Origin of the sequence: Salmonella sp. 5800, from assembly GCF_046558195.1 — a bacterium.
GTDB classification, from domain to species: Bacteria; Pseudomonadota; Gammaproteobacteria; order Enterobacterales; family Enterobacteriaceae; genus Salmonella; species Salmonella enterica.
Window position 1 is genome coordinate 1 of record NZ_JBGDOX010000004.1, and the last position, 114,232, is coordinate 114,232.

The 114,232-nt window shown below is 51.8% G+C and carries 108 protein-coding genes, 1 tRNA gene, 5 pseudogenes and 1 other annotated feature (1 of these 115 cut by a window edge); of the genes and pseudogenes, 68 read left to right on the forward strand and 46 right to left on the reverse strand.

The window, feature by feature from the left end; genetic code table 11:
• The first annotated feature begins 169 nt into the window (after positions 1–169).
• Positions 170–1,396 (forward strand): DUF3748 domain-containing protein, encoded by a 1,227-nt coding sequence (locus ACLJZ5_RS09345; protein WP_024798146.1) that lies wholly within the window; start codon positions 170–172, stop codon positions 1,394–1,396.
• A gap of 1 nt (position 1,397) precedes the next feature.
• Here ACLJZ5_RS09345 and ACLJZ5_RS09350 read toward each other — a convergent pair whose 3' ends face one another.
• The gene (locus ACLJZ5_RS09350; protein WP_001675643.1) at positions 1,398–1,730 is read right to left on the reverse strand and encodes a YceK/YidQ family lipoprotein; all 333 of its coding nucleotides are present in this window, start codon (positions 1,728–1,730) and stop codon (positions 1,398–1,400) included.
• A 242-nt stretch (positions 1,731–1,972) separates the two neighbouring features.
• Positions 1,973–2,046, forward strand: a sequence feature (ROSE (Repression Of Heat Shock gene Expression) occurs in the 5'-region of heat shock genes and acts as an RNA thermometer to modulate expression.).
• Here ACLJZ5_RS09350 and ibpA point away from each other — a divergent pair.
• The 7 genes from ibpA (at position 2,040) to ACLJZ5_RS09385 (ending at position 6,511) form a co-directional block, all read left to right on the forward strand.
• A complete protein-coding gene (gene ibpA / locus ACLJZ5_RS09355) occupies positions 2,040–2,453 on the forward strand; it encodes a small heat shock chaperone IbpA (protein WP_001532742.1) in 414 nt (137 codons plus the stop codon). It overlaps the preceding feature by 7 nt.
• A 109-nt stretch (positions 2,454–2,562) precedes the next feature.
• Entirely contained in the window at positions 2,563–2,991 is a 429-nt protein-coding gene (ibpB, locus tag ACLJZ5_RS09360) for a small heat shock chaperone IbpB (protein ID WP_001246919.1), read from the forward strand.
• 188 nt (positions 2,992–3,179) lie between these two features.
• Positions 3,180–4,841, forward strand: a complete 1,662-nt coding sequence (locus tag ACLJZ5_RS09365) for a putative transporter (RefSeq protein ID WP_001279781.1) — start codon at positions 3,180–3,182, stop codon at positions 4,839–4,841.
• A 6-nt stretch (positions 4,842–4,847) separates the two neighbouring features.
• Positions 4,848–5,165 (forward strand): hypothetical protein, encoded by a 318-nt coding sequence (locus ACLJZ5_RS09370; protein ID WP_165801138.1) that lies wholly within the window; start codon positions 4,848–4,850, stop codon positions 5,163–5,165.
• Between the two features lie 119 nt (positions 5,166–5,284).
• Positions 5,285–5,632 carry a YidH family protein gene (locus ACLJZ5_RS09375; RefSeq protein ID WP_000703964.1) on the forward strand — a complete coding sequence of 116 codons (348 nt, stop codon included), beginning with the start codon at positions 5,285–5,287 and terminating at the stop codon, positions 5,630–5,632.
• Positions 5,622–5,984: a DUF202 domain-containing protein gene (locus tag ACLJZ5_RS09380; RefSeq protein ID WP_001113454.1), complete on the forward strand. Its 363-nt coding sequence runs from the start codon at positions 5,622–5,624 to the stop codon at positions 5,982–5,984. The genes ACLJZ5_RS09375 and ACLJZ5_RS09380 overlap by 11 nt, the downstream gene beginning before the upstream one ends.
• Positions 5,981–6,511: a radical SAM protein gene (locus tag ACLJZ5_RS09385; protein ID WP_000147831.1), complete on the forward strand. Its 531-nt coding sequence runs from the start codon at positions 5,981–5,983 to the stop codon at positions 6,509–6,511. The genes ACLJZ5_RS09380 and ACLJZ5_RS09385 overlap by 4 nt, the downstream gene beginning before the upstream one ends.
• A gap of 81 nt (positions 6,512–6,592) precedes the next feature.
• Here the strand turns inward: ACLJZ5_RS09385 and dsdA are convergent, their stop codons facing one another.
• Positions 6,593–7,915, reverse strand: a complete 1,323-nt coding sequence (dsdA, locus tag ACLJZ5_RS09390) for a D-serine ammonia-lyase (RefSeq protein ID WP_001727816.1) — start codon at positions 7,913–7,915, stop codon at positions 6,593–6,595.
• 17 nt (positions 7,916–7,932) lie between these two features.
• Complete coding sequence (gene dsdX, locus ACLJZ5_RS09395; protein WP_000543319.1) at positions 7,933–9,270, reverse strand: D-serine transporter DsdX; 1,338 nt, start codon at positions 9,268–9,270, stop codon at positions 7,933–7,935.
• Between the two features lie 225 nt (positions 9,271–9,495).
• Between dsdX and dsdC the strand changes: the two genes are divergently transcribed.
• Positions 9,496–10,419, forward strand: a complete 924-nt coding sequence (gene dsdC / locus ACLJZ5_RS09400) for a DNA-binding transcriptional regulator DsdC (protein WP_031617762.1) — start codon at positions 9,496–9,498, stop codon at positions 10,417–10,419.
• Positions 10,420–10,482: 63 nt separating this feature from the next.
• Positions 10,483–11,568: a cellulase family glycosylhydrolase gene (locus tag ACLJZ5_RS09405; RefSeq protein WP_024798148.1), complete on the forward strand. Its 1,086-nt coding sequence runs from the start codon at positions 10,483–10,485 to the stop codon at positions 11,566–11,568.
• Here ACLJZ5_RS09405 and emrD read toward each other — a convergent pair.
• The 4 genes and pseudogenes from emrD to ACLJZ5_RS09425 form a co-directional block, all read right to left on the reverse strand.
• A complete protein-coding gene (gene emrD / locus ACLJZ5_RS09410) occupies positions 11,495–12,679 on the reverse strand; it encodes a multidrug efflux MFS transporter EmrD (protein ID WP_000828745.1) in 1,185 nt (394 codons plus the stop codon). The genes ACLJZ5_RS09405 and emrD overlap by 74 nt on opposite strands.
• A gap of 202 nt (positions 12,680–12,881) precedes the next feature.
• A complete protein-coding gene (locus ACLJZ5_RS09415; RefSeq protein ID WP_001526328.1) occupies positions 12,882–13,742 on the reverse strand; it encodes a DMT family transporter in 861 nt (286 codons plus the stop codon).
• Between the two features lie 92 nt (positions 13,743–13,834).
• The gene (gene tisB, locus ACLJZ5_RS09420; RefSeq protein ID WP_000117642.1) at positions 13,835–13,924 is read right to left on the reverse strand and encodes a type I toxin-antitoxin system toxin TisB; all 90 of its coding nucleotides are present in this window, start codon (positions 13,922–13,924) and stop codon (positions 13,835–13,837) included.
• Positions 13,921–14,035, reverse strand: a pseudogene (locus tag ACLJZ5_RS09425) (hypothetical protein). The gene tisB and the pseudogene ACLJZ5_RS09425 overlap by 4 nt, the downstream one beginning before the upstream one ends.
• A 522-nt stretch (positions 14,036–14,557) precedes the next feature.
• Between ACLJZ5_RS09425 and ivbL the strand changes: the two are divergent.
• From ivbL to ilvN, 3 genes are all read left to right on the forward strand, one after another.
• Positions 14,558–14,656, forward strand: a complete 99-nt coding sequence (ivbL, locus tag ACLJZ5_RS09430; RefSeq protein WP_031617761.1) for an ilvB operon leader peptide IvbL — start codon at positions 14,558–14,560, stop codon at positions 14,654–14,656.
• 106 nt (positions 14,657–14,762) lie between these two features.
• Positions 14,763–16,451 (forward strand): acetolactate synthase large subunit, encoded by a 1,689-nt coding sequence (gene ilvB, locus ACLJZ5_RS09435; RefSeq protein WP_000168439.1) that lies wholly within the window; start codon positions 14,763–14,765, stop codon positions 16,449–16,451.
• Between the two features lie 3 nt (positions 16,452–16,454).
• Complete coding sequence (ilvN, locus tag ACLJZ5_RS09440) at positions 16,455–16,745, forward strand: acetolactate synthase small subunit (protein WP_001171826.1); 291 nt, start codon at positions 16,455–16,457, stop codon at positions 16,743–16,745.
• A 1-nt stretch (position 16,746) separates the two neighbouring features.
• Here the strand turns inward: ilvN and ACLJZ5_RS09445 are convergent, their stop codons facing one another.
• On the reverse strand, positions 16,747–17,532 hold the full coding sequence (locus ACLJZ5_RS09445) for a DeoR family transcriptional regulator (protein WP_000448642.1): 786 nt from the start codon (positions 17,530–17,532) through the stop codon (positions 16,747–16,749).
• A 327-nt stretch (positions 17,533–17,859) separates the two neighbouring features.
• Between ACLJZ5_RS09445 and rbsK the strand changes: the two genes are divergently transcribed.
• The 8 genes from rbsK to ACLJZ5_RS09485 all read left to right on the forward strand — a co-directional run bounded on the left by rbsK (position 17,860) and on the right by ACLJZ5_RS09485 (position 26,915).
• On the forward strand, positions 17,860–18,780 hold the full coding sequence (gene rbsK / locus ACLJZ5_RS09450) for a ribokinase (RefSeq protein ID WP_024798149.1): 921 nt from the start codon (positions 17,860–17,862) through the stop codon (positions 18,778–18,780).
• Between the two features lie 30 nt (positions 18,781–18,810).
• On the forward strand, positions 18,811–20,127 hold the full coding sequence (gene fucP, locus ACLJZ5_RS09455; RefSeq protein WP_000998359.1) for an L-fucose:H+ symporter permease: 1,317 nt from the start codon (positions 18,811–18,813) through the stop codon (positions 20,125–20,127).
• A gap of 11 nt (positions 20,128–20,138) precedes the next feature.
• Positions 20,139–21,152, forward strand: a complete 1,014-nt coding sequence (locus tag ACLJZ5_RS09460; RefSeq protein ID WP_024798385.1) for an aldose 1-epimerase family protein — start codon at positions 20,139–20,141, stop codon at positions 21,150–21,152.
• Positions 21,153–21,305: 153 nt separating this feature from the next.
• Positions 21,306–21,896 carry a transcriptional regulator UhpA gene (uhpA, locus tag ACLJZ5_RS09465; RefSeq protein WP_000633664.1) on the forward strand — a complete coding sequence of 197 codons (591 nt, stop codon included), beginning with the start codon at positions 21,306–21,308 and terminating at the stop codon, positions 21,894–21,896.
• Positions 21,896–23,398, forward strand: coding sequence for a signal transduction histidine-protein kinase/phosphatase UhpB (uhpB, locus tag ACLJZ5_RS09470; protein WP_001091257.1), 1,503 nt, complete (start codon positions 21,896–21,898; stop codon positions 23,396–23,398). Before uhpA ends, uhpB begins: the two co-directional genes overlap by 1 nt.
• 9 nt (positions 23,399–23,407) lie before the next feature.
• Complete coding sequence (locus ACLJZ5_RS09475) at positions 23,408–24,736, forward strand: MFS transporter (protein WP_000948174.1); 1,329 nt, start codon at positions 23,408–23,410, stop codon at positions 24,734–24,736.
• A 142-nt stretch (positions 24,737–24,878) separates the two neighbouring features.
• Positions 24,879–26,270, forward strand: coding sequence for a hexose-6-phosphate:phosphate antiporter (gene uhpT / locus ACLJZ5_RS09480; RefSeq protein WP_000879181.1), 1,392 nt, complete (start codon positions 24,879–24,881; stop codon positions 26,268–26,270).
• A 192-nt stretch (positions 26,271–26,462) separates the two neighbouring features.
• Complete coding sequence (locus ACLJZ5_RS09485; RefSeq protein WP_024798384.1) at positions 26,463–26,915, forward strand: DUF1198 domain-containing protein; 453 nt, start codon at positions 26,463–26,465, stop codon at positions 26,913–26,915.
• Between the two features lie 432 nt (positions 26,916–27,347).
• Here the strand turns inward: ACLJZ5_RS09485 and ACLJZ5_RS09490 are convergent, their stop codons facing one another.
• Complete coding sequence (locus ACLJZ5_RS09490; protein WP_024798383.1) at positions 27,348–27,671, reverse strand: helix-turn-helix domain-containing protein; 324 nt, start codon at positions 27,669–27,671, stop codon at positions 27,348–27,350.
• Positions 27,655–28,014 (reverse strand): type II toxin-antitoxin system RelE/ParE family toxin, encoded by a 360-nt coding sequence (locus tag ACLJZ5_RS09495; RefSeq protein WP_001217953.1) that lies wholly within the window; start codon positions 28,012–28,014, stop codon positions 27,655–27,657. Before ACLJZ5_RS09495 ends, ACLJZ5_RS09490 begins: the two co-directional genes overlap by 17 nt.
• A 215-nt stretch (positions 28,015–28,229) precedes the next feature.
• Between ACLJZ5_RS09495 and nepI the strand changes: the two genes are divergently transcribed.
• On the forward strand, positions 28,230–29,423 hold the full coding sequence (gene nepI, locus ACLJZ5_RS09500) for a purine ribonucleoside efflux pump NepI (RefSeq protein ID WP_024798382.1): 1,194 nt from the start codon (positions 28,230–28,232) through the stop codon (positions 29,421–29,423).
• A 59-nt stretch (positions 29,424–29,482) separates the two neighbouring features.
• On the opposite strand, the gene ACLJZ5_RS09505 is transcribed toward nepI, so the two are convergent.
• Together ACLJZ5_RS09505 and ACLJZ5_RS09510 are read right to left on the reverse strand one after the other, a co-directional pair.
• Positions 29,483–30,865, reverse strand: a complete 1,383-nt coding sequence (locus tag ACLJZ5_RS09505; protein WP_024798381.1) for a glycoside hydrolase family 1 protein — start codon at positions 30,863–30,865, stop codon at positions 29,483–29,485.
• A gap of 105 nt (positions 30,866–30,970) precedes the next feature.
• On the reverse strand, positions 30,971–31,264 hold the full coding sequence (locus ACLJZ5_RS09510; RefSeq protein ID WP_000824217.1) for a YicS family protein: 294 nt from the start codon (positions 31,262–31,264) through the stop codon (positions 30,971–30,973).
• A gap of 196 nt (positions 31,265–31,460) precedes the next feature.
• Between ACLJZ5_RS09510 and dagR the strand changes: the two genes are divergently transcribed.
• The 8 genes from dagR (at position 31,461) to ACLJZ5_RS09550 (ending at position 40,160) form a co-directional block, all read left to right on the forward strand.
• A complete protein-coding gene (gene dagR / locus ACLJZ5_RS09515) occupies positions 31,461–34,259 on the forward strand; it encodes a transcriptional regulator DagR (protein WP_024798380.1) in 2,799 nt (932 codons plus the stop codon).
• Positions 34,260–34,477: 218 nt separating this feature from the next.
• Positions 34,478–34,903 carry a PTS sugar transporter subunit IIA gene (locus ACLJZ5_RS09520; RefSeq protein WP_000214106.1) on the forward strand — a complete coding sequence of 142 codons (426 nt, stop codon included), beginning with the start codon at positions 34,478–34,480 and terminating at the stop codon, positions 34,901–34,903.
• 10 nt (positions 34,904–34,913) lie between these two features.
• Positions 34,914–35,399: a PTS system mannose/fructose/N-acetylgalactosamine-transporter subunit IIB gene (locus ACLJZ5_RS09525; RefSeq protein WP_001284295.1), complete on the forward strand. Its 486-nt coding sequence runs from the start codon at positions 34,914–34,916 to the stop codon at positions 35,397–35,399.
• A 145-nt stretch (positions 35,400–35,544) separates the two neighbouring features.
• Entirely contained in the window at positions 35,545–36,294 is a 750-nt protein-coding gene (locus ACLJZ5_RS09530) for a PTS mannose/fructose/sorbose/N-acetylgalactosamine transporter subunit IIC (protein ID WP_000380259.1), read from the forward strand.
• Positions 36,291–37,151, forward strand: a complete 861-nt coding sequence (locus ACLJZ5_RS09535; protein ID WP_001526325.1) for a PTS system mannose/fructose/sorbose family transporter subunit IID — start codon at positions 36,291–36,293, stop codon at positions 37,149–37,151. The genes ACLJZ5_RS09530 and ACLJZ5_RS09535 overlap by 4 nt, the downstream gene beginning before the upstream one ends.
• A 3-nt stretch (positions 37,152–37,154) precedes the next feature.
• Positions 37,155–38,264 (forward strand): D-glucosaminate-6-phosphate ammonia lyase, encoded by a 1,110-nt coding sequence (gene dgaE, locus ACLJZ5_RS09540; RefSeq protein ID WP_024798474.1) that lies wholly within the window; start codon positions 37,155–37,157, stop codon positions 38,262–38,264.
• Complete coding sequence (gene dagF, locus ACLJZ5_RS09545; RefSeq protein WP_001186147.1) at positions 38,251–38,994, forward strand: 2-dehydro-3-deoxy-phosphogluconate aldolase; 744 nt, start codon at positions 38,251–38,253, stop codon at positions 38,992–38,994. The genes dgaE and dagF overlap by 14 nt, the downstream gene beginning before the upstream one ends.
• A 236-nt stretch (positions 38,995–39,230) precedes the next feature.
• Positions 39,231–40,160, forward strand: a complete 930-nt coding sequence (locus tag ACLJZ5_RS09550; protein ID WP_000749536.1) for an Rpn family recombination-promoting nuclease/putative transposase — start codon at positions 39,231–39,233, stop codon at positions 40,158–40,160.
• Positions 40,161–40,202: 42 nt separating this feature from the next.
• Here ACLJZ5_RS09550 and ACLJZ5_RS09555 read toward each other — a convergent pair whose 3' ends face one another.
• Positions 40,203–41,105, reverse strand: a complete 903-nt coding sequence (locus ACLJZ5_RS09555) for an EamA family transporter (protein ID WP_000535970.1) — start codon at positions 41,103–41,105, stop codon at positions 40,203–40,205.
• Between the two features lie 505 nt (positions 41,106–41,610).
• On the opposite strand from ACLJZ5_RS09555, the gene ACLJZ5_RS09560 reads away from it, so the two are divergent.
• The 5 genes from ACLJZ5_RS09560 to cigR all read left to right on the forward strand — a co-directional run bounded on the left by ACLJZ5_RS09560 (position 41,611) and on the right by cigR (position 46,046).
• Positions 41,611–42,306 carry an MgtC family protein gene (locus tag ACLJZ5_RS09560; RefSeq protein ID WP_000392699.1) on the forward strand — a complete coding sequence of 232 codons (696 nt, stop codon included), beginning with the start codon at positions 41,611–41,613 and terminating at the stop codon, positions 42,304–42,306.
• 219 nt (positions 42,307–42,525) lie between these two features.
• Positions 42,526–45,252, forward strand: coding sequence for a magnesium-translocating P-type ATPase (gene mgtA, locus ACLJZ5_RS09565; protein ID WP_000131299.1), 2,727 nt, complete (start codon positions 42,526–42,528; stop codon positions 45,250–45,252).
• A 21-nt stretch (positions 45,253–45,273) separates the two neighbouring features.
• Complete coding sequence (gene mgtR / locus ACLJZ5_RS09570; RefSeq protein ID WP_001082117.1) at positions 45,274–45,366, forward strand: protein MgtR; 93 nt, start codon at positions 45,274–45,276, stop codon at positions 45,364–45,366.
• A gap of 12 nt (positions 45,367–45,378) precedes the next feature.
• A complete protein-coding gene (gene mgtU / locus ACLJZ5_RS09575; protein WP_252515021.1) occupies positions 45,379–45,465 on the forward strand; it encodes a magnesium transporter protection protein MgtU in 87 nt (28 codons plus the stop codon).
• A 101-nt stretch (positions 45,466–45,566) separates the two neighbouring features.
• On the forward strand, positions 45,567–46,046 hold the full coding sequence (gene cigR, locus ACLJZ5_RS09580) for an anti-virulence regulatory inner membrane protein CigR (RefSeq protein ID WP_024797510.1): 480 nt from the start codon (positions 45,567–45,569) through the stop codon (positions 46,044–46,046).
• A 228-nt stretch (positions 46,047–46,274) separates the two neighbouring features.
• Here the strand turns inward: cigR and ACLJZ5_RS09585 are convergent, their stop codons facing one another.
• The gene (locus ACLJZ5_RS09585; RefSeq protein ID WP_000106467.1) at positions 46,275–46,955 is read right to left on the reverse strand and encodes an isochorismatase family protein; all 681 of its coding nucleotides are present in this window, start codon (positions 46,953–46,955) and stop codon (positions 46,275–46,277) included.
• Positions 46,956–47,739: 784 nt separating this feature from the next.
• On the opposite strand from ACLJZ5_RS09585, the gene ACLJZ5_RS09590 reads away from it, so the two are divergent.
• Positions 47,740–48,597 carry a transcriptional regulator gene (locus tag ACLJZ5_RS09590; protein ID WP_001278060.1) on the forward strand — a complete coding sequence of 286 codons (858 nt, stop codon included), beginning with the start codon at positions 47,740–47,742 and terminating at the stop codon, positions 48,595–48,597.
• A 10-nt stretch (positions 48,598–48,607) separates the two neighbouring features.
• Positions 48,608–49,072, forward strand: a complete 465-nt coding sequence (locus tag ACLJZ5_RS09595; protein WP_001521985.1) for a hypothetical protein — start codon at positions 48,608–48,610, stop codon at positions 49,070–49,072.
• Positions 49,073–49,166: 94 nt separating this feature from the next.
• Here ACLJZ5_RS09595 and misL read toward each other — a convergent pair whose 3' ends face one another.
• From misL to ACLJZ5_RS09630, 7 genes and pseudogenes are all read right to left on the reverse strand, one after another.
• Positions 49,167–52,034 carry an intestinal colonization autotransporter adhesin MisL gene (gene misL / locus ACLJZ5_RS09600; protein ID WP_024797509.1) on the reverse strand — a complete coding sequence of 956 codons (2,868 nt, stop codon included), beginning with the start codon at positions 52,032–52,034 and terminating at the stop codon, positions 49,167–49,169.
• Between the two features lie 74 nt (positions 52,035–52,108).
• A complete protein-coding gene (locus ACLJZ5_RS09605; protein WP_000984812.1) occupies positions 52,109–52,726 on the reverse strand; it encodes a helix-turn-helix transcriptional regulator in 618 nt (205 codons plus the stop codon).
• Between the two features lie 756 nt (positions 52,727–53,482).
• Positions 53,483–53,593, reverse strand: a pseudogene (locus ACLJZ5_RS09610) (transposase); the annotation flags it as partial.
• Between the two features lie 229 nt (positions 53,594–53,822).
• Complete coding sequence (locus ACLJZ5_RS09615) at positions 53,823–54,548, reverse strand: retron system putative HNH endonuclease (RefSeq protein WP_024797508.1); 726 nt, start codon at positions 54,546–54,548, stop codon at positions 53,823–53,825.
• A complete protein-coding gene (locus ACLJZ5_RS09620; protein ID WP_125011023.1) occupies positions 54,545–54,754 on the reverse strand; it encodes a hypothetical protein in 210 nt (69 codons plus the stop codon). The genes ACLJZ5_RS09615 and ACLJZ5_RS09620 overlap by 4 nt, the downstream gene beginning before the upstream one ends.
• Positions 54,751–55,942 (reverse strand): annotated as a pseudogene (locus ACLJZ5_RS09625) (AAA family ATPase). Before ACLJZ5_RS09625 ends, ACLJZ5_RS09620 begins: the two are co-directional and overlap by 4 nt.
• A gap of 134 nt (positions 55,943–56,076) precedes the next feature.
• A pseudogene (locus ACLJZ5_RS09630) lies at positions 56,077–56,208 on the reverse strand (TA system toxin CbtA family protein); the annotation flags it as partial.
• Positions 56,209–56,621: 413 nt separating this feature from the next.
• On the opposite strand from ACLJZ5_RS09630, the gene ACLJZ5_RS09635 reads away from it, so the two are divergent.
• Positions 56,622–56,966, forward strand: coding sequence for a hypothetical protein (locus ACLJZ5_RS09635; RefSeq protein ID WP_000120776.1), 345 nt, complete (start codon positions 56,622–56,624; stop codon positions 56,964–56,966).
• 316 nt (positions 56,967–57,282) lie between these two features.
• Here the strand turns inward: ACLJZ5_RS09635 and ACLJZ5_RS09640 are convergent.
• Positions 57,283–57,377 (reverse strand) — tRNA-Sec (locus tag ACLJZ5_RS09640).
• 287 nt (positions 57,378–57,664) lie between these two features.
• On the opposite strand from ACLJZ5_RS09640, the gene ACLJZ5_RS09645 reads away from it, so the two are divergent.
• Positions 57,665–59,047 (forward strand): glycoside-pentoside-hexuronide family transporter, encoded by a 1,383-nt coding sequence (locus ACLJZ5_RS09645; RefSeq protein ID WP_000834259.1) that lies wholly within the window; start codon positions 57,665–57,667, stop codon positions 59,045–59,047.
• 11 nt (positions 59,048–59,058) lie between these two features.
• The gene (yicI, locus tag ACLJZ5_RS09650; RefSeq protein WP_024797507.1) at positions 59,059–61,377 is read left to right on the forward strand and encodes an alpha-xylosidase; all 2,319 of its coding nucleotides are present in this window, start codon (positions 59,059–59,061) and stop codon (positions 61,375–61,377) included.
• Between the two features lie 102 nt (positions 61,378–61,479).
• On the opposite strand, the gene ACLJZ5_RS09655 is transcribed toward yicI, so the two are convergent.
• Positions 61,480–63,189, reverse strand: coding sequence for an AsmA family protein (locus tag ACLJZ5_RS09655; protein WP_024797506.1), 1,710 nt, complete (start codon positions 63,187–63,189; stop codon positions 61,480–61,482).
• A 120-nt stretch (positions 63,190–63,309) separates the two neighbouring features.
• Entirely contained in the window at positions 63,310–64,701 is a 1,392-nt protein-coding gene (gene xanP, locus ACLJZ5_RS09660) for a xanthine/proton symporter XanP (RefSeq protein WP_000115436.1), read from the reverse strand.
• A gap of 227 nt (positions 64,702–64,928) precedes the next feature.
• On the opposite strand from xanP, the gene gltS reads away from it, so the two are divergent.
• Both gltS and ACLJZ5_RS09670 read left to right on the forward strand, forming a co-directional pair.
• A complete protein-coding gene (gene gltS / locus ACLJZ5_RS09665; RefSeq protein ID WP_000462251.1) occupies positions 64,929–66,134 on the forward strand; it encodes a sodium/glutamate symporter in 1,206 nt (401 codons plus the stop codon).
• Positions 66,135–66,136: 2 nt separating this feature from the next.
• Entirely contained in the window at positions 66,137–66,988 is an 852-nt protein-coding gene (locus ACLJZ5_RS09670; RefSeq protein WP_000745469.1) for a hypothetical protein, read from the forward strand.
• Positions 66,989–66,990: 2 nt separating this feature from the next.
• Here the strand turns inward: ACLJZ5_RS09670 and recG are convergent, their stop codons facing one another.
• Genes recG through gmk form a run of 5 tightly spaced genes read right to left on the reverse strand, consistent with a single transcriptional unit; the run spans position 66,991 to position 72,855 of the window.
• Complete coding sequence (gene recG, locus ACLJZ5_RS09675; RefSeq protein ID WP_000016748.1) at positions 66,991–69,072, reverse strand: ATP-dependent DNA helicase RecG; 2,082 nt, start codon at positions 69,070–69,072, stop codon at positions 66,991–66,993.
• A 5-nt stretch (positions 69,073–69,077) separates the two neighbouring features.
• The gene (gene trmH, locus ACLJZ5_RS09680) at positions 69,078–69,767 is read right to left on the reverse strand and encodes a tRNA (guanosine(18)-2'-O)-methyltransferase TrmH (RefSeq protein ID WP_001068436.1); all 690 of its coding nucleotides are present in this window, start codon (positions 69,765–69,767) and stop codon (positions 69,078–69,080) included.
• Between the two features lie 4 nt (positions 69,768–69,771).
• Positions 69,772–71,883 (reverse strand): bifunctional GTP diphosphokinase/guanosine-3',5'-bis pyrophosphate 3'-pyrophosphohydrolase, encoded by a 2,112-nt coding sequence (gene spoT / locus ACLJZ5_RS09685; RefSeq protein WP_000280481.1) that lies wholly within the window; start codon positions 71,881–71,883, stop codon positions 69,772–69,774.
• 18 nt (positions 71,884–71,901) lie between these two features.
• The gene (gene rpoZ / locus ACLJZ5_RS09690) at positions 71,902–72,177 is read right to left on the reverse strand and encodes a DNA-directed RNA polymerase subunit omega (RefSeq protein ID WP_000135058.1); all 276 of its coding nucleotides are present in this window, start codon (positions 72,175–72,177) and stop codon (positions 71,902–71,904) included.
• A 54-nt stretch (positions 72,178–72,231) separates the two neighbouring features.
• Complete coding sequence (gene gmk, locus ACLJZ5_RS09695) at positions 72,232–72,855, reverse strand: guanylate kinase (protein ID WP_000046966.1); 624 nt, start codon at positions 72,853–72,855, stop codon at positions 72,232–72,234.
• 256 nt (positions 72,856–73,111) lie between these two features.
• On the opposite strand from gmk, the gene ligB reads away from it, so the two are divergent.
• Positions 73,112–74,797: an NAD-dependent DNA ligase LigB gene (ligB, locus tag ACLJZ5_RS09700; RefSeq protein WP_024797505.1), complete on the forward strand. Its 1,686-nt coding sequence runs from the start codon at positions 73,112–73,114 to the stop codon at positions 74,795–74,797.
• Here ligB and ACLJZ5_RS09705 read toward each other — a convergent pair.
• Together ACLJZ5_RS09705 and ACLJZ5_RS09710 are read right to left on the reverse strand one after the other, a co-directional pair.
• Positions 74,794–75,411, reverse strand: a complete 618-nt coding sequence (locus tag ACLJZ5_RS09705; protein WP_000924334.1) for a trimeric intracellular cation channel family protein — start codon at positions 75,409–75,411, stop codon at positions 74,794–74,796. The genes ligB and ACLJZ5_RS09705 overlap by 4 nt on opposite strands.
• 250 nt (positions 75,412–75,661) lie before the next feature.
• Entirely contained in the window at positions 75,662–76,543 is an 882-nt protein-coding gene (locus ACLJZ5_RS09710; protein WP_024797504.1) for an HARLDQ motif MBL-fold protein, read from the reverse strand.
• 73 nt (positions 76,544–76,616) lie between these two features.
• On the opposite strand from ACLJZ5_RS09710, the gene ACLJZ5_RS09715 reads away from it, so the two are divergent.
• Positions 76,617–77,519 (forward strand): LysR family transcriptional regulator, encoded by a 903-nt coding sequence (locus ACLJZ5_RS09715; protein WP_001050866.1) that lies wholly within the window; start codon positions 76,617–76,619, stop codon positions 77,517–77,519.
• A 49-nt stretch (positions 77,520–77,568) separates the two neighbouring features.
• Here ACLJZ5_RS09715 and ACLJZ5_RS09720 read toward each other — a convergent pair whose 3' ends face one another.
• Positions 77,569–78,432, reverse strand: coding sequence for a YicC/YloC family endoribonuclease (locus ACLJZ5_RS09720; protein ID WP_000621352.1), 864 nt, complete (start codon positions 78,430–78,432; stop codon positions 77,569–77,571).
• A gap of 125 nt (positions 78,433–78,557) precedes the next feature.
• Between ACLJZ5_RS09720 and rph the strand changes: the two genes are divergently transcribed.
• Together rph and pyrE are read left to right on the forward strand one after the other, a co-directional pair.
• Positions 78,558–79,274 (forward strand): ribonuclease PH, encoded by a 717-nt coding sequence (gene rph / locus ACLJZ5_RS09725; RefSeq protein ID WP_001247078.1) that lies wholly within the window; start codon positions 78,558–78,560, stop codon positions 79,272–79,274.
• Between the two features lie 78 nt (positions 79,275–79,352).
• Positions 79,353–79,994 carry an orotate phosphoribosyltransferase gene (gene pyrE / locus ACLJZ5_RS09730; protein WP_000806167.1) on the forward strand — a complete coding sequence of 214 codons (642 nt, stop codon included), beginning with the start codon at positions 79,353–79,355 and terminating at the stop codon, positions 79,992–79,994.
• A gap of 77 nt (positions 79,995–80,071) precedes the next feature.
• Here pyrE and slmA read toward each other — a convergent pair whose 3' ends face one another.
• The 3 genes from slmA to coaBC all read right to left on the reverse strand — a co-directional run bounded on the left by slmA (position 80,072) and on the right by coaBC (position 82,432).
• On the reverse strand, positions 80,072–80,668 hold the full coding sequence (gene slmA / locus ACLJZ5_RS09735) for a nucleoid occlusion factor SlmA (protein WP_000818607.1): 597 nt from the start codon (positions 80,666–80,668) through the stop codon (positions 80,072–80,074).
• Between the two features lie 107 nt (positions 80,669–80,775).
• A complete protein-coding gene (dut, locus tag ACLJZ5_RS09740) occupies positions 80,776–81,234 on the reverse strand; it encodes a dUTP diphosphatase (protein WP_000976078.1) in 459 nt (152 codons plus the stop codon).
• Entirely contained in the window at positions 81,212–82,432 is a 1,221-nt protein-coding gene (gene coaBC / locus ACLJZ5_RS09745; RefSeq protein WP_000050176.1) for a bifunctional phosphopantothenoylcysteine decarboxylase/phosphopantothenate--cysteine ligase CoaBC, read from the reverse strand. The genes dut and coaBC overlap by 23 nt, the downstream gene beginning before the upstream one ends.
• A 175-nt stretch (positions 82,433–82,607) precedes the next feature.
• On the opposite strand from coaBC, the gene radC reads away from it, so the two are divergent.
• From radC to mutM, 4 genes are all read left to right on the forward strand, one after another.
• A complete protein-coding gene (gene radC, locus ACLJZ5_RS09750; protein WP_000380129.1) occupies positions 82,608–83,273 on the forward strand; it encodes a RadC family protein in 666 nt (221 codons plus the stop codon).
• A 217-nt stretch (positions 83,274–83,490) separates the two neighbouring features.
• Entirely contained in the window at positions 83,491–83,727 is a 237-nt protein-coding gene (rpmB, locus tag ACLJZ5_RS09755; RefSeq protein ID WP_001519051.1) for a 50S ribosomal protein L28, read from the forward strand.
• Positions 83,728–83,747: 20 nt separating this feature from the next.
• Entirely contained in the window at positions 83,748–83,915 is a 168-nt protein-coding gene (gene rpmG, locus ACLJZ5_RS09760; protein WP_001051798.1) for a 50S ribosomal protein L33, read from the forward strand.
• A 97-nt stretch (positions 83,916–84,012) separates the two neighbouring features.
• A complete protein-coding gene (gene mutM / locus ACLJZ5_RS09765) occupies positions 84,013–84,822 on the forward strand; it encodes a bifunctional DNA-formamidopyrimidine glycosylase/DNA-(apurinic or apyrimidinic site) lyase (protein WP_024797503.1) in 810 nt (269 codons plus the stop codon).
• Positions 84,823–84,849: 27 nt separating this feature from the next.
• Here mutM and coaD read toward each other — a convergent pair whose 3' ends face one another.
• Both coaD and waaA read right to left on the reverse strand, forming a co-directional pair.
• Positions 84,850–85,329 carry a pantetheine-phosphate adenylyltransferase gene (gene coaD, locus ACLJZ5_RS09770; protein ID WP_001171884.1) on the reverse strand — a complete coding sequence of 160 codons (480 nt, stop codon included), beginning with the start codon at positions 85,327–85,329 and terminating at the stop codon, positions 84,850–84,852.
• Between the two features lie 8 nt (positions 85,330–85,337).
• Positions 85,338–86,615: a lipid IV(A) 3-deoxy-D-manno-octulosonic acid transferase gene (waaA, locus tag ACLJZ5_RS09775; protein ID WP_000891580.1), complete on the reverse strand. Its 1,278-nt coding sequence runs from the start codon at positions 86,613–86,615 to the stop codon at positions 85,338–85,340.
• A gap of 408 nt (positions 86,616–87,023) precedes the next feature.
• On the opposite strand from waaA, the gene rfaQ reads away from it, so the two are divergent.
• From rfaQ to ACLJZ5_RS09825, 10 genes and pseudogenes are all read left to right on the forward strand, one after another.
• Entirely contained in the window at positions 87,024–88,094 is a 1,071-nt protein-coding gene (gene rfaQ, locus ACLJZ5_RS09780; protein WP_001526672.1) for a lipopolysaccharide core heptosyltransferase RfaQ, read from the forward strand.
• Positions 88,091–89,215 (forward strand): glycosyltransferase family 4 protein, encoded by a 1,125-nt coding sequence (locus ACLJZ5_RS09785; protein WP_001261577.1) that lies wholly within the window; start codon positions 88,091–88,093, stop codon positions 89,213–89,215. The genes rfaQ and ACLJZ5_RS09785 overlap by 4 nt, the downstream gene beginning before the upstream one ends.
• A complete protein-coding gene (rfaP, locus tag ACLJZ5_RS09790) occupies positions 89,208–90,005 on the forward strand; it encodes a lipopolysaccharide core heptose(I) kinase RfaP (protein ID WP_024797502.1) in 798 nt (265 codons plus the stop codon). The genes ACLJZ5_RS09785 and rfaP overlap by 8 nt, the downstream gene beginning before the upstream one ends.
• Before the next feature lie 55 nt (positions 90,006–90,060).
• Positions 90,061–90,222, forward strand: a pseudogene (locus ACLJZ5_RS09795) (glycosyltransferase family 8 protein); the annotation flags it as partial.
• A gap of 117 nt (positions 90,223–90,339) precedes the next feature.
• A complete protein-coding gene (gene waaB / locus ACLJZ5_RS09800) occupies positions 90,340–91,419 on the forward strand; it encodes a lipopolysaccharide 1,6-galactosyltransferase (RefSeq protein WP_001651003.1) in 1,080 nt (359 codons plus the stop codon).
• A 5-nt stretch (positions 91,420–91,424) separates the two neighbouring features.
• A complete protein-coding gene (gene waaO, locus ACLJZ5_RS09805; RefSeq protein ID WP_020899385.1) occupies positions 91,425–92,438 on the forward strand; it encodes a lipopolysaccharide 3-alpha-galactosyltransferase in 1,014 nt (337 codons plus the stop codon).
• Positions 92,439–92,455: 17 nt separating this feature from the next.
• Positions 92,456–93,466: a lipopolysaccharide 1,2-glucosyltransferase RfaJ gene (rfaJ, locus tag ACLJZ5_RS09810; protein ID WP_000376867.1), complete on the forward strand. Its 1,011-nt coding sequence runs from the start codon at positions 92,456–92,458 to the stop codon at positions 93,464–93,466.
• A gap of 22 nt (positions 93,467–93,488) precedes the next feature.
• A complete protein-coding gene (gene rfaY / locus ACLJZ5_RS09815) occupies positions 93,489–94,187 on the forward strand; it encodes a lipopolysaccharide core heptose(II) kinase RfaY (protein ID WP_024797501.1) in 699 nt (232 codons plus the stop codon).
• Positions 94,188–94,336: 149 nt separating this feature from the next.
• Positions 94,337–95,146, forward strand: a complete 810-nt coding sequence (gene waaZ / locus ACLJZ5_RS09820) for a 3-deoxy-D-manno-oct-2-ulosonate III transferase WaaZ (protein ID WP_024797500.1) — start codon at positions 94,337–94,339, stop codon at positions 95,144–95,146.
• Between the two features lie 99 nt (positions 95,147–95,245).
• On the forward strand, positions 95,246–96,391 hold the full coding sequence (locus ACLJZ5_RS09825; protein WP_024797499.1) for a lipopolysaccharide N-acetylglucosaminyltransferase: 1,146 nt from the start codon (positions 95,246–95,248) through the stop codon (positions 96,389–96,391).
• A gap of 56 nt (positions 96,392–96,447) precedes the next feature.
• On the opposite strand, the gene rfaL is transcribed toward ACLJZ5_RS09825, so the two are convergent.
• The 4 genes from rfaL to rfaD are packed head-to-tail and all read right to left on the reverse strand — an operon-like array spanning position 96,448 to position 100,636.
• Positions 96,448–97,662, reverse strand: a complete 1,215-nt coding sequence (gene rfaL, locus ACLJZ5_RS09830; protein ID WP_024797498.1) for an O-antigen ligase RfaL — start codon at positions 97,660–97,662, stop codon at positions 96,448–96,450.
• A gap of 39 nt (positions 97,663–97,701) precedes the next feature.
• Positions 97,702–98,655 carry a lipopolysaccharide heptosyltransferase RfaC gene (gene rfaC / locus ACLJZ5_RS09835; RefSeq protein ID WP_001264616.1) on the reverse strand — a complete coding sequence of 318 codons (954 nt, stop codon included), beginning with the start codon at positions 98,653–98,655 and terminating at the stop codon, positions 97,702–97,704.
• On the reverse strand, positions 98,655–99,701 hold the full coding sequence (rfaF, locus tag ACLJZ5_RS09840; RefSeq protein ID WP_000699196.1) for an ADP-heptose--LPS heptosyltransferase RfaF: 1,047 nt from the start codon (positions 99,699–99,701) through the stop codon (positions 98,655–98,657). Before rfaF ends, rfaC begins: the two co-directional genes overlap by 1 nt.
• Positions 99,702–99,703: 2 nt before the next feature.
• Positions 99,704–100,636, reverse strand: coding sequence for an ADP-glyceromanno-heptose 6-epimerase (rfaD, locus tag ACLJZ5_RS09845; protein ID WP_000587771.1), 933 nt, complete (start codon positions 100,634–100,636; stop codon positions 99,704–99,706).
• A 202-nt stretch (positions 100,637–100,838) separates the two neighbouring features.
• Between rfaD and kbl the strand changes: the two genes are divergently transcribed.
• The 3 genes from kbl to ACLJZ5_RS09860 all read left to right on the forward strand — a co-directional run bounded on the left by kbl (position 100,839) and on the right by ACLJZ5_RS09860 (position 104,599).
• Complete coding sequence (gene kbl / locus ACLJZ5_RS09850; protein ID WP_024797497.1) at positions 100,839–102,035, forward strand: glycine C-acetyltransferase; 1,197 nt, start codon at positions 100,839–100,841, stop codon at positions 102,033–102,035.
• 9 nt (positions 102,036–102,044) lie between these two features.
• Positions 102,045–103,070: an L-threonine 3-dehydrogenase gene (tdh, locus tag ACLJZ5_RS09855; RefSeq protein WP_000645990.1), complete on the forward strand. Its 1,026-nt coding sequence runs from the start codon at positions 102,045–102,047 to the stop codon at positions 103,068–103,070.
• Positions 103,071–103,564: 494 nt separating this feature from the next.
• Positions 103,565–104,599, forward strand: a complete 1,035-nt coding sequence (locus ACLJZ5_RS09860) for a glycosyltransferase (RefSeq protein WP_000798198.1) — start codon at positions 103,565–103,567, stop codon at positions 104,597–104,599.
• Here ACLJZ5_RS09860 and ACLJZ5_RS09865 read toward each other — a convergent pair.
• From ACLJZ5_RS09865 to gpmM, 3 genes are read right to left on the reverse strand one after another with little or no spacing between them, the layout of a single operon-like run.
• Positions 104,586–105,548, reverse strand: coding sequence for a divergent polysaccharide deacetylase family protein (locus ACLJZ5_RS09865; protein ID WP_001135513.1), 963 nt, complete (start codon positions 105,546–105,548; stop codon positions 104,586–104,588). The two genes, ACLJZ5_RS09860 and ACLJZ5_RS09865, sit on opposite strands and share 14 nt — an antisense overlap.
• Before the next feature lie 3 nt (positions 105,549–105,551).
• On the reverse strand, positions 105,552–106,811 hold the full coding sequence (gene envC, locus ACLJZ5_RS09870; RefSeq protein ID WP_058814511.1) for a murein hydrolase activator EnvC: 1,260 nt from the start codon (positions 106,809–106,811) through the stop codon (positions 105,552–105,554).
• 33 nt (positions 106,812–106,844) lie between these two features.
• Positions 106,845–108,389, reverse strand: a complete 1,545-nt coding sequence (gpmM, locus tag ACLJZ5_RS09875) for a 2,3-bisphosphoglycerate-independent phosphoglycerate mutase (protein ID WP_024797496.1) — start codon at positions 108,387–108,389, stop codon at positions 106,845–106,847.
• 247 nt (positions 108,390–108,636) lie between these two features.
• Here gpmM and ACLJZ5_RS09880 point away from each other — a divergent pair, with 247 nt between their 5' ends.
• The 5 genes from ACLJZ5_RS09880 to cysE all read left to right on the forward strand — a co-directional run bounded on the left by ACLJZ5_RS09880 (position 108,637) and on the right by cysE (position 111,834).
• Complete coding sequence (locus tag ACLJZ5_RS09880) at positions 108,637–109,068, forward strand: rhodanese-like domain-containing protein (protein WP_001156179.1); 432 nt, start codon at positions 108,637–108,639, stop codon at positions 109,066–109,068.
• An 85-nt stretch (positions 109,069–109,153) separates the two neighbouring features.
• Positions 109,154–109,405 carry a glutaredoxin 3 gene (gene grxC, locus ACLJZ5_RS09885; RefSeq protein WP_001273795.1) on the forward strand — a complete coding sequence of 84 codons (252 nt, stop codon included), beginning with the start codon at positions 109,154–109,156 and terminating at the stop codon, positions 109,403–109,405.
• 43 nt (positions 109,406–109,448) lie between these two features.
• A complete protein-coding gene (gene secB, locus ACLJZ5_RS09890) occupies positions 109,449–109,916 on the forward strand; it encodes a protein-export chaperone SecB (RefSeq protein ID WP_000003370.1) in 468 nt (155 codons plus the stop codon).
• A complete protein-coding gene (gene gpsA / locus ACLJZ5_RS09895; protein WP_001076596.1) occupies positions 109,916–110,935 on the forward strand; it encodes an NAD(P)H-dependent glycerol-3-phosphate dehydrogenase in 1,020 nt (339 codons plus the stop codon). Before secB ends, gpsA begins: the two co-directional genes overlap by 1 nt.
• A gap of 77 nt (positions 110,936–111,012) precedes the next feature.
• Entirely contained in the window at positions 111,013–111,834 is an 822-nt protein-coding gene (gene cysE, locus ACLJZ5_RS09900) for a serine O-acetyltransferase (RefSeq protein WP_001112113.1), read from the forward strand.
• A gap of 82 nt (positions 111,835–111,916) precedes the next feature.
• Here the strand turns inward: cysE and ACLJZ5_RS09905 are convergent, their stop codons facing one another.
• Together ACLJZ5_RS09905 and ACLJZ5_RS09910 are read right to left on the reverse strand one after the other, a co-directional pair.
• Positions 111,917–113,227: an MFS transporter gene (locus tag ACLJZ5_RS09905; protein WP_024797495.1), complete on the reverse strand. Its 1,311-nt coding sequence runs from the start codon at positions 113,225–113,227 to the stop codon at positions 111,917–111,919.
• Between the two features lie 73 nt (positions 113,228–113,300).
• Positions 113,301–114,232 carry the 3' portion of an L-talarate/galactarate dehydratase gene (locus ACLJZ5_RS09910; protein WP_001218249.1) on the reverse strand. The gene runs 265 nt beyond the window's last position, so 932 of the gene's 1,197 nt are visible here — the last part of the coding sequence; the start codon falls outside the window, past its right edge — the gene reads right to left on this strand; its stop codon occupies positions 113,301–113,303.

Sequence of the window (114,232 nt, forward strand, 5' to 3'; positions counted from 1 at the left end):
CGGCGGGCGGTGATAGAGCGCAGTATCCGGCTGGCGCAGGAGAAATAATTCCCTGACGGCCCGGTGGCGTGGCGCCACCGGGCCTGGTTATCCCAATGATACGCTAAAGCCTGAAAGTAAAGCCCGTGTGAAGTATGATGGCGAGCATCGTCTCTTATCTGGACATCCCATGAAACAAATCACCTTTACGCCGCGCCATCACCAGCTTACCAACACCAATACCTGGACACCTGACAGCCAGTGGCTGGTCTTTGATGTGCGGCCTTCAGGCGCGTCATTTACGGGCAAGACTATTGAGCGTGTCAATGTGCATACCGGCGACGTGGAGGTGATTTATCGCGCCGTGCAGGGCGCGCATGTCGGCGTGGTGACGGTGCATCCTGCCGACAATCACTATGTGTTTATTCATGGCCCTGAAAACCCTGATGAGACGTGGCATTACGATTTTCACCACCGCCGGGGCGTTATTGCAACGCCGAGGGGCGTGACTAACCTCGATGCGATGGATATTACTGCGCCGTATACTCCCGGCGCGCTGCGCGGCGGCAGCCACGTCCATGTATTTAGCCCGAACGGCGAGCTGGTGAGTTTTACCTATAATGACCACGTTCTGCATGAGCGAGATCCGGCGCTGGATCTGCGTAATGTCGGCGTGGCCGTGCCGTATGGGCCGGTTACGGTACCGGCTCAGCATCCGCGCGAATACAGCGGTAGCTACTGGTGCGTACTGGTTAGCCGCACGACGCCTGCGCCGAGACCTGGCAGCGATGACATTAACCGCGCCTATGAAGAGGGCTGGGTGGGCAACCGCCAGATCGCCTTTATTGGCGATACGCTGTCGCTGACGGGCAAAAAAGTCCCGGAGCTGTTTATTGTCGATTTACCGTGTCATGAAAACGGCTGGAAACAGGCAGGCGACACGCCGCTGACGGGAACCGAATCAACGATGCCATCGCCGCCGTTGGGCGTAGTTCAGCGGCGTCTTACCTTTACTCACCAGCGTGTTTACCCTGGGCTCACTAACGAACCACGCCACTGGGTCCGCAGTAATCCGCAGGCGACGGCGATCGCCTTTTTGATGCGAGACGATAACGGCGTAGCGCAACTGTGGCTGATATCGCCGCAGGGAGGCGAGCCCCGGCAGTTAACGCATCATGCGACCGGCGTACAGTCAGCGTTTAACTGGCATCCGTCGGGTAAATGGCTGGGACTGGTGCTGGAAAATCGGATTGCCTGCTGCGACGCACAAAGTGGGAGGATCGACTTCTTAACCGCCAGGCACGACAACCCGCCTTCTGCAGACGCCGTCGTTTTTTCACCGGATGGGCGACACGTCGCATGGATGGAAGAGGTGAAAGGTTTCCGTCAGCTATGGGTGACGGAAACCGGGCGATAGATCAGGGAGGAGGCATCTTCGCCGGGGGGATGACGGCATTGGTCATTTTCGTCTCCTCCTCGCTTTTCTCTACGCGCGATCTTACCGAACTGTCTTTGCGGAAGATGTCCCACGGCAGAAGGATCGTATCCATCACGGCGGTAAACGGCATATCCAGGATAGCCAACGATTTGGTGCCCCAGTTTGTCTCATCGTTACCGATCATCGTAGCGCTGGCGCGCGTGCCAGGATAAGTACCCTCTTTACCGCCGGTGTGCGACATGACGCTTGAACAACCGCCTAATAAAAGCATCCCATTCCATATTATCAGCGTTAACCACACGTTTTTTATCATCACTCATTCATCTGTTGGTTGTCGTTATTTGCATGATGAGTTATAGCGATCCGTTGCTAAAAATAACATCACCAGTACGCGGCACTGTGGCGGTAATCGCACTTTAACAATCAGTGCTGTCCCAACCAGTCTATGCAATAGCCAATAAACTGCAAAAAAAAGTCGGATTAAAATACTTGAAAAGTACGTATTCAGACCCATTTATAAGACGTAGTGAATAGAAGGGCACGCCTGATGGGTGTTCTGGCAATCCTGGCCTGTCCATGATGGAAGGTCTGACATTCTCGCTGATTTCAGGAGTTTATGATTATGCGTAACTTTGATTTATCCCCGCTGTACCGTTCTGCCATTGGTTTTGACCGTCTGTTTAACCTGCTTGAAAATAACCAAAGCCAAAGTAATGGCGGCTACCCTCCGTACAACGTTGAGCTGGTAGACGAAAACCACTACCGCATCGCCATTGCCGTTGCCGGTTTCGCGGAAAGCGAACTGGAGATTACTGCCCAGGATAATTTACTGGTGGTAAAAGGCGCTCATGCGGACGAGCAGAAAGAACGTACTTACCTGTATCAGGGCATTGCCGAGCGTAACTTTGAACGTAAGTTCCAGTTAGCGGAGAACATTCACGTTCGCGGCGCAAACCTGGTCAACGGGCTGCTGTATATCGAACTGGAGCGCGTGATTCCGGAAGCGAACAAACCGCGCCGTATCGAAATTAACTGATTCCGTCGGGTCGCGTTGCGCGGCCTGTCATCCCATGCTCGCCGTCAGGGAGCATATTCGCACGTAAGGTGTGAAGGTAAAAACTCGCTTCTTAGAAGGAGAAATGATTATGCGTAACTACGATTTATCCCCACTGCTGCGTCAATGGATCGGTTTTGACAAGCTGGCCAATGCGCTGCAAAACAGCGGCGAAAGCCAGAGCTTCCCGCCCTATAACATCGAAAAAAGCGACGATAACCATTATCGCATTACCTTAGCGTTAGCCGGTTTCCGTCAGGAAGATCTGGATATTCAACTGGAAGGCACGCGCCTGACGGTGAAAGGCACGCCGGAACAGCCGGAAAACGAACCCAAATGGTTACATCAGGGCCTGGTCATGCAGCCTTTTAGCCTGAGCTTTACGCTGGCTGAGAATATGGAAGTTTCCGGCGCGACCTTTACCAACGGCCTGCTGCATATTGATTTAACCCGTAACGAGCCGGAAACCATTGCGCCGCAGCGTATCGCCATTAACGAACGCTCCGCATTAAATAGCTAATGAGCTCCTTGCCTTGCCCCGCCAGAGATGGCGGGGCTTTTTTGTGCCACGAAAAAGGGTAAGACGTTGCCGAAGTCAGGACGTCTGGGCGGTTTTGTAACATGAGAATGTGCGCCATGCTGTATATATGCCTTAACGGTTCAGTCATAATCCCTATAAATTGAAATGTTACTCACAGGGAAGAAAAGATGAGTGATATCGCATTGACGGTCAGCGTTCTGGCGTTGGTGGCGGTTGTCGGTTTATGGATCGGCAACATTAAAGTGCGCGGTGTCGGCTTTGGTATTGGCGGCGTTCTGTTCGGCGGTATTATCGTCGGCCACTTCGTCGATCAGGCTGGGGTGACGCTGAGCGGCGATATGCTGCACTTTATCCAGGAATTCGGCCTGATCCTTTTTGTTTATACCATCGGCATACAGGTGGGGCCGGGGTTTTTCGCCTCGCTGCGCGTTTCCGGGCTGCGCCTCAATCTGTTTGCCATTCTGATTGTGATTATGGGCGGGTTGGTCACCGCGATTCTGCATAAAATTTTCGCTATTCCGCTGCCGGTGGTGCTGGGGATTTTCTCCGGCGCAGTCACCAATACGCCTGCGTTAGGGGCGGGTCAGCAAATCCTGCGCGATCTGGGAACGCCAGTGGATCTGGTAGATCAGATGGGGATGAGCTATGCGATGGCGTATCCGTTTGGCATCTGCGGTATTTTGCTCACCATGTGGCTGATGCGGCTGATTTTTCGCGTTAACGTCGAGGCGGAGGCGCAGAAGCACGAATCCTCTCTCGCTAACGGTCATTCATTAATTCAGACAATGAATATCCGTGTCGAGAATCCGAACCTCAATAATATGGCTATCCAGGATGTGCCGATCCTGAACAGCGATAAAATCATTTGCTCACGCCTGAAACGCGACGACACGCTGATGGTGCCGTCGCCGGGGACGATTATCCAGGCAGGCGACCTGCTGCACCTCGTCGGCCAATCTACCGACCTGCATAACGCGCAACTGGTGATCGGCAAGGAAGTGGACACCTCGTTGTCGACGCGCGGCACGGATTTACGCGTCGAGCGTGTGGTCGTCACCAACGAAAAAGTGCTCGGCAAACGTATCCGCGATTTGCACTTTAAAGAGCGTTATGACGTGGTTATCTCCCGCCTTAACCGCGCGGGCGTTGAGCTGGTCGCCAGTAGTGACGCTAGCCTGCAGTTTGGCGACATTCTCAATCTGGTGGGGCGTCCTGCCTCGATTGATGCGGTAGCCAATGTGGTCGGCAACGCGCAGCAAAAACTCCAGCAGGTGCAGATGCTGCCGGTGTTTATCGGCATCGGATTAGGGGTTCTGCTTGGGTCAATCCCGTTGTTTGTGCCGGGATTCCCGGTCGCGTTAAAACTGGGGCTGGCCGGCGGGCCGCTGATCATGGCGCTAATTTTGGGGCGTATCGGCAGCATCGGTAAGCTGTACTGGTTTATGCCGCCGAGCGCCAACCTCGCGCTGCGTGAGTTAGGCATCGTTTTGTTTCTGGCGGTCGTTGGGCTGAAATCCGGCGGCGATTTTGTCGATACGCTGACGCAGGGCGAAGGATTAAGCTGGATTGGCTACGGTATTTTCATCACCGCTATTCCGCTGATTACCGTCGGTTTGCTGGCGCGGATTTTTGCCAAAATGAACTATCTGACGCTGTGCGGGATGCTGGCCGGTTCGATGACCGATCCGCCAGCGCTGGCATTTGCCAACAATCTGCACGCCACCAGCGGCGCGGCGGCGCTCTCTTACGCGACCGTCTATCCGTTAGTGATGTTCCTGCGTATTATCACGCCACAACTGCTGGCGGTGATTTTTTGGGGAATGGGTTAGCGCCTGATGGCGCGTTGCTTATCCGGCCTATGCACTGTGTTAAATCCAGGCTGGATAACGCGCGCCGCACCGGTCACACTTCTGCTCTTCTTCTTATATCCTTCCTCAATGAACGTGCTAATCAGCGTAATGGCAACGAGCATAATTCCATTTTATTTCAATTGGTTATCAATCTTCATCGCCTTTTTTTTCGTCGCGACGGGTGGTTTTTCAGCTTTTAATCCGGCAATAATGCCTTTCCTGGCGGTGGCGTTGAAAAAGGTCGTAACTGAAATGAAAAATAGCGGCAATGAGCGCGGTTGCGCCGAAACGCATCACCAGTGAACTACAGTTATTTTGCAATAAGATTCCCTTGCTGCGGGATAATGTGAAGCATATCAGCAACAACGTGAGTGGTATTCTGAAAACGAACGGGAATACATAAGAACGTAAAAGGAGTCGTCATGAAGATTTCCCGCCTCGGAGAAGCGCCGGATTATCGCTTCTCGCTGGCAAATGAGCGTACCTTTCTGGCGTGGATTCGCACCTCGCTGGGATTTCTGGCGGCAGGCGTCGGTCTTGATCAGCTCGCCCCGGATTTTGCCACGCCGGTGATCCGTGAACTGCTGGCGCTACTGTTGTGTCTGTTTGCGGGCGGCCTGGCGATTTATGGCTATCTACGCTGGTTACGTAATGAAAAAGCGATGCGTCTGAAAGAGGATTTGCCCTATACCCATAGCCTGTTGATCATCAGCGTTATTTTGATGATTGTCGCGGTGATAGTGATGGGGCTGGTACTGTATGCCGGATAGTCGTAAAGCCCGTCGGCAGAACGATCCGGGACTGCAACCGGAGCGTACGTCGCTGGCCTGGTTTCGCACGCTGCTGGGATACGGGGCGTTAATGGCATTAGCCGTCAGGCACCACTGGCATCAGGCGGGGTTCTTGTTCTGGGTGTCGATCAGCGTTCTGGCGATAGTGGCGGTGATTCTTTGGCGTTATACCCTGAGTCGTAATTTGATGGATGTCGCGCATAGCGATTTTTCCGAAACTCATGTCGTGCGTGACAAATTTTTGATCTCCCTCGCGGTGTTGTCGCTCGCAATCCTGTTTGCTGTTACCCATATTCGCCAACTTATTGCATTTATCGGGAATTTTATATGACAGGACGTCAGGACATTGTCGTGAGTGATGACCAGATTCAGGTCGTCGTAAATCGCCAGAATAGCCAGCGCCCTCAGCAACTGTACCGTAACTTACAACGGCTCGGCATTCGCAATGTCCATTTTATCCCATTGTTGGAACATGACCGGAACGGAATGTTGACCGAGGATTCATTGTGTTCAGCAGACTGGGGGCGGTTTTTAAATAGCGTATTTGATATTTGGGTACGTGAAGATATTCAGCGTATCTCGGTCCGCCTTTTTGATGAGACGCTACAGCAGTGGTGCGGCGGCAGGAATGGCGCTGAAGCGCCGGACAAGGCGCCGCTAAGCGCTGAATGTCAGAAGTGTTCTTTATTACGATTTTGCGGCGGCGGATGCCCTGAGCATCGGGATAGCCAGGGGAAAAACCGGCTTTGCGAGGGCTACCAGACCTTTTTTAACTACTCCTCGCCGCATATGCGGGTGATGCGGGATTTACTGAAACAGCATCGCTCGCCGGAGGAGTTGATGGCGATGCTGCGTTAGCGTCGTAAGCCTGATAAGCGTAGCGCCATCAGGCGATGGCGTGCCGGATGGCGCTGCCGTCTTTCCGGCTCTGAGCGAGTATTAGCGTCCTTTTGCCAGGTATTGTTCCATTTCATCCTCCGGCACCATGCCGCCCCCGGTTGCCCATACCAGATGCGTCGCGTTGCCGAGCTGCGTCTGACTGAATCCATGCCTTTGCTGATACTCGGTGGCGGCGCAAATGCGCTGTGGCCCGGCCATCCCTGCCAGAGCTGATGGCTCCAGTCGAATTCCTTCCTCCTGCGCCAGCCAGCCCAGCATGTCATACATTGTTTGATCGTCTAAGGTATAGAGGCCGTCAAGCAGACGCTCCATTGCCCGACCAACAAAGCCCGAAGCGCGACCTACCGCCAGGCCGTCAGCCGCCGTCAGGTTATCAATACCGATATCTTGTACTGAGATGGCATCGTGCAGACCGGTATAAACGCCGAGTAACATGCAGGGTGAATGGGTCGGTTCGGCAAAGAAACAGTGGACGTTGTCGCCAAACGCCAGTTTCAGGCCAAAGGCGACGCCGCCAGGGCCGCCGCCAACGCCGCACGGCAGATAAACAAACAGTGGGTGGCTGGCGTCAACGACGCGTCCCTGTTGCGCGAATTGCGCTTTCAGGCGCTGGCCCGCTACCGCATAGCCCAGAAATAGCGTGCGGGAGTTTTCATCGTCGATAAAGAAACAGTTTGGATCGGATTGTGCTGCTTTTCGGCCCTGCTCAACCGCCACGCCGTAATCATCCTCGTATTCCACGACCGTCACGCCGTGGCTACGCAGCTTCGCTTTTTTCCAGGCGCGGGCGTCGGCAGACATATGTACCGTCACTTTAAAACCGATGCAGGCGCTCATGATACCGATCGATAGCCCCAGATTGCCGGTTGAACCGACGGCGATACTGTACTGGCTGAAGAATTGTTTAAATTCCGGCGAAAGCAACACGCTATAGTCATCGTCGGTGGTTAACAGACCCGCCTCCAGCGCCAGTTTTTCCGCGTGCGTTAGCACCTCGTAGATGCCGCCGCGCGCTTTAATGGAACCAGAGATTGCCAGGTGACTGTCTTTTTTTAACAGCATTTCACCGTCGATCGTTTGCCCATACTCTTTTTCCAGCCGCTTTTGCATGGCCGGAATAGCGACCACGTCAGATTCGATCATGCCGCCAGCGGCAGCGGTTTGCGGAAACGCTTTCGCCAGATACGGCGCAAAGCGCGCCAGACGGTCATGGGCGGCGTTTACGTCCTGCTCCGTCAGGCCGACATACGGTAGACCTTGTGCAAGAGAGGTGGTGCCCGGGTTAAACCAGGTGGTTTCTTTGAGGGCGACCAGATCCTCGACCAAAGGATACCGGGCGATGAGCTTTTGTATGTTTTCCATAGTACGTCTCTTTACGATCAGATGATAAAGGAAAGCAGGAATGTGCCAGCCAGTGCAACGACAGATGCGATAAACGTGGCCGTCGTATAGTATTTAAACGTTTCATTCAGCGTAGCGCCGCAATACTGCTTGACCAGCCAGAACAGGGAATCGGTCACGATCGTGCAGCCAATGGCACCGGAACCAATGGCAATCGCAATGATCTCCGGGCTGACGTCAGGATAGAGCGGCAGCATGGGCGCAACAATCGCGGTGGCGCCCATCATCGCCACCGTCGCAGAGCCGACCGCCGCGTGCAGAATCAGCGCTACCAGCCATGCCAGCAGAATCGGGTGCATATGCATATTTGAGAGGATCACCGCCAGCGTGTCCGCCAGCCCGCTACTTTTGAGAATGGCGTTGAACGCGCCGCCCGCGCCGATAATCAGCAGGATGTTCGCAATGGCGCCAAAGCCGTTTTCGGTGTGGGTAAGTAGCGTGCTCATACCCATATGTTGGCGCAGACCGAGTATGTAATACGCTACAAAGACAGCGATAAACATCGCGGTGATCGGATTACCGATAAACTCCAGCAGCGTATACAACGTGCCGTCTTTCGCCATATTCAGTTCAGCGACGGTTTTCACCAGCATCAGGCCAATCGGCAGCAGAACGGTAAACAGCGTTGCGCCCAGCGACGGCAGGGTGTTTTCGGCGCGCACTTCAAGATCCGCAAACTCTGTCGGTACGGGCTTGAACGGCAGACGATTACCCAGAAACTTTAAGAACAGCGGGCCGCCGACCAATGAGGCCATCAGCCCGACCAGTAGACCGTAGACAATCACCGAGCCGATATCCGCCCCCAGTTTATTTGCGACAAACAGCGCAGCCGGATGCGGCGGTACCACGCAATGGACGGCCATCAGCGCGGTACACAGCGGAATGGCCAGCTTCAGCAGCGAGGTATGGGTTTTTTTAGCGATAGAAAACGCCAGTGGGATGAGCAACACGACGCCCACTTCCACGAACAACGTGATACCGCAAATCAGCCCCACCAGTACCATGATCACGTCAGCAGAGAGCCAGCGGCAGCGCTGGAGCGTAAGCCCGATGCGTTCCGCCGCGCCGGAAACCTCCATCATTTTGCCGAGGATGGTGCCAAGACCGATAACGGCGGCCAGAAAACCGAGCGTACCGCCTATTCCGTTTTCTATCGCCGTGACCATCTCCAGCGGCCCCATGCCCATCATCGCGCCGACAAAGAAACTGGCGAGCAGTAACGCCAGGAAGGGGTGGAATTTAAACTTCACGATGGTCAATACGATTAACACGATGCTGATCAGCAGCGTGCTCACTACCCAGATTTGAGCGTGCATATCTCACCTACCCTGTGATTAATCTGTTCTTATTGGACAGAAAAACAGCACTCCCTGACAAACGATATAATTTGCCATTCACATGATGTAAATTGAATCAACTATGTGATTTCCATCTAATATTGCCTTTATTTTGCGATATGGTTCATTTTGCTTCATCTATGTGCGGATTTTTTCAGCGTGTTTTTTTACACTTCGGGAAATTAAAAGATGACTGAGGTTGCCATGGAACCCCTTCGCGATACCCGAAACCGCTTACTCAACGGTTGGCAGTTATCCAAACTCTATACTTTTGAAGTCGCGGCCAGACACCAGTCCTTTGCTCTGGCGGCAGATGAGCTGTCGTTAAGCCCAAGTGCGGTAAGCCATCGTATCAATCAACTGGAAGCCGAGTTGGGAATCCAGCTATTTGTCCGCTCTCACCGTAAAGTGGAGCTTACCCATGAAGGCAAACGGGTATTCTGGGCGCTGAAATCGTCGCTGGATACGTTGAATCAGGAAATCCTCGATATCAAAAATCAGGAACTGTCTGGCACGCTAACCGTGTATTCACGTCCCTCTATCGCCCAGTGCTGGCTGGTGCCCGCGCTGGGGGACTTTACCCGTCGCTATCCGTCAATTTCTCTCACTATGCTGACCGGCAACGATAACGTTAACCTACAGCGTGCCGGCATTGACCTGGCTATCTATTTTGACGATGCGCCGTCGGCGCAGCTCACGCACCATTTTTTAATGGATGAGGCGATTTTGCCCGTTTGCAGCCCGGATTACGCCCGTCGTTTCGCCTTGCAGGACAACCTGAATAACCTACGGCACTGTACGCTCTTACACGACAGACAGGCGTGGAGTAACGATTCGGGCACCGATGAGTGGCACAGTTGGGCGCAGCATTTTGCAGTAAATTTGCCGGATTCATCCGGCATTGGCTTCGATCGTTCTGATTTAGCGGTGATTGCCGCGATGAACCACATTGGCGTGGCGATGGGACGTAAACGGCTGGTGCAAAAGCGTCTCGACAGCGGCGAACTGATTGCGCCTTTTGGTGACATGAGGCTGAAATGTCATCAGCATTATTATGTCACCACTCTGCCTGGCAGGCAGTGGCCGAAAATCGAGGCATTTATTCGCTGGTTGAAGGAACAGGTGTGAAGATTTATTACGCTTTGCCGCTACACCTGCCGGGAGTGAATATGCTAAATACGTGCTATCACCGTGGTAAAAATTTTAGGGGGCGTCGTGTTTAAACCGCTTATTGCCTCTCTCATGCTGACCAGCGCGGTCGTCTATGCGAAACCGATGCCTTTGACGGCGGCGCGCTATGCGCAGCAGCTTGGCGTTGGGATGGATGTTGACTGGGCGCGAACGGAACGGGGTATTCGCGAGTTTGATCCGCTGGTCGTGCGGGATTTTAAGGCAAAAGGGTTAACGCATGTCCGTATTCGTGTGGCAGGCGCGCCGACGGAAGCGCGCCTCATCCATTTGCGTAAGCTGGTAGAGGCCTGCGAATACTATGGCGTCATACCCATTATTGCCTATCAGGCGGATGCGTATAAAACCGATCCCAGCGCCAGCCATGAAAAGGAGCTGATCAACTGGTGGAGCGTGGTCGCGCGCTATTTTGGTCAGACATCCCCGCTTTTGGGGTTCGATCTCATTTATGAGCCTGCCGACAAACTCAATCATAATATGGCGTCGCTGAATCGCGTATATGACAAAACCATCCGCCTGATTCACGCCATTGATCCACAGCGGATGATTTTCGTTGCCCCCCGCATGCGCGCCGCGCCGGAGGATTTGTCGGCGCTTAAACTGCCGGCGCAAAGCCAGAACTATGTACTGGCGGAGTGGCACATCTTCCCGTGGGGCCCCCTGAAAATCGGCGGTAAATATCCGTGGACATCAGGCACGGCGGCGGAAAAAGCGGCGATTCGGGCACGGATCAACGCTGCGGTTCGCTGGCAGCATAAGACTGGCCATGCAAGCTGGGTGGGCGGATGGGCGCCGGGAGAGTCGATAAAAATGACGCCGGTCGCTTCACAGTTCGCGTTTGCCCGTTTTATGGCCTGCGAGCTGAAAAAAGCGCATATTCCGTATGCGATAAACGCGGACACTCAGTTTTATGACGGCGAAGAAGGGGCGTGGCGTCCGGCGCAGGAGCCCCTGCTCAATGCGATGATCGCGCCGGAGTGTGAAACGCCCGGCAAAAAGCCGGGCGAGGGGAACGTTAAACCGTCTGTCCCTGATGCGATATCCGTGACGCCAGCGGCAGCCAGCACGCCAGGATCAGTAATCCCATAAGGGTCATCAGCAATCCCAGACTGCCCTGACCGGTTTGCGGCAGCATTGCCGAAAGCCACGCCAGTACGCCGGAACCAATATTTTGCAGCCCGCCGACCAGCGCGCCAGCGGTGCCTGCGAGGAACGGAAACGGCTCCATCGCGCCGCTGGTGGCCAGTGGAAATAACATCCCGGCGCCGAAGAAAAACAGTGCAGCGGGGATGAGTAGCGTCCAGACGTTCATCACGCCAAACCAGCCGGGAATCCACATCATAAGGCCTGCCAGCAGACAGCAAATAACTGACTGCCACATCAGGGTTGAGAAGCGTTTATTCGGGCGTCCGGCAAACCAGGCGCCGAAGAACGCCGCCGGAATCGGCAGAATAAACAGAATGCTTACCACCATACTGCTGAGACCTAATACTGCCCCCATCAGCACGCCGGAACAGGCTTCAAAGACCGCAATGCCAGCCAGCCCGCCGATTAGCATCAGCAGGTAACAGTTAAATGCGCCGTTGCCAAACAGCGTTTTATAGCTGGCGATCAGCCGTGTGCGCGGCGCGCCGGCGGGGCGGGTTTCCGGCATCCAGCGCGCCATGCTGAAGGTGACGCCAGCGCAAAGCACCAGCAGGAAAGCGTAACACGCGCGCCAGTTCCACAGGGTATCCAGCAGGCCGCCAATCAGCGGCGCTAACAGCGGGCTGACCAGAATCCCCATATTTAACAGGCTATTGGCGTGACGAAGTTGTGTTCCTTCATACAGATCGCGCGGGAGCGTTCTCGCCATTACTCCGCCAACGCCGGTTCCCATCCCTTGCATGGCGCTGGCGACAATCAACACCGTCAAACTATGCGTGGTCATGGCGATCAGAGTCGCTACCATAAAAATAGACATGCCGACGAGGATTACCGGTCGGCGCCCAACCCGGTCGGAAAGCGGGCCGTAAAACAGTTGCGAGACGCCGTAGGTCAGGAGGTAAGCAGCCATTACGCTCTGGACGGCGCCTTCCCGGACGTTTAGCGCTTGTGCCATATCGGCGATGGCGGGAATATAAATGGTTTGCGCCATCTGCCCTACGGCCACCAGTAATACCAACATCAACAACAAATTGACGTTTCTCTGCCTTTTCATTTCGCTGATTACTTTTCAAAAAAAGAAAAAATAAGAATAACTTGCTGCGCATTCCCATAAATGCGAGAGGAATCTATCACACCAGAAAAAGAAGGCCAGACAGCAACCAGCAATGGCAGACGAAGGAACGGCAGGATATGTAAACAAAAGCGGCAACAAATGTTGCCGAGAATGTGTTACGTCTGCGGCTGTTATTGGGCGATCATGACAGACGGAGTAAAATCGCCCCGAGGGCAATCCCGCCTGCCGCCACCAGACGTAGCCCGGCCACTTTCTCTTTAAGCAACAGCCAGGCTATCAGCGCGCCGAATAAAATCGACGTCTCACGCAGCGCGGCGACCACCGCCAGCGGCGCCTGGGTCATGGCCCATAGCGCCAGCCCATAAGATCCCATAGTGCCAATCCCGCCAAAAATGCCTTTTTTCCACTGTTGCGCCAGATAACGCGACGCTTCCCGCCGCCGCGCAATCATCGCCCAGGTTAACAGGCAGGCGCCGTTGAGAAAAAATGACCATAGCGTATAGCCCAGCGCCGTTTCTGAGAGTCTTACGCCGGTCCCGTCCACCAGCGTATATCCGGCAATAAAACAGGCGTTAGTTAATGCCAGCACGACACCACGTTGAGAACTGGCGCGGCCATTACAGGCCATCCCAAGTATCGCCATGCAGATCACTGCGATGCCGACCCAGGCGAGCGACGACAGGCTATCGCCAAGAAACAGAACGCTAATGAGCGCCACCAGCAGCGGCGCGGTGCCGCGCATAAGAGGGTAGGTCTGGCTCATGTCCGAGACCTGATAGGTTTTCGCGACCAGGACGGTATACACCACCTGGAGCGCGGTAGAGGCCGCTAAAAAAGGGATACTGGCGTGAGCTGGCTGCGGCGAGAAGGGCAAAAGGATCAATGCCATGACCGCCGCGGAACCGCTGACGCCGATCGCGGCGTAGAGCTTATCGTTTCCCGCTTTGACAATGGCGTTCCAGCTGGCATGTAGCAGAGCGGCGAACAGCAAAATGCAGAAAACGGAAAGGGTCATAGCGTCAGGCGTCGTTGAGGGTGTCATAAAAACGTAACATACCCGGGAAGCGAAAGACCAGCGGATAAGGTGAAAGGGGAGCGGTTGCCCGCTCCCCTTCGGTGCGGCTTGAATCTGAATTACTTAAGGTATTTCAGAACAGCATCAAGCAGTTGCAGTGCTGCAACAATGAGTTTCAGGATAAGAATGGTGATATCCACTACGCTCATACGCGTCTCCTGTGGTTAAGGAGCACTGCCAGCCGACGTACCTTTCCGCTGCCTGTTGCCAGCTGTTGCGCACGCGATCCCTTTTGCGAGGAATAGTATGCGTGTTGACATAACACAGTGTGCTCACGAGGGGGTTAAGGCGCTGACGGCACCACCCGTTTCAGCCAGGACTTCGTTGCGCCGGTTTACGATGCGGCCCCCGCATAACACATTGTGTCAAAGACATTATAGTTAAGTACTGTATAAATTAACAGTAATTTATAGACAGAACGGAGCTTCTGATCCATACTCAAATTCATCAAAATTCGCGCCGAAATTGCGCGTTCTGCACAGAACGCGTATACTTCTGCTGTTGACATAACACAGTGTGCTCCGCGGCTACCACCCGCATTACGCTGTAAGAACCTCGCTTCGGCGAGGTTTTTTGTTTTCCGGCATTGTGAAATGCGTGATCATCAATCCCGGCGATTACCGGAGGGCGCTACGCTTATCACGCCTATACTCAAAGCGTGTAAATTCGTAGAAAAATGTGATCGCTGACGCATTTTTGTGCAGATGAAAATTTTTCCGTTGTCATGCTGAAAGCGCTGTGCTTGTATAAAACGTGTTAATAACAAACAGACAAGGCCCCTAATGAACCCTTCCATGCTGAACGCGATCCTACTAACAACTGCGCCATCTCGCGCAGTGGTCGTCGTGCGTGTGGTGGTGGTCGTCGGCAATGCGCCGTAGGGTCCGGAACACACACGATTCCAAAACCCCGCCGGCGCAAACCGGGCGGGGTTTTTTGTTTAAGACACCTTCCCGGAACGTCGGCTCAGAATAAAAGGAATGGAGCATGGCAAGTTCGGGCACAACATCTACACCTCAGCGCTTTACGGGCGCGGAATTTATTGTTCATTTTCTGGAGCGTCAGGGGATTCGTATCGTCACCGGCATTCCCGGCGGTTCGATCCTCCCCGTTTACGACGCGTTAAGCCAAAGTACGCAAATCCGTCATATTCTGGCGCGCCACGAACAAGGCGCGGGGTTTATTGCGCAGGGGATGGCGCGAACGGAGGGTAAACCTGCTGTTTGTATGGCCTGTAGCGGGCCGGGCGCGACCAATCTGGTCACGGCCATTGCCGATGCGCGCCTGGATTCCATTCCGTTAATCTGCATTACCGGGCAGGTTCCGGCGTCCATGATCGGTACTGACGCGTTTCAGGAAGTGGATACCTACGGTATCTCTATCCCCATCACCAAGCACAACTATCTGGTCAGAAATATCAACGAGCTGCCTCAGGTGATGAGCGATGCTTTTCGTCTGGCGCAGTCGGGGCGTCCCGGCCCGGTGTGGATAGACGTTCCTAAAGATGTGCAGACGGCGACAATTGAGCTGGATGCGTTGCCGTCGCCGGCGGAAAAATCACCCCCGCCGGAGTTTAGCGCAGAGAGTATCCGCGAGGCCGCCGCAATGATTAACGCGGCGAAGCGTCCGGTGCTGTATCTGGGCGGCGGCGTGATCAATGCGCCGACACGCGTGCGCGAACTGGCGGAAAAAGCGCAACTGCCGACGACAATGACCTTAATGGCGCTGGGAATGCTGCCTAAGGCGCATCCGCTGTCGTTAGGAATGCTGGGGATGCACGGCGCGCGCAGTACTAATTTTATTCTGCAAGAGGCCGATTTACTGATTGTTCTGGGCGCGCGTTTTGATGACCGGGCGATTGGCAAAACGGAGCAGTTTTGTCCGAACGCCAAAATCATCCATGTGGATATCGATCGCGCCGAGTTAGGCAAAATTAAGCAGCCGCATGTGGCTATTCAGGCGGATGTCGATGATGTACTGGCACAGTTAATTCCCCATATCGAGGCACAGCCGCGGGAAGCATGGCATCAGTTGGTGGCGGACTTGCAGCAAGAATTCCCTTGCAGTATTCCCCAGGAAAATAACCCGCTTAGTCACTATGGGCTGATTAATGCGGTCGCCGCCTGTGTGGACGACAACGCGATTATTACCACTGACGTAGGTCAGCATCAGATGTGGACCGCGCAGGCTTATCCGCTCAACCGTCCGCGTCAGTGGCTGACTTCCGGCGGGCTGGGCACCATGGGGTTTGGTCTGCCCGCGGCGATTGGCGCGGCGCTGGCGAATCCGGGCAACAAGGTGCTGTGTTTTTCCGGCGACGGTAGTTTGATGATGAATATTCAGGAGATGGCTACCGCCAGTGAAAACCAGTTGGATGTGAAAATTATCCTGATGAATAACGACGCGCTGGGACTGGTACATCAGCAACAGAGTCTGTTCTATAAACAGGGCGTTTTTGCGGCAACCTATCCGGGAAGCATCAACTTTATGCAGATTGCCGCCGGGTTTGGTCTGGACACCTGTGATTTGAATAACGAAGCCGATCCGCAGGCGGCGTTGCAGGCTATCATTCGTCGTCCTGGACCGGCGTTGATCCATGTGCGCATTGATGCAGAAGAAAAAGTATATCCGATGGTGCCGCCGGGCGCGGCAAATACAGAGATGGTGGGGGAATAAGCCATGCAGAAACAATCACATGATAACGTTATTCTGGAGCTGACCGTTCGCAACCATCCTGGCGTGATGACCCACGTCTGCGGGCTGTTCGCCCGACGCGCTTTCAACGTTGAGGGTATTCTCTGTTTACCGATTCAGGGTAGCGATCAGAGCCGCATCTGGCTTCTGGTCAATGACGATCAGCGGCTTGAACAGATGATCAGTCAGATCGATAAACTGGAAGACGTGGCGAAGGTGGTACGAAACCAGTCCGATCCCACCATGTTCAATAAAATTGCCGTCTTTTTTGAGTAAGTTATTCACTTTCCGAATCAGGCGTGATGACTTTGACGGAACCATTCCGACAGTGAACGGCATAATCTGTCGGTAATGGGCGATCGCTAATCAGGACATCAAAGGCAGAAAGCGGACCAATGCTGGCAGGCGCGACCTCATCAAACAGGGCGTGACGCGCCAGCAAAATTTTGCGCAGACCGCGCTCCATCGCTTTACGTTTGGCGGCAAGATCATCCGGGTTAAACCAGCTCACGCCAAAATGTTCATGTACGCCGCTGGCGGAAATAAACACTTTGCGCGGATTGAGCGAATCCAGCGCCGAAGGATTATTGGCATCATAAAAGGCATCGCTCTTGGCCCGATAGGTGCCGCCGCACAGAATCGCCGTGGCATTAGGCTTTTCATTCAGCGCGATAAATACCCGATGCGAGTAGCAAATCCCGGTAAAGGTAATATCATCCGGTATCATGCTGATAACTAATGGCATTTCCGGACCGTTATCAAAAAAAACCAGATCGTTTTCACGCACCAGGCCGGCGGCCAGGATCGCAACGGGAAGGTCGTCCCGATGATGCGTCTTTTTCGCCGGCAGCGGCATATTGGTTGAAGACGTAGGCTTATTTACCATGACAATATAGCCGCCGAGCAGTGTCAGCGGTAAAGGGTCATCATCCTGGCTGAGATCGCGGCGAATGGTCATCACCGAAACTTCCAGCATCCGCGCGGCGTCTTTCAGATGGATTCGATCGGTCTTTTTCAGTAACTCCATCAAGCGTCGGATACGTTCTTTTTGCTTGGTCTCCATTCACCCTCTCCACAAATCATGTTGTTATGTTCCATCAGTAACATTTATGTGTTTCTGAGAACATTACAGTGTGGCACTACTATACGTCTGGCTGTCAGGAAATAAAAGTGGGTTTATTCGCGTTTTATAACAATAAATAGTTAATTTTCAGTAAATTGTAACCCTAAAAATGATTTAATGCGCGGCGTATGTTCCGCCGGGGATTGTTCACGAAGTAAATGGCAAAATGATCCTCTAATCGCGATCATAGTCACAAATGATACGGAAGTAACATGATAATGTTATTTTAATATCATTGTCGTGTGACGATTTCTGAGAGGGAGTAAAATGGATATCGCGGTTATTGGCTCTAACATGGTGGACCTTATCACCTACACCAACCAGATGCCCAAAGAAGGGGAAACTCTGGAAGCGCCGGCGTTTAAAATCGGCTGCGGCGGAAAAGGGGCGAACCAGGCCGTGGCGGCCGCTAAGCTCAATTCAAAAGTATTGATGTTGACCAAAGTGGGCGACGATATTTTTGCCGACAACACCATTCGTAATCTCGAATCCTGGGGGATCAATACGACGTATGTAGAAAAAGTACCGTGTACCAGCAGTGGCGTAGCGCCGATTTTCGTCAACGCCAACTCCAGCAACAGCATTCTGATCATCAAAGGCGCTAACAAGTTTCTCTCGCCGGAAGATATCGATCGCGCGGCGGAAGATTTAAAAAAATGCCAGCTTATTGTTCTGCAACTGGAAGTTCAGCTTGAAACGGTTTATCACGCAATAGAATTTGGCAAGAAACACGGGATTGAAGTGTTATTAAATCCTGCGCCAGCATTACGGGAATTAGATATGTCTTATGCCTGTAAATGCGATTTCTTTGTACCCAATGAAACCGAGCTGGAAATATTAACCGGTATGCCAGTGGATACCTATGACCATATCCGCGCAGCGGCACGTTCGCTGGTGGATAAAGGGCTGAACAATATTATTGTCACCATGGGTGAGAAAGGCGCGCTGTGGATGACGCGTGACCAGGAAGTCCATGTTCCGGCGTTTAAAGTGAACGCTGTCGATACCAGCGGCGCGGGCGATGCCTTTATCGGCTGTTTCGCGCATTACTATGTCCAGAGCGGGGATGTGGAAGCCGCCATGAAAAAAGCCGTCCTCTTTGCCGCTTTCAGCGTCACCGGGAAAGGCACCCAATCCTCTTATCCAAGCATTGAGCAATTTAATGAGTATCTTTCGTTGAACGAATAACAATCACCCTGCACTGTTAAAGGTAGCACTATGAACGATAAAAACATCGTTCAGATGCCCGACGGGTATCTGAATAAGACACCTCTGTTCCAGTTTATTTTGTTATCCTGTTTATTCCCATTATGGGGATGCGCAGCCGCGTTAAATGATATTCTGATTACGCAATTTAAAAGTGTATTTTCGCTGAGCAACTTTGCTTCGGCATTAGTACAAAGCGCCTTTTATGGCGGTTATTTTTTAATTGCTATTCCGGCCTCGCTGGTCATTAAAAAAACCAGTTATAAAGTGGCGATACTTATCGGCCTGACGCTATACATTGTCGGCTGTACGCTCTTTTTCCCGGCGTCGCACATGGCGACCTACACCATGTTCCTCGCGGCGATTTTCGCCATTGCGATTGGCCTGAGTTTCCTGGAAACGGCGGCGAATACCTACAGTTCGATGATCGGGCCGAAAGCCTACGCCACGCTGCGGCTGAATATCAGCCAGACCTTTTATCCGATCGGCGCGGCGGCAGGCATTTTATTGGGTAAATATCTGGTCTTTTCCGAAGGGGAAAGCCTGGAAAAACAGATGGCGGGCATGAATGCTGAGCAAGTCCACAACTTCAAGGTGCTGATGCTGGAAAACACTCTGGAACCCTATAAGTACATGATTATGGTTCTGGTAGTGGTGATGGTACTGTTCCTGCTGACGCGTTTCCCGACCTGTAAAGTCGCGCAAACCGCGAGTCATAAACGCCCTTCGGCGCTGGATACGTTACGCTATCTCGCCAGCAACGCCCGTTTCCGTCGCGGTATTGTGGCGCAGTTCCTGTATGTGGGAATGCAGGTGGCGGTCTGGTCGTTCACTATCCGTCTGGCGCTGGAATTAGGCGATATCAATGAGCGCGATGCCTCAACCTTTATGGTCTACAGCTTCGCCTGCTTTTTTATCGGCAAGTTTATCGCCAACATTCTGATGACACGCTTTAACCCGGAAAAAGTCCTGATCCTTTACTCTGTGATCGGCGCGCTGTTCCTGGCCTATGTGGCGCTGGCGCCCAGCTTTAGCGCGGTATACGTGGCGGTGCTGGTCAGTGTTCTGTTTGGCCCCTGCTGGGCGACCATTTATGCCGGAACGCTCGATACCGTCGATAACGAACATACCGAAATGGCGGGGGCGGTCATCGTGATGGCGATTGTCGGCGCGGCGGTGGTTCCCGCGATTCAGGGCTACGTGGCGGACATGTTCCACTCGCTACAGCTCTCATTCCTGGTTTCCATGCTGTGCTTTGTTTACGTTGGCGTTTACTTCTGGCGCGAAAGCAAAGTGCGCGGCAACCTGGCTGAAGTCGCCGCGTCCTGAGGAGATCAACCATGACAACACGTATTACATTATGGCGGGAGCTTTTTAACGAGCAGCCGCGTATCTTGCTGGAAAATGATGATTTTACGGTTACGGCGTTTCGTTACGCCAGCGGCGTGGAAGGACTGAAAATACAAAACAGCCGCGGTCATCTGGTGATTCTGCCCTGGATGGGGCAGATGATTTGGGACGCGCAGTTTGACGGTCATGATCTGACTATGCGCAACATGTTCCGCCAGCCGAAGCCGGCTGCGGAAGTGGTGGCAACGTATGGTTGCTTTGCTTTCCATTCCGGACTATTGGCGAATGGCTGCCCGTCGCCGGAAGATACACATCCGCTGCACGGCGAGATGCCCTGCGCTGCCATGGACGACGCCTGGCTGGAGTTAGAGGGCGACAGTCTGCGCGTGACCGGGCGCTACGAGTATGTGATGGGGTTCGGTCATCATTATCAGGCGCAACCTGCGGTGGTAATGCGTAAAGCAAGCGCGCTGTTTGATATTCTGATGACCGTGACTAACCTGGCTTCAGTCGCCATGCCGCTACAGTACATGTGCCACATGAACTATGCCTATGTGCCGAACGCCACGTTCCGCCAGAATATCCCGGATACCGCGCTGAAGCTACGCGAGTCGGTGCCGGCGCATGTCAAACCCACGGCGCAGTGGCTGGCGTTTAATCAACGGCTTTTGCAGGGTGAAGCCTCGCTGGCAACGCTCAACGAGCCTGGCTTTTACGACCCGGAAATCGTGTTCTTCGCCGATGAACTGGACAGGTACACGGATACCCCGGAATTCAGTATGATCGCCCCGGATGGCACTACGTTCGTGACACGTTTCGCCAGCGCGGAGCTGAATTACGTGACCCGCTGGATTCTTTATAACGGCGATCAGCAGGTAGCCGCCTTTGCCCTGCCCGCGACCTGTCGGCCTGAAGGTTTTCTCGCGGCGCAGCGAAATGGAACCTTGCTTCAACTGGAACCGCAGCAAACCCGGACGTTCACCGTCACGACAGGCATTGTCTGACCGCTCAAGGCTTGAACACCCAGGCACTTATCGTTAAGGTAAGTGCTTTTGCCGGATGGCGGCATTAATGCCTTATCCGGCCTACAACGGCACCTGCCCGTAGGCCTGATAAGCGCAGCGCCATCAGGCATGCCTTAGCGCCAGGATGAACCCATGATCACCGTTGCCCTTATCGACGACCACCTTATCGTCCGCTCCGGCTTTGCACAGCTACTGGGGCTGGAACCTGATTTGCAGGTGGTCGCCGAGTTTGGTTCCGGGCGCGAAGCGTTGGCAGGCTTACCGGGGCGCGGCGTACAGGTGTGTATCTGCGATATCTCGATGCCGGATATTTCCGGACTGGAGCTGCTAAGCCAACTGCCAAAAGGGCTGGCGACGATCATGCTCTCGGTTCACGATAGCCCGGCGCTGGTGGAACAGGCGTTGAACGCCGGCGCGCGCGGTTTTCTCTCTAAACGCTGTAGTCCGGATGAGCTGATCGCCGCGGTGCATACGGTGGCGACGGGCGGCTGCTATTTGACCCCCGATATTGCCGTGAAACTGGCGGCGGGTCGGCAAGATCCGCTGACCAAACGCGAGCGTCAGGTGGCGGAAAAACTCGCCCAGGGTATGGCGGTAAAAGAGATTGCCGCCGAGCTGGGGCTGTCGCCAAAAACGGTGCATGTCCATCGAGCGAATCTGCTGGAAAAATTAGGCGTCAGCAATGACGTTGAACTGGCGCATCGCATGTTTGACGGTTGGTAATGAACACCTTTTTTTCCCGTTTAATCACCGTTGTTGCCTGCTTTTTTATTTTCTCCGCCGCGTGGTTCTGCCTGTGGAGTATCAGCCTGCATCTGGTAGAGCGCCCGGAGCTGGCGGCGCTACTCTTTCCCTTCGGCCTGCGCCTGGGACTTATGCTGCAATGCCCGCGCGGCTACTGGCCAGTATTGCTGGGCGCGGAGTGGCTACTGGTGTACTGGTTAGCGCAGGAAGTTGCGCTGGCTCATCTGCCGCTTTTGATGATCGGTGGTGTGTTGACGCTACTGCCCGTGGCGCTGACTTCGCGTTACCGCCATCAGCGCGACTGGCGCACGTTATTGCTTCAGGGCGCGGCCCTCACCGCCGCGGCGCTACTGCAATCCCTGCCCTGGCTGGGGCAGGGGGAAGCGGCATGGAACGCGCTACTGCTGACCCTCACGGGGGGGCTGACGCTGGCCCCCATCTGCCTGGTTTTCTGGCACTATCTCACCAGCACTACCTGGCTGCCGCTGGGACCATCGCTGGTATCGCAGCCGGTAAACTGGCGCGGGCGGCATCTGATCTGGTATCTGCTGCTGTTTATCGTCAGTCTGTGGCTGCAACTGGGGTTACCTGCTGAACTTTCGCGCTTTACGCCGTTCTGCCTGGCGTTGCCGATTATCGCGCTCGCCTGGCATTATGGCTGGCAGGGCGCGCTCATTGCCACACTGATGAATGCTATCGCGCTGATCGCCAGCCAGACCTGGCACGATCATCCCGTTGATTTATTACTTTCGCTGTTGGCGCAAAGCCTGACCGGGCTACTGCTTGGCGCGGGCATTCAGCGTCTGCGCGAGCTGAACCAGTCGTTGCAAAAGGAGCTGGCGCGCAACCATCGGCTGGCGGAGCGTCTTCTGGAGACCGAAGAGAGCGTGCGGCGCGATGTTGCGCGTGAGCTGCACGATGACATCGGGCAGACCATCACCGCGATTCGAACCCAGGCGGGCATTGTGCAACGACTGGCGGCGGATAACGGCGGCGTGAAGCAGAGCGGGCAACTTATCGAGCAGCTTTCGCTGGGCGTGTATGACGCCGTGCGTCGCCTGCTGGGGCGCTTGCGCCCGCGCCAGTTAGACGACTTAACGCTGGCGCAGGCCATCCGTTCGCTGCTGCGCGAAATGGAGCTGGAAAGCCGCGGTATTGTCAGTCACCTCGACTGGCGAATTGACGAAACGGCGTTGAGTGAAAGTCAGCGCGTGACGCTGTTTCGCGTCTGTCAGGAAGGGCTGAATAACATCGTAAAACATGCCAATGCCAGCGCGGTGACGCTCCAGGGCTGGCAGCAGGATGAGCGGCTGATGCTGGTGATTGAGGATGACGGCAGCGGCCTGCCGCCGGGCTCTCACCAGCAGGGCTTCGGCCTGACCGGAATGCGCGAACGCGTGTCGGCGCTCGGCGGGACGCTAACCATCTCTTGTACCCACGGTACGCGGGTGAGCGTCTCGTTGCCCCAGCGTTACGTTTAAGGAAGGATAATGCTTTCGTTTTTAAAAGCCCCGGCCAACGCGCCGCTCATCACCGATAAGCACGAGGTTGACGCCCGCTATCGCTACTGGCGGCGGCATATCCTGATCACCATTTGGTTGGGTTACGCGCTGTTCTATTTCACCCGTAAAAGCTTTAACGCCGCCGCGCCGGAAATCCTTGCCAGCGGCATTCTGACCCGCAGCGATATCGGCCTGCTGGCGACGCTGTTTTACATCACCTACGGGGTGTCGAAATTTGTTTCCGGCATCGTTAGCGATCGCTCCAACGCTCGCTATTTTATGGGCATCGGGCTGATTGCGACCGGCGTAGTGAATATTCTGTTCGGCTTCTCGACCTCGCTGTGGGCCTTTGCTCTGCTATGGGCGTTGAATGCCTTTTTCCAGGGGTTTGGATCGCCGGTTTGCGCCCGTTTGCTGACCGCCTGGTACTCGCGTACCGAACGCGGCGGCTGGTGGGCGTTATGGAACACCGCGCACAATGTCGGCGGGGCGCTGATCCCTCTCGTTATGGCCGCTGTCGCCCTGCATTATGGCTGGCGTGTCGGGATGATGGTGGCCGGATTGCTTGCCATCGGGGTGGGCATGGTCCTCTGCTGGCGGCTGCGCGACCGTCCGCAGGCGATTGGTTTACCGCCGGTAGGCGACTGGCGGCACGATGCGCTGGAGGTCGCCCAACAGCAAGAGGGCGCGGGGCTAAGCCGCAAAGAAATCCTCGCTAAATATGTGCTGTTGAATCCCTATATCTGGCTGCTTTCGCTGTGTTACGTCTTAGTGTACGTGGTGCGCGCGGCGATCAATGACTGGGGCAACCTGTATATGTCCGAGACGCTGGGCGTGGATTTGGTCACGGCCAACACGGCAGTATCGATGTTTGAGCTGGGGGGATTTATCGGCGCGCTGGTGGCGGGCTGGGGCTCGGACAAACTCTTCAACGGCAACCGCGGACCGATGAATTTAATCTTCGCTGCCGGGATTCTGCTCTCTGTGGGTTCGCTGTGGCTGATGCCGTTCGCCAGCTACGTGATGCAGGCGGCCTGTTTCTTCACCACTGGTTTCTTTGTCTTCGGCCCGCAGATGCTCATTGGCATGGCGGCGGCGGAGTGCTCGCATAAAGAGGCGGCGGGCGCGGCCACCGGCTTTGTCGGCCTGTTCGCCTATCTCGGCGCGTCGCTTTCCGGCTGGCCGTTAGCGAAAGTGCTGGAGATCTGGCACTGGACCGGTTTTTTTGCGGTCATCGCCATCGCGGCGGGGATCTCCGCGCTATTGCTGTTGCCATTTCTGAACGCTCAGGCCCCGCGCGAGACCAGCGAAGCGTGATGCACCTCACCTTTTTGCGCTGAATGGGGCAAAACTAAGAAATTTTCCCGGTTTTGCCTGGACGCTGTCGCAGGCCACTTTTCCTGTGGATTTTTACAATGCCTGCCATTCGCAGGTATAAAAATTAGCTCAGGAGTAATCCATGCTGGCCTTCTTAAACCAGGTGCGCAAGCCGACCCTGGATCTGCCGCTCGATGTGCGGCGTAAAATGTGGTTCAAGCCGTTCATGCAGTCCTATCTGGTGGTTTTTATCGGCTACCTGACCATGTACCTGATCCGCAAAAACTTTAACATCGCGCAGAACGACATGATCTCTACCTACGGGTTGAGCATGACCGAGCTGGGGATGATTGGCCTGGGCTTTTCGATCACCTACGGCGTGGGGAAAACGCTGGTTTCCTACTACGCTGACGGTAAAAATACCAAGCAGTTTCTACCGTTTATGTTGATCCTCTCCGCTATCTGTATGCTCGGCTTCAGCGCCAGTATGGGCGCGGGGTCAACCAGTCTGTTTCTGATGATTGCTTTCTATGCCCTGAGCGGTTTCTTCCAGAGTACCGGCGGATCGTGCAGCTACTCGACCATCACCAAATGGACTCCGCGTCGTAAACGCGGCACCTTTCTCGGCTTCTGGAATATCTCCCACAACCTCGGCGGCGCGGGCGCGGCAGGCGTGGCGCTGTTCGGCGCCAACTACCTGTTCGACGGTCACGTCATCGGCATGTTTATCTTCCCGTCGATTATCGCGCTGATTGTTGGCTTTATCGGTCTGCGTTTTGGCAGCGACTCCCCGGAGTCTTACGGTCTGGGTAAAGCTGAAGAACTGTTCGGCGAAGAGATCAGCGAAGAGGATAAAGAGACTGAAGAAAACGAAATGACCAAGTGGCAGATCTTTGTTGAATATGTGTTGAAAAACAAAGTGATCTGGCTGCTGTGCTTCTCCAATATCTTCCTGTATGTGGTGCGTATTGGTATCGACCAGTGGTCAACCGTCTACGCCTTCCAGGAACTGAAGCTCTCCAAAGAGGTGGCGATTCAGGGCTTTACCCTGTTCGAAGTGGGCGCGCTGGTCGGCACGTTGCTGTGGGGCTGGCTCTCTGACCTGGCGAACGGTCGTCGTGCGCTGGTAGCCTGTGTGGCGCTGGCGTTAATCATCGCCACCCTTGGCGTCTACCAGCACGCCAGCAACCAGTATGTCTATCTGGCCTCGCTGTTCGCGCTCGGTTTCCTGGTGTTTGGGCCGCAGCTGTTAATTGGTGTGGCGGCAGTCGGTTTCGTACCGAAAAAAGCCATCGGCGCTGCGGACGGTATCAAAGGAACCTTCGCTTATCTTATCGGCGATAGCTTTGCCAAGCTGGGTCTGGGCATGATTGCCGACGGCACCCCCGTTTTTGGTCTGACCGGCTGGGCGGGCACCTTCGCCGCGCTGGACGCCGCCGCGATCGGCTGTATCTGCCTGATGGCGATGGTCGCCGTGATGGAAGAGCGCAAAATCCGCCGTGAGAAAAAAATTCAGCAAGTCAATATCGCTTAAATGTGTGCATTTGGTAACGTTTTGCCCGGCTTAACGCCGGGCTTTTTTATGCCTTGCGTTCGTCAGACAGGACATCCGGCGTCTGGCGTAAATGAAGACAGGCGTTAATAAATCACATCCTGACAGGCCAGAACGTCGACAGTTATAAATTTACCGTTATGATGGGCATCCTGTTTGGTGACGGATGTGCGCATGATTTGGTTGATTCTGGCCACGTTTGTGGTGGTGTTTATTGTGGGTTTTCGGGTGCTGACATCGGATACCCGCCGGGCGATTCGCCGCCTGAGCGAACGTCTGAATATTGATGTCGTGCCGATAGAATCGATGATTGATCAGATGGGTAAAACGGCGGGCGGTGAGTTTTTACAGTATCTGCATCGCCCTGATGAGTCGCATTTGCAAAATGCCGCTCAGGTGTTACTTATCTGGCAAATGGTGATTGTCGATGGCGGCGATCAGAATTTGCAGCGGTGGCATCGGTTGCTGCAAAAAGCGCGTTTAGCCGCGCCGATCACCGATACACAGGTACGGCTGGCGCTGGGCTTTTTGCGCGAAATGGAACCCGATATGCCGGAGATCAACGCGTTTCAACTGCGTTATAACGCCTTTTTTCAGCCGGAAGAGGGTGTCCACTGGCTGCATTGATACTCTTCACTATCTCGTTAACAAAAGACGAGATGAATGAGGCTGGCAAGGGCGGCGAGCCACGATTAACGGCCGGATGGCGCGATTCATCGTTAGCCAAATAAAGCGTAGCCGCCATCGTATTTGCTAAGGGTGAACCACAGAAGTAACGCACCGAATAACCGCTAACGACGCCAAAACGTCAGAGACTTGTAGCTCATCATTTCCGTGACATATATCACGGAAATGTGATCTTGTTTTGAACACCAAAACTGTGACTCCTTGCCATACCTCCTGTCTCAAAATTTCTTATCATAAACTCGAAGTTGTACATGATTGTCTATAGACAACTCTAAATGTTTAGGCGCGCCCCATGAAAACATTGTAGTGGTACACTGAATTAGCCCAACCCCAGACATCCGACTTAGCCTTAACAGACCATCGGTAAAACTCTCATACCAGCACCTTTAGCCCGTGTTTTTGGACAACATTAAGTAGTTTCAGTGAGATCCCGCTGGGACGCTTGGCGCCGCTTTCCCACTTTTGAACCGTTGATACGCTGGTATTCAGGTAGCGAGCGAAAACCGACTGGCTAACGTTGAGTTCTTCTCGTAACGCTTTTATTTCAAGTGGCTGCAGATCTTTGATGCTGCTTAAGCAGGCCGTGTCAAAACTGCGCATTGTCTCCTGGGGAATGGCATCCACGCTAAATAATCCAGATGCCGCGCTATGAATCGCTTCAAAGGCAGGGCTTTTGAATTTAGTTTTTGCTGACATGGCGCACCTCTACCAGTTCTTTGTTATTAATGAGTGCCGTTATCTGATCTTCGGTCAGGCAAGCATAGTGTTTTGCTAACTCACGGAAACCCGCGAGTTCACGATAGCTAATGTTGGCCATATCCTGTTTGGCATACAGGAAGGTGTAAAACCAATGCTCGCCTCCCTTTGCCAACACGATTGCGCGATCGCGATTTTGATTGAGACGTTTTTTATAAACTCCGCCGCCAAGATTATCTGCTTTTCCTTGCAGTACGGCGTTGATGGCTTCGCTTAACTCGTCATCTTTTATCGTGTGGGACTTCGCTTCTCTGTTAAACCACCTGGTTTTGAAGATTCGCATCAGGTTGACATCCTGTAATCTAAAGTATAGCACCAGGTGATACACTATGTCTTACCTTTTGGTTTTGCACGCAGCGAGAGAAGATAATTCTCAACGCTCGACCAGCCTCGCAAAATGCAGCGCAACAATGTCAGTTGCTAAAACGTTAATCAGATCACATTTTGTAATGTTACACTGCGTGGATTTTCCGCACTAAAACGACGCAGGTAACCACAATGAATGAAAATATCGCAGAAAAATTCCGCGCTGATGGGGTTGCCAGGCCTAATTGGTCAGCCGTTTTTGCCGTGGCGTTTTGTGTCGCCTGCCTGATTACCGTTGAGTTTTTGCCCGTTAGTCTGTTGACGCCGATGGCGCAGGATCTGGGGATCTCCGAGGGCGTCGCCGGTCAGTCGGTCACCGTTACGGCATTTGTCGCGATGTTTTCCAGCCTGTTCATTACCCAGATTATTCAGGCGACCGACAGGCGTTATATCGTTATTCTGTTCGCCGTTTTGCTGACGGCTTCTTGTCTGATGGTCTCCTTTGCCAACAGCTTTACGCTGCTATTGCTGGGCCGCGCCTGTCTTGGGTTGGCGCTGGGCGGATTCTGGGCGATGTCGGCGTCGCTGACCATGCGACTGGTTCCCGCGCGTACCGTGCCGAAAGCGCTGTCGGTGATTTTTGGCGCGGTTTCCATCGCGTTAGTGATCGCCGCGCCGCTGGGCAGTTTTTTGGGCGGTATTATTGGCTGGCGTAATGTCTTTAACGCCGCTGCGGTGATGGGCGTACTGTGCGTCATCTGGGTGGTGAAATCACTGCCGTCGCTGCCGGGCGAACCTTCTCACCAGAAACAGAATATGTTTAGCCTGTTGCAACGCCCTGGCGTGATGGCCGGGATGATCGCCATCTTTATATCTTTTGCCGGGCAGTTCGCTTTCTTTACCTATATTCGCCCGGTCTATATGAATCTGGCGGGCTTTGACGTTGATGGTCTGACGCTGGTGTTGCTCAGTTTTGGTATTGCCAGCTTCGTTGGCACTTCTTTCTCATCTTATGTCCTGAAACGTTCGGTAAAACTGGCGCTGGCCGGTGCGCCGCTACTACTGGCGCTGAGCGCGCTGACGCTCATTGTGTGGGGGAGCGACAAAACCGTGGCGGCGGTCATAGCGATTATCTGGGGGCTGGCGTTTGCGCTGGTGCCGGTGGGATGGTCAACGTGGATCACTCGTTCCCTTGCCGATCAGGCGGAAAAAGCCGGTTCCATCCAGGTCGCGGTGATTCAACTGGCAAATACCTGTGGCGCGGCGGTGGGCGGTTATGCGCTCGACAATTTCGGGCTGCTTTCGCCGCTGGCGCTTTCCGGCGGACTGATGCTGTTGACGGCATTAGTCGTGGCGGCGAAAGTCCGTATTACGCCAATGAGTTGATATTGCTGCCATTTGTAGGCCGGATACGACGTTAGTCGTTATCCGGCAATAATAAATGCTTAATCAAAACCGTTATGCTCTGCGGTGGCGGCAAACCATTCTCCGCTTTTTTTCACCGTGCGCGTTTGGGTGGCTAAATCCAGTTGTACAAAACCATAGCGATTTTTATAGCCGTTCAGCCATGACCAGTTATCGATAAAGGTCCACATGTGGTAGCCAAGACAGTGACAGCCCTCGCTAATGCCTTTATGCAGCCATTTAAGATGCTCAGAGATAAAGTCAATCCGGTAATCATCGTGAATCTGTCCCGCTTGCACAAAACGCTGCTCGTTCTCAACGCCCATCCCGTTTTCGGAGATAAAACAGCGCGGATTGCCGTAATTATTCCGCAGGTTGGTGATGATGTCGTAAATTCCTGGCGCGTAAATTTCCCAGCCGCGGTAAGGGTTCATCTTGCGCCCCGGCATGTCGTAATAGTCAAATAACCACTCCGGCATAAACGGCGCTTGCGGATTCACCGCCGTATCACGGCATTTCACGCGGCGCGGCTGATAATAGTTAATCCCCAGTAAATCGATTTTGCCGTCGGCAATAAGCTGACGGTCGCCTGGCTGACAGGCAGGCAACTGGTCATAGGTTTTCAGCAGCGCCACCAGCTCCGCCGGGTATTCTCCCTTTAATACCGGGTCAAGAAAACTGCGGTTGAATAACAGATCCGCATGATGCGCGGCTTGCACATCGGCGGGATGCTGCGAGCGTGGGTAGGACGGCGTCAGATTCAGCACCACGCCGATTTCACCGTCGTAGCGCCCGGCGTGCCAGGCGCGCACGGCGGTCGAGTGCGCCAGCACGGTATGGTACGCCACGGTGGCCGCACGTTTAAAATCCACCACATTGGGATAGTGGAAGTCGTACAAATAGCCGCCTTCCACCGGCACAATCGGCTCGTTAAAGGTAAACCAGTGCTTCACGCGGTCGCCAAACAAGGTAAAACACGTTTGCGCGTACCGACCAAACGCCTCTACGACGTCGCGATTTTCCCAGCCGCCTTTCTCCTGCATGACCATCGGCATATCAAAATGGAACAGCGTAATAAACGGCGTGATGCCCTGCGCCAGTAGCTCGTCGATGACGTGATTGTAGAAGCTCACCGCTTGTGGATTCACCTCGCCTACGCCATCTGGAATGAGCCGCGCCCAGCTTAGCGAGGTGCGAAAACTGTTATGTTTTAACTGTTTCAGTAGCGCGATGTCTTGCTTCCAGTGGCGATAGAACGTTGAGGTTTCTGCTGGACCGACGCCCTGATGAAAACGACCCGGCTGGCGCTCGAACCACACATCCCACGTGGTCTGGCTTTTACCGCCATTCAGACTATCCCCTTCGGTTTGCAACGCTGAGCAGGCGCTGCCCCACCAGAAGTTATCGGGAAAACGGTATCGCATTGTCGTGCTCCTTGATCGCGTAAATTCGCTCCAGAATACGCGCTTTTGGTGAACAGAAACCGGTTACAGTCCGCATTTTCGCGACCAAAAAGCGGAAAAGCTGTGCTACATCTCCGGGCATTCCACCTTGCCGAGAGCCTGCCAGTAGTTATGCTGATTGTTGCGCTCTATCGCGATCATCGCCTCCCGAATATGCTGCTGGTTCCCCTCGCTTGCCATGATTTTTTTCTCCCAGGCTTCATCGGTTAGCGCGCCTTTGGGCGTACACATTTTGCGCAAATCCTTTAAAATCGTATTTTTTTCATGCGCCGACTGGAGTGAGCTAAACGGAGAGTCGGCATACGTGACGCCCGGTAGCGCGACAAGTGTGGCAATAAGCAGAAGCGTTTTTCGTTTCATAAACGGTATCCTTATCGGTTTGCACTTTTTCAAGAGTAAGTGTAGACCGTGCGACGTTCACTCATCGGGGCGTGCTATCCGTTGGCGTTGAAGTCAGGCAAAAGTGGGAAGGCGGTTTCTCGCTGCGCCTTCACTTTCTTGCGTGGCAGAATAGTGTATGTTCTGACTACTCTTTTATTTTGTAAGCGGTAGTGTAATGAGACGTATTGAGATCGTACTGGGAGAGCTGGAACGGCTGACGCGCGGGCTATGTCTTGCCGATTTGGCGCAGGAGACGGCGTTTACGGCGGAGGCGATAGGTTTCAATCTTGGGCTGGCGCGTAACTCCGTCAGCAAAGATCTCAATCAGTTATGGAATGACGGCCTGGCAATCAAAAGCCGTGGCCGCCCGGTCTATTTTTTGCATCGCCAGGCGCTGGAAACGTTGCTGGGACGTCAGCTGGAAGAGTCTGAACGCGAGGTGCGGTCGGTGGCGGATGTGCTGCCGCATGAAGAGCATTACGCGCCTGACGATCCGTTTACCAGCCTGATTGGTTACGATCGCAGCCTGCGCGATGCGGTAGAAAAAGGCCGTGCGGCGGTGCTCTATCCGCACGGTTTACACGTTCTGCTTACCGGGCCGTCCGGCGTCGGTAAAACCTTTTTTGCGGAACTGATGCACCGTTTCGCCTGTGAACAGGCGAGCGGCGCTATCCCGCCGCTGGTCTACTTTAACTGCGCGGAATACGCCCATAACCCGGAACTGCTCTCCTCGCATCTGTTTGGTCATCGGCAGGGGGCGTTTACCGGCGCGAATGAACATAAAACAGGCCTCGTGGAGCAGGCGGACGGTGGTTATCTGCTGCTGGACGAGGTGCACCGTCTGTCTTATGAAGGGCAGGAAAAGCTGTTCTCTATTCTGGATAAAGGCGAGTACCGTCCGCTTGGCGTGAGCAGCCAGCCGCGATCAATTTCGGTACGCCTGATTTGCGCCACCACAGAGCCGGTCGGGTCGGCGCTGTTACGTACTTTCCAGCGGCGTATTCAGGTATGCATTGATTTGCCGGGCATTCGCCAGCGCTCCGTTGAAGAACAGATCGAACTGATCGTGGGGTTCTTACAGCGGGAAAGCCGCAAAATAGAACGCACGGTCAGCATTGATAAACCGTTGTTGCTCTGGTTGCTGAATAAACCCCTGGAAGGCAATATCGGCCAGCTAAAAAGCGATATTCAGTTTCTCTGCGCTCAGGCGTGGGCATCGGGAATGACCGAGCATAACGACACGCTACAGCTGGATAAACGGCTGGCGGAGATGTCGGTTAACCCGACGCCGGAACAGCGTCTATTGGTGGATACTCTGTTTGACGGTAAAGCGCGGCTAAATATAGACGCGCGCACGCTGCCCGCATTGAAGACGTCGCTGGCGACCGGGGCGGAAATTGAAGAGAGCGACCTCTTTTACAGCTTCCTGACGCGCGAATATGTTAATTTGCGCAACAGTAACGTCCCCCCGGCGGAGACGCTGGCGATCCTGAAAAATAAACTCAGCTCGATTTTTGAATACGGTCTCTACAGCCGCGACAGCGTGGCGCATCCGCCGCGCTATGGCGACCAGATTGAAGAGCGCGTGACGCTGCTGATTGGCTGCGTAGAGCAGGTGTTGGGCTTTTCGCTGCCGGAAAATCTGGTTAACCCACTGCGTAAACACTTCCTGGCGCTGATAGGCTACGTGCAGCGCGGCCTGATCCCGCAGCTTTACTCTTCCAGTTTGATCCTGGATCGCTGCAAAGACGAATATGACAACGCCACGCTGCTGTGTCGGAAAATCAACGAACTGTTGCATATTCAGTGTCCGGCGACGGAAGTGGTCTGGCTATGCCTGTTCCTGAAAGAGTGCCGCCATTATCGTCAGCGTATCGATGCCAGCCCCGACTGCGGGGTCATTTTGATCGCCCACGGCGCGACCACCGCCACCAGTCAGGCGCAATATGTCAACCGCGTGCTGGAGCGCGAGCTGTTCAGCGCCATCGACATGCCGTTTGAACAGTCGGTGCATGACACGCTGGAAACGCTGACCCAAATGATTCAAACCCGCCAATATCGGCGGCTTATCCTGTTGGTGGACATCGGTTCATTGATCCATTTTGGCAGTACGATCAGTAAGTTATTCCAGATAGATGTTTTGCTCATGCCGAACATCACGCTGACCAGTCTGCTGGAAGTCGGGCTGGATTTAAGCTATGAAACCAGCGATTTACCACAGCTGACGGCGCTCCTGCAGAGTAAAAATATCCCCTGCCAGCTTTGTACGCCGCAGCAGGAGAACGGCGGCAAAGTGCTGGTCATCTCCTGTATTACCGGCATGGGAACGGCGGAAAAAATCAAAAAGGTGCTGGAGGAGAGCTTTGGCGAACTGATGTCGCAAGATACCAGGATGGTGATCCTTGATTATAACGAGGTACGAAGTCTGGAGCGCGTTCAGCAGGCATTGAATGCCAGCGAGCGGCTGGCGGGGATTGTCGGCACTTTCCAGCCGGGGCTGCCGGATATTCCGTTTATTTCGCTGGAAGAGCTTTTCTCCGAACAAGGGCCGGAACTGGTGTTGAGCCTGTTAACGCCCGATCTGTCCAACGCTGAACGCCGTCTGGAGATGGAGCGCAGCGCCATGCGCTTTATCAGCGCGCTAACGATGGAGAGCATCATCAACCATATTTCCGTGCTTAACCCGCAGCGTATTCTGAAAGAGATGGAGGGCGTTTTTAACCATCTGACGTCTTCGCTTTCCCTGAAACCAAGCCGCCAGGTGACACTGCGCTTCCTGATCCACTGCTGCTGTATGGTAGAGCGTATTGTGATTAACCGTAAACCGTTACAGATGGCGCTGGAAAGTCAGCCGAATCTGGACGTGCGCGCGTTTAGTGTCATCAAATCCGCTTTTCTGCCGATCGAAGACGCCTACGCCATCCGTTTATCGGATGCGGAATATTTTTATATCTACGAACTGCTCTATAGCTAATCCTTTTACTGGCGGGGCTTCGCGCCTCGCCAGACCTTTCTTCTTCCTCGCGTGACACAAATTCTGGCACAACCTTTGCTCTTCTGATGATGCGTTATGCCGGATAGCGGCGTAAACGCCTTATCCGGCCTACCGGGAGTGTTCTGTAGGCCCGGTAAGCGCAGTGCCACCGGGCAATATATGCCGGTGTTCTCATGTAATTGCGCCAGGAGGCCATTTTGACTACCACACAACCGTTGCCCCACATCCTGCTGCTGACGCATGGCGGCTGGGGACAACCGCTTTGCAACAGCCTGCGTATGGTCACGGGCGAAATTAAAGGCGTGACGGAAATCGCGCTAATGCCTGTCGATACGCTGGGCGAGTTTTATCAACGCGTCGAGGCCGTGGTGAAAACGCTGCCGGAAGGCTCGCTGATCCTGACGGATTTTGTCGGCGGCACGACATCCAACGTCGCGGCGCGACTAAGCGCCGATTATCCGGTGGCAGTGATTGCCGGACTGAATGCGTCGCTACTGCTGGAGGCGCTGGACAGGCGCGAACAAGGGATGCTAACCGCCTGCGTGGATGAGTTAGTTGAGGCCGGGCGCAGTAGCTGCCTGGATGTGGTCGCCCATGTACGTCAGCTACAACAATCACTCTAAGGAAAACATCATGGCCAATATCGTTTTATGCCGCATCGACAGCCGTCTCATTCATGGGCAGGTTGTCACGAAGTGGGTCGGACAATCTCAGGCGAACCGGATAGCCGTTGTGAGTGATGAACTGGATGCCGATCCGTTTATGAAAAATATCTACCTGATGGCCGCGCCGCCAAATATCAAAGTGGATTGCTTCGGCAACCAGAGTTTTGCCGCCGCATGGAAAGAAAATCAGCTTGGCGACGGTAACGTGCTGGTGCTTTTTCCCTCACTGGCGGCGGTGCAGGACGCCATACAACTGGGCTTTGACGTCACCCGCATTCAGGTTGGCGGTCTCGGCGGCGGGCCAAACCGCAAGGCGGTTTTTCAGAATATTACGCTGGATGAAAAAGACGTCGGCATTCTTAACGACCTGAAAAACCGTGGCGTTCAGGTATTTTTCCAGACCATTCCGGAAGATAAGCCGCAGCCGCTCGACGATATCCTGAAAAAATTCTAACCCTTTAATAGACACAAAATCATTCTGGATGCATCGAGGCGGCAACTGAGTGAATCCCCTGGAGCTTACTAAAGTAAGTGACTGGGGTGAGCGAAGGCAGCCAACAAAGAGGCAGCCTGAAGGATGAAGTGTATAGGATAACACTATGGATACCTTACTCTTTGCAAGCCTGATGGGGTTGTATTACTGGTTTGCCCGTTTACGCCTCGGCTACACCTTCTCCGCGATGCTGTTACAACCGGTGGTGATCGCGGTATTTGTCGGGCTTTTGCTTGGCAATATGCAGACCGCGATGATTATCGGCGCAGGGATGCAGCTCGTTTATTTGGGCGTGACCTCAACGCCGGGCGGCAACGTGCCGTCGGACCCGGCGCTGGCGGCTTGTATCTCCATTCCTATCGCGGTGAAGGCCGGTATGGACCCAAACCTGGCGATCGCGCTGGCAATCCCGTTTGGCGTGATTGGCGTGTTTCTCGATCAGCTTAGGCGCACGCTGAACGCCGCCTGGGTGCATATGGCGGATAAACACGCGGAAACGGCAAACATGGCGGGCATCATGCGTTGCGCCTTTCTTTACCCGGCATTGCTGGGGTTGGTACTGCGCTTCCCGGTGGTCTTTGCCGCTAACTACTTTGGCCAGGATGTGGTGGAAAGTTTCCTTAAACTGATGCCGCACTGGTTAACCCACTCCTTTGAAATCATGGGCGGCATTCTGCCGGCGCTGGGCTTTGCCATCACCATTATGGTGATCGGTAAAAAGAGCCTGTTGCCGTGGTTTATCGGCGGGTTCTTCGCGGTGTTGTACCTCAAGGTCGACATCATGGCGATGGCCATCTTCGGCACCTGTGTCGCCTTCCTGATTAAAGGCCTGGCGAAAAATGAAGGAGCAGCATGATGAGCAGTGACGTAATGCAACATGAACTGGTTGAGCGCGCGCGGGAAAGCGGGGCGCTGACCAAAGCAGATATCACCAAAGCTTGGTTTATCTACTGGCTGGGCGCCGAGGTTTCCAGCTCCTATGAACGCTTACAAAGCCTGATTTTCTGCGCCTCGATGACGCCGATCATCAAAAAACTCTACCCGCAAAAAGAGGAGCAGGTAGAAGCGCTAAAACGCCACCTTAACTTCTTTAACTCCGAGCAGACCTTCGGCGCGGTGATTCAGGGCATCTCTATTGCCATGGAAGAACAAAAAACGCGCGGCGAGCCGATTAACGACTCGTCTATCACCGGCATTAAAACGGGCCTGATGGGGCCGCTTGCCGGAATGGGCGACTCGATTATCTGGGCGGCGGTGATGCCGCTGTTGATAGCGATCTTTATTCCGTTCGCGGCAAATGGCAGTGCGATGGGCGGTATTATCCCGCTGATTCTCTACCCGGCGATCACCCTGGCGATCAGCTACGGCATGGTCCACAAAGGATATACGCTGGGGCGTGATTCGATTATCGGCCTGCTGCAAGGGGGGCGAATCAAAGAACTGATCTACGGGGCCAACGTGCTGGGTTTGATCATGATGGGCGCGCTTTCCGCCAGCTACGTCAAAATCACCACGCCGTTAAAAATTAGCGCCTTGAAAGGATCTGAAGTGGTGGTTCAGCAGATCCTCGACTCTATCGCGCCGGGCTTACTGCCACTGGCGGCGGTATTCGCCATCTACTTCTATCTGGTAAAAAAAGGGCCGCGCTACACCACCATTTTGCTGTCGATTGTCGCACTGAGCATAGTCTGTTCGTTGTTGGGAGTGCTGTAAATCATGACGCCGAATATCTATCAACAACTGGGGTTGAAAAAGGTCATTAACGCCTGCGGCAAAATGACCATTCTGGGCGTCTCAAGCGTCGCGCCGGAGGTCATGCAGGCCACCGCGCGCGCGGCTTCCGCTTTCGTCGAGATTGATGCGCTGGTGGAAAAAACCGGCGAACTGGTATCGCGCTATACGGGTGCTGAAGATAGCTATATCACCTCGTGCGCCTCGGCGGGTATTGCCATTGCCGTCGCTGCCGCTATCACCCACGGCGATCGGGCGCGCGTCGCCCTGATGCCGGACAGTACCGGTATGGCCAATGAGGTAGTGATGCTGCGCGGGCATAATGTGGACTACGGCGCGCCAGTCACCAGCGCCATTCGTCTTGGCGGCGGGCGCATAGTGGAAGTGGGGTCGAGCAATCTGGCGGCCCGCTGGCAACTGGAAAGCGCCATTAACGAAAAGACCGCCGCGCTACTGTATGTGAAATCACACCATTGCGTACAGAAAGGCATGTTGAGCATTGACGATTTTGTACAGGTGGCGCAGGCCAACCACCTGCCGTTGATTGTCGATGCCGCCGCCGAAGAGGATTTGCGCGGCTGGGTGGCGAGCGGCGCGGATATGGTTATCTATAGCGGCGCGAAAGCCTTTAATGCGCCAACCTCCGGCTTTATCACTGGTAAGAAAACGTGGATTGCCGCCTGCAAAGCGCAGCACCAGGGGATTGCCAGGGCGATGAAAATCGGCAAGGAAAACATGGTTGGGCTGGTGTATGCGCTGGAGAATTACCACCAGGGCCAGACGACCGTGACCGCAGCACAGTTACAGCCGATCGCGGAAGCGATTTCCGCCATCCATGGGCTTTATGCCGATATCGAACAGGATGAGGCCGGGCGTGCAATCTGGCGTATTCGTGTGCGGGTGAACGCATCTGAATTGGGGCTGAACGCGCAGGACGTCGAAGCGCAGTTGCGCGGCGGCGAGATAGCGATTTACGCCCGCAAATATCAGCTTCATCAGGGGGTTTTTAGCCTCGATCCACGCACGGTAGCCGAAGGGGAAATGGCATTGATTGTGGCGCGACTCAGGGAGATTGCAGAACATGCAGCAGATTAATTTTTATCGTCAGCGGGTAGCGATTAACGTGCTGGCAAAGGATATCGCCAACGCGAAGGCTATCTATGAAGCCGCCGAAGGCCATGCGGTCATTGGCGTACTTTCCGCGCAGTTCGCTACGGTAGAAGAGGGCGTGCCGGAGGTGAAACGCTGGATGGCGGAGGTGCCGTCTATCTCAGTGGGTCTGGGCGCAGGCGACCCGGCGCAGTACTACAAAGCGGCGATGATTGCCGCCCATACTCACCCGGCCCATGTCAACCAGACCTTTACCGGCAGCGGCTTCGCGGCGGGCGCGCTGGCGGCGACGGGCGGCGAGCAAACGCATATCAACGCCCTGGTCAGCCCGACGGGAACGCCTGGCGAGGTGGTGATTTCTACCGGCGTCAGCAGCAGTCAGGGAACGCCAGCCCGCGTTTCCTGTGAAGCGGCGGTACGCATGATGCAGGATATGGGCGCACATGCGGCGAAGTTTTTCCCGATGGGCGGCGAAAAGTCGTTACCGGAACTCTATGCGCTGGCGACAACCGCCGCCCGCCACGGCATGACGCTCATCGAGCCGACCGGCGGTATCTCACTGGATAATTTCGGTATTATCCTGCAAACCTGCCTGGAAGCAGGCGTGCCGCGCGTCATGCCGCATGTTTACAGCTCGATTATCGATCCGCAAACCGGCAATACGCGCCCCGAAGACGTCATTCGGTTGATGGAGATAGTCAAAGCGCTGGTGTGAGATTTATCGCTGAAGAGCGCTACGTTTACCGGGCCTACAGATGACGTGTATTTGTAGGCCCGGTTAGCGTTACGCTACCGGGCGATAATGCGTAGCAGGCTGGGCAAAAAATGTACGTATTGCAGCCGTCAGTGATTCCCTTTCGAGCCTCCTCGCAGGGTTAAATTTTCCTGAATGCTGTCTGTATTTTTGGCGAGTACAGTGGCGTCATCTTATTCCTCAGGTGACGGATCGCCATGAAAAAAAGCCCCACGTCCACGCCTCATGATGCGGTATTCAAAACGTTTTTACGCCATCCGGATACCGCGCGGGATTTTCTCAATATTCATCTTCCCCATTCGCTAAGAATACGTTGCGATCTGACGACGTTGAAACTGGCGCCGGACAGTTTTATCGAGAAAAATTTACGCGCGTTTTATTCCGATGTCCTTTGGTCACTAAAAACGTGTGAAGGCGACGGTTATATCTATGTCGTTATAGAGCATCAGAGTACGCCGGACGCGCATATGGCGTTCCGGTTAATGCGTTACGCGACAGCCGCGATGCAGCGCCATCTGGATGCTGGCCATAAAACGTTACCGCTGGTGATTCCCATGCTGTTTTACCATGGCGCGAAAAGCCCGTATCCCTTTTCGCTTTGCTGGCTGGATGAGTTTGACGATCCTGCACTGGCGCGTCAGCTTTATGCGACGGCATTTCCACTGGTAGACATTACGGTGGTGCCGGATAACGAGATTATGCAGCATCGACGTATCGCGATGCTGGAGCTGGTACAAAAGCATATACGTCAGCGCGACCTGATGGGATTGGTCGAGCGCTTAGCGGTACTTCTGATTACGGGAAACGCTAATGACAGTCAGCTAAAAGCGCTGTTTAATTATTTGCTAATACAGCATGGCAGCACGCCTCGTTTTGGCAAGTTTATCCGCGAGGTGGCGCGTCGTGTTCCCCAACACAAGGAGAGATTAATGACGATCGTAGACAGAATACGTGAATCGGGGCGCAGAAAAGGTAAGCGTGAAGGCGTGCAACAAGGTATACATCAAGGTAAGCAGGAGGAAGCCTTGCGTATTGCGCATACGATGCTGGAACAGGGGATCGAGCGAGAGATGGTGCTGATGATTACCGGGCTTTCTGACGAAGAGATTAAGGCAAAGCGCCATTAAACTTTTCCCTCTTCCGCCCGGTCATCGTGATTATCAACGGCGTTAAGCGGCCCGCGCGCGTCGACGGGAATCGAGGGAGATCAGAATCACTGACGAGAGAATGAGCAGCGTGCCCAGCCAGTCCGGCAAGGTAAAACTAATCCCCAACAGCAGTAGCGACAGCAGGGCGCTGCTTAACGGTTCCGCGCAGCTTAAAATGCTGGCTTTGGGGCCACCAATCAGTTGCGCGCCTTTCAAATACAGGCTGAACGTCAGCGACGTACCGATCACCACAAGGTAGAAAAAGGCCAGAATCAGACTGCCGCTCACCGCAAAGTGCGTTCCTTCTTTAGCGTAGAAGGGCAGCAGAATAAGGCCGCCAAAGGACATACTCCAGCCGACCACTGGCAGCGTGCCGTATTGGGCGATTAGCCTGGAAGGCCAGGTCGTATAAAAGGCGGCGGCAAATGCGGAGGCGATACCCCAGAACAGCGCGCCTGAAGAGATCGACAGCGATGTTGGATTGCCGTGAGTCACCAGTAAAAAGGTGCCGATAAGCGATGTAAGAATGGCGGTTAAGACCAGAATGCCTGGTCGTGTTCTTCGCGCTAATGCAAACCACGCCACAATAATGGTCGGCGATAAAAATTGCAGCACTGTCGCGGTGGCGGCATTGGATTTTTCAATCGTGAGCAGGAAGGTTAGCTGAACGGTGAGCGCGCCCACCACGGAGAAAATCAGCAGACTCAGTGCATCTTTGCGGTTTTTAAGAATCGAAAATATCTTATCGCCGTGCATAAAGGAGAAGGTCACCAGTATCAGCCCGGCGAATAACAAACGTATCATCGTCAGGAACTGTGACGACATACGGCTTTGCTCCATGATGTACTGCGCGCAAACGCCTGAACTCCCCCACAATACGGCGGCAATCAGGACGTTTAGCATCCCTTTTCTGGTGGAACCCATTTTTTCCTCGTCATGTTGTTTTATTTTTTTACGTGCAGGCATCATAACAGAGCTATCGCCGGCATTAAGCAGGAATTTATTGTTTAATGATTTCAGATGAGCCTGTTATTGACATAATATTGTCATTTTTTTGTCATAGAAAATATCAAACAAACTTAAACAAATCGTCACTATCCCCGCCTTTGCACTTTACAGAACATATTGACTGACTATAATAAGCGCAAATTCATGCAGGAGTAATATGTTGGACAGTCACTTTTACGTAAATCATCTGGCAAGTTAACGCACGCTATTCCTGCGCTGCTTGCCGAACCGGTGGGCAGCAATCTCCCCTTGTGACGATTGTCATCCCAATAATGTTACAACACGCGCATTGTCGCGAGGTAATCGTCATGTTCATGTTTAAACACGCTTTATTTCCTCCGCCGTTAACACGACGCTAATTGCCTCAGGGCAGAAATTTGTCGTGTGCTAAATATAGCACGTACTTATTCTTCCAGAAAAAATGGAGGAACGTATGTTAATGTTTCCTTATATTTTGAATTTACTGGCCGCTATGCTGTTGGGCGCGCTGATTGGCGCGGAAAGACAATGGCGTCAACGTATGGCGGGCTTACGCACTAATGCGCTGGTGGCGACAGGCGCCGCCGTTTTTATTCTGAGCTCCATGACGACATCGCCAGACAGCCCCGGGAGAATTGCGGCGCAGATTGTCTCTGGTATTGGCTTTCTGGGGGCGGGCGTCATCATGCGCGAAGGGATGAATGTGCGCGGGCTGAACACTGCGGCAACGCTATGGTGTTCGGCGGGCATCGGCGTGTTATGCGGCTTAGGGCAGTTCAAAAATGCGCTGGCGGCGACGATCATTATTCTTTGTGCCAATATTTTATTGCGTGAAGCGGCGCAGCGTATAAATCAACTCCCGGTATCCGCCGAGGGAGAAAAACGTTATATCCTGAAAGTAACCTGTAATAAAGAAGATGAGAGCGCGGTTCGTCAGTGGTTACTGAATATCGTAAAAGAGGCCGCGATCTGTTTACAAGGGTTAGGTTCGGTCCCCGCTCAGGAACAGGGCTATAAAGAAATTCGTGCCGAGCTTGTGGGTCATGCTGATTATCGTAAAACGCGAGAACTGATTATATCCAGAATAGGTGATAACGATAATATCACCGCAATTCACTGGAGCATTGATAGTCAATAATAGTTTTTTATTCAATTTCAACATTACGCCAGGCGTATAAGGAGGGAATGATGGATATTCCCGAGTCGATAAAATAAAACCCACTCAAAATAGTGAGTAAGCAATAACCTTTTTTATGCATAGATAATTCTCCCGGGGCATTCACCTTCAAATCGTGAGTTTACTATTCCCTGGGCGTGATATGCAGGAAACACTACACCTTAATTTTGGGGATTCATCATGACTGACATGAACATTGAAAACCGGAAACTCAATCGCCCGGCGTCAGAAAATGATAAGCAGCATAAAAAAGTATTTCCGATCGAAGCGGAAGCTTTTCATAGCCCGGAGGAGACACTGGCGCGGCTGAACAGCCATCGTCAGGGCCTCACGATAGAAGAGGCCAGCGAACGGTTGAAAGTGTATGGGCGCAATGAAGTGGCGCATGAGCAAGTTCCTCCGGTGCTGGTTCAGCTTCTGCAGGCATTCAATAACCCGTTTATTTACGTTCTGATGGCACTGGCAGGGGTCAGTTTCATCACGGATTACTGGCTCCCGTTACGCCGTGGCGAAGAGACCGATCTCACCGGCGTGCTGATTATTCTGACGATGGTCAGTTTGAGCGGGTTATTGCGTTTCTGGCAGGAGTTTCGCACTAACAGAGCAGCACAGGCGCTGAAAAAGATGGTTCGCACCACCGCCACGGTGTTGCGTCGTGGGCCGGGCAATATAGGCGCGGTGCAGGAAGAGATTCCCATTGAAGAACTGGTGCCGGGCGATGTGGTTTTTCTGGCCGCAGGCGATCTGGTGCCCGCCGACGTCCGACTGCTGGCGTCGCGCGATCTCTTTATCAGCCAGTCAATTCTTAGTGGTGAATCATTACCCGTAGAAAAATACGATGTTATGGCTGATGTGGCAGGTAAAGACAGCGAGCAATTGCCTGACAAAGATAAAAGCCTGTTAGATTTGGGCAATATCTGTCTGATGGGAACCAATGTAACCAGCGGCAGAGCGCAAGCGGTCGTGGTTGCGACGGGAAGCCGTACCTGGTTCGGCTCGCTGGCGAAATCCATTGTGGGTACGCGTACCCAGACGGCTTTCGATCGCGGAGTCAACAGCGTGAGCTGGCTGTTGATACGTTTTATGCTGATCATGGTGCCGGTTGTCCTGCTGATTAATGGTTTCAGTAAGGGAGACTGGGTAGAGGCTTCGCTGTTCGCGCTGGCGGTTGCGGTGGGGTTGACGCCGGAAATGTTGCCCATGATTGTCAGTTCCAACCTGGCAAAAGGCGCGATTGCGATGTCGCGGCGCAAAGTGATCGTCAAGCGCCTGAACGCTATTCAAAACTTCGGCGCGATGGATGTGCTGTGTACAGATAAAACCGGCACCTTAACCCAGGACAATATTTTTCTGGAGCATCATCTGGATGTGAGCGGTGTAAAAAGCAGCCGGGTATTGATGCTGGCCTGGCTGAATAGTAGCAGCCAGAGCGGCGCCCGGAATGTGATGGATCGCGCCATACTGCGTTTTGGCGAGGGCCGCATCGCGCCATCGACAAAAGCGCGCTTCATTAAACGCGATGAACTGCCATTCGACTTTGTACGTCGCCGGGTATCGGTCCTGGTGGAGGATGCGCAGCATGGAGACAGATGTCTGATCTGTAAAGGCGCCGTTGAAGAGATGATGATGGTAGCCACCCATCTTCGCGAAGGCGATCGTGTGGTGGCGCTGACGGAAACACGCCGCGAGCTGCTGCTGGCGAAAACCGAAGATTACAATGCTCAGGGATTCCGTGTATTGCTGATAGCGACACGTAAGCTGGATGGTTCCGGGAACAATCCGACATTAAGTGTGGAGGATGAGACCGAACTTACCATCGAAGGGATGCTCACTTTTCTCGATCCGCCGAAAGAGAGCGCCGGAAAAGCGATTGCCGCGTTGCGGGATAACGGCGTGGCGGTCAAAGTCCTCACCGGCGATAATCCGGTCGTGACGGCGCGTATCTGTCTGGAAGTGGGTATTGATACGCACGATATCCTGACCGGAACCCAGGTTGAGGCGATGTCGGATGCCGAACTGGCGTCTGAAGTGGAGAAACGCGCAGTATTCGCCCGGCTGACGCCGTTACAAAAAACGCGTATTTTGCAAGCGCTACAGAAAAATGGTCATACCGTTGGTTTTCTTGGAGATGGGATCAACGACGCGCCCGCGCTTCGTGATGCGGATGTGGGAATTTCCGTCGATAGCGCCGCCGATATTGCTAAAGAGTCATCAGATATTATTCTGCTGGAAAAAGATCTCATGGTGCTTGAGGAAGGCGTTATCAAAGGGCGGGAAACCTTTGGCAATATCATTAAATATCTGAATATGACCGCCAGCTCTAATTTCGGTAATGTTTTTTCGGTACTGGTAGCCAGCGCGTTTATTCCGTTTCTGCCGATGCTGGCGATTCATCTGTTGATCCAGAATTTGATGTACGATATTTCGCAGTTGTCGTTGCCGTGGGACAAAATGGATAAAGAGTTCCTGCGTAAGCCGCGGAAATGGGACGCGAAAAATATTGGTCGTTTTATGCTATGGATTGGCCCAACGTCTTCTATTTTCGATATCACAACCTTTGCGCTGATGTGGTACGTTTTTGCGGCTAATAACGTAGAGGCGCAGGCGCTCTTTCAGTCCGGCTGGTTTATTGAGGGTCTGCTCTCGCAGACACTGGTCGTGCATATGCTAAGGACGCAGAAAATACCGTTTATCCAAAGTCGGGCGACGTTGCCGGTATTATTGACGACCGGCTTGATTATGGCGATAGGCATTTATATTCCATTCTCACCTCTGGGCGCGATGGTTGGACTGGAGCCGCTGCCGCTGAGCTACTTCCCGTGGTTGGTGGCGACATTATTGAGCTACTGTCTGGTGGCGCAAGGCATGAAACGCTTTTATATCAAACGCTTTGGCCAGTGGTTTTAATAATGTTTGAGGATCGCCCAGATGAATCGCTCACCCGATAAAATCATCGCGCTGATATTTTTACTGATTAGCCTGTTGGTGTTGTGTTTAGCCCTCTGGCAAATCGTTTTCTAACGAGGTGACGCCATGCAAAAAAGAGGGTTGGACAAAATTTTTTATCAGGTTGTCCTGATAGCAATCATCCTGATTTTACTGACTATCTGGATACGATAAGCTGCTGTTGGCGAGCCCCGCTTAAAATAAGAATCGATGTAGTTGTTCTTTTTATGGCGGGGCGCTATTTTCATGGTATCCCACATCAGAAGGGCAATATCATGAATAATCGTCGTGGTTTAACCGCCGTCCTGGCGACGTTGATTACGTTTTCCCTGAGCGCTACGCCTGTGCTGGCGAATCCGGGAAATGGTAATGGCGGCGGACATGGTAATAACGCGGCTAATCAGGGTAATAACGGTAACGGATATAAAGGAAATGCCGGGCAAAAAACGGAACACCGTAAAAATGGCGGTAAACCGGATCACGTCGAGTCGGACATTAGCTACGCTGTCGCCAGGCAACTGGCAGTGAATTTAGGGCTGACGGGTTATCAGTCTTTACCTCCGGGGATTGCGAAAAATCTGGCGAGAGGAAAACCGCTGCCGCCGGGAATCGCTAAAAAAACGGTGCCGGCGTCTATGCTGGGACAATTACCTTATTATCCGGGCTATGAGTGGAAAATCGTTGGGGATAATCTGGTGCTGATCGCGCTCAGTACCGCGGTGGTCACGGCGATTATTAATGGCGTATTTGATTAAGAGCCTATCCCACCAGGCGTTATTGGCGCAGCCAGTTTGGACACGGACAGCGCGCAAAAACCGGAGCGTACACGTAGTACGTGAGGTTTGACTCGCTACGCTCGCCCTTCGGGCCGCCGCAAGCGGCGTTCAAAACGCTAACGCGTTTTGGCGAGCACTGCCCAGGTCCAAAATGGCAAGTAAAATAGCCCCATTAAATGGGGCTATTTAGCCGCTTCAGGGCGTTATTTATGCGCGTTGAGAATCCAGCAGTTCATTATTTTTTACTACTTCCTGCGCTTTGGTATAACTTTCAATCAGTAGCTGATAGGCCGGGAATATTTTGGTATATACATCCGCCCATTCTGCGGCATCTTCCCTATTCCAGGTACGTTGCAGCTCAGAGGCTACCGCCGCGGTATCCATTGGTACTACGCCCGCCTGCACCACGCGGGCCATCGTAATTTCCTGCGCCATTTTACTGTACGTGCCGGAGGCATCAATTACCGCAAATACCTTGTACCCTTCCGCGACGGCGCTGATGGCTGGAAAAGCCATGCAGACACTGGTAATAGTACCGGCGATGATCAGCGTTTTACGGCCTGTCGCTTTTACCGCTTGTACAAAATCGGCATTATCCCAGGCATTAATTTCCCCTTTACGCGCGACATATTGCGCGTAGGGTGCATTCGCATGGATTTCCGGAATCAGCGGACCATTTGGTCCCTGTGGTACGGATGCGGTAGTAATGACCGGCATATTGCATAAGGTAGCGATCTTAGCCAGCGCCGCGGCGCGCGCGCGTAATTCCGGCATCGGCATGTCGCCGACGGTCTGAAACAGGCCACTTTGGTGGTCAATCAGCAGCATTACTGCGTCGTTAGCATCAATGGCAGGGCGTTGACCGTTAAAATTCGCGGGTGTAGACATAATTCATTCCTTGTTGTTGCCTTTCACTGATAATCACTATCAGTGTTAAAGTCATTAATCGCCGGGGCGATTTCCGTTTTTAAGCTGATGACAGTAATCCGTTGCCGATCCTGGATTACCTTATTGAGTTCTTTCTGAAGGAATATTCATCGGCATCACCTTCAGTCGATTTACTTTCACGCGAATCTGTTATCACAACAATATTCATATTATGAATAAATGTTTCTATTTTACATGTCAGAGAGGATTATTGATTGAAAAAACAAACTATGTCCCTACAAATTGTTTCTGATGGATAGTTTTAAAATTATTTAGTATAAGTTTGAAATATATCAATTAAGAGTTAACTTATTTATATTTAAATAACATAAAGCACAGCTTAAATATTAAGTGAGAAGCGTGCTTTTATTAAGTATGGCTACTATAACTCTTAATAAATTGGAAACTATCCCTACATAACGAGTGCTGCTTTTTTGGATATTACAAGTCATTATAGAGAACACGTTCAATAAAACCCTCTCTTTCATATGATATAGATTGTCAGGATATATTTTCTCATGATTTATCTATGAGATATTAAAGCGTAGCGGCACAGTAAATTTGGCCACCTGATTAAAGGTGATATTCTCACCTCAATACAAAACAGGAGACTTAACGAACAAGAAAACCAAACGTACTTTCACTCCTGAGTCTGCTATAATGAGAAAAGCGGTGTCTACGCTTACCTGTTAATGTCTTATGCCTCTCGCTCTTCTATATGATCGGTATGTGCAGGGGACAATCCATGTCCTGCTACGCAGCCACAGCATCAGACTATACTCAGTGGTGTCTATTAACCCTCTCCAACTACGTTATGTTTTGGCATGGTAACAATGCGATGTTATGGATAATTAACGATAATATTGAATTTAATCCAGAAATGAATCGCCTGGCGTCATTATCGAGGCCAGATCTCAACATTATTCTGACAACGCCCGCCAGCCGCTGCTTGCGCCTTCTGCTGGAAAACGCCCCCTCCGTCGTCTCACAACAAACATTCTTTCAAAAAGTGTGGGAAGAAGACGGCATGGTGGTGTCGGCAAATACGCTTTATCAGAATATCTCCATTATTCGCCGCGGATTACGTACCGTTGGCGAAAATGAAGATACGCTGATAATCACGGTTCCGCGTAGAGGCTTTCAGATTGAGCCTGGTGTGAGCATCATGACCATCCGCAAAGACTTCGCTCAGGCAATAGAAAAAAAGGGTGAGACGCCACCGCGTATGTCAGGGCGTTGGTTTAAACATTATGTACCTGTACTTTGGATGACCGGGACATTTGCTGTCGGTATTTTGCTTGGCACCATAAGCTGGCAAACCGTTCCTGATAAGGATTTTTATGATCGCTACACGCTGGTTGAAACAACTCAGGGCTGTCATTTTTTCTCGCGGAATGAAGATATCGAAAGCGGTAGCCGCTTTGCAAGCTATAAGTCAATGATTCTAAAAACCGGTATGGATTGTCAGAAATACCCATGGGTCTATTTCCCTTCCAGCAGTCGCACCCCAGCGGTTACGGCATTGATTTGTCAGCAACCTTATAAAACGCGCGGTGATACAGGCTGCGTGACGCTTTTTTTCCGCGGGGTGACACATGGGTAAAAAGGCACTGATGTTAGCCTGCCTGACGCTACTGTTTCTGGGAGTAGGGCTTGGGCATCTTTTTCATTTGTATACGGAAAAGAACCGGGATCCAGAGAAATGTACGGCGCCTGTGATTGTGTTTTATAACAACACTCAGGCTAACCTGACGCTGGATTTTATGTATTCGCTGAAAAAACGTACTGGGGTGGTTTCCATCAGCGGAACGTATTACGTCGATAATAAAATGAGCGGCGTGATCCGCCGTGATGTTTCCTATGTATGGAGTGAAAATAAAGACAGCACCCATTTTATATCGACGGATATCAACAAAGTCACGCGTGACGAAACACTGTCCGATGCGGTTATCGAGACGGTTTTACCCGATTTTTATGTCTATCCAGGGAAAAGCATCAGTTACACCATCCTGACTCAGGGCCATCGTGGCTTTATGTTCACCATCGGGAAACGCCCGATATTTTTCTGTACACATTAAGCTGTTTTGGGAGCCGTTCATGGAACGTATCAGCCAAATGAAAGCGCTTCCGGGTAAAAGCCGCTGAAGATCAGCGGCTCTGTTGTTACCTGAATCAAAAACTGTATTTAACCCCCAGTAGGCCTTGGGTATTACTATAGCCCTGGTCACCTACCTGCTGCGCCACGTTACCCCATACGTTCAGGCGCGGGGTAATTTGCCCTTCAATACCCACTTTCAGTTCACCAATATTTTTTGTACCACGCATATCGCTGCTGACATCGTCCATCTTCACGCTGGCAGGCTGCGTATTATGGATCCAGTTCGCCTCCACGAACGGCTGGAACTCTCGAGATTTATCGTTATCAATAGCATTGTGGCCGTTAATATAGGCTTTTACGCCCATGCGGGTTAGCAGATTACCGGCGGTATCATCCTTGACGAGGGTACCATTGGCTTCGCGATGGTCGTCAGCCTGCACGCCCATCCATACCACCTGCGCTTTGGGCTGCAACCAGTAGCTTTGATGCGCGCTTTCACCTAACCTGAAGCTGTAACCGGCTTCAACCGAGGCGGTAATTCCTTTGGATTTATATTTCTCAGCGGCCTGATCCTGACCCATGACCTTGTTATCAAACCAGTTGTACAGCATCCAGGTATCCACATAAGCCCCAGACCGATCAATATTGTTAGCATACCAGGTGCCATAAAGGCCGACGCTGTAACCGGTGACTTGACCACGGGAATGATAGTCACTCACAGACGACTGCGTGCGGTTCTGGCTGTTGGCATAACCTGCCATTGCACCAATATGCCAACGGTCAAGACCGTCAGTGCTCCACTGTGCCAGATCGCCTCCCACTTGTAACACATAGCTGTTGATGCGGGTTTTTAGCTGCCCGCTGCCATCGTTGAAGCGAGTATGGGCGCCGACGTTACGCATCCACAGGCTGGTGACCTTCTTCTCACCCGTCAGCATGTCGGTGTACTGGGTTTCACCCAGACGGTCATGGAGACGCGTCATGAACAGCGTATTTGCCGCATAGTTGTTGGCAAGATAGCTGCCCACTTCCGGACGGAACTGATGTTCTGTTATCGGCGGTGTGTCAGATTGCCCTATGTCAGGAATGACCGGATCAGGGATGACCGGGTCTACTGGCTCAGGGTCTACTGGATCAGGGTCCACCGGATCGGGAATAACAGGGTCAGGGATAACCGGGTCTACTGGATCAGGGTCTACCGGATCGGGAATGACAGGGTCAGGGATAACAGGGTCTACTGGATCAGGAATAATCGGTTCGTCCGGCTCAATGTAGCTGGTCAGATACCAGTTTTTACCTTTCTGCACCACGTTGTAGTCATAGGCTCCGGCAACAATACGGCTTGCTTTTTCGAAAGTACCGTTAGAATTACCAGCAACGTTAACAATTTCAATACCTTCAATGGTTTGCGCCCCGGCTCCTCCAATATTATTTACTGCAACAAATGTGTTGCCTGAAGTATTGCCGAGAACCTGCAGCCTGTCCGTTTCGGAATCATCATCGTTGAGCACAGTATTAAAGACCAGCTTACCGCCGTTGCCTACATAATCTTCATTGATGGTGAGCGTTTGCCATGGCTCGCCATCTTCATGGCTGAAGTTAATGGTTGCGCCACTATTCAGCGTCAGGTCAGTGAGCGTTGAGCTGCTGGTCATATTCCAGGTCGCATCGCTCATTTGTACAGAGATAACGCCTGTGCCCGCCGTAGCGCTGGTGATGTATGATGCCCCGTCCCACCGCGAGTTGTCCGTCATATTGAGCTTAATCGTACTGTTCTGCTGCGGTAGCGTACCGCTGGCAGCGGTGGCGCCAGCAGCACGAATATCACCGTCGATGACGAAACGACCTCCTGAAGAACCGTCAACAATGCCGCCAGTTTCCGTGCTGATGGCGTAACTTTCGCTACTGTTATCGCCCGCCATAGTAATAGCCGCACCGCCTGCCAGATTAATGGCGCCTCGGGAGAGGGCGTATAAACCGGCAGGGGCTTTACTATAGGATGCAGCCTTACTGGCGCTGTTAACGCTAATAGTGGCATTCTCTCCCAAATTAACGGTAGCGTTAGTTGCATATACCGCGTGTGCGCTGGCACCGTTCACCGTAATAGTAGTGTTGTTGCCAAGCTCGGTTCTGGAGGAGGATGCTGCGTAAATCCCCGTTGAGGATGCGCCGGAGGTTTCGATGGTTGCATCGTCACCCAGACGAATCAAAGAACCGCTTTGTCCGGTACGCAGCCCCTCCGAACTGTCGCCGGTAGTAACAATATGTGCACGATTGCCGACGACAATCGTATTTTTGGCACGTGACGCATCCCGCATGGCGTTAGCTGTAATTCCACGTCCCTGGCTACCTGTTGTTTTGATATACAGATCGTCGCCGACGTAAATATTGGCCGATCCGGTCCAACCCTGGCCCAGTGAGTTATATCCGGCGTTAATACCGTCACCATCCTGACCATCCACGTAGATGTTGGTACGGTCACCGGTAATAATAAATACCGGGTTATCCGGAGTATTTGCGCCGTGAGTACGGATGCCATCGACGTCTCTACCATTATTCGCGGCATTCGCCGACTGCGTCCGAATGGTCAGGTCGTTGCCAAAAATCACGCCCGGACTTCCCGTCCCGCTGTTCTGAATAACCGTGACAGTGTGTTCAAACGCCTCCGCGCCCGGCCCATTAAGCGTGAGGCCATTGCCATAAACCGGGATGGTACCGGTATTCCACTGATAAACGTAGTTGGGCATGGTACCGACTTTGGTGAAACCGGTACTGGCCTGAGCGGGAATAATGGCCTGTAATTCCGGCGGCAACTGGCTGACTAGCCCACTGGATGGCAGACTATCAACGTCAACCCAGGCCGCCTGGGAGGGAAATACCATAGAGGCTAACGCTGCTGATACCGCTATGGCGATGAATGAGTAATTTTGGGGAGTTGGCATTCTGCCTCCTGCATTATGGCGTAAAGCGTCTTCCACATCGCAATAATATGGAAATAATAAAAATGGAAACGGATCTATAAAATATTTGATATTATTTTATGAATGCTATGCCCTAGCTTATTTTCAAGCCGCAGCTTGTGCACATAAAGTTTCTTAATATCAATATTGTCAATATTTACAATCTGCTGAATACTTATTCCTGATACAAAGCGCTTCAGTAATATAAATTCCGTATAGTTAAGCGTTCGTCCACGTTTACTGTTGGCAAGCCGACCGGTAAACAAGCGGTGCATCTTTTGCTGTTGCACAATATCATCGTCATCGGAATAAATAATTCCTTGTATTTTATTGCTTTTCAAAATCCAGTAATTGGCCAGCGGAGTTAAACTTCTGTCAGAAATCAGGACAATATGCATACCACTGTTTGCCAGACTGTCAGCCCATTGTAAATCGGTAAATCGTCGAAGATTCGGGAAAGAAAAATCAACAAAGATAAAACCGCTGGATAAATGGTTGTGTCTATCAAGCAATAACTTTTCAATAAACCCTTTTTTCAGGAAAGCATTACCATCTGGCCAGATGGAAAATGCCGCATTATGGCAGTATTGCACCCGTACTGCGCTGTCAGGAAATAATTGACAGGATAAATCGCAACTAATGCAATGGACAATTTGTGAAGGCTTTCTCATCATCCTGAACGACTCCCGTCGATGTTTCTATTAATATTTCATTGGTAAATAAATGTGTCAATCCAGATAATATACAGTGCTACGGCTGTCAAAAGTCGCGAATTATTGTCAGTGTCATAAACTCCTGGAAAGACCTAAAATACAGCTTTAAGGAACCATGACAGATCCGACAGTCGTAATACATCATTTCGGATTCGTATTTCACGCATTGAGATTTTTATACAGTATCTCCAATATCATAAAAAATCTTAAAACAGCACTATTTGCTAAATCATGAGGGTGATAAATAACGGTTCTCAATACCATCTGTCTGCTGCCTTCGTCACTATCGGGGTGATGTGATGAAATATAAAAGTAATTCCTGTCAACCTGTAATGAATTCTTATTATTAAAACCTAATTTAAGATTTTTTCTTTTATTGCATTGTTATTCAATGACTTAATGGTGAAAATTGTGCTCTCATCAACTTCTTATATACAAATTTAAGACTATTTTATAGAGACGCATGTAAACTTTAAGGAGGTGTAATGCTAATGCCATGAGAAAATCTTGTAACTTAATGCCGGGAGTTATACCTTGCCAATAAGTTGATCTGACTTAATTCTGATCGTGACAGTCTGAGCAACCGACAGACTTATCGGTCGAAACAACTTCAGCTTCTGGCTACTTTTTTCAATTGCTCATTTGATGAAAACTCTTTCCCGGAGCACATTAGTGAGAAACAGGATGTGGTCAAACCTAATGTCCATAGATGTCGTCAGTCACTTCACAAATATCCGCCTCCTGGCAGATATCTTTAACCGCTCGTCCAGCTTCGACCAACTTAATTACGGCGATGTTCTGATGCTCAGTGAGACGGGCTTTACGCATAGAGATTCCTTCGTCAGCAGATCGATGACGTAATCTCTAAATGTGAATAGCACGATTATGTGGGATACGTACAAAAAATTAAACTAACTGCCAGTAAAAAGCAAACGCGCATGCCGGGAGTGGCAGACACATTATGCGGTGAAATAAAGTTGAATAAATCTTGCGGGTGTAAATCAGGAAGGCGACTCACAATAAATCACGCTGTCGCCCTGAATCAGGAATAGTGGTGTTAAATTAATGCTGGGGCGTGGATCTGTAATACCTGTTCAGCTTCTTGCTGGAAAAACTGGCGTGTAATGCTGAAGAATTCATGCAGTTTATGATCTGGTGAAGGGACCAGCTCAAGCTGAAGTAATTGTTGCAGATCCCAGCCTTTTTCAATATGTTCCTCAAAAAGCTGTTCCAGCTCTTCCCAATGATTACGACGTTCCGTTTGAAGGAATCCGCTGTTCAGATTTAGTAGATCAATGGTGTATTCTGCCCTCTCCATTTCCTGGGCATTTAGCTCATCAGCCGGTACTATTCGGCCATCAGAAAGGTAAGCAAAATAACGAGAACAGTCAGGGAGGTGACAATGAATAAAATTTGCCATATCCACGGCCTCTTGTTTTCCTCTTGCGTGACCGCCGAAAGCGTTGATACCAAACAGGTGCAAACCATTCTCAGAGTCTAACGCGCTGGCGGCGAGATTTTGATAATCGAAGGTTCGCCCTGGCTGCTGACTTTTATTTTCGACGTGTTCAATGTGATAGCCGAGGCCACGCAAATCAGCACGGATTTCGCTGTAACAGCAAAGGTGATATTGCTCATTGAGAAGCAGAGTCATTAAGGCTGCTTTATTCTCACGACCAAAGCGCTGCCAGCGACGAGTTGATTGATCTGAATTTTGTGGTGGTTGCTCATGTGCAGTGAGTAAGGCATCTGTTCCACGTCGGGTTTTTATCACATGCCTCATTGCGCTTTCCCTTTCAGCATGTTCTGCCGGGCAATGCTGCGCTGTAAGCGTTGGAGTTGTGGATGTTGATCACCCAGCGCCACCTGTAATGCAGCCATCAGTTGCTGTGCTTCTGGCTCGTCGTACTTCCCTTGATCTACCCAAGCCGTCAGCTTTTGTAGGTCAGCCTTCTCCTTAACCGGAGGTTGCGGATCGACACCCATCACACTTTGTAGCACGTCGTTACTCGGCTCGCCGTAGGTCGCTCCGAGCGGCATCAACGCTTTCCCGTTGCCATTCTCATCCTGCTCAAGCAGACGAATGGATTCACGTTTTACCGTGCTGATAACCTGCGGGCTATGGGTAGTGACAATAAACTGGATTAGTGGAAATGCGCTGCGCAAAGACTGGATAATTTGCTGCTGCCAGGCTGGGTGCAGGAACATATCGACTTCATCGATCAGCACAATCCCCTGTGTTTTTAAGGCGGCTTCATCGCGTAAATGGGGGTTGAGTTTGACACAGCGAAACGCGATATCCGCTACCATCGCAACCGCATTACGCAGGCCGTCGCTGAGCTGGGATAAGGGAATCTTACCGTGCTGTGGATGGTTCATCACCAATTGCTGGTTATGGCTGGAGCTGTATTCCAGATCGTGCCAGCCAGTCACTTCCTGCGTCAGACAGTTAATGGCTTGCTGGATGGCTTGAATGGCTTCTTTCATCCGCTGAACACGAACACCTTCTTTTAACTTTGCTGAAGGTGATTCAAGTTGTGTGATTTGATGTTCACGGTAGCTAAGCCATAACCAGCTATACCATTGTTCAAATTGCTTATAATTTGATGTGGCAGAAAGGCAATCGTCATAACCAGACAAACGTGAAAAGGCGCTGTTATCCAGACGCTGTTCAGTAGGCTGTGCCTCATAACGTTCCTGATACCACAAGCGAGCAGTCCCCAGATAAAGCATTAGGGGAAGCTCAACCTGCTGCAAATTATGCTCTTCACGCACCAGCGTCTGAAGTTGTTCACCCCAACGGGTAAGCTGCGCCGCTGTCTTATCTTCATGCGGCGGCTGTTCTCCTCGCTTGTCGAGCATCCAGGTTGCCGTTTTTCCACTTTCCCATTCCCCGGTAGCCGTAATCATGGCCGGAGACGACATTTCCATGTTCAGCGCTTCGGGGCGGAAAACCAGACGTACATCTTCTGTACGGATCGCCAGCGATTTATCTTTTACGTAGAGGCTGGCATCAAAACCACGAATAAAGGGAAACAGCGCCAGGCGTATCGCATCCAGCACTGCCGTCTTGCCCGCGCCATTCGGTGCAACCAGAATCGTAATGTGCTCATCAAAAGTAATATCGAGCTGTCTGAAGCAACGAAAGTTAAGCAGTGAAAGTTTGTCGATTCTCATTACACCAGCCTCACCTGTTTTTATGTTTTAGTATAATAACATCTCTTGCCTGCAATCTTGCCCGCTTTAAGCGGGCAAAGGTTACGCCTTTTATCACGTTTTAACTATTTATCCTGTTGATTAACATGGTTTTTCTAAGGAATTAATAAAATCCTTTCCTGTCGTGTCCGTAGAATATCGACAGCCTGGAGACAAGGTGACTGTTGTTGGTAACCATATTCTTTGCGATCGATACCAACTCGTTCATGTTTTTTCTTCAGAAAGTTACGGCATCGACAAACGTAGCGCCTGCGTTGATAAACGTAAGGCTATAGTGCCTTCAAGTAGATGAGTAAGCTGCGACGTTACTGCTCGTATGAACACCATCCACCCTTATGATGTGAGCCCGTACCCCCATGTGGATGTTGACCCTTTGGGCAGGCAAGCGCACCGGATGATGCCGTGACGGTAATAAAAGCGATAATCATCGCTGTAAATGATCTCTTCATATATAACTCACATTAATAAATTGGAACATATTACTACCTACTACAGAATACGCATACTTGATACGGACTTAGGGGATAATATAACGTGTACTTTAGTTTAAATTCTATCCTTCATGTGGCATAGGTTATCAGGATAGGTTTTCGTTAGGAATTTTATCTGGGATATTGAAGCAACATATTGTGGGGGGGATATGAGTTATAAATATGTTGGTAAGCATGGCTGTGATGTTGCATTGCGGATGGGCTATAAAGAATGCCCCGATGAAAATGCTTATGGTGATGCCTATTATATTAAAGATGGGTTAAAATGGATATTTAATATAACAGGCTTAAAAAAACGGCTTGGCGTATACAGCGACGACGATCTCCGTAAACAGAACTATGATGTAGATACCTATTATCGAGTTGAAAACCAACCGGAAGAAAGTGCAGATGATGAAATGCAATCGCTATATCATAATTTAGCGGTAGAAGAAGGAGAACCCGTGTATCTGGAGGGAGGCATGTATCTTTATCCGGATGGCTCTATACGTTGATCTCATAATTTTGGCCTGGTAAGCGTATCTCTTTTGAGAAAGGATGAGCCTGTAAGTATGACCCACAAGTTCGTTTGGTGATTAGTTAAGTCCCGCCCGCGTTAGTCCTGGCGTACTTTTATCCCTTCTTTGCAGACGATATCCCACAATAAATGGACGTTCGGTTTTAGCAATCGGTAAATGGTGATTAATAAAATAATATTCCACTTTCTCTATCCACCTTTCCTTTCGTATTATATGCAAGAACTAGTCTTAATAATAAGCAAATACTTTGTCCCGAAATAGAGAACGAATGGTGGGCATGAGAGAAGGATGTTGGCGGAAGATCACAGGAGTCGAACCTGCCCGGGACCGCTGGCGGCCCCAACTGGATTTGAAGTCCAGCCGCCTCACCGGAGACGACGATCTTCCGCGCCTCGATTGCTACATGGAGGCGCGCGCATTATAGCTACTTCCTGGCGTTTCCACATCCCCTCCCGTGCTTTTTTAACTTCCCTTTCCTTCTGCCATGATCGGTTTCATATAAACCCCCATAAAATCCATTAGTTACATTTAATCACACTTTTTGACGCTACCCTGATCACAGAAAACAAGAATCGTAATTTGATAACCAAATAACGGAATATTCACGCTCGCAGGGAAGGTTTACAAAAACTGTAACCGGTATCAGTGAGCGTTGTGAGCGTTAAGGATGCGTAATGAAAAGTGAGATTCTCTCCGTTAAGGAGAAGATTGGCTATGGTATGGGCGATGCCGCCAGCCACATCATCTTTGATAACGTCATGTTATATATGATGTTCTTCTATACCGATATTTTCGGCATTCCCGCTGGTTTTGTTGGCACCATGTTTTTACTGGCGCGTGCGCTTGATGCCATCTCCGACCCTTGCATGGGCCTGCTGGCCGACCGCACCCGCTCTCGCTGGGGCAAATTCCGACCCTGGGTGCTGTTTGGCGCGTTGCCGTTTGGTATCGTTTGTGTGCTGGCTTATAGCACGCCGGATCTCAGTCTGAACGGCAAAATGATTTATGCCGCCATCACCTACACGTTGCTCACCCTTCTGTACACTGTGGTCAACATCCCTTACTGCGCGTTGGGGGGTGTAATAACCAATGACCCAACGCAGCGTATCTCCCTGCAATCCTGGCGCTTTGTGCTGGCAACGGCGGGCGGAATGCTTTCTACCGTACTGATGATGCCTCTGGTGAAACTGATTGGCGGCGAGAATAAGGCGCTGGGCTTCCAGGGGGGTATCGCGGCGCTCTCGGTGGTGGCGTTCCTGATGCTGGCGTTCTGCTTCTTTACCACCAAAGAGCGCGTTGAAGCGCCTGCCACCCATACCTCCATGCGTGAAGACCTGCGTGATATCTGGCACAACGACCAGTGGCGCATAGTCGGCCTGCTCACCATCCTGAATATTCTGGCGGTATGCGTGCGCGGCGGGGCGATGATGTATTACGTCACCTGGATATTGGGCAAACCGGGCGTGTTTGTCGCCTTCCTCACCACCTATTGCGTCGGCAACCTGATTGGCTCGGCGCTGGCAAAACCGTTGACCGACTGGAAATGCAAAGTGAGCGTTTTCTGGTGGACCAATGCTTTACTCGCAGTAATCAGCGTGGCGATGTTCTTCGTACCGATGCACGCCACGATCGCTATGTTCGTCTTTATCTTTGTGATTGGCGTATTGCACCAGTTAGTCACGCCTATCCAGTGGGTGATGATGTCTGACACCGTCGACTACGGCGAATGGTGTAACGGCAAACGCCTGACGGGGATCAGTTTTGCCGGCACGTTGTTCGTGCTGAAACTGGGTCTTGCCCTCGGCGGGGCGCTGATTGGCTGGATGCTGGCAGGCGGCGGTTACGACGCGGCGGCGAAAACGCAAAACAGCGCCACGATCAGCATCATCATCGCTCTGTTCACTATCGTTCCGGCCATCTGTTATCTGCTGAGCGCCGCGATCGCTAAACGCTACTACACCCTGAAAAGCCCGTTCCTGAAAACCATTCTGGAACAACTGGCGCAGGGCGCACACCGCAACGAACAAGAATTTACCCATAAAGAATTGCAAAACTAAAGGAACAGACTATGAAAATTAGCGACGGAAACTGGCTGATCCAGCCTGGCCTTAATTTGATTCACCCGGTTCAGGTGTTCGACGTTGAACAGCACGGGAATGAGATGGTGATCTATGCCGCGCCGCGCGATGTCCGCGAACGAACCTGGCAACTGGATACCCCGTTGTTTACCCTGCGCTTTTTCTCGCCGCAGGAAGGAGTGATAGGTGTACGGATGGAACACTTCCAGGGCGCTTTGGATAACGGCCCACATTATCCGCTCAATGTCTTGCAAGATATCAACGTGGAGATGCAGAACAACGCCGAATTTGCCGAACTCAAGAGCGGCAGCCTGAGCGTGCGCGTCACCAAAGGCGAGATCTGGTCTCTGGATTTTCTGCGCAACGGTGTACTTATCACCGGTAGTCAGTTGAAAAATAACGGCTATGTGCAGGACACCAATAGCGGGCGCAACTACATGTTCGAGCGTCTGGATCTCGGCGTGGGCGAAACCGTCTACGGGCTTGGCGAGCGTTTTACCGCGCTGGTGCGTAACGGTCAGACGGTGGAGACCTGGAACCGCGACGGCGGCACCAGCACCGAGCAATCGTACAAGAATATCCCGTTCTATATCACCAACCGTGGCTACGGTGTGCTGGTGAATCATCCGCAGTGCGTGTCGTTTGAAATTGGCTCCGAGAAAGTCTCCAAAGTTCAGTTCAGCGTCGAGAGCGAGTATCTGGAATACTTCGTCATCGACGGCCCGACCCCGAAAGACGTGCTGAACCGCTATACCCAATTTACGGGTCGTCCGGCGCTGCCGCCCGCCTGGTCGTTTGGCCTGTGGCTGACCACCTCATTTACCACCAACTACGACGAAGCGACCGTTAACAGCTTTATCGACGGTATGGCCGAGCGCAATCTGCCGCTGCATGTCTTCCACTTCGACTGTTTCTGGATGAAGGCCTTCCAGTGGTGCGATTTTGAATGGGACCCGGTGACTTTCCCCGATCCGAAAGGGATGATTCGCCGCCTGAAAGCGAAAGGGCTGAAAGTCTGCGTATGGATTAACCCCTACATCGGCCAGAAATCCCCGGTCTTCCAGGAGCTGAAAGAGAAAGGATATTTGCTTAAACGCCCGGACGGCTCCTTGTGGCAGTGGGATAAATGGCAGCCGGGACTGGCGATTTACGACTTCACCAACCCGCAAGCCTGCGAATGGTATGCCGACAAGCTGAAGGGCCTGGTGGAGATGGGAGTGGACTGCTTCAAAACTGACTTCGGCGAACGCATTCCAACGGATGTGCAGTGGTTTGATGGTTCAGATCCACAGAAAATGCACAACCATTATGCCTACATCTACAACGAACTGGTGTGGAACGTGCTGAAAGAGACCGTCGGCGTTGAAGAGGCGGTGCTGTTCGCCCGTTCCGCCTCGGTGGGCGCGCAACAGTTCCCGGTGCACTGGGGCGGCGACTGCTACGCCAACTACGAATCGATGGCGGAAAGCCTGCGCGGCGGGCTGTCCATCGGCCTGTCAGGGTTTGGTTTCTGGAGCCATGATATTGGCGGATTCGAGAATACCGCGCCGGCGCATGTCTACAAGCGTTGGTGCGCATTCGGCTTGCTCTCCAGCCACAGCCGCCTGCACGGTAGCAAATCCTACCGGGTTCCGTGGGCCTATGACGACGAGTCCTGTGACGTGGTGCGCTTCTTCACCGAACAGAAGTGCCGGATGATGCCGTATCTGTATCGGGAAGCGGCGCGTGCCAACGAAGCCGGTACGCCAATGATGCGGGCGATGATGCTGGAGTTCCCGGACGATCCGGCGTGTGATTATCTTGATCGCCAGTACATGCTGGGAGATGCGGTCATGGTAGCGCCGGTATTTAGTGAAGCGGGCGACGTGGAGTTCTACCTGCCAGAAGGCCGCTGGACGCACCTGTGGCGCAACGATGAAGTGCAGGGCAGCCGCTGGCATAAACAGCAGCATGACTTCCTGAGCCTGCCAGTGTACGTGCGTGACAATACACTACTGGCGCTGGGCAACAATAGCCAGAAGCCCGATTACGCGTGGCATGAGGGTACGGCCTTCCAGTTATTCCATCTGGATGACGGCTGCGAAGCGGTCTGCGAAGTCCCTGCTACGGATGGTTCGACAATCTTTACGCTGCAGGCGAAACGCACAGGCAATACCATTACGGTGAGCGGCGAAGGCGAGGCGCGCAACTGGACGCTGTGTCTGCGTAATATTACGCAGATTAGCGGTACCAAATGCGGTTCATATGCGGAAAGTGAACTGGGCGTAGTGATCACCCCGCAGGGAAATGAAGTGGTGATTACGCTTTAAATCTGAATCGCCGGATGGCGCCGTGAGCTGCGCTTATCCGGCCTACAAATGAGCAAGAACCGTAAGCCCGGTAAGCGCCACCGCCACCGGGCAAGCCCTCAATTACAGCGCTGGCTCCGTTGACGTAACTTCCCCGCCGGACACCACGCCCGCTTGCATCGTCTGCGTTATCTGCTGCTTTTGTGCGTTGACCGCGTGTAATTGCCCGTTTACCGTCGGTTTCAACGGCGCATCGGCCTGAATATTGCCGCTGGCCGTGAGCTGAATATTGCCATCGCCAGCAATCGGTAATGCCGGCCAGCCCCACTGCTGTAGCACATCCATTGGTACGCCGCGTCCGTTCAGGCTGATTTGCGTCTGACGCTGCGGCAGTTGCGATACGCTGGCAGTGGCTTCCAGTATCCCTTTTCCAGTAAACGCGCTCAGATCGCTGATGTTGACCGTGCTGGCATTCGCCGTCAACGACAGCGACGGGCGGCGCACGTCCACACGGTTAAAGGTTGCCGCTGCGGCGTTGAGGGTCGCATTGCCGCTCCAGACGCCCCATTGATGATGTTGTACCAGCTCCAGATTTGCGCCGTAGCCGTCCAGAGCGGTGATTTGCCACGGGAAGGTCGGGTCGATATCGATCACCAGATTGCGGCTGGCGCTGAATTTTTTCAGCGTCAGGCTGTTCAGCCAGTCGGGCAACGGCTTCATCCATAACTGCTTCCAGTTTTCCGGCAGCGTATACTCCAGCCCGGCGATAGCGGTATCGTCCAGAATAAGCGCTTTGCCTTCGCGTAACCAGGCGCCGGAAGTTCTGACCATACCGCCTTCCCAGCGGGTAGTGAACTGGCGTAGCGCAACGCCCTGTGGTGAAAATTCGGCGTTCAGGATTGGATCGAGCAAGTGCAGCGAGCCGTAAATAAACTCGCTGGCGTTCATCGATAATTTACCTTCCTGACTTTGCCAGTCTTCTTTGCGCAGAGTCAGATTGCGCAAACTCAGGTCAAGATCGGTGACTGCCCAGTCTGGTCCTTGCAGGCTGGAGTCCGTCACTTCAAGACGACCAATCTGCAAAGATGGAACCGTAGTAAGCGGCGCGAAAAACTCGCTCAGGGATTTATCGCTTTGTAACCGAATATCATTCAGCCGCAGATTTTCAACGACCCAACTACCGTCAGCGTTACGCCGGGCGACGCCGGTTAACGCTCCGCGCGCCATATCGGCGCCGACGGTGTTTAACATCACCTGATTATGGTCGATACTGCCTTCAATAAGCACATTAGTGGCGGGAACGTCGTTTAACGTCAGCGAACCAGCGCTCAGTTGGATCTGGGCTTTATTGCCCAATACCCGACCGGCTTCGGGGCGCCAGGGCATAACGCCGCCGTTAACGCGCTGGGCGCTCAACCGCCATTCGCTACCGGGACTATTGAGCGCCATATTGCGAAGTTGCAGGCGGTCGGCCTCAAACGGGAAAGGGGCGGTTTGCACTGAAATATTCAGCGTGCCGTCCTGTAACAGAATCGTGTCGACATGCAGCGGCGCGGTTAACTGGCGAATGCTCAGACCGATATCTACGGTTTTCGCGACCAGGGTAGCAGGCTGACCATCACGACCAAAGGTCACATTCTCCAGTAAAAGATGGGATGGGGCGGAAAAACGATGATCCATCACGTCGAATGTGAGGTGATAACCGCTGTTCTCTGATACCCAGTTGCTGACATGATCTGCGCCCCAGCGCGTTTGCAGCAGAAAATAAAAGCCGAAAATCACCACTAAACAGGCGATCAGCACGTAGAGAAGCAACCTCCCAATCAATTTCATGGTCTTCCATCCCGTGAAATGCACATAGGGGATTTATGCACGATTTGCGTGCAATCCTCAAGACAGGAATGGTGAAAGAGCGTTACAGCAGCGGCGAATCGTGTCGCCGCCGCAGGATGTTTACGGTTTTTCCGGCGGGAGAATCAGGTTCAGCACGATAGCCGTGATGCCGCCAGCGGCAATTCCGGATGAGAGCAGATTTTTCACCCATTCCGGCGCGAACTGCAGGATCTGCGGCTGTTGCGAGACGCCAAGACCCACGGCCAGCGACAGGGCGATAATCAGAATCGCGCGGCGGTTCAGCGGCTCACGCGAGACAATACGCACCCCGGAGGCGGCAATGGTGCCGAACATCACCAACGTGGCGCCGCCGAGCACCGGTTCCGGGATATGCTGCACAAAACCGCTTACCGCCGGGAACAGGCCGAGCACAATCAGCATCAGCGCGACGACAAATCCCACATAGCGACTGGCGACGCCGGTCAACTGAATTACGCCGTTGTTCTGACCGAAACAGGAATTCGGGAACGTATTAAATACCGCTGAAACAAATGAGTTCAGGCCGTTAGCCAGTACGCCGCCCTTTAGCCGTTTCATGTACAAGGGGCCGGATACCGGCTGCTCGGAGACATCAGAGGTGGCGGTGATGTCGCCGATGGTCTCCAGCGACGTAATCATAAAGACCAGCATCAACGGCAGTAACAGGTTCCAGTCAATGCCCAGACCATAATACAGCGGGGTCGGCACCATCAGGATGTCCTGTGAGACCGGCGCGTTATTCTCAGGCAACATGCCCATAAACCAGGCCAAAAGATAGCCAGCCGCCATGGCAATAACCAAAGAAGCCACGCGCAGGTAGGGATTACGCTGCCGATTCAGCAGGATAATAATGGCCAGGACGACGCCGGCCAGCAGCAGGTTTTTCGGTGCGCCAAAGGTGTTGTCGCTCATTGCGGCATAGCCGCCGCCGATGGAGGTTAGCCCCACCTGAATCAGCGACAGGCCAATAATCATTACCACGACGCCGGAGACTAACGGCGTGATAATCCGGCGCGCCAGATGTAGAATGCGAGAAAGCACCATCTCGGTGCAGCTTGCCAGCATCAGCGTGCCGAACAGCGCCGCCATCATCGTCGGGACGTCCGCGCCGCCGGTTTTCAGCGCGGTACCGCCCATAATCAGCGGGGCGACAAAGTTAAAACTGGTTCCCTGGATGGATAACAGCCCCGATCCTACCGGCCCCCACGCTTTGATTTGAATAATAGAGGCTACGCCGGAGGCGAACAGCGACATGCTGATAATGTGCTGCGTATCCTGCGCCGGTAAACCCAACGCCTGGCAGATTAACAGCGCTGGCGTGATTACCGCGACAAACATGGCCAGCAGATGCTGACAAGCGGCAAAAAGGGTTTGAGGGAGCGGCGGGCGATCTTCAAGACGGTAAATTAATTCGCTGTTTTGCGTCTGCGCAACCGGTTGCGCATCTGCCGACTCGATGGCGTTAACGGACATCAGGGACATTCTCGTGGTGGAAAAGCGGTGATTTTATCTGACCAGGTGGTAAAAGCAAACGATTGCGAGCGAATATTCTTAATATTTAAAAAAGATAAATGCACCTTTTTATATAACTTTTTGCCTTTTTCTGCTTAAAATCCATGCCGAAGACTCGCAAAGAGCTAAAAAACTGACTCAGGAAATGATTTGTGCGCACATGTCACAGCGCACTACAGGAGCTTTAAATGTTTGAACTCGATACCTTATCGACCCTTGTCGCCGCCACGCTGGTGCTGCTACTGGGTCGCAAGCTGGTCCAGTCTGTCTCCTTACTGAAGAAATATACGATTCCGGAACCGGTGGCGGGGGGGTTACTGGTCGCGGTTGCTCTGCTTGTGCTGAAAAAAAGCGTCGGTTGGGAGGTCAACTTTGATATGACCCTGCGCGATCCGTTGATGCTGGCGTTTTTCGCGACGATCGGCCTTAACGCTAACCTTGCCAGCCTGCGCAAGGGGGGACGCGTTGTTGGCGTCTTCCTGGTCGTCGTGGTCGGATTACTGCTGATGCAGAATGCCATCGGTATCGGCATGGCGAGTCTGTTGGGGCTGGACCCGTTAATGGGGCTGATTGCCGGGTCAATTACGCTGTCCGGCGGACACGGTACCGGCGCGGCGTGGAGTAAACTGTTTGTCGAACGTTATGGTTTTGCCAATGCCACCGAAGTTGCGATGGCATGTGCAACCTTTGGCCTGGTGCTGGGCGGGTTGATTGGCGGCCCGGTAGCGCGTTATCTGGTGAAACACTCCACCACGCCGGATGGAATGCCTGACGATCAGGCCGTGCCGACAGCCTTTGAAAAGCCGGATGTGGGTCGTATGATCACCTCTCTGGTGCTAATCGAAACTATCGCCCTGATTGCTATCTGTCTGACCGTGGGCAAAATCGTAGCGCAGCTACTGGCGGGAACGGTGCTTGAACTGCCGGTCTTCGTTTGTGTGCTATTTGTTGGGGTGATCCTCAGCAATGGCCTGGCGCTGGTGGGTTTTTATCGCGTATTTGAGCGTGCTGTTTCGGTGCTGGGGAACGTGAGTTTGTCACTGTTCCTGGCAATGGCGCTGATGAGCCTGAAGCTGTGGGAACTGGCGTCGCTGGCGCTGCCGATGCTGGCGATTCTGGTGGTACAGACCATCTTCATGGCGCTGTACGCGATCTTCGTCACCTGGCGCATGATGGGGAAAAACTACGATGCGGCGGTGCTGGCGGCGGGTCACTGTGGTTTTGGCCTGGGCGCAACGCCGACCGCCATTGCTAATATGCAGGCGATTACCGACCGTTTTGGCCCCTCGCATATGGCGTTCCTGGTGGTGCCGATGGTCGGCGCGTTCTTTATCGATATCGTCAATGCGTTGGTGATCAAGCTGTACCTGATGCTGCCAATGTTTGCCGGATAAAGATGAAAAAACGTTGCCGTCAACCTGAAACCCTGCGTGAACGCTGTCGTCATATTTTTGGCGATGAGCCGCCGGTTCTTAACGTATGGGAAGCGGAGTTTGACTATGCCGATGCTGAGTTGCAGGCGCTGGCGGCGACGGACTGGCGGCAGATTACCGATTGGCATCTGAGCGTTTATTATGTGCTGAATCTGGTTTACCACGAGCCGATGCAGCCGGAATTGTTTCGTTATCTGTTTCCGCTGTGCCTTGCCTGTTGGCGCGAAACGCTGTTAACCCATGGCTATGGCGATCACTTCGAGGAGTCTTTCCTGCGCGCGTTACGGCGGCCTTATCTCTGGCGGGAAATGATGGATGCCGCTCAGCGCCAGCAGGTACGGCATTTTTTGCTGGAGACCATGCTGGCGCGAATCAATCACGAGCGCGGTTTCAATTCTCCGCTGACCTGGCTGGATACCTTCAATGTTCTCGGCGGCGTTGCGCCGTTTATCCGTTCGCTCTGGAATCAGTGGTGGTCACTGGATACGCCGGGTAAAGCGGTATGCGCGTTGCAGTACGCCGCGCATTTAATTTATCCGGTAGAGGTTAACCCGCTTTGGCCAGAAGGCTCGTGGCAGTGGCAACCACCATTAGGTGCGACGGAAGAACCGTGGTTGGAAAATAATCTGGCGTTTTTAACCCGGCAGTTAACGTCGGAGATGATCCTCGACGGGGTGCAGAAGGCGGCGGCAATGCTGCGGGACGAGCCGGAGAGTGCGATGGCAACGCGTATCTCGCGCGATGCCCTGGCAGCCCAGGACGTTATCGCTATCCAGATTGAGGATCTTCTGTCGGCTCTGTCGCGCGGCGAATAGGATTAGGCGTTGGAATAACGTTCGGTTTCCGGCATCCAGCGCTCAATCAGCGCTTGTGCCTGCTGCGGATAACGTTCGTGAATATGACGGGCAATACGCTGAACTTCGGGGATCATGGCTTGATCGCGCAGCAAATCAGCTACTTTAAATTCGGCATTACCCGTCTGGCGCGTGCCCAGTAATTCCCCCGGGCCGCGAATCTCTAAATCTTTTTGTGCAATCACAAAGCCGTCGTTGCTGTCGCGCAATACCTGTAAACGCTTCTGCGCCGTTTTCGACAACGGCGATTTATAGAGCAGCACGCAGTGCGATGCGACCGCGCCACGGCCAACGCGTCCTCTGAGCTGGTGTAATTGCGCCAGGCCCAGTCGCTCCGGGTTTTCAATAATCATCAGGCTGGCGTTAGGAACATCGACCCCCACCTCAATCACCGTAGTGGCGACCAGCAGATGCAGTTCACCCTGCTTAAAGGCCTGCATCACCGCCTGTTTTTCGGCGGGCTTCATGCGGCCGTGTACCAGGCCGATATTCAACTCCGGTAACGCCAGCTTGAGCTCCTCCCAGGTGGCTTCCGCCGCCTGCGCTTCCAGCAGGTCGGACTCTTCAATCAGCGTACAGACCCAGTAGGCCTGACGGCCTTCGGTTGTGCAGGCGTTGCGCACACGATCAATGATTTCATGGCGACGGGTATCCGGAATCGCAACGGTAGTGACAGGGGTACGGCCCGGCGGTAGCTCGTCAATCACCGAGGTATCGAGATCGGCGTAGGCAGTCATCGCCAGGGTGCGCGGAATGGGCGTTGCGGTCATAATCAACTGATGCGGATGAAAGCCCTGTTGTTGGCCTTTTTCCCACAATGCCAGCCGCTGGTGGACGCCAAAGCGGTGCTGCTCATCGATAATGACCAGCGCCAGCCCGTTAAACTGCACCTGTTCCTGAAAGATAGCGTGGGTGCCGACAATCATCTGCACCTGACCGCTGGCAATAGCCTCTTGCTGCGCCTGACGCGCTTTACCTTTTTGCTTACCTGCCAGCCAACCCACTTCAACGCCCAACGGTTCGAACCAGTTGCGGAAATTATTTGCGTGCTGTTCAGCCAGCAATTCGGTCGGCGCCATCAGCGCCACCTGCTTACCGTGGGCAATAGCGCGCAAGGCGGCAAGCGCCGCAACCAGCGTTTTCCCTGAACCGACGTCGCCCTGAACCAGACGCATCATCGGCACATCCAGCGCCATATCACGTTCGATCTCTGCCACCACCCGCGCCTGCGCGCTGGTGGGTTTAAACGGCAACGACGCCAGCAGCTTGTCTTTCAATATGTTGTTGGTACTTAGCGGCTGCGCGTGATAGCGCTGCGCGCCTGCGCGAAGTGCCAGCATACTGAGATTATGCGCCAGTAGCTCTTCAAGAATAAGCCGCCGCTGCGCCGGGTGTTTGCCGGTTTCTAAATCGGCGAGCTGGAGCGTCGGCGGCGGGCGATGCAAGGTACGTAGCGCCTCCGGCAGGCTCATCATACCCTGCGCCAGTTCCGGCGGTAGTAGTTCGGCAATGGCGCAGGTGTCGAGCAACTCCAGCGCCTGATCGGTAAGCTTGCGCAGTGTCGCTTGCTTCACGCCCTCGGTGGTCGGATAGACGGGGGTGAGCGTTTCCTGAAGTTCCGGCGTGCTGAGATCGCCCTGCAGGCGATATTCCGGATGGATCATCTCTGCGCCATACTTGCCGCGCTTCGCTTCCCCGTAGGCCAGCACACGCCGCCCCGTCGCCAGGCTGTTTTTCATCGCCGCGTTAAAATTGAAAAAGCGCATGGTAAGAATGCCGGAACCGTCGCTAATCTGGCAGGTCATCATCCGGCGACCGCCGAAAGTGATATTGCAGTTCAGCACTTCACCTTCAACGGTGGCGTAGATGCCAGGCAGCAGTTCGCCAATAGGGTAGAGATGGGTACGGTCTTCGTAACGCAGAGGGAGGTGGAGCAGGAGGTCCTGCACGGTATGCAGGCCAATTTTCGCCAGTTTACTGCTTTGCGCTGCGCCGACGCCTGTCAGGGAATTGAGCGGAACAGCGTCTAACAAGCGGCCTGACATGGTGATTACCCAGCCGCCTGCATCGTCGCCCACCAGTCAGCATCGGCGTCGATTTCGCCCTGCTGATTGACGCGAGGATAAGGCAGACCTTTACGTTTAGCGACTTTCGCCAGCACCGGATAACCACCCTCAAACAGCAGGCGCTGCTGTTCATCTTCCGGCAACATGCTATTTTCACGCAGATACATGCCCGCGTTCTGTCGCTGGCGCTGGGCTTCATAAAGAATGAGCGCGGAGGCGACGGAAACATTCAGCGACTGTACCATGCCGATCATCGGAATGATGATATCCCGATCCGCCAGGTCTAATGCTTCCTGAGTAATACCGGTTTTCTCCTGACCCATCAGAATACAGGTCGGGCGCGTGTAATCAATCTCGCGAAAGTCTACGGCCTTATCAGAAAGATGGGTTGCCAGAATCTGCATTCCCCGTCCTTTCAAATGGGCTACCGCATCGCCAATGGTACGGTGAGTTTTCACCTGTACCCAACTGTTGCTGCCCGCCGCCGCGGAAGCCATGGTGCGCATCCGGCTACCAGGCCAGATGGCATGGACTTCATGGACACCAACGGCATCTGCGGTACGAATGATTGCAGAAACGTTATGAGGTTTGTGGACTTGCTCCATGCAGACCGTGAGATCAGGCTGACGCCTGGCGAGCATTTCGCATATACGCGCATAACGTTTTGGATTCATAGCGCTAGTTTCGGTTACGGGTGACTTTAATGACGTCTGGCATCACGCGGATTTTGCGCATGATATTCGCCAGATGTACGCGATCGCGTGCGGTAAGGCGAATAAAGGTACTATAGACGCGACCATCTTTCTCTTCAGTATTCAGGCTTTGAATATTGGAGGTGGTGGTATTAATCGCCGCCGTCAGGTTAGCCAGCGCGCCCTGATGGTTAAACATTTCCACCTTGATTTCGGTAATGAATTCCTGCTCCGTCTCTTTGTCCCATTCGACCGCCATAAATTTCTCTGGCTCTTTCTGGTATCCACGGATATTACGGCAGGATTCATGGTGGATCACCAGTCCTTTACCTGGGCTGACGTGAGCGATGATCGGGTCGCCTGGGATCGGACGACAACACTTCGCAAAGGTGATAAGCACACCATCCGCGCCTTTAATCGGCAGGTGGCCGTGATTCGATTGCGCAACGGTCGGCACCACGGCTTCGCCTTGCTGCAGATTTTTCGCGACCACTACGCTCATCGCGTTGCCGAGACCGATTTCCGCCAGCAGATCGTCAAGCGTTGCCAGCTTCATACGATCCAATTCGCGCTGAATATTTTCCTGCGGAATTTCCGCCAGCTTACGACTACCGCCTAAGGCATGGTTAAGCAGACGACGGCCCAGGCTTACGGAGTCATCACGTTTGAGGTTTTTCAGCAACTGACGAATTTTAGCGCGCGCTTTAGAGCTGACGACAAAGTTCAGCCAGGCGGCGTTGGGACGCGCGCCCGGCGCGGTAATAATTTCGACGGTCTGACCGCTGCTAAGCGGCTGCGACAGCGGATAAGGCTGCCGGTCGACACGCGCGCCGACGCAGGCGTGGCCGATGTCGGTATGCACTGCATAGGCAAAATCCACCGGCGTAGCGCCAGCGGGCAGTTCGACAATGCGCCCTTCCGGGGTGAAAACGTAAATCTCATCCGGGAAGAGATCGGATTTTACGCTTTCGATAAATTCAAACGAACTACCGGCGCTCTGTTGTAGCTCCAGCAGGCTCTGCATCCAGCGCTGGGCGCGGATCTGCGCCGTGGTGCTGGTCTCACCGTGTTCTTTATAAGCCCAGTGCGCCGCGACCCCCATTTCCGCCATCTGATCCATGTCTTCGGTACGGATCTGGACTTCAACAGGAACGCCGTGCGGGCCGATCATCGAGGTGTGCAAAGACTGATAGCCGTTCGCTTTGGGAATGGCTATATAGTCTTTCACGCGTCCCGGACGCGGCTTATAGAGACTGTGCATCTGGCCGAGTACGCGATAGCAGGTATCGGAGTCATGAACGATGACGCGGAACGCGTAAATGTCCATGATCGAGTGAAAACGCTGCTCTTTGAGCACCATTTTACAGTAGATCGAGTAAAGATGTTTTTCGCGACCGCTAACGCGACACGGAATTCCCGCCTCTTGCAAGCGTCCTTCGATTTCAGAGAGGATTTTTTGGATCATCTCTTTACGGTTGCCGCGCGCCGCTTTTACCACTTCTTTAATGACGCGGTAACGATTGGGATACAGCGCTTCAAAACCCAGCTCTTCCAGCTCGGTTTTAATGTGATGAATACCTAAACGGTGCGCCAGCGGGCTGTAGATTTCGAGGGTTTCACGGGCAATACGACGACGTTTATCCGGGCGTAACGAGCCCAGCGTGCGCATGTTATGGGTACGGTCAGCAAGCTTAATGAGGATGACGCGGATATCCTGCACCATCGCCATAATCATTTTGCGAAAGTTTTCGGCCTGCGCCTCTTTCTTATCGCGGAATTTGAGCTTATCAAGTTTCGACACCCCCTCTACCAGCTCGGCAACGCTTTTACCGAAAAGCTGTTCCATGTCCTGATAGGTGGCGGGGGTATCTTCAATCACGTCATGCAGCAGAGCGGCCATCAGCGTTTCGTAGTCGAGTTTCATCTCGGCCAGAATACAGGCCACCGCTACCGGGTGCGTGATATAGGGTTCACCGCTTGAACGTGTCTGGCCCTCGTGAGCGTCACGTGCAACGAGATACGCCTGCCGAAGACGCTTAATCTGGTCTTCCGGCAGGTAGGTTTGAATCAGTTGATTCAGGCTTTCAAACAGATACAAGGGCGACCCGCTTTGTGATTAACGACGACCTTCAGCAATAGCGGTAACGGCTTGTAATTCAGCGGCTTCCTGCTCTTGCTGTTCCTGGCGCTCGCGGACGTCGAGGATCTGGTTGTTAATCAGACCTTCTTCGATTTCGCGCAGCGCGATAACGGTAGTTTTATCGTTTTCTTCCGGTACCAGCGGATCCTTTCCGCCTACCTGCATCTGACGAGCGCGACGCGCGGCGACCAGTACCAGGTCAAAACGGTTACCAATTTTCTCTACAGCGTCCTGAACAGTTACGCGTGCCATACTTAAAATGCTCCACAGGTGAAGAAATGACTGGGCATGATACTGAAAGTGGGTTCAGTCTGCCAACAATTTGCTGATTAAAGCGTCATGACGCTGCTTTTGGCGGCTCATACGCAGACGTTCAGCGCGAATGATGGTTTTCAAGTCGCTTAACGCGGTATCAAAGTCGTCATTCACAATAAGATAATCATATTCGGCGTAATGGCTCATTTCTGCAACCGCTTGCGCCATTCGTTTGGCAATGACTTCTTCGCTATCTTGCCCGCGGCCGCGTAAACGGCGATCCAATTCGATCTTTGATGGCGGCAAAATAAAAATGCTGCGTGCTTGCGGCATCTTTTCGCGAATTTGCTGGGCGCCCTGCCAGTCGATATCCAGAAAAACATCAACGCCGGTTGCCAGCACTTGCTCAATGGTTTCGCGCGAAGTGCCGTAGTAATTGCCAAACACTTCCGCGTGCTCCAGAAACGCCTCCCTGCCAATCATGGTTTTAAACTCATCATGATTTACAAAGAAATAGTGCTCACCGTGCACTTCACCCGGACGCGGCGCGCGCGTGGTATGTGAAACGGAAACCTGAGTGTCATACAACGGTTGGGTTTTTAATAAAGCCTGAATCAGGCTGGATTTACCCGCGCCACTGGGGGCAGAAACAATATAAAGCGTACCTTGAGCCATGAGTATCTTACGTCTGTGATTATCGAAATAGAGCCTTGATACGGGCTTATTATACACATCGCCGTTATGCGACGTAGTCTTTGTCACACTTTTTGCGCCAGATTATTGCATTTTGCGTCCCTTTTTCCGCTTTTATCGCGTCGTTGCAGCAACCCACCAAAAAATCTGGAAAGCGGCTCGGATGATGCATTTTTACCTGTCGGTTTTTATTCACTAAAGCGCTATACCTGCCGGGCAATGTGCGCAGGAGGTCGTGATGAGATTATGGAAAAGTATGGCGTGGGGAATTTTATTGTGGCATTCGCAGAGTGGGGCGCTTTGCCCGGCCTGGCCGCCAGCAAGGGCCGCTGAAGAAATCGCCCGTTTACAGCAACAGCTCGCTGACTGGAATGACATCTACTGGAAACAAGGTGTTAGCGCGGTTGACGATAGTGTGTACGACCAACTCAGCGCAAGGCTGGTTCAGTGGCAACGCTGTGTTGGTCAGGATGTATCATCTACTCCGGTTTCACCGCCGTTAAACGGTACAACAATGCACCCTGTTGCGCATACGGGCGTACGCAAACTCGCGGACCGACAGGCGGTAGAACAGTGGATGCGCGGGCGCAGCGAGCTTTGGGTACAACCAAAAGTGGATGGTGTAGCGGTAACGCTGGTTTATCAAAACGGTAAACTGACCAGGGCTATCAGCCGGGGTAACGGACTACAAGGCGAGGACTGGACGCCAAAAATTCGCCTGATCCCCTCTATACCGCAGACAACACAAGGCGCGTTTGCTAACGCGGTGTTGCAGGGCGAAATCTTTCTACAGCGCGAGGGACATATCCAGCAACGGATGGGCGGGATGAATGCGCGCTCGAAAGTCGCAGGAATGTTAATGCGCCAGGATAACGCCTCCGCGCTAAATTCGTTGGGTATTTTTATTTGGGCGTGGCCGGACGGTCCGGCAAATATGCCCGAAAGATTAAGCCAACTTGCTAAGGCTGGATTCAGTCTGACGAAGAAATATTCCCTGGTGGTAAAAGATGCCAGCGAGGTCGAGCGGGCGCGCCAGTCATGGCTGACGTCAGCGTTGCCCTTTGTGACGGATGGCGTAGTGATACGCATGGCTAAAGAACCCGCGTCACAACACTGGCGACCCGGGCAGGGCGACTGGCTGGCAGCATGGAAATATCCGCCAGTAGCGCAGGTCGCGCAAGTGAGCGCTATTCAGTTCTCGGTGGGTAAAAGCGGCAAAATTACCGTAGTAGCGTCGCTTGTCCCCGTTATGTTGGATGATAAGCGGGTTCAGCGGGTCAATATCGGTTCTGTGAAGCGTTGGGAAGCGTGGGATATCGCGCCGGGCGATCAGATCCTGGTGAGTTTGGCCGGGCAAGGCATTCCCCGGCTTGATGAGGTCGTCTGGCGGAGTCGTGAGCGGAGTAAGCCTGTACCGCCTGATAGCCATTTCAACTCGCTGACCTGCTTTTACGCGTCGGCAACGTGTCAGGAACAGTTTATCTCCAGGCTGGTATGGTTGGGGTCACGGTCGGCGTTGGGTCTGGACGGAATGGGTGAAGCCAGTTGGCGGGCCTTGCATCAGACGCATCGCTTTGAGCATATCTTCTCCTGGCTTGCCCTGACGTCAGCGCAAATAGCCAATACGCCAGGCTTTGCTAAAGGAAAAAGCGAGCAGATATGGCGGCAATTTAACCTGGCGCGCCGGCAGTCGTTTACCCGCTGGATCATGGCGATGGATATCCCCTTAACGCAGGCCGCATTACAGGCCAGCGGCGATCGCTCATGGGAGCAGTTATTAATGCGAACAGAGCAACACTGGCGGCAGTTGCCAGCGACGGGCGAGCGTCGTGCCGGGAGAGTTAGCGACTGGCGGGATAATCCGCAGATCAAAGCGCTGAGCAGATGGCTGTCTGCTCAGCATATTCCCGGATTTGGGTCTTAGTGCCCTTCATGGCGGTAATAAAATACCGGCAGGCCAAGTTTAAGACGTAGCGCTAATAACCTTGCTGTAAAGCCAAACAGTAACGTAGAGATAACGACGACATCCGGATTCATGACGTAATGTTGTAGCGCAATATAGAGCACCGCCGAGGCGAACGAAATGCCGGCATATAGTTCTTTTTGAAACACCAGTGGAATGCGTTTGCAGAACATATCGCGGAGCACGCCGCCAAAGACGCCGGTAGTGACGGCGGCCACCACGGCGATAATTGGCCCTTCGCCCATATCAAGGGCTATCTGAGCGCCAATAATAGAGAAAACCACCAACCCCAGCGCGTCAAGTACCAGGAAAAGCTTGCGTAAATAGGGCATGACGGGAGCAACAATGGTGGTCAATACAGCGGCAGTCGCCACAATAATGACATATTCGGGATGCTTCACCCAACCCAGCGGATAGTGACCGAGCAGAATGTCGCGAACCGAGCCTCCACCAATGGCGGTGGCGGTAGCAATAATAATTACGCCGAATGTATCCATGCGACGGCGACCCGCAGCGAGTGCGCCCGTCATGGCCTCGGCAGTGATGCCAATTAAATAAAGAACGTGCAACAGCATGATTTCCCCCTAATTTACTGGGGGCGAAGATTAACGATTTGTGCGCTGTATCACGATTGAGATTTTCTAAGGCATTATACGATTAATAAATTTTAGTAATGATTTTAAATTTATGGTTAATAATTATTTATTATATATATCAATAAATTGCACATCATTTTTGTGGTTTATTGTATGCAAGGTTTTTCTGTTTTGAATTAGATAAATTACCTGAACGGCGCCCTGGACGCGCCGCCGGTGAGTCATTTCATTATGGCTGCTGTGCGGTAAGTTGTGTGATGAAGCGCTGACGTGAGCGTTCCACATACTGTTGCAAGCCATTGGAATCAAAGAATGCCTGTGTATCGCCGTTGCGAAGTTGCTGTCGTTTCTCCAGTAGCCCGAAGCGGTCACCTTTGTTGGCAATAAAGATATCAACATGCTGGGCGGCCAGTGTCTTAAAGCTACTCTGAATATCAGTAACCAGGTCAGGGTAGTTTTTGTTGTTAATCAGCAGATAGTCAGGTGTGGCGAGACTATCTGCGTAAATTAGCGTCTTGCCGTTGCGGAGCGTTACGCGCCAGGAGGTTGAGCCGGGTAGATGTCCAGGCGTGAATAGTGCTGTCACGGTTATCCCTCCGAGGCTGATGCTTTCCTGGTTGTGGATAATTTTATCAGTGGTGACGGGCGGGAAGGGGAGCGCATCGCCAAGCGCAAAATCCTCTCGTCCACCCCTCGCCATCTGATCGGCGTTGGGTTGGCTGGCGACCAATTGTGCGCCGCTCCACGCTTTCAAACGTGCCATGCCCCCCGCTTGATCCAGCCGCGCATGGCTGTTCAATAGATAGCGTATGTCTGTGAGGCGGAATCCTGCCGCTTCAATATTCGCTTTAATTTGCGGTGCACTTTCATCCAACCCCGCATCAATAAGAATATGCCCTGCCGGAGTGGTCAGCAGAATAGAAGAGAGATTTTCCGTGCCGACATACCACACGCCTTCTGTGATTTGAAACGGCTTCATAGGCTTAGCCCACGCTTTAAACAGTGATAACGGAGGCGCGGGTGATAACGGTTGTGAAGGATCTAATGCCGCCATGGCAGGAAGTGCTGATGTTGAAAATATACATACAAAGAATAATACATAGCGATTCATAATGTTCTCCTGATTGAAGCGCCCGCAGTATACCTGGCAGTAATTTAGCCAGGTTCAATAAGAGAGACGTTTAATGAACTTGCTGCAAATGGATATGAATCTGTTAAAAGTACTGTATGTACTGCTGGAGACGAGCTCTACGGGGAAAACGGCGCAAAAGCTGGCTTTGTCGCCTTCTGCGGTAAGTCATGCGTTAATGAGATTGCGCGATGCGCTAAACGATCCGTTGTTTCGACGGGAAGGGAACCGCCAGATTGCTACGCCTTATGCGCAGGCGCTGCGTGACAAATTGGCACCTGTGTTTGTTTCGCTTAATGAGGAGCTGTTTGGCGATAAAGAGAACGGCTCCCGTTGTTTCCGGGTGGTACTTCCTCCCGCATTGAACGCGCTGCTTACGCCCGTTCTCGCAGAGAAAGGTCATCTTCATCAGGCGGTGATCGAGTGCCTTCCTTTTGCCCGCCGACCCTGGCGTGATGAACTGTTGGATAGCTCGGTTGATTTGGTGCTGGCAATTGGCGACCATCAAAAGCAGGTCAGCGCTCTGCATTACGAGCGGGTGGGGACTACGCGTTTGATCGCGGTTTATGGCGCGCCATTGCGTTCACGTCTGGAGAATGCCACAGCGTTGAATTTTGCTGATCTACAGCATTATCAACACATTTACTGTTTGCCGTGGACAAAAGAGAACAATGAACTGGACAGGCAGCAGGCTCGTGCCGGGTTTGAACGTCCGCTGGCGTTTGTTTGTCATGATTACAGTCAACTTGCGCCTGCTGTCCAGTCGGCGCCGCTAATGGCGATTGTACCGCGTCCCTGGTATGAAAATTTATCCGATAAGCGCGGTCTTTTTGTCCTGCCGCTTGCCGGGGAGCAGGCGGAAGGCGCTATTTTTATGCAGTATCGGGCTTCGACGGTAGAGTGGAAGCGGCGCCTTATCGACGCTATTCGCCGGAAATTAAAAACGTACTACCGATAAACGCGAGAGCCCGCATAAGGCGGGCTCTGTGACATATTGAGCGCCAGAATTATTCAATATTCTGGATCTGCTCGCGCATTTGCTCGATCAACACTTTTAATTCAATAGCGGAGTTAGTTACATCAGCGTTGATGGATTTGGAGGCCAGGGTGTTCGACTCACGGTTAAATTCTTGCATCATGAAGTCCAGACGGCGACCTACCGCCTCTTTTTTCTTCAGAATGTTGTAAGTCTCTTTGACGTGCGCTTCCAGACGATCCAGCTCTTCCGCCACATCAATGCGTTGCGCCATCATCACCAGCTCTTGCTCCAGACGGTTGTTTTCCAACTGAACCTGAGCATCTTCCAGCTTCGCGACCAGGCGCTCACGCTGCCATTGCAGGATTTCCGGCATATGCGCGCGGACTTTCGCTACTTCGGCGCTGACGCCTTCCAGCCGTTGTTCAATCAGCGCTTTCAGCGCCTGGCCTTCCGTTTCGCGCGCGACGATAAAGTCATCCAGCGTACCGTCCAGCGCGGCTAAAATTTCTGCGGCAATCGCGTCCAGATCCTGCTCTTGCGCCGCCATGACACCTGGCCAGCGCAAAATATCAACCGGATTGATTTCCCCTTCGTCGCTCTGCATTTTGACCCAGTTTGCGGCGCTAACTAATTGTTTCGCGAGCTTTTCATTCAGAATAAGCTCGCCTTGCGCGCTGGCATCGGGTTCAAAACGCAGCATACATTCGACTTTGCCGCGCGTCAGGCGTGTACGAATGCGTTCGCGCACGACGGGTTCAAGACTACGGAACTGTTCCGGCAGACGAAAGTAAGTTTCCAGATAACGCTGGTTTACCGAGCGCATTTCCCAGGTCGCGCTACCCCATTCACCCTTGATTTCACGCCGGGCGTAGGCGGTCATACTGCGGATCATAGATGTTCCCGTTTTTAAAGGAGAGATAAGGGGATTATAGCTATCCAGGCCTTGTCAGGATAGGAATAACCATCGGAAGTCCGTATAATGCGCAGCCACATTCGTTTTAAGCCGGAGATCTCAATATGCGTCCAGCAGGCCGTAGCGCTAATCAGGTGCGTCCCGTAACCCTGACCCGTAACTATACAAAACACGCTGAAGGCTCGGTACTGGTCGAATTTGGAGATACCAAAGTGTTGTGCACCGCCTCTATTGAAGAAGGCGTCCCACGTTTTCTGAAAGGACAAGGCCAGGGGTGGATCACCGCAGAGTATGGCATGTTGCCTCGCGCTACCCATACCCGTAATGCGCGTGAAGCAGCAAAGGGTAAGCAGGGCGGTCGTACTATGGAAATTCAGCGTTTGATCGCGCGTGCGCTGCGTGCGGCGGTCGATCTGAAAACGCTCGGCGAATTTACCATTACGCTGGACTGCGATGTAATCCAGGCCGATGGCGGCACGCGTACAGCGTCTATTACCGGTGCCTGCGTGGCGTTGGCGGATGCGCTGAATAAATTGGTTGCCAACGGTAAGCTGAAAACCAACCCGATGAAAGGCATGGTGGCGGCGGTTTCCGTAGGCATCGTTAACGGCGAAGCGATCTGCGATCTGGAATATGTTGAAGATTCCGCCGCAGAAACCGACATGAACGTCGTGATGACTGAAGACGGCCGCATTATTGAAGTACAGGGTACCGCGGAAGGCGAGCCGTTCAGCCATGAAGAACTTCTCACTTTGTTGGCGCTGGCCCGAGGGGGAATTGAATCCATTGTGGCGACGCAGAAGGCGGCGTTAGAAAATTGATTTTAAGGCGACTGAAAAGTCGCCTTTTTTTTGTCCGTAAATTTCGTAAATGATGAAAGTAAGAAAAGGAGCGAATCCATGAAACCGTATCAGCGCCAGTTTATTGAGTTTGCGCTTAACAAGCAGGTACTAAAGTTTGGCGAGTTTACGCTGAAATCCGGGCGCAAAAGCCCCTATTTCTTCAACGCCGGGCTGTTTAATACCGGGCGCGACCTGGCGTTGTTAGGCCGTTTTTATGCCGAAGCGCTGGTGGATTCCGGTATTGAATTTGATCTGCTGTTTGGCCCCGCGTACAAAGGTATTCCGATCGCGACGACGACGGCGGTTGCGCTGGCGGAACATCACGATAAAGACCTGCCGTACTGCTTTAACCGCAAAGAGGCAAAAGATCATGGCGAAGGCGGGAGTCTGGTGGGCAGCGCGCTACAGGGCCGCGTGATGCTGGTGGATGACGTGATTACCGCAGGTACGGCGATTCGCGAGTCGATGGAGATTATTCAGGCGCACGGGGCTACGCTGGCTGGCGTACTGATTTCGCTGGATCGTCAGGAACGTGGCCGCGGCGAGATTTCCGCGATTCAGGAAGTGGAGCGCGACTATGGTTGTAAGGTTATCTCCATCATTACGCTGAAAGACCTGATTGCCTATCTGGAGGAAAAACCTGATATGGCTGAGCATCTGGCGGCTGTGCGAGCATACCGGGAAGAATTTGGCGTGTAAGCGAATTGCCCGGTGGCGCTTTACCGGGCTTATGTTTCTTTCGCCTGGATAAGGCGTGAGCCTCTATCCAGTCAGCGTTACTGTAGCTGAGCGGCAATGAGCGGCCAGCGGGCGTCGAAATCGTCCGTTGGGCGGTATTTAAATTCGCTACGCACGAACCGTGAAAGCATACCTTCACAGAAGGCTAACAGTTGGCTTGCCAGCAGATTTTCATCCGTCGTGTAGCCTTCGCCTTCACGCATTCTTTTTTCTCGTAGCACCTGGCGGAGCTGCGCTTCGATGCGTTCAAAAAGCTGATTAATGCGCCCCTGCAGGCGATCCTGTTCAAACATCAGCGCGTGCCCGGTAAGAATGCGCGTCAGGCCAGGGTTGCGTTCGCCAAAACCCAGAATCAGCAACACAATCAGGCGCAAACGCGTGCTGGTGTTTTTTTCATCTTTTAAAATCAGATTGATACGGGTAATCAGACTATCTTCGATAAACTCAATCAGGCTATCGAACATGCGGGTCTTGCTGGGAAAATGGCGGTATAGCGCCGCTTCGGAAACGCCGACCGAGGCCGCCAGTTTTGCCGTCGTGATGCGTTGGCTTCCATCGCTGGATTCAAGCATCAGCGCCAGTGACTGAAGTATTTCTTCGCGACGATTCCTTTTCGCAGTTTGTTTTTCTGCCATGTTACAAAATACCCCTGAAAATAAGCACTTGCCAGGCGAGCACCCACGCTATAACCGCAAACTCAGCGCTTGCGGCAGTATTATGACGTTATGGGGATGCGTAAAATTTACTTACGGCCAGAATGACCGAAGCCGCCCTCGCCACGTTCGGTGGCGTCAAATGCTTCCACCAGATTAAATTCGGCCTGAACGACCGGAACAAACACCATTTGCGCGATACGTTCGCCCGGTTCAATGGTAAAACTGTCCTGACCACGGTTCCAGATCGAAACCATCAGTTGCCCCTGATAATCGGAATCAATCAGCCCGACCAGGTTGCCCAGCACGATACCATGTTTATGGCCCAGGCCAGAACGCGGCAACATGACTGCCGCCAGTGATGGATCGGCGATATGAATGGCCAATCCGGTAGGCACCAACGTCGTTGCGCCAGGCGCCAGTTCTACGGCGTCGTCGAGACAGGCGCGCAGGTCAAGCCCGGCAGAACCAGAAGTAGCATAAGTCGGCAGCGGAAACTGCTGACCAACACGCGGGTCCAGAATCTTAACGTCGATTTTTTTCATCATAACGGGTCACGATCTCGTCGAGTAATAATTGGCCCAGGAGTTCTTTTCGCTCAAGCGGTAAGACTTTATCTCCATCCTGCCAGAAAAGGTGTAAAGCGTTTTTATCGCTATTAAATCCCTGATTTGAAAGAGAAACATCATTTGCACAAATCAGGTCAAGGTTCTTACGGATACGTTTTTGCCGGGCGTATTCTTCCACATTATTCGTTTCCGCGGCAAACCCAACAACGTAGGGGCGATTGTCACTGAGTGCGGCCACCCCGGCGACAATGTCCGGGTTTTTGACCATTTTTATTAATAATTCATCACCTTGCGCCGCCTGTTTTTTGATTTTTTCACTGGCGATAGTCTCTGCGCGATAGTCAGCCACGGCGGCGCAGCTAATGAAAATATGCTGCTGTTGAACGGCGGCCTGAACAGCGGCTTCCATGTCCAGCGCGGTTATGACATCAACCCGTTTTACAAAAGGCGGCGTTGGTAACGAAACGGGACCGGAGACCAGCGTGACATTTGCGCCGCGACGCGCTGCGGCCGCCGCAATAGCGAAGCCCATTTTACCTGAGCTGTGGTTGGAAATATAACGCACCGGGTCGAGCGGTTCGCGCGTCGGGCCTGCCGTAATCATGATATTAAGATGTCGCAGATCGTTGACGGCAGCGAAATGCGCGGCGGCCTTATCAACGATAACTAATGGGTCCAGCATTCGGCCTGGGCCTACATCGCCGCACGCCTGACTGCCGCTATCCGGCCCCCAAATGAACAGGCCGCGAGAGGCGAGCACCTCCAGATTATGTTGCGTGGCGGCAGCGCGGTACATCTGTTGGTTCATGGCCGGAAGAACGGCCACCGGGGCTGGCGTCGCCAGGCAGATGGTGGAGACTAAATCATTAGCCATACCCGATGCTACACGGGCGATCAGGTCGGCGGTCGCGGGGGCAAGAATCACCAGGTCGGCCCATTTCCCCAACTCGATATGCCCCATCGCGGCTTCAGCGGCAGGGTCAAGCAGACTGTCGGATACGGGATAGCCCGACACTGCCTGTAAGCTCAGGGGGGTAATAAAGGCTTTTGCCGCCTCGGTCATTGCCACGCGCACGTCAGCGCCGCGCTCACGTAAACGGCGCACCAGCTCCGGCGTTTTATACGCAGCGATACCGCCGCTAACGCCGAGAACAATTTTTTTACCGGCCAGGCTCATCATGTCTTTCCTGTTGGGTGACTTTGAAAGGCGGCTATTTTATCACAATCTCTACGGCGTCGTGTCTTTGCCTGCGCTCCACTTTGCGAGGCGCTACGCAAGAACAAAATCGGGGCGTCGATCTCTCCCAAAGGCTGTGCCACTATGCCGCTTCCTTAAAAAAGGAGGTGCGCGTATGGATACGTTGGACGAATTATTACCGCGTGAAAAAATGCTCAGATCCGGCATTGCTTCCCTCAGCGACGTGGAGCTGCTGGCGCTTTTTTTACGTACCGGCACGCCGGGAAAAGATGTTATGACGTTGGCAAAAGAGATATTGCAGCACTTTGGGTCGCTGTATGGCCTGCTGTCGGCGGACTTTGCGCAGTTTCGCGGCGTAAACGGCATCGGCCTGGCGAAATTCGCGCAGTTGAAAGGCATTGCTGAGCTGGCAAGGCGCTATTACAGCGTGCGCATGAATGAGGAAAGTGCGTTGCTGAGTCCGGAAATGACGCGGGAATTTCTGCAAAGCCAACTGACGGGCGAAGAGCGTGAGATCTTTCTGGTGATCTTCCTTGATGCCCAGCACCGGGTGCTTCAGCACAGCCGCCTGTTTTCCGGCACGCTTAACCACGTAGAGGTGCATCCGCGTGAGATTGTTCGGGAAGCGATTAAACTCAATGCTTCAGCGGTCATTCTGGCGCATAACCACCCTTCAGGCTGCGCAGAGCCAAGTAAAGCAGATAAACTTATCACTGAGCGCGTGATAAAGTGTTGCCAGTTTATGGATATCCGGGTGCTCGATCACCTGATAATTGGGCGCGGAGAGTACGTTTCTTTTGCCGAACGCGGCTGGATTTAAGATTCTTTGCGCGATCCATCGGGATCTTTGTCTGTTCGGGACTTGAGCATATCGCCGGGTCAGCGTATACTACGCCACCTTTGAGAATCTCGGGTTTGGCATTTGGGCCTGGCAATCGAGAGTTCAATAGAACTGCGCGATGACCAGGCTGTAAAGCCTGACGAGGCGCCGATACCCCATACGAAGCTCGAGCTAATTTGATTTTTGGAGAATAGACATGTCCCGAGTCTGCCAAGTTACTGGCAAGCGTCCGGTGACCGGTAACAACCGTTCCCACGCACTGAACGCGACTAAACGCCGTTTCCTGCCTAACCTGCACTCTCACCGTTTCTGGGTTGAGAGCGAGAAGCGTTTTGTCACCCTGCGTGTATCTGCTAAAGGTATGCGTATCATCGATAAAAAAGGCATCGAAACAGTTCTGTCTGAACTGCGTGCCCGTGGCGAAAAGTACTAAGTACTAAGAGGAAATAAATCATGGCTAAAGGTATTCGTGAGAAAATCAAGCTGGTTTCTTCTGCTGGTACTGGTCACTTCTATACCACTACGAAGAACAAACGTACTAAACCGGAAAAACTGGAACTGAAAAAATTCGATCCAGTTGTCCGTCAGCACGTGATCTACAAAGAAGCGAAAATCAAATAATTCTCGCTTTGATGTAACAAAAACCTCGCTTCGGCGGGGTTTTTTGTTTTCTGGCCGTCCCCATATTAATGAGACCTGCCACACAGCCGGAGACGTTATGCCTGAATTACCCGAAGTTGAAACCAGCCGCCGGGGTATTGAACCCCATTTAGTTGGCGCTACTATCCTGCACGCCCATATCCGTAACGGCCGTCTGCGCTGGCCGGTTTCAGATGAAATTTATCGTCTGAGCGATACACCCGTCCTTAGCGTTCAGCGTCGTGCTAAATATTTACTGCTGGAGCTGCCTGACGGCTGGATAATTATTCACCTGGGGATGTCGGGAAGCTTGCGGATACTGTCGGAAGCGCTGCCGGCGGAAAAGCACGACCATGTCGATTTGGTGATGAGCAATGGCAAAATTCTACGTTATACCGATCCTCGCCGCTTTGGCGCCTGGTTATGGACCAAAGAGCTGGAAGGGAATAACGTACTGGCGCATCTGGGACCGGAGCCGCTAAGCGATGAGTTTAATGGCGAATATTTGCGGCAGAAATGCGCGAAGAAGAAGACGGCGATTAAACCCTGGCTGATGGATAACAAGCTGGTGGTCGGCGTGGGGAATATCTACGCCAGCGAGTCGCTGTTTGCCGCTGGTATTCACCCTGACCGCCTGGCGTCGTCACTCTCGACAGAGGAGTGCGATCTGCTGGCGCGGGTGATTAAAGCCGTTTTGCTGCGCTCTATTGAACAAGGCGGGACAACGCTGAAGGATTTTCTGCAAAGCGATGGGAAACCGGGCTATTTTGCGCAGGAGTTGCAGGTGTACGGGCGCAAAGGCGAGCCGTGTCGGGTATGCGGTACGCCGATAGTCGCAACGAAACACGCACAGCGTGCGACGTTCTATTGCCGTCACTGTCAGAAGTAAAACGCCAGGCCCGGCAAGGAAGGAAACTTATTTCAACTTATCCATTAGCGCCTGATGCACATTGTCCGGCAGAAAGTGGGTCACATCGCCCTGATGGCGTGCCACTTCTTTGACCAGCGACGATGAAATAAACGACCACTCTTTGGACGGCATCAGGAAAACGCTTTCCAGTTGCGGCATCAGATGGCGATTCATATGCGCCAACTGCATTTCATATTCAAAATCCGCCACCGCGCGCAGACCACGAATCAGGATATTCGCCTGTCTGTCGCGGGCGAAATTGGCCATCAGGTCGCTAAAGCCCACCACCTCTACGTTACCCAGGTGTGCGGTCGCTTTTTGCGCCAGCGCCACACGTTCGTCCAGGGTGAACATGGGTTTCTTGCCGGGGCTGGCGGCGATAGCCAGAATGACATGGTCGAACATCTGCGTTGCGCGCGTCACAATATCGAGATGACCGTTAGTAATCGGATCAAACGTACCTGGATAAATCGCCCGTTTTTGCATGACAGTCCTCAATGCGTTTTCGGTGGCAGATAAGGTTCCAGCAGTTGCAGCAGACGCTGGAGCGCGCCCTGATTTTGATACAGCACTTCAACTGCGTGACGTCCGTAGAAATTACGATAATCAGCGTCGGTCAGTAAAGAGGAAACTTCTTTTGCCAGCGTAGCCGCATCGGTAATCGTGATAAGTCCGCTCGCCTGATCCAGACGGGCGCAAATATCTTTAAAGTTAAAGGTATGCGGACCCATCAGTACCGGAATCGCATGAGCGGCGGCCTCCAGCGGGTTATGACCGCCGCGTTCAACCAGCGAACCACCAACAAAGGCGAGATCGGCAATGCCATAGAGCAACATTAATTCGCCCATGGTATCGCCTACCACGACCTGGGTGCTGGCGGACGGCACTTCGCCCGAAGAGCGAGTGATGTAGCTTAACCCTGCCTGACGCACAAGATTGATAGCATCCGGGAAACGCTCCGGATGGCGGGGCACCAGAATCAGTAATAAATTCGGGAATTGATGTAATAACGCCTGGTGAGCGGCGATAACGATACTCTCTTCGCCATCGTGGGTGCTGGTGGCAATCCAGACCGGACGGTGCGGCGCCCACTGGCGGCGTAGCGTAACGGCTTTAGCCGCCAGCTGCGGCGTAACTGAAATATCAAATTTCAGACTGCCGGTGACCGTGACCTGATTGTTCTTCGCGCCCAATGCCACAAAGCGTTCGCCATCTTCTTCGTTTTGCGCGGCAATCAGGGTGATACGGCGCAGGAGCGTACGGACAAACTTGCCAAGCTTCGCATAACCCGCGGCGGAGCGGGCGGAAAGCCGCGCATTAGCGATAACCAGCGGAATATGACGTTTGTGCAGCGCAGCAATCAGATTTGGCCAGAGCTCAGTCTCCATGATCAATACCAGCTTAGGATCAATCTCATTGAGGAAACGATTGAGCGCATCGGGCAAATCATAAGGCAAGTAAACGTGCTGAACATCGTTGCCAAAGGCGGACTGGACGCGCTCCGAGCCGGTCGGCGTCATGGTCGTTACGGTAATAGGCAGATCGGGATAGCGATGACGTAGAGCGCGGACCAATGGGATGGCCGCCAGAGTTTCGCCCACCGAGACGGAATGCAGCATGATTCCGCCCGGTTTCAACGGACGGCGGTAGAATCCGTAGCGTTCACCCCAGCGCTTACGATAGGCCGGCGCTTTACGTCCACGCACCCAAAGCCGTATCCAGATCAGAGGCTGAATAAGGTAGAGAAGAGCGGTGTAAAGCAATTCGAGCATAGTAAATAGCTGACTTATGGATGTGCTGGGGATTCTATGTATTTAGCCTGGGCTTTACCATTACTTTTCCCATTTTTGCGCCAAATTGGCTCAGAAGCGAGGATTCCAGGCGCTGAACCCCATTATTTTTGCATTTTTACGCAATCCATTGAAATTTGCCGCCCTTGTCGCCCCAGACAATGGGAATGACCATTCGCAAGAGAGGGATAAATTAATATCTCTTTGAATTTATGATTAAAAAAATGATTGTGTATAAAAATTATTCGTATCGGATTGCTGCGAAAGAAGTGTTACACTAGCGCATCTAAAATGAGTGCGGTATTAGCCATCGGGTTGCTGTGAAGCCTGGGGCGGTAGCGTGCTTTTTTCTGCTTATTTATCCGGACAATTTCAACCAAAGAGTCGCTTGTGGAAAAGCCATTTCGAAGAATTCTGATTATAAAAATGCGTTTTCATGGAGACATGTTACTTACCACCCCTGTCATCAGTACGCTGAAGCAGAATTATCCCGATGCAAAAATCGATGTGCTTCTTTACCAGAACACCATACCGATATTGTCGGAAAATCCGGAGATTAATGCACTCTACGGCATCAGTAACAAAGGCGCAGGAACAAAAGAGAAGATCAAAAACGCGCTATCGCTAATCAAAAAATTGCGTGCTAACTCGTATGATCTGGTCGTCAATCTCACCGATCAGTGGAGCGTGGCGCTTATTGTGCGTTTTTTAAACGCAAAAATAAAAATCTCGCAGGATTTCGGTAATCGTCAGTCTGCTTTATGGAAAAAGAGCTTTACGCATTTAGTACCTTATGCGGGAGAACATGCTGTTGAGCGCACATTATCCGCGCTAAAGCCGTTAGCGCTAAAACAGTATGTCACGGAAACCACCATGAGCTATCGCCCGGAACATTGGGAAAACATGCGACAACAGCTCAAACAACTTGGTGTGACCCGACAATATGTTGTTATTCAGCCTACGGCACGGCAGCTATTTAAGTGCTGGGATAATGATAAATTCTCGCAGGTTATTGATGCCGTGCAGCGCCGCGGTTATCAAGTTGTACTGACGTCAGGCCCGGCCGCAGACGAGATGGCCTGCGTGGATGCTATTGCACGCGGCTGTGAAACAAAACCGGTTACTGGTCTGGCGGGTAAAACTCGCTTTCCTGAATTGGGCGCGTTGATTGACCATGCGGATCTCTTTATCGGCGTTGATTCGGCCCCTGGTCATATTGCCGCAGCAGTCAAAACGCCGGTCATTTGCCTTTTCGGCGCGACGGATCATGTGTTCTGGCGTCCCTGGACCGACGACATCATTCAGTTTTGGGCAGGAAATTATCAGCCGATGCCTGAACGGCATGAGCTTGATCGTAATAAAAAATACCTTTCCGTGATTCCGGCTGAAGATGTTATCGCCGCGACGGAAAAAATGCTGCCGCATGAGGCACGCACCATAGATTTGGACAGCCTGCTATGAGAGTTGCCTTTTGCTTATATAAATATTTTCCTTTTGGCGGTCTGCAGCGTGATTTTATGCGCATTGCCCAAACCGTGGCGGCGCGAGGTCATCAGGTTCGTGTTTATACTCAGTCATGGGAAGGGGAATGCCCGGATAATTTTGAATTAATCCGCGTGCCGGTTAAATCCCGGACGAACCACGGTCGTAACGCAGAATATTATGCCTGGGTGCAACACCATTTGCGTGACCATCCTGTCGATCGGGTGGTTGGATTCAATAAGATGCCGGGCCTTGATGTGTATTACGCCGCAGACGTGTGTTATGCCGAAAAAGTCGCACAGGAAAAAGGTTTTTTCTATCGCCTGACATCACGCTATCGGCATTATGCTGCTTTTGAACGCGCCACGTTTGAACACGGCAAGCCGACGCAACTATTAATGCTGACGAATAAGCAGATTGCTGACTTCCAAAAACATTATCAGACTGAAGCGGAGCGTTTCCATATTCTTCCTCCGGGGATTTACCCGGACAGAAAATATAGCCAACAGATCCCGAACAGTCGTCAAATTTATCGTCAGAAAAATGGTATCTCAGAACAGCAAAAATTACTGTTGCAAGTAGGGTCTGACTTCACCCGTAAAGGTGTGGATCGCTCTATTGAAGCGCTGGCATCGCTACCCGAATCTTTACGGCAAAATACGGTGCTCTATGTTGTCGGGCAGGATAAGCCGAAGAAGTTTGCCGCACTGGCTGAAAGAAGCGGCGTTGGCACGAATGTGCATTTTTTCTCCGGACGTAATGATATCGCGGAGTTAATGGCGGCAGCCGACCTTTTACTGCATCCAGCCTATCAGGAAGCTGCTGGTATTGTTTTGCTGGAAGCCATTACTGCTGGTTTGCCGGTGCTGACAACCGCGGTGTGCGGTTATGCACATTATATTGTGGATGCAAACTGTGGCGAAGCGATGACGGAACCTTTTCGCCAGGATGCGCTAAATGAGGTTTTACTCAAAGCGCTGACACAGCCTTCCTTACGCAACGCCTGGGCTGAAAATGCGCGGTATTATGCTGATACCCAGGATTTATACAGCTTACCGGAGAAGGCCGCAGATATTATTACAGGTGATTTAGATGGTTGAGCTGAAAGCGCCGTTAACCACACTATGGCGCGGTAAAGATGCTTTTGAGGAAGTGAAAACGTTACAGGGCGAAGTGTTCAGAGAGCTGGAGACGCGTCGAACATTGCGGTTTGAGCTGGACGGCAAAAGCTACTTCCTGAAGTGGCATAAAGGCACTTCGCTGAAAGAAATTGTGAAGAACCTGATTTCGTTACGTATGCCTGTTCTGGGCGCTGACAGAGAATGGCACGCCATTCATCGTCTACATGAGCTGGGCGTTGATACGATGCACGGCGTTGGTTTTGGTGAAAAAGGCGTAAACCCGCTAACCAGAACATCATTTATTATCACCGAAGATTTAACGCCTACCATTAGCCTTGAAGACTACTGTGTTGACTGGGCTGTTAATCCACCGGACGCGCAGGTGAAGTGGATGATTATTAAGCGTGTTGCGACTATGGTACGTAAAATGCACGCCGGGGGGATTAACCATCGCGACTGTTATATTTGCCACTTTCTTCTGCATTTGCCTTTCACTGGTCGCGAAGAGGATTTAAAAATCTCCGTAATCGACCTGCATCGCGCGCAGATACGCCAGCGCGTTCCCCTTCGCTGGCGTGACAAAGATTTAATTGGGCTTTATTTTTCTTCAATGAATATTGGCCTGACTCAGCGAGATATATTCCGGTTTATGCGTGAGTATTTCTCTCTCCCCCTGCGAGAGATTTTGCAAAAAGAATCGGGGTTGATTCACCAGGCAGATGTTAAAGCCGCTCGAATTAAAGAAAGAACAATAAGAAAAAATCTGTAATTATAATAATTATGCACTCAGTGAGTAATTTATGAGTGAGACAAGGATAGACAGAATGTCTGACATTAAAAGTTATATTTCAAACCAAAAAAACATAATTCAACATGATGATTTTTTTGGAAGAAGACTGGACATTGCTCTTTGCTTTGATCATAGTTTTATAATGCCAGCAGGTGTGGCAATATATTCCATTATCGAAAATAATAAAGATATTGAATACGCCTTAAAGCCAAAAGAGAGATGTCAGGTAAAAATTACTCTATAGGGTTATATTACTATTTTTGCTATTTAATATCTAAAGTCTTTAGATTAAGGTTTTAACTCTGGAGTATATATGAAAATAGCTTTTATTGGCGAAGCGGTATCCGGTTTTGGAGGGATGGAAACCGTTATTAGCAACGTTATCCATACGTTTGAAAATAGCTCTCCGAAAATCAACTGTGGAATGTTTTTCTTTTGTCGTAATGACAAAATGGATAAAGCATGGCTAAAAGAGATTAAATATGCGCAATCATTCTCAAATATAAAATTAAGTTTTCTTCGTCGAGCTAAGCATGTTTATAATTTTAGTCAGTGGCTGAAAGAAACGTCACCGGATATTGTGATATGTATTGATGTCATCTCATGTCTTTATGCCAATAAAGCACGAAAGAAAAGTGGTAAACAGTTTATTATTTTCTCGTGGCCACATTTTTCGCTCGACCATAAAAAACATGCAGAATGTATAACGTACGCGGATTATCATCTGGCCATCAGTAGTGGTATTAAAGAACAGATGATGGCACGGGGTATCTCAGCGCAAGATATTAGCGTCGTTTATAATCCTGTCTCTATTAAAACAATCATTGTGCCGCCGCCTGAGCGCGATAAACCTGCTGTATTTCTCTATGTAGGGCGTCTTAAATTTGAAGGGCAGAAAAGAGTTAAAGATTTATTTGATGGCTTAGCTCGTACGACAGGGGAATGGCAGCTACATATTATTGGTGATGGCTCAGATTTTGAAAAGTGCCAGGCCTATAGTCGGGAGCTTGGTATTGAGCAGCGTGTAATCTGGTATGGTTGGCAAAGCGAGCCGTGGCAAGTCGTACAGCAAAAAATAAAAAATGTCACCGCGTTACTACTTACCTCTGCATTTGAGGGATTTCCTATGACCCTGCTGGAAGCAATGTCATATGGAATTCCGTGTATTAGTTCTGATTGTATGTCTGGTCCGCGCGATATGATTAAACCCGGTTTGAATGGTGAGCTTTACACCCCGGGGGCTATAGATGATTTTGTAGGACACCTTAATCGTGTTATTTCTGGTGAAGTAAAATATCAGCATGATATTATTCCCGGCACGATTGAGAGATTTTACGATGTGCTATATTTTAAAAATTTTAATAATGCGATATTCTCGAAATTACAAAAGTGATCACTATGAGCAGAAAATATTTTGAAGAAGAAGTCATTCAACAGACTTTAGATTATAACTATGCACAACATAGTGATGCTGATAAATTTAATATAGCTTATGGGATTGATAAAAACTTTCTTTTTGGCTGTGGTGTCTCTATTGCATCGGTTCTCCTCGCTAACCCAGATAAGACGTTAGCTTTCCATGTTTTTACCGATTTCTTTGACTCTGAAGACCAGCAGCGATTTGAGGCATTAGCAAAACAGTACGCTACGCAGATTGTTGTTTACCTAATCGACTGTGAGCGCTTAAAATCGCTACCCAGTACCAAAAACTGGACCTATGCAACATACTTTAGATTCATTATCGCCGATTATTTTTCAGATAAAACAGATAGAGTACTTTATCTGGATGCAGATATTGCATGTAAGGGGAGTATTCAGGAACTTATTGATCTTAATTTCGCTGAAAATGAGATTGCTGCTGTCGTTGCTGAAGGCGAGTTGGAATGGTGGACTAAGCGCTCGGTTAGCCTGGCAACGCCTGGGCTGGTTTCTGGCTATTTTAATGCCGGTTTTATTTTAATTAACATACCTCTTTGGACCGCAGAAAATATCTCTAAGAAAGCGATTGAAATGCTAAAAGATCCGGAGGTAGTACAGCGCATAACGCACCTTGATCAGGATGTATTAAATATATTGTTAGTGAATAAAGCGCGTTTTGTTGATAAAAAATTTAATACACAATTTAGTCTTAACTATGAATTAAAAGATTCAGTTATTAATCCAGTCGATGCTGAGACTGTATTTGTTCATTATATCGGACCAACGAAGCCCTGGCATAGTTGGGGGGCTTACCCTGTGTCACAATATTTTTTACAGGCTAAGAGCAACTCACCATGGTCTCATTGTGCACTTTTAAATCCAGTGACTAGCCATCAGTTACGTTATGCGGCAAAGCATATGTTTAATCAGAAGCATTATACTTCGGGTGTAAATTATTATATAGCCTACTTTAAACGTAAACTTCTTGAATAAAACCCATAGGTGATGTAATGGATTCATTTCCTGAGATAGAAATAGCTGAATATAAAGTTTTTGATGAAAGTAATAATAATGATGATAACGTATTAAACATTTCTTATGGCGTTGATGAAAACTATCTTGATGGTGTGGGGGTATCAATCGCTTCAGTTGTATTAAACAATAATATCCCGCTCGCTTTTCACATTATTTGTGATTCATACTCCCCGTGTTTTGTAAAATATATAGAGCGTTTAGCCGTACAGCATCACATAAAAATTTCTCTTTATCTTATTAAAGTAGAAAGCCTTGAGGTATTGCCTCAAACTAAAGTATGGTCGAGAGCAATGTATTTTCGTTTATTTGCTTTCGATTATCTCAGCAAGAAGGTAAACACCTTACTTTATTTGGATGCCGATGTTGTATGCAAAGGATCTTTGCAAGATCTTCTACAGCTTGATCTGACAGAGAAGATTGCTGCGGTCGTAAAAGATGTTGATTCCATCCAGAATAAGGTAAATGAGAGATTAAGCGCTTTTAATTTACAAGGTGGTTATTTTAACTCCGGCGTGGTTTTTGTTAACCTGAAATTATGGCAAGAGAATGCCTTAACCAAAAAGGCATTTTTACTTTTGGCAGGTAAAGAGGCTGACTCTTTTAAATATCCCGATCAGGATGTTTTGAATATTCTCCTACAGGATAAAGTCATTTTTCTACCGCGACCGTATAATACCATTTATACTATTAAAAGTGAGTTGAAAGATAAGTCACATAAAAAATATAGCAATATAATTAATGATAATACTATTTTAATTCATTATACGGGTGCTACAAAACCATGGCATGCCTGGGCAAATTATCCTTCAGTTATCTATTATAAAAATGCACGACTTAACTCGCCCTGGAAGGATTTTCCCGCAAAAGATGCGCGTACCATAGTCGAATTTAAGAAGCGATATAAACATCTTCTCGTGCAGGGTCATTATTTTAAAGGCCTTATGGCTGGAAGCGCATATCTTTATCGTAAACTTTTCCACAAATAATTCCCCTCCCCAAATCTCCATTATGATTATTGAAAAAAAGATTAAAAACTATACCGTCTTTGTCAAAAAAGACGGTGAAAAATACATTGAGATATTCAAAGATTTTCTATCTTATAATCATCAGGTTATTAAAGTCTTTCGTAATATAGAAGATACAAAAGTTGTATTGATTAATACAGACTACGGAAAATATATTCTCAAAGTATTTAGTCCAAAAGTAAAAAATACTGAACGCTTTTTCAAATCGTTAGTAAAAGGAGATTACTACGAAAAGCTTTTTCATCAGACAGATCGTGTGCGGCGTGAAGGGTTTGCGGCGCTTAATGATTTTTACCTGCTGGCGGAAATTAAAACATTACGCTATGTAAAAACATACGTGATGATAATTGAGTATATTGAAGGTATTGAACTTGTTGATATGCCAGAAATTCCTGACGAGGTGAGAGGGAAAATCAAACAGTCGATATATTCTCTGCATCAGCATGGTATGGTTTCGGGCGATCCCCATAAAGGTAACTTTATCCTGCAAGGCAATGAGATCAGAATTATTGATTTGTCCGGAAAAAGACCTTCCAGGCAACGAAAAGCAAAGGATCGTATTGATTTAGAAAGACATTATGGTATCAAAAATAATGTGAGAGATATCGGATTTTACTTATTGATTTATAAGAAAAAACTTCGAAATTTCCTTCGTCGTATTAAGGGTAAGGAAAAGCGCTGATCAATGTAGCACGTTTGGTTTAATTTAAGGGGCTGACTGACTTTTATTTGCTGCAGCGTTATGACATACTTGAGAGAATTTGAGATGTAATATTAGTTATTGAATATAACATTTATTTATAGGTTGCATGATAAACATACGAGTTTTTTATGGGCAGCGTTAACTTCATAACTCACGCCGATGTTCTGCAACTTATTGCGAAAAGAACGGCTGAAGATTGTATTATTTTTCTTTCTGGTCCTACGTCCAGAAAGACGCCGCTGTCTTTGTTACGAATGAAAGATGTCATTGCAGTCAATGGTTCTGTTCAATATTTGCTAAACAATAACGTCAAGCCATTTTTGTACCTTCTGACGGATGTTCGCTTCCTCCATCGCCGGCGCGAAGATTTTTATAACTTTAGCCGTAACAGTCAGTTCACTATCGTCAATCTTGATGTGTATGAACAGGCTTCAGTGGATGATCAAAAATATATTGAAGAAAACTGTTTAATTATTCGCTCCTTTTATCGCCGAGAAAAAGGGGGCTTTTTAAAGAAAATTAAATTTAATATCCTCAAGCGGATTCATAAAGCATTACTTATTTCAGTTCCCCTTTCGAAAAGAGGGCGACTGGCTGGATTTTGCAAGGATATCAGCATCGGGTATTGCTCTTGCCATACTATTGCTTATACCGCTATTCAGGTTGCCTATTCCCTCAAGTATGGCCGTATTATATGTTCTGGGCTTGACTTAACAGGGAGTTGCCCACGTTTCTATGACGAATCTACCAGCCCTATGCCATCTGAGCTTAGTAAAGACCTGTTTAAAATACTGCCATTTTTTACTTTTATGAGAAAAAATGTGAGTGATTTAAATATCTTTAATTTATCAGATGATACTGCAATTCATTACGATATTATTCCATATATTACAGCCTCGGAACTTGAGGGTGAAATATATTACGATAAAATTGTCTAGACACTAGATAAATCATTATTTTGCGTTGCTTCGGCACGCATTTCTTTTTCTATAACATTTCTTTTTCTATAAAGTTAACTATTCTGGATTATAGCTATTATGATTAAAAAAATCATATTTACTGTTACTCCTATATTTTCAATTCCTCCTCGTGGTGCGGCTGCGGTAGAAACCTGGATTTACCAGGTTGCAAAACGACTATCAATACCGAGTGCTATTGCTTGTATAAAGAATGCTGGCTATCCTGAATATAATAAAATAAACGATAACTGTGATATTCATTACATTGGGTTTAGTAAAGTTTATAAGCGTCTTTTTCAGAAATGGACTCGTCTCGACCCACTACCCTATTCCCAGCGCGTCCTTAATATTAGAGATAAAGTGACTACCCAGGAAGATAGCGTCATTGTTATTCATAATAGTATGAAACTGTATCGGCAGATCAGAGAGCGCAATCCGAATGCAAAACTGGTTATGCACATGCATAACGCATTTGAACCAGAACTTCCTGATAACGATGCAAAAATTATCGTGCCCAGTCAGTTTCTTAAAGCGTTTTATGAAGAAAGATTGCCCGCCGCTGCTGTTAGTATTGTACCTAATGGTTTTTGTGCTGAGACTTATAAAAGAAACCCACAAGATAATCTTCGTCAGCAATTAAATATTGCGGAAGATGCCACCGTTCTCTTATATGCCGGGAGAATTTCGCCTGATAAAGGCATCCTGTTGCTTTTGCAGGCGTTCAAACAATTACGTACCTTAAGAAGTAATATTAAACTTGTCGTTGTTGGCGATCCTTATGCAAGCCGCAAGGGTGAAAAAGCAGAGTATCAAAAGAAAGTACTGGACGCCGCAAAAGAGATTGGAACGGATTGTATTATGGCTGGGGGGCAATCTCCCGACCAGATGCATAACTTCTATCATATAGCCGATCTGGTTATTGTGCCGTCTCAGGTTGAAGAAGCATTTTGCATGGTGGCTGTAGAAGCGATGGCAGCAGGAAAAGCGGTTCTTGCCAGCAAAAAAGGGGGGATTAGCGAATTTGTGTTAGATGGCATAACGGGCTATCACCTCGCAGAGCCTATGTCGAGCGACAGTATAATTAATGATATTAACCGTGCGCTTGCTGATGAGGAACGCCACCAGATTGCCGAAAAAGCAAAATCCCTGGTGTTTTCAAAATACAGTTGGGAAAATGTAGCGCAGCGTTTCGAGGAACAAATGAAAAGCTGGTTTGATAAGTGATTGAGCCCGGATGATGAAAAACGCGCTGATACCGTAATAAGTATCAGCGCGTTTTTTTATCTATTTCTTAGCGCCAGCAGAAAACCGGTAATGATACCAATTTGAGCAATATCGACCTGTTCAAAATTGCCACGAACGATATAAAAACCGACGAAAGATAAAAATAGCAAGAGATGAGCATTGTAGGGGCTTATCTCTACTTTCCTGAAGGTAGAGCTGGCTGTTTCCCTGATGATAGCGCCATATAAATAGGCCAGACTCGCCAGACCCAATATGCCTGCACTAAACCAGATGTACAGAATGGTATTATGCGGACCGATAGATTCTTTAAAGGTCCACGTTGGATAATCGACAACGCGTTTATTATAAACACCATCATACACATCATTACCATAGCCGTAGCCCTTGATCGGGTTTTCCTGAATCAGTATCCACGCGGTGCCCTGGGTTCCGTTAGTATAACGAGATGAGCTATCTGTCTGCTGTAATTTATAAAGTAAATGTTCTGAATCTGGTTGGTTATTATGTTGAGTGATAACCAAAGCGCCGATGATGGCTAATAAAATGGCACCGACTCCTATTAACTTCCATTGGCGATTCAGTATTGCCCACAGCGCACCTACTATGAGCACCGCCAACCATGCCCCTCGCGATAGGGTTCCCAGGATAAAGAAAAGATAGATAGCGCTAAGCACCAAAAAAACCAACTTAAGTGCATTTTTTCTAAACAGCCAAATATTCAATAATGCTGGAAATAAGAAAACCATGGAATCGGACATATGTCGATGCGCATAGCTCATGAATGGCATAATCCCTTTATTATAGTCCTCGATATATAGAATACTCTCTGCAAGGCAGCGAAGTCCTAAACTTGTTAAAAAGGAGAAAAGTACTATTTTCGCAACCGTTTCTTTTGTTTCATCTTTTAATAGTACGGGAATTAATAAAGTATATAATAAGAAACCCTCCAGTACCGTATTTTCAAATTCCTTGAAGCTTTCTTTCATATCTGGCGATATGAGTATGGAATAAACAAGGATTAATGATAATACTGCTACGCTATAAAATACGCTATTTTTGAAAAGAGGGGGGAAACTTTTCGGTGAGCGTGAGACCTGATAAATCGCGGTGATAACCATAAGTATGATTATCAAATGTTTATAACGCGTAATACCATCCAGAAAATACGTGGCAACAAAAAGAAAAACCAGCGCTTTATTCCAGATCGGTTTCCATTTCTCTTTATTTAACGTTAATGATGTGGTTAGCATCTTTTCTCCACAATAGGTTTGGGATGAGACAGTGTCTCTTTAATGAATCTTTCCAAATACGCTTGTGGCATCTAAATTCGCCAGGTTTTTTTCTGGTGAGCAGCATGCCATTTGGTTCTTCCCATAACCTCCAATTAACCCAGGGTCCGTTGGGCCATATAGCGTAATATTCGGTCTGTCGAGCGCGGCGGTGAGATGGCTCAGGCCGGTATCAACCGATACGACAAATTTTGCGCCAGCCAGCACTCTGGCGACCTCCTCCAGGCTCATGCGCGGTAACACATCCACATAGTCAAAGCCTTCGGCCAGTCGTTTAGCCCGGGCCTCCTCATGAGGCGCGCCCCAGGGAAGTTTTATCCGTAATCCGGTGTTGCCCACCATACCGATAAGCTCGCGCCAGTTTGCTTCCGGCCAGTGTTTATCATCGCGGGTCGTGGCATGTAAAAATACCGCATATGGATCGCTGACCGCCTGCTGGCAATGCAGAAAATGTTTTGCGATGGCATAATCGCCCTGCGACTGCGGTTTATCGTATCCCAGGCTTTTGGCGAACAGCTCGCGCGTCCGTTCAACCGCATGTTGTTGCTTTGCGATATGGTGTTTACGGTTATAAAACAGGCTGGCCAACGGTTCGCGGGCGGTACTCCAGTCCATACCGTGCTTTATCCCATGCGCCAGACGCGTCACCAGCGCCGCGCTTTTTACCAGCCCCTGCGCATCAATCACAGCGTCGTATTGGTATGCGCATACCGCCCGATGAAAGGCTGTGCGTTCCGCTTTAATGGGCGCGGAAAACCAGGCCTTGCGCCAACGGCGAATAGCGACGGGAATCACGCGATCGACAGCACTGTGCCAGGACGGAATTTGCGCAAACCCTTCTTCGACAACCCAATCAAATTGAATCCCCGGAATCGCCTGTTGCGCGTCGGTAAGCGCAGGCAGGGTATGTAATACGTCGCCCATCGATGATGTTTTAACGATCAAAACCCGCATTAAACGCCCTCTTCCGACAACAGCGAATGAAGCTCTTCCAGAACCCGCTGCGGCGTGATATCGATCAGGCTCTGGTGATAGCCTTGCGCCGTATCACCTTTACGCACTTTGTGATAACCCGTAATGAGACGAATCACCCGGGCCTTATGAGACAGCGGCGGCGTGAAATCCGGGCTACTTGGGCCATACAAGGCGACCAGCGGGCGGTCGAGCGCCGCCGCGACGTGCATCAGCCCGGAATCGTTAGTGACGATGGCTTTACAGGCGGCTATCAGAATGACGGCCTGTTCCAGCTGGGTTTCCCCCGCCAGGTTGCGACACCATGCCTGCTGCTCGCTATTCAGCGCCGCCAGGATCTCATTTCCGGCTTCATGGTCTTTTGCCGAGCCAAACAGTACGACCTGATACCCTTCGTTAATGAGCTGTTTTGCCAGTTCGGCGTAGTGATAGTGCGGCCAACGTTTTGCCGGGCCAAATTCCGCGCCGGGACAAAAGCCGATCAGAGGACGTTCAGAAGATAGCGAAAAGTCGCTGCACATCAACGACTTTTCACCCTCGCTAACCTGGAGCTGCGGCCAGAGTAGCGGCTGCGGCAGATCTTTCGCCGTGCGCATCACGCCCTTGTCATAGGCCAGCGCCACGTAGCGCTCTACCATCAGTGGCCAGGCGTCTTTATCAAGGACGCGCGCATCGTTCAGCAGGCCATAGCGCATTTCGCCGCGCCAGCCGGTACGGTGCGGGATATTGGCAAAGAAAGGAATCAGCGCCGATTTAAACGAATTTGGCAGCACCCAGGCGCGATCGTAGCGCTTCTCTCGCAGGCTATGGCCCAATCTGCGACGCTCGCCGATTTCCAGCGCGCCGTGGCCCAGCGGCATGGGTATCGCCTCGTTAACTTCCGGCATACGCGATAACAACGGACGGCACCAGGCGGGCGCCATCACGTCGATTATCGCCTGGGGATAGCGCGCTTTAAGCGTGCGATAGAGACTTTGCGACATCATCATGTCGCCCACCCAGGACGGGCCAATGACCAAAATTTTCATACTTACGCGTCGCGGTTCAGCCAGGCCATATACTCCGTGACGCCTTCGGCGACGGTCTTAAAGGGTTTGTCGTAGCCCGCGTTGCGCAGATTGGTTAAATCCGCCTGCGTAAACGCCTGATAGCGACCTTTCAGCTTATCCGGGAACGGAATGTATTCAATGCTGCCTTTTTTATGGTATGCCAGCGTCGCGTCGGCGACGGCCTGGAAAGATTCCGCACGGCCTGTGCCCAGGTTAAAGATGCCGGACTTGCCGCTTTCCAGGAACCACAGGTTAACGGCGGCCACATCGCCCACGTAAACGAAGTCGCGCTTGAAGTTTTCGCTGCCTTCAAACAGTTTCGGGCTTTCGCCGTTGTTTAATTGTGTATTCAGATGAAATGCCACGCTTGCCATGCTGCCTTTATGGCCTTCACGTGGTCCATAGACGTTGAAATAGCGGAAACCGACAATCTGCGAGTTCGCTTCTGGCAGGATCTGGCGCACATATTCATCAAACAGGAATTTAGAATAGCCGTAAACGTTAAGCGGTTTTTCGTATTCGCGCGATTCGATGAAATCAGACGTGCGACCGCCATAGGTGGCGGCAGAAGAGGCGTAGAGGAACGGGATTTCGCGCTCAAGACAATAGTGCAGCAGCTCTTTGGAGTATTGATAGTTATTATCCATCATATACTTGCCGTCCCACTCGGTGGTGGAAGAGCAGGCGCCTTCATGGAAAATAGCTTCGATATCGCCGAGCTCTTCTCCGGACATAATCTGGATCAGGAAATCTTCCTTATCCATATAGTCAGCAATGTTCAGATCCACCAGGTTTACAAACTTGGTGCCGTCTTTCAGGTTATCCACCACCAGAATATCGGTGATACCTTTATCATTCAGGGCCTTAACGATATTGCTGCCGATAAAGCCCGCGCCGCCGGTAACGATGATCATAACTGTAACCTTTGAATTATGGTGTCAGAGACTGTCTCAGACATGAATGCTCTTATCATAACACTATTCATCCATTCACTGATAACCCGTGAGGATACGCGTGATTTATGCTGCATTTTAAAGAAGTGATGACGCGTCATCTCGTATCAACGTATCGCTTTGGGTAATATGTGCTGAAATTTGCCCAGTCTGGAGAATCGCAATGCGTGGGGATTTTTACAAACAGTTAACCAACGATCTGGAAACCGCCCGGGCGGAAGGATTGTTTAAAGAAGAGCGTATTATTACGTCTGCGCAGCAGGCGGATATCACCGTGGCGGATGGAAGCCACGTTATTAACTTTTGCGCCAATAACTATCTCGGGCTGGCGAATCACCCTGAGCTGATTAATGCCGCAAAAGCGGGCATGGACAGCCACGGTTTCGGTATGGCGTCCGTGCGTTTTATCTGCGGCACCCAGGACAGCCACAAAGCGCTGGAGCAAAAGCTGGCAAGCTTCCTCGGCATGGAAGATGCGATTCTGTATTCCTCCTGTTTCGACGCTAACGGCGGCTTGTTTGAGACGTTGCTGGGCGCGGAAGACGCCATTATCTCCGACGCGCTGAACCACGCGTCTATCATTGACGGCGTGCGTTTGTGTAAAGCGAAGCGCTATCGCTATGCCAACAACGATATGGCTGAGCTGGAAGCGCGGCTGAAAGAGGCGCGTGAAGCCGGCGCGCGTCATGTCCTGATCGCCACCGACGGGGTGTTCTCAATGGATGGCGTCATCGCCAATCTGAAAGGCGTCTGTGATCTGGCCGATAAATACGATGCGCTGGTGATGGTTGATGATTCTCACGCGGTAGGCTTTGTCGGCGAAAACGGTCGTGGTTCCCATGAATACTGCGACGTAATGGGCCGCGTAGATATTATTACCGGTACGCTGGGCAAAGCGTTAGGCGGCGCATCCGGCGGCTATACCGCGGCGCGTAAAGAGGTCGTTGAGTGGTTGCGTCAGCGTTCCCGCCCATATCTGTTCTCCAACTCCCTGGCGCCGGCGATCGTGGCGGCTTCTATTAAAGTGTTAGAGATGGTGGAAGCGGGCGCAGAACTGCGCAATCGCTTGTGGGCGAACGCCCGGCAGTTCCGTGAGCAGATGTCTGCCACGGGATTTACGCTGGCAGGCGCGGATCACGCCATCATCCCGGTAATGCTGGGAGATGCGGTTGTCGCGCAGAAATTTGCCCGCGAACTGCAAAAAGAGGGCATTTACGTTACCGGTTTCTTCTATCCGGTCGTACCAAAAGGTCAGGCGCGTATTCGTACCCAGATGTCTGCGGCGCATACGCCTGAGCAAATTACGCGTGCGGTAGACGCGTTCACGCGTATTGGTAAACAACTGGGCGTGATTGCCTGAGGATGTAAGATGAAAGCGTTATCCAAACTGAAAGCGGAAGAGGGCATCTGGATGACCGACGTTCCGGAACCGGAAGTCGGCCATAACGATTTGCTGATTAAAATCCGTAAAACAGCCATCTGCGGTACTGACGTTCACATCTATAACTGGGATGACTGGTCGCAAAAAACCATCCCGGTTCCGATGGTCGTGGGGCATGAATATGTCGGCGAAGTGGTCGGCATCGGTCAGGAAGTGAAAGGCTTTAAAATCGGCGATCGCGTCTCCGGCGAAGGTCATATCACCTGCGGTCATTGCCGCAACTGCCGTGGCGGTCGTACTCACCTGTGTCGCAACACCACCGGCGTGGGTGTCAATCGTCCCGGCTGCTTCGCGGAATACCTGGTCATCCCGGCGTTCAATGCGTTTAAAATCCCGGATAACATTTCTGATGATTTAGCCTCTATTTTCGACCCGTTTGGTAATGCGGTGCATACGGCGCTGTCTTTCGATCTGGTCGGCGAAGATGTACTGGTATCGGGGGCGGGGCCAATCGGTGTAATGGCCGCCGCGGTGGCGAAACATGTCGGCGCGCGTCATGTGGTGATTACTGACGTCAATGAATACCGTCTGGAGCTGGCGCGTAAAATGGGCGTCACCCGCGCGGTCAACGTCGCGAAAGAGAGCCTGAACGACGTCATGGCGGAGCTGGGAATGACCGAAGGGTTCGATGTGGGTCTGGAGATGTCCGGCGCGCCGCCGGCGTTTCGTACCATGCTGGACACCATGAATCACGGCGGTCGTATTGCGATGCTGGGGATTCCGCCATCAGATATGTCTATCGACTGGACAAAAGTTATCTTTAAGGGCTTGTTCATTAAAGGTATTTATGGTCGTGAGATGTTCGAAACGTGGTACAAAATGGCGGCGCTGATCCAGTCCGGTCTGGATCTGTCACCGATTATCACCCATCGTTTCTCTATTGATGATTTCCAGAAAGGTTTTGACGCCATGCGTTCAGGCCAGTCAGGAAAAGTTATTCTGAGCTGGGATTAATATGTATATACCCAAAATAATTCGAGTTGCTTAAAGGCGGCAAGGGAGTGAGTCCCCAGGAGCATAGATAACTATGTGACTGGGGTGAACGACAAATCTGCCGGGAGCAGATTTGAACGTCGCGTGCGACGGCCCGTCAGGGCGAGGCCCATGGATGGGCCGAGTAATCCGTAGCCAACACATAAGCAACTTGAAGTATGAAGGGTATAGAGACCCGATGATATTTATCGGGTCTGATATACGTTTCATCGTAAAAGGTTGGTGTCATTCGCCAACCTTTTTTGTTAGGGAAAATCTGGAAAGCCGTAAAGAATTGTCATAGACATCAAGCATTCGTAATTGCGCTTTACTCTTATTTTACTCGCTAACGTCACGCTCTACTCTGAGTTTTGTGCTTGCTTTTTACTGTAAAAATTAATTATGGCGGCTTAATAGTTTCTTAATAGAGCCACAGTATAAAGGCAGGGTAAATTAAGGTTTTTCTGGTAATCGTTATGAAAAATAGTAAAACCAAAGTGAGTATCATTGTCCCGTTATATAATGCGGGAGCGGATTTTAATGCTTGCATGGCGTCGTTAATCGCGCAAACGTGGTCGGCGCTGGAAATTATTATTGTGAATGATGGATCGACGGATCATTCCGTTGAGATAGCAAAACATTACGCGGAACATTACCCGCATGTTCGACTGCTTCATCAGGCCAATGCTGGCGCATCTGTCGCCCGTAATCTTGGCCTGCAAGCAGCGACCGGCGATTATGTCGCCTTTGTCGATGCAGATGACCTGGTCTACCCGAAGATGTATGAAACGCTGATGACCATGGCGCTTAACGATGATCTGGACGTTGCGCAGTGCAACGCGGACTGGTGCGTCCGAAAAACCGGGCACGCCTGGCAATCTATTCCGACCGATCGTCTGCGTTCCACCGGGGTATTAAGTGGACCGGATTGGTTGCGTATGGCGCTGGCCTCTCGGCGCTGGACGCATGTTGTCTGGATGGGCGTTTATCGACGTGCGCTGATTATCGATAACAATATTACTTTCGTTCCCGGACTACATCATCAGGACATATTATGGTCGACGGAAGTTATGTTTAATGCCACGCGCGTACGTTATACCGAACAATCATTATATAAATATTTCCTGCATGATAATTCGGTAAGCCGTTTGCAAAGACAAGGCAATAAAAATCTTAATTATCAGCGGCATTATATTAAAATTACGCGCTTATTAGAAAAGCTCAATCGTGATTATGCCCGTCGTATTCCGATTTACCCGGAATTTCGCCAGCAAATTACCTGGGAAGCGTTACGCGTTTGTCATGCGGTACGTAAAGAGCCTGATATTTTGACCCGCCAGCGTATGATTGCCGAAATTTTTACTTCTGGCATGTATAGACGGATGATGGCTAACGTCCGCAGCGCGAAAGCGGCTTATCAGACGCTGCTCTGGTCTTTCCGGCTGTGGCAATGGCGCGACAAAACCTTGTCGCACCGTCGTATGGCCCGTAAGGCGCTCAATCTGTCTTAGCGCTCACGTTTTTAGGCGCGGCGATTTTCCCCCAGCCTTGCCACTGGTGCTGAAACCAGACAACCACGGAACTTTGCGTAATGCTCTCGCCGATGACGCTGAAAAAGCGCGTAGCGTAGACCGGTTGCAGCGGTTTTTTCGGCTTGCACATCTTCACGCCGCGAAAGGGATTGCGCGGCGCGTCAATTTTCTGCGGCGTCAAATCAGGTCGGGACGTATCTACCTGCGGTTCGTTGAGCAGGCTGCCTGGACGTACCAGGGTGATATCCGCCGGCAGGCGATAAACCATCTGTTGCAGCACGCGAACCGTTGCGGGATGCGGATGACCAATCGCGATAGCGGAACCGTTGCGACGGGCCAGTTCGATAGCGCGATTAAACTGACGGCGAATATCCGCCTCGTTTTGCGTATCGTCGAGGAACACTTTGCGCTTGATCACTTTCACACCCGTACCGGATGCCGCGCGCATCGCCTGGCTATTGCCAATCGTCATGCTGTCGAGAAAATAGAGATTGTAATGTTCCAGCGCCTGCATAACTTTTTGCATACCGAACAGGCTGGAAGTCATTGCGCTGCCCATGTGGTTATTAAGCCCGACAGCATACGGCACGTTGTTTACCGCCTCGCGGATAATGCGCTCGATCTCATCGCTGCTCATATCTGGTCGCAGCGTATCCTTCTCCAGCGGCTGTTTGCTTAGCGGCGCCATCGGCAGATGGATTAACACTTCATGCCCGCTATTGTGCGCTTTAGTTGCCATTTCGCGCGCGTGCGGCGCGTTGGGCAGTACGGCGACGGAAATGTTTGGCGGCAGCGCCAGAACCTGGTTTTCCGTGTGCGGGCGATAGCCAAAATCATCAATCACGATGGCGAGCTTGCCAGCGAAAACGGGATGTGCAAACGCCAGCAAAGTGGCCAGCGTGAGAATGGAGCGACGAAACTGAGGCAAAACTTATCTTCCCAACCACGGCTGTGGATTGACGGCCTGACCCTGGCGACGAATTTCGAAATAAAGCGAGGGTCTGCCCTGACCGCCGCTACTGCCCACAAGGGCGATAGGTTGTCCGGCGCGCACCTGCGCGCCTACGCTGACCAGCGCGCTCTGGTTATAGCCGTAAAGGCTCATATCACCTTTACCATGCTCCACGACCACCACCAGGCCATAGCCTTGCAGCCAGTCCGCCAGAATCACCCTGCCGTCGGCGATGGCTTTGACCTCGGTGCCTTCCGACGCGCCGATCACCATCCCCTTCCAACGTAGCTCACCCTGCAGCCGTTCGCCATAGCGATGCAATATCGGGCCGCGTACCGGCCAGTATGCCTGACCGCGTGGCGCGCCCAGACCGCCGGTGCGGGACATTAGCGAACGCTCGCTTTCCGTCGGCTTATAGGTGCTGCCTTTACGCGAGGCTTCCTGCTGCTTATCGCGTACCGCCTGCGCTTCGCGGGCTTCACGCTCCGCTCGCGCTTTGGCCGCCGCTTCCGCCCGCGCAATACTGTTGCGTAGGCGTGATTCGTTGGCGCGTAGTTCGCTTAACTGTTGCTGGCCTTGCTGAATAGACGACTCCAGTCCGGCAAGCGTTTTCTTACGTTCATTACGCGCCTGCTCCAGCTTCGCCTGCTGGGCGCGCTGCTCATACAGCAACGTTTGTTGTTGGCTTTGCTTCTCTTCCAGCTCGGCTTTTTGCGTGGCGACCTGTTCGCGAGTCTGTTTCAGCTCGGCGATAGTCTCCTGGCGCGCCTGGTTCAGATAGCCGAAGTAGGCCTGCAGGCGTTGCCCACGCTGGCTTTCTTCTCCGCTAAGAATAAGCTGAATGCCGGTGTGTTCGCCCTGGCGGAAAGCGGCGTCCAACTGCGCGGCAAGATTACGCTCCTGGCTGGCTTTTTGCTGCTCCAGTTTGGCAATTGAGGCGTTCATCTCATCAATTTGCGCGTTTAACTGATCCAGGGTGCTTTGCGTTTCGCGCAGCTTACGTGCTGCGGCTGAGATGGCCTCTTCCTGGGCTTTAAGTTGTGCCAGGAGGCTGGCGCGTTGTTGCTGCTGCTGGCGTACGTCGCGTTCTTTCGCGGCGATATCGGCCTGAATAGATTTGAGTTGATCGCGGTCATCCGCGTGGGCGGAAAAGGCGCACAACAATACGCCAGCGCTAAGTACGCTGGCGTAGAACAAAGGCCTGACTGAAAACGTTCTTGGTTTCACGGCCTGTTGAATGGTGTTAATCGCCTTTCCCCTCATGGGGAGGGATTATTCCACGATGAACAGCGGCTTACCAGTCATCTCTTGCGGGATTTCCATCCCCATCAGCGACAGCATGGTAGGCGCAATGTCTGAAAGTTTGCCGCCTTCAACCGCCTTCACGTTTTTCTCGCCGACATAAATCAGCGGCACCGGCAGGTTGGTGTGGGCGGTATGCGCCTGACCGGTCGCCGGATCGCGCATCTGCTCCGCGTTGCCGTGGTCCGCGGTAATCAACAGTTGTCCACCAACGGACTCAACCGCTTTTGTTACCTGTTCAATGCAGTTATCCAACGCTTCCACCGCTTTGATGGCGGCTTCCATCACGCCGGTATGACCGACCATATCGCCGTTTGGATAGTTACAAATGATGGTGTCGTACTTACCGCTTTCGATCGCCGCGACCAATTTTTCAGTCAATTCTGCAGAGCTCATTTCCGGTTGCAGGTCATAAGTGGCCACTTTCGGGGAGTTGATCAGAATGCGCTCTTCGCCAGCAAACGGTTCTTCTACGCCGCCGTTAAAGAAAAAGGTTACGTGCGCATATTTTTCCGTTTCGGAAATACGCAGCTGAGTTTTGTCGTTTTTCGCCATCCATTCGCCAAAGGTATTCGACAGCGACGCTGGTGGGTAGGCAACGGCAGTTTTGATGTCGGCGGCGTATTCGGTCAGCATCACGAAGTTCAGATTAACCACTTTCTTACGCGCAAAGCCGTCGAAATCAGCATTAACGAAAGCGCGGGTAATTTCGCGCGCGCGGTCAGCGCGGAAGTTCATGAAAATCAGCGTGTCGCCGTCTTCCATCGCCGCATCAGCCTGGCCCTCGGCGCGGATAACGGTCGCTTTGACAAACTCATCGTTTTCATCACGAGCGTAAGCGGCCTGCAGGCCAGCCACAGCGGTATCCGCCTGGAATTCGCCCTGCGCCAGGGTCATCAGATCATACGCTTTTTCCACGCGATCCCAACGGTTGTCGCGGTCCATAGCGTAGTAACGACCGACGATAGACGCCACGCGGCCTTTGCCCAGCGCGGCGAATTTGTCTTCGAATTTTTTCAGCGAGGCTTCAGCGCTGCGCGGCGGCGTGTCGCGACCGTCGAGGAAGGCGTGCAGATAGATTTTTTCTGCGCCGCGCTCTGCGGCCAGCTCCACCATCGCCATAATGTGATCTTCGTGGCTGTGGACGCCGCCCGCGGACAGCAGACCCATAATATGAACCGCTTTACCGGCGTTTTTCGCCTGGTCTACCGCATTGGTCAGGACTGGGTTAGCAAAGAAAGTACGTTCTTTAATTTCAACGTCCAGACGCGTCAGGTCCTGATAAACGATGCGGCCTGCGCCCAGGTTAACGTGGCCCACTTCGGAGTTGCCCATCTGGCGGTCAGGCAGACCCACTTCCAGACCGGATGCGTCGATCAGGGTATGCGGACGTTTTGCCCACAGAGCATCCATCACCGGGGTTTTGGCGTTTAAGATAGCGTTATCCTGCTGTTCTTCACGGTAGCCGTAGCCATCCAGAATCACCAGTACCATAGGTTTTTTAGAAACCGACATTGCGACAACCTCATACTCAATAGACAAAATAATTGCGTAATTTTACTACAGCTGAATCGATAAAATAGCCTCAGAAGATCAAAGAAAGGGATCGCGCTGGCGTGAGAAGGCAAGTAATAGCGTGATTTTTTTTCGTAGCGCCCCGCAAAAATGCATTCCAGTGCACGCTCTGGCTGTATTTGCGCCACTGCACAGGTATACTCCTTTCCTGGTTTTTTAATCACTACGTCGGGAGTTGTTACCCCCCATGCAAGAAATTATGCAATTTGTTGGCCGTCATCCCATACTGAGTATCGCCTGGATTGCGTTACTGGTGGCGGTTTTATTTACCACGTTCAAAGGTCTGACTTCAAAAGTTAAGGTGATTACACGCGGCGAAGCCACGCGCCTTATCAACAAAGAGGACGCCGTTGTTGTGGATTTACGTCAACGTGACGATTTCCGTAAAGGCCATATCGCTGGCGCGACCAATTTGCTGCCGAGCGAAATCAAAGCCAACAATGTTGGCGAACTGGAAAAGCACAAAGACAAGCCGATTATCGTGGTCGACGGTTCAGGTATGCAGTGCCAGGAATCCGCTAACGCGCTGACAAAAGCCGGCTTTGAAAAGGTCTTTGTGTTGAAAGAAGGCGTAGCAGGCTGGAGCGGCGAGAATCTGCCTCTGGTGCGCGGTAAGTGATTACCCGTCGTTTTCATGGCGCAAGGGGAATGACTTGCCCTTGCGTCGACATGAAATCCATCGGGTAAAAAACAGGAGCGAAGTCATGGCCAATATTGAAATCTACACCAAAGCAACCTGTCCGTTTTGCCATCGTGCAAAGGCGCTGTTAAACAGCAAGGGCGTGAGTTTCCAGGAAATTGCGATTGACGGCGACGCCGTGAAGCGTGAAGAGATGATCAAACGTAGTGGCCGAACGACGGTTCCGCAAATTTTTATTGATGCACAGCACATTGGCGGTTGTGACGACTTGTATGCGCTGGATGCGCGTGGTGGACTGGATCCGCTGTTGCGTTAAGGCGTACTCAAGTATTTAAGGACAACACTAAAGGGTTTTACACATGTCAGAACAAAATAACACTGAAATGGCTTTCCAGATCCAACGTATCTATACCAAGGATGTTTCTTTCGAAGCGCCAAACGCACCGCATGTTTTCCAGAAAGATTGGCAGCCAGAGGTTAAACTGGATCTTGATACGGCATCTTCCCAACTGGCGGATGACGTTTATGAAGTTGTGCTGCGTGTTACCGTAACGGCTTCCCTGGGGGAAGAAACCGCGTTCCTGTGCGAAGTTCAGCAGGCCGGTATTTTCTCCATCAGCGGTATTGAAGGTACTCAGATGGCGCATTGCCTGGGTGCATACTGCCCGAACATTCTGTTCCCGTATGCTCGCGAGTGCATCACCAGCCTGGTTTCACGCGGTACGTTCCCGCAACTGAACCTTGCGCCGGTCAACTTTGATGCGCTGTTCATGAACTATTTGCAGCAGCAGGCTGGCGAAGGTACTGAAGAACATCAGGATGCCTGATGAACCAAAGTAATGCGTCAATGACAGTCATCGGTGCCGGCTCGTACGGCACCGCTCTTGCCATCACTCTGGCGAGAAACGGCCACCAGGTTGTCCTGTGGGGCCACGACCCAAAACATATCGCGACCCTGGAGCACGATCGCTGCAACGTCGCGTTCCTTCCCGATGTGCCTTTTCCCGATACGTTACACCTGGAAAGCGACTTAGCAACCGCGCTGGCGGCCAGTCGTAACATTCTGGTGGTGGTGCCAAGCCATGTTTTCAGCGACGTGCTGCGGCAGATTAAACCGCTGATGCGTCCGGATGCGCGTCTGGTATGGGCGACCAAAGGCCTGGAAGCGGAAACGGGGCGCCTGTTGCAGGATGTCGCTCGCGAGGCGTTAGGCGATCAAATCCCGCTGGCGGTGATTTCCGGTCCGACGTTCGCTAAAGAGCTGGCGGCGGGTTTGCCGACGGCAATCTCGCTGGCCTCAACCGATGAGACCTTTGCCGACGATCTCCAGCAACTGTTGCACTGCGGAAAAAGTTTTCGCGTCTATATCAATGCGGATTTTATCGGCGTGCAGCTTGGCGGCGCGGTGAAAAACGTGATTGCGATTGGCGCGGGGATGTCTGACGGCATCGGCTTCGGCGCGAACGCCCGCACGGCGCTAATCACGCGTGGACTGACCGAAATGTCGCGGCTTGGCGCAGCGCTTGGTGCCGATCCCGCCACCTTTATGGGGATGGCGGGTTTAGGCGATCTGGTGCTGACCTGTACCGACAACCAGTCGCGCAACCGTCGTTTTGGCATGATGCTTGGCCAAGGTATGGACGTTAAAGGCGCGCAGGATAAGATTGGCCAGGTGGTCGAAGGCTATCGCAATACGAAAGAAGTTCGTGAATTGGCGCACCGTTTTGGTGTTGAAATGCCAATAACCGAGGAAATTTATCAAGTATTGTATTGCGGAAAAAACGCGCGCGAGGCAGCATTAACGTTATTAGGTCGCGCCCGCAAGGAAGAGCTGAGTCGCCACTAGCCGTAAGGAACTGTTTGCATAAACGACCCAACCCGCACAGAACGGGTTGGTCGTTTTCTGCCCGTCTGGAGTAAGCCATGCCGTGTGAAGAACTGGAAATCGTCTGGAAGAATATTAAAGCTGAAGCCCGCGCTTTAGCTGACTGTGAGCCTATGTTGGCCAGTTTTTATCACGCCACGCTACTCAAGCATGAAAATCTGGGCAGTGCGCTGAGCTATATGCTGGCAAATAAACTGGCGTCGCCCATCATGCCCGCTATCGCTATCCGTGAAGTAGTTGAAGAAGCCTATGCCGCCGACCCGGAAATGATCGCGTCGGCAGCCTGCGATATTCAGGCCGTGCGCACTCGCGATCCGGCGGTGGATAAATACTCCACGCCGCTGTTATATCTGAAAGGCTTTCATGCGCTACAGGCCTACCGCATTGGTCACTGGTTGTGGAATAAAGGTCGCCGCGCGCTGGCTATCTTCCTGCAAAATCAGGTTTCGGTCTCGTTTCAGGTGGATATTCACCCGGCAGCGAAAATTGGCCGCGGGATTATGCTCGACCATGCCACCGGTATTGTGGTGGGGGAGACGGCGGTTATTGAGGATGATGTGTCGATTCTGCAATCCGTCACCCTGGGCGGTACCGGGAAAACGAGCGGCGATCGTCATCCTAAAATCCGCGAAGGCGTGATGATTGGCGCGGGCGCGAAAATTCTCGGCAATATCGAGGTGGGGCGCGGCGCGAAAATTGGCGCAGGTTCCGTCGTTTTACAGCCTGTCCCGCCGCACACTACCGCCGCAGGCGTTCCGGCGCGTATTGTCGGCAAGCCGGGCAGCGATAAGCCGTCGATGGATATGGACCAGCATTTCAACGGGATACACCATACGTTTGAGTATGGCGACGGCATCTGAATTGCGCGGTACAACTAAAAAACGCTGTTCCGATGGAGTGCAATCCCGGAACAGCGGAGCGAAGAATTCGCAATGTGGACAATCAGGCTGCGGATGATGTCAGCGTGATGCGATCCAGCGGGCCGACGATAAACAGATATGAAATGAGACCAATAAGTCCCATCGAGCCAACGTATAAAATGGCAAAGTCGAACGACTGAGTATTGGCAAGAATCACGCCGATGACCAGTGGCGTAACGATGCTTGCTATATTGCCGCACATGTTAAATACGCCGCCAGCAATACCCAGAACTTCCTTCGGCGAGGTGTCGCTGAGTACGCACCAGCCCAGGTTACCAAACCCTTTGGCAAAAAAGGCCAGACTCATCGCCGCAATGACTACAAATTCTGAAGAGGTGTAGTTGGCGATCACAATTACGCAAGAGAGCAACATACCGCAGATAACAGGCAGTTTCCGCGCGACGGTAAGGCTATAGCCGCGTTTGAGCAGCCAGTCGGAGAACACGCCGCCGAGCAGGCCGCCAATAAAACCGGCAATGGCTGGAATACTGGCCACAAAACCGACTTTCAGAATCGACATGCCTTTCGCCTGGTACAGGTAGGTCGGGAACCAGGTCAGGAAGAACCAGGTGATAGAGGTGACGCAGAATTGCCCGATGTAAACACCGATCATCATCCGGTTAACACAGACGGTTTTAATCTGCGCGAACGTTATTTTCTGCGGCTCCTTTTTACAGCCCAGAGAGGGCTCGCCACCACCGCTACGAATATAGTCAATTTCCGCTTGATTAACTTTTGGGTGGTGCATCGGATCTTTGACTTTCATTAACCAGAATATACCGAGCATCACACCAATAGCGCCAATATAATAGAAGACAAAATGCCAGCTTAAATTATGCAGAATGATCGTCATTAGCGGGGTGATAATGCCCAGCGAGATATATTGCGCAGCCTGATAAACTGAAGTAACGAAACCTCGTTCATTATTGGGAAACCATTGTACGCTTAAACGACTGTTCGCCGGAAAGGCAGGCGCTTCAATCGCGCCCATCAGCAGACGTAGAATAACCAGTACAATTAATGGGCTGCCATACAAATAGATCGTCCCCTGAAACATGGTTACTAACGACCAGCCAATCAATGCGCAACCGTAAACCAGTCGTGAACCGTAGCGGTCTAATAGCCAACCGCCGGGTAGTTGCATAATGACATAGGCAATACCAAATGAGGAGAAGGCCAGGCCCATCGCTTCCGGATCAAAACCTAATTCTTTACTCATTATTGGGGCAACTACGGATAGAGTTGCGCGATCCGCATAATTAAATACGGTAGCAAGAAATAAAAATATAAGAATGGTATGACGCACTTTTGTGCGCTTTATTATTGTGTTCATTATCTACTCCTCAGATAAGGGCAGAATGCATCCTGTAAGGTAAGAGAGGCGGGACGGATTCCCGCCAGTCGGGTTAAGGGCGTTTGCCAAATTCACAGGTTAATTGTGTCCAGCGGCGCGCTTGTTCACTGAGCGTGAAACCCAGACCATGACGATCGGAAATCCACATGCGGCCATCGCGCAGCTCAAGTTGCTCGTTGAATAATGGGTTCAGCCACTCGAAATGTTCCAGCCACGGCTCCAGGGGATACGCTGCGGAAAGGTGCAGGTGTACTTCCATCGCAAAGTGCGGCGCCAGCTTACGCCCGTGTTTCGCCGCCAGATCCATAATCTTCAGGAACGGAGAGATACCGCCGACACGCGGCGCATCTGGCTGAACGAAATCGCTGGCATTGCCCAGAATCAACTGCTCGTGTTCCCGGAAACTGGTCAGCATTTCCCCGGTGGCGATAGGCGTATCCAGCGCGGCAGCAAGCTGGGCGTGGCCTTCAATGTCGTAAGCATCTAATGGTTCTTCAATCCAGATAAGATTGAACTGTTCCATTTTACGCCCCATGCGGATAGCCGTTTCGCGATCCCACTGCTGGTTAGCGTCAACCATTAACGGGAACTCATCCCCAAGCGCTTCACGTACTGCGGTTAAGCGGCGAATATCCTCAGCGCAGTTGGGTTGTCCGACTTTCAACTTAATACCGCCAATGCCATTTTCGCGGGAAATCACCACATTTTTCAGCACTTGATCGAGCGGTGTATGCAAGAACCCCCCTGAGGTGTTGTAACACTGAACGGAGTCGCGGTGCGCGCCCAACAGTTTTGCCAGTGGCAGACCGGCACGTTTAGCCTTCATATCCCATAAGGCGATATCGATAGGGGAGATAGCCTGTACCGCCATCCCGCTACGCCCCACTGAGGCTCCGGCCCACAGCAGCTTGGTGTATATTTTGTCGATATCATTGGGATCTTCGCCCAGTAGATTATCGGCTATCTCTTTGGCGTGAGCATAAA

Coding starts and splice junctions, on each gene's coding strand:
- ACLJZ5_RS09345 (WP_024798146.1), top strand. CDS start 170: ATGAAACAAATCACCTTTACGCCGCGCCATCACCAGCTTACCAACACC.
- ACLJZ5_RS09350 (WP_001675643.1), bottom strand. CDS start 1,730: ATGATAAAAAACGTGTGGTTAACGCTGATAATATGGAATGGGATGCTT.
- ibpA (WP_001532742.1), top strand. CDS start 2,040: ATGCGTAACTTTGATTTATCCCCGCTGTACCGTTCTGCCATTGGTTTT.
- ibpB (WP_001246919.1), top strand. CDS start 2,563: ATGCGTAACTACGATTTATCCCCACTGCTGCGTCAATGGATCGGTTTT.
- ACLJZ5_RS09365 (WP_001279781.1), top strand. CDS start 3,180: ATGAGTGATATCGCATTGACGGTCAGCGTTCTGGCGTTGGTGGCGGTT.
- ACLJZ5_RS09370 (WP_165801138.1), top strand. CDS start 4,848: ATGGCGCGTTGCTTATCCGGCCTATGCACTGTGTTAAATCCAGGCTGG.
- ACLJZ5_RS09375 (WP_000703964.1), top strand. CDS start 5,285: ATGAAGATTTCCCGCCTCGGAGAAGCGCCGGATTATCGCTTCTCGCTG.
- ACLJZ5_RS09380 (WP_001113454.1), top strand. CDS start 5,622: ATGCCGGATAGTCGTAAAGCCCGTCGGCAGAACGATCCGGGACTGCAA.
- ACLJZ5_RS09385 (WP_000147831.1), top strand. CDS start 5,981: ATGACAGGACGTCAGGACATTGTCGTGAGTGATGACCAGATTCAGGTC.
- dsdA (WP_001727816.1), bottom strand. CDS start 7,915: ATGGAAAACATACAAAAGCTCATCGCCCGGTATCCTTTGGTCGAGGAT.
- dsdX (WP_000543319.1), bottom strand. CDS start 9,270: ATGCACGCTCAAATCTGGGTAGTGAGCACGCTGCTGATCAGCATCGTG.
- dsdC (WP_031617762.1), top strand. CDS start 9,496: ATGGAACCCCTTCGCGATACCCGAAACCGCTTACTCAACGGTTGGCAG.
- emrD (WP_000828745.1), bottom strand. CDS start 12,679: ATGAAAAGGCAGAGAAACGTCAATTTGTTGTTGATGTTGGTATTACTG.
- ACLJZ5_RS09415 (WP_001526328.1), bottom strand. CDS start 13,742: ATGACACCCTCAACGACGCCTGACGCTATGACCCTTTCCGTTTTCTGC.
- tisB (WP_000117642.1), bottom strand. CDS start 13,924: ATGAGCGTAGTGGATATCACCATTCTTATCCTGAAACTCATTGTTGCA.
- ivbL (WP_031617761.1), top strand. CDS start 14,558: ATGAACCCTTCCATGCTGAACGCGATCCTACTAACAACTGCGCCATCT.
- ilvB (WP_000168439.1), top strand. CDS start 14,763: ATGGCAAGTTCGGGCACAACATCTACACCTCAGCGCTTTACGGGCGCG.
- ilvN (WP_001171826.1), top strand. CDS start 16,455: ATGCAGAAACAATCACATGATAACGTTATTCTGGAGCTGACCGTTCGC.
- ACLJZ5_RS09445 (WP_000448642.1), bottom strand. CDS start 17,532: ATGGAGACCAAGCAAAAAGAACGTATCCGACGCTTGATGGAGTTACTG.
- rbsK (WP_024798149.1), top strand. CDS start 17,860: ATGGATATCGCGGTTATTGGCTCTAACATGGTGGACCTTATCACCTAC.
- fucP (WP_000998359.1), top strand. CDS start 18,811: ATGAACGATAAAAACATCGTTCAGATGCCCGACGGGTATCTGAATAAG.
- ACLJZ5_RS09460 (WP_024798385.1), top strand. CDS start 20,139: ATGACAACACGTATTACATTATGGCGGGAGCTTTTTAACGAGCAGCCG.
- uhpA (WP_000633664.1), top strand. CDS start 21,306: ATGATCACCGTTGCCCTTATCGACGACCACCTTATCGTCCGCTCCGGC.
- uhpB (WP_001091257.1), top strand. CDS start 21,896: ATGAACACCTTTTTTTCCCGTTTAATCACCGTTGTTGCCTGCTTTTTT.
- ACLJZ5_RS09475 (WP_000948174.1), top strand. CDS start 23,408: ATGCTTTCGTTTTTAAAAGCCCCGGCCAACGCGCCGCTCATCACCGAT.
- uhpT (WP_000879181.1), top strand. CDS start 24,879: ATGCTGGCCTTCTTAAACCAGGTGCGCAAGCCGACCCTGGATCTGCCG.
- ACLJZ5_RS09485 (WP_024798384.1), top strand. CDS start 26,463: ATGATTTGGTTGATTCTGGCCACGTTTGTGGTGGTGTTTATTGTGGGT.
- ACLJZ5_RS09490 (WP_024798383.1), bottom strand. CDS start 27,671: ATGTCAGCAAAAACTAAATTCAAAAGCCCTGCCTTTGAAGCGATTCAT.
- ACLJZ5_RS09495 (WP_001217953.1), bottom strand. CDS start 28,014: ATGCGAATCTTCAAAACCAGGTGGTTTAACAGAGAAGCGAAGTCCCAC.
- nepI (WP_024798382.1), top strand. CDS start 28,230: ATGAATGAAAATATCGCAGAAAAATTCCGCGCTGATGGGGTTGCCAGG.
- ACLJZ5_RS09505 (WP_024798381.1), bottom strand. CDS start 30,865: ATGCGATACCGTTTTCCCGATAACTTCTGGTGGGGCAGCGCCTGCTCA.
- ACLJZ5_RS09510 (WP_000824217.1), bottom strand. CDS start 31,264: ATGAAACGAAAAACGCTTCTGCTTATTGCCACACTTGTCGCGCTACCG.
- dagR (WP_024798380.1), top strand. CDS start 31,461: ATGAGACGTATTGAGATCGTACTGGGAGAGCTGGAACGGCTGACGCGC.
- ACLJZ5_RS09525 (WP_001284295.1), top strand. CDS start 34,914: ATGGCCAATATCGTTTTATGCCGCATCGACAGCCGTCTCATTCATGGG.
- ACLJZ5_RS09530 (WP_000380259.1), top strand. CDS start 35,545: ATGGATACCTTACTCTTTGCAAGCCTGATGGGGTTGTATTACTGGTTT.
- ACLJZ5_RS09535 (WP_001526325.1), top strand. CDS start 36,291: ATGATGAGCAGTGACGTAATGCAACATGAACTGGTTGAGCGCGCGCGG.
- dgaE (WP_024798474.1), top strand. CDS start 37,155: ATGACGCCGAATATCTATCAACAACTGGGGTTGAAAAAGGTCATTAAC.
- dagF (WP_001186147.1), top strand. CDS start 38,251: ATGCAGCAGATTAATTTTTATCGTCAGCGGGTAGCGATTAACGTGCTG.
- ACLJZ5_RS09550 (WP_000749536.1), top strand. CDS start 39,231: ATGAAAAAAAGCCCCACGTCCACGCCTCATGATGCGGTATTCAAAACG.
- ACLJZ5_RS09555 (WP_000535970.1), bottom strand. CDS start 41,105: ATGGGTTCCACCAGAAAAGGGATGCTAAACGTCCTGATTGCCGCCGTA.
- ACLJZ5_RS09560 (WP_000392699.1), top strand. CDS start 41,611: ATGGAGGAACGTATGTTAATGTTTCCTTATATTTTGAATTTACTGGCC.
- mgtA (WP_000131299.1), top strand. CDS start 42,526: ATGACTGACATGAACATTGAAAACCGGAAACTCAATCGCCCGGCGTCA.
- mgtR (WP_001082117.1), top strand. CDS start 45,274: ATGAATCGCTCACCCGATAAAATCATCGCGCTGATATTTTTACTGATT.
- mgtU (WP_252515021.1), top strand. CDS start 45,379: ATGCAAAAAAGAGGGTTGGACAAAATTTTTTATCAGGTTGTCCTGATA.
- cigR (WP_024797510.1), top strand. CDS start 45,567: ATGAATAATCGTCGTGGTTTAACCGCCGTCCTGGCGACGTTGATTACG.
- ACLJZ5_RS09585 (WP_000106467.1), bottom strand. CDS start 46,955: ATGTCTACACCCGCGAATTTTAACGGTCAACGCCCTGCCATTGATGCT.
- ACLJZ5_RS09590 (WP_001278060.1), top strand. CDS start 47,740: ATGTCCTGCTACGCAGCCACAGCATCAGACTATACTCAGTGGTGTCTA.
- ACLJZ5_RS09595 (WP_001521985.1), top strand. CDS start 48,608: ATGTTAGCCTGCCTGACGCTACTGTTTCTGGGAGTAGGGCTTGGGCAT.
- misL (WP_024797509.1), bottom strand. CDS start 52,034: ATGCCAACTCCCCAAAATTACTCATTCATCGCCATAGCGGTATCAGCA.
- ACLJZ5_RS09605 (WP_000984812.1), bottom strand. CDS start 52,726: ATGATGAGAAAGCCTTCACAAATTGTCCATTGCATTAGTTGCGATTTA.
- ACLJZ5_RS09615 (WP_024797508.1), bottom strand. CDS start 54,548: ATGAGGCATGTGATAAAAACCCGACGTGGAACAGATGCCTTACTCACT.
- ACLJZ5_RS09635 (WP_000120776.1), top strand. CDS start 56,622: ATGAGTTATAAATATGTTGGTAAGCATGGCTGTGATGTTGCATTGCGG.
- ACLJZ5_RS09645 (WP_000834259.1), top strand. CDS start 57,665: ATGAAAAGTGAGATTCTCTCCGTTAAGGAGAAGATTGGCTATGGTATG.
- yicI (WP_024797507.1), top strand. CDS start 59,059: ATGAAAATTAGCGACGGAAACTGGCTGATCCAGCCTGGCCTTAATTTG.
- ACLJZ5_RS09655 (WP_024797506.1), bottom strand. CDS start 63,189: ATGAAATTGATTGGGAGGTTGCTTCTCTACGTGCTGATCGCCTGTTTA.
- xanP (WP_000115436.1), bottom strand. CDS start 64,701: ATGTCCGTTAACGCCATCGAGTCGGCAGATGCGCAACCGGTTGCGCAG.
- gltS (WP_000462251.1), top strand. CDS start 64,929: ATGTTTGAACTCGATACCTTATCGACCCTTGTCGCCGCCACGCTGGTG.
- ACLJZ5_RS09670 (WP_000745469.1), top strand. CDS start 66,137: ATGAAAAAACGTTGCCGTCAACCTGAAACCCTGCGTGAACGCTGTCGT.
- recG (WP_000016748.1), bottom strand. CDS start 69,072: ATGTCAGGCCGCTTGTTAGACGCTGTTCCGCTCAATTCCCTGACAGGC.
- trmH (WP_001068436.1), bottom strand. CDS start 69,767: ATGAATCCAAAACGTTATGCGCGTATATGCGAAATGCTCGCCAGGCGT.
- rpoZ (WP_000135058.1), bottom strand. CDS start 72,177: ATGGCACGCGTAACTGTTCAGGACGCTGTAGAGAAAATTGGTAACCGT.
- gmk (WP_000046966.1), bottom strand. CDS start 72,855: ATGGCTCAAGGTACGCTTTATATTGTTTCTGCCCCCAGTGGCGCGGGT.
- ligB (WP_024797505.1), top strand. CDS start 73,112: ATGAGATTATGGAAAAGTATGGCGTGGGGAATTTTATTGTGGCATTCG.
- ACLJZ5_RS09705 (WP_000924334.1), bottom strand. CDS start 75,411: ATGCTGTTGCACGTTCTTTATTTAATTGGCATCACTGCCGAGGCCATG.
- ACLJZ5_RS09710 (WP_024797504.1), bottom strand. CDS start 76,543: ATGAATCGCTATGTATTATTCTTTGTATGTATATTTTCAACATCAGCA.
- ACLJZ5_RS09715 (WP_001050866.1), top strand. CDS start 76,617: ATGAACTTGCTGCAAATGGATATGAATCTGTTAAAAGTACTGTATGTA.
- ACLJZ5_RS09720 (WP_000621352.1), bottom strand. CDS start 78,432: ATGATCCGCAGTATGACCGCCTACGCCCGGCGTGAAATCAAGGGTGAA.
- rph (WP_001247078.1), top strand. CDS start 78,558: ATGCGTCCAGCAGGCCGTAGCGCTAATCAGGTGCGTCCCGTAACCCTG.
- pyrE (WP_000806167.1), top strand. CDS start 79,353: ATGAAACCGTATCAGCGCCAGTTTATTGAGTTTGCGCTTAACAAGCAG.
- slmA (WP_000818607.1), bottom strand. CDS start 80,668: ATGGCAGAAAAACAAACTGCGAAAAGGAATCGTCGCGAAGAAATACTT.
- dut (WP_000976078.1), bottom strand. CDS start 81,234: ATGATGAAAAAAATCGACGTTAAGATTCTGGACCCGCGTGTTGGTCAG.
- coaBC (WP_000050176.1), bottom strand. CDS start 82,432: ATGAGCCTGGCCGGTAAAAAAATTGTTCTCGGCGTTAGCGGCGGTATC.
- radC (WP_000380129.1), top strand. CDS start 82,608: ATGGATACGTTGGACGAATTATTACCGCGTGAAAAAATGCTCAGATCC.
- rpmB (WP_001519051.1), top strand. CDS start 83,491: ATGTCCCGAGTCTGCCAAGTTACTGGCAAGCGTCCGGTGACCGGTAAC.
- rpmG (WP_001051798.1), top strand. CDS start 83,748: ATGGCTAAAGGTATTCGTGAGAAAATCAAGCTGGTTTCTTCTGCTGGT.
- mutM (WP_024797503.1), top strand. CDS start 84,013: ATGCCTGAATTACCCGAAGTTGAAACCAGCCGCCGGGGTATTGAACCC.
- coaD (WP_001171884.1), bottom strand. CDS start 85,329: ATGCAAAAACGGGCGATTTATCCAGGTACGTTTGATCCGATTACTAAC.
- waaA (WP_000891580.1), bottom strand. CDS start 86,615: ATGCTCGAATTGCTTTACACCGCTCTTCTCTACCTTATTCAGCCTCTG.
- ACLJZ5_RS09785 (WP_001261577.1), top strand. CDS start 88,091: ATGAGAGTTGCCTTTTGCTTATATAAATATTTTCCTTTTGGCGGTCTG.
- rfaP (WP_024797502.1), top strand. CDS start 89,208: ATGGTTGAGCTGAAAGCGCCGTTAACCACACTATGGCGCGGTAAAGAT.
- waaB (WP_001651003.1), top strand. CDS start 90,340: ATGAAAATAGCTTTTATTGGCGAAGCGGTATCCGGTTTTGGAGGGATG.
- waaO (WP_020899385.1), top strand. CDS start 91,425: ATGAGCAGAAAATATTTTGAAGAAGAAGTCATTCAACAGACTTTAGAT.
- rfaJ (WP_000376867.1), top strand. CDS start 92,456: ATGGATTCATTTCCTGAGATAGAAATAGCTGAATATAAAGTTTTTGAT.
- rfaY (WP_024797501.1), top strand. CDS start 93,489: ATGATTATTGAAAAAAAGATTAAAAACTATACCGTCTTTGTCAAAAAA.
- waaZ (WP_024797500.1), top strand. CDS start 94,337: ATGGGCAGCGTTAACTTCATAACTCACGCCGATGTTCTGCAACTTATT.
- ACLJZ5_RS09825 (WP_024797499.1), top strand. CDS start 95,246: ATGATTAAAAAAATCATATTTACTGTTACTCCTATATTTTCAATTCCT.
- rfaL (WP_024797498.1), bottom strand. CDS start 97,662: ATGCTAACCACATCATTAACGTTAAATAAAGAGAAATGGAAACCGATC.
- rfaC (WP_001264616.1), bottom strand. CDS start 98,655: ATGCGGGTTTTGATCGTTAAAACATCATCGATGGGCGACGTATTACAT.
- rfaF (WP_000699196.1), bottom strand. CDS start 99,701: ATGAAAATTTTGGTCATTGGCCCGTCCTGGGTGGGCGACATGATGATG.
- rfaD (WP_000587771.1), bottom strand. CDS start 100,636: ATGATCATCGTTACCGGCGGCGCGGGCTTTATCGGCAGCAATATCGTT.
- kbl (WP_024797497.1), top strand. CDS start 100,839: ATGCGTGGGGATTTTTACAAACAGTTAACCAACGATCTGGAAACCGCC.
- tdh (WP_000645990.1), top strand. CDS start 102,045: ATGAAAGCGTTATCCAAACTGAAAGCGGAAGAGGGCATCTGGATGACC.
- ACLJZ5_RS09860 (WP_000798198.1), top strand. CDS start 103,565: ATGAAAAATAGTAAAACCAAAGTGAGTATCATTGTCCCGTTATATAAT.
- gpmM (WP_024797496.1), bottom strand. CDS start 108,389: ATGTCGGTTTCTAAAAAACCTATGGTACTGGTGATTCTGGATGGCTAC.
- ACLJZ5_RS09880 (WP_001156179.1), top strand. CDS start 108,637: ATGCAAGAAATTATGCAATTTGTTGGCCGTCATCCCATACTGAGTATC.
- grxC (WP_001273795.1), top strand. CDS start 109,154: ATGGCCAATATTGAAATCTACACCAAAGCAACCTGTCCGTTTTGCCAT.
- secB (WP_000003370.1), top strand. CDS start 109,449: ATGTCAGAACAAAATAACACTGAAATGGCTTTCCAGATCCAACGTATC.
- gpsA (WP_001076596.1), top strand. CDS start 109,916: ATGAACCAAAGTAATGCGTCAATGACAGTCATCGGTGCCGGCTCGTAC.
- cysE (WP_001112113.1), top strand. CDS start 111,013: ATGCCGTGTGAAGAACTGGAAATCGTCTGGAAGAATATTAAAGCTGAA.
- ACLJZ5_RS09905 (WP_024797495.1), bottom strand. CDS start 113,227: ATGAACACAATAATAAAGCGCACAAAAGTGCGTCATACCATTCTTATA.